Annotated in this window: 84 protein-coding genes (1 of these 84 running past the window's edge); 42 read left to right on the top strand and 42 right to left on the bottom strand. The window is 41.5% G+C overall.

Features of this window, described 5'->3' with window-relative positions; all coding sequences use genetic code 11:
- Positions 1 to 323, top strand: partial view of a CBS domain-containing protein gene (locus V7K55_RS05900; RefSeq protein WP_334829143.1) — the 3' end only. 2,374 nt of this gene lie to the left of the window's left edge; only the last 323 of its 2,697 coding nucleotides appear in the window; the start codon falls outside the window, past its left edge; its stop codon occupies positions 321 to 323.
- 29 nt (positions 324 to 352) lie between these two features.
- Here the strand turns inward: V7K55_RS05900 and V7K55_RS05895 are convergent, their stop codons facing one another.
- Positions 353 to 1,054 carry a Uma2 family endonuclease gene (locus V7K55_RS05895; RefSeq protein ID WP_334829141.1) on the bottom strand — a complete coding sequence of 234 codons (702 nt, stop codon included), beginning with the start codon at positions 1,052 to 1,054 and terminating at the stop codon, positions 353 to 355.
- A gap of 529 nt (positions 1,055 to 1,583) precedes the next feature.
- Between V7K55_RS05895 and abc-f the strand changes: the two genes are divergently transcribed.
- From abc-f to V7K55_RS05870, 5 genes are all read left to right on the top strand, one after another.
- Positions 1,584 to 3,194: a ribosomal protection-like ABC-F family protein gene (abc-f, locus tag V7K55_RS05890; RefSeq protein ID WP_334829139.1), complete on the top strand. Its 1,611-nt coding sequence runs from the start codon at positions 1,584 to 1,586 to the stop codon at positions 3,192 to 3,194.
- 166 nt (positions 3,195 to 3,360) lie between these two features.
- Complete coding sequence (locus V7K55_RS05885) at positions 3,361 to 3,687, top strand: DUF6825 family protein (protein WP_334829137.1); 327 nt, start codon at positions 3,361 to 3,363, stop codon at positions 3,685 to 3,687.
- A 171-nt stretch (positions 3,688 to 3,858) separates the two neighbouring features.
- Positions 3,859 to 5,544, top strand: a complete 1,686-nt coding sequence (locus tag V7K55_RS05880) for an ABC1 kinase family protein (protein ID WP_334829156.1) — start codon at positions 3,859 to 3,861, stop codon at positions 5,542 to 5,544.
- Positions 5,545 to 5,562: 18 nt separating this feature from the next.
- Entirely contained in the window at positions 5,563 to 6,288 is a 726-nt protein-coding gene (locus tag V7K55_RS05875) for a Stp1/IreP family PP2C-type Ser/Thr phosphatase (protein ID WP_334829135.1), read from the top strand.
- 638 nt (positions 6,289 to 6,926) lie between these two features.
- Complete coding sequence (locus V7K55_RS05870; protein ID WP_041565841.1) at positions 6,927 to 7,124, top strand: NblA/ycf18 family protein; 198 nt, start codon at positions 6,927 to 6,929, stop codon at positions 7,122 to 7,124.
- A gap of 478 nt (positions 7,125 to 7,602) precedes the next feature.
- Here V7K55_RS05870 and V7K55_RS05865 read toward each other — a convergent pair whose 3' ends face one another.
- From V7K55_RS05865 to V7K55_RS05850, 4 genes are all read right to left on the bottom strand, one after another.
- Positions 7,603 to 9,159 carry a serine/threonine-protein kinase gene (locus tag V7K55_RS05865; protein WP_334829133.1) on the bottom strand — a complete coding sequence of 519 codons (1,557 nt, stop codon included), beginning with the start codon at positions 9,157 to 9,159 and terminating at the stop codon, positions 7,603 to 7,605.
- An 835-nt stretch (positions 9,160 to 9,994) separates the two neighbouring features.
- Positions 9,995 to 11,008: a glycosyltransferase family 2 protein gene (locus tag V7K55_RS05860; protein ID WP_334829131.1), complete on the bottom strand. Its 1,014-nt coding sequence runs from the start codon at positions 11,006 to 11,008 to the stop codon at positions 9,995 to 9,997.
- Between the two features lie 535 nt (positions 11,009 to 11,543).
- On the bottom strand, positions 11,544 to 11,990 hold the full coding sequence (locus V7K55_RS05855; RefSeq protein ID WP_094342294.1) for a hypothetical protein: 447 nt from the start codon (positions 11,988 to 11,990) through the stop codon (positions 11,544 to 11,546).
- A gap of 129 nt (positions 11,991 to 12,119) precedes the next feature.
- Positions 12,120 to 13,349 (bottom strand): anhydro-N-acetylmuramic acid kinase, encoded by a 1,230-nt coding sequence (locus V7K55_RS05850; RefSeq protein WP_334829128.1) that lies wholly within the window; start codon positions 13,347 to 13,349, stop codon positions 12,120 to 12,122.
- 841 nt (positions 13,350 to 14,190) lie between these two features.
- Between V7K55_RS05850 and V7K55_RS05845 the strand changes: the two genes are divergently transcribed.
- From V7K55_RS05845 to V7K55_RS05835, 3 genes are all read left to right on the top strand, one after another.
- Positions 14,191 to 14,976 carry an Npun_F0296 family exosortase-dependent surface protein gene (locus V7K55_RS05845; RefSeq protein WP_334829126.1) on the top strand — a complete coding sequence of 262 codons (786 nt, stop codon included), beginning with the start codon at positions 14,191 to 14,193 and terminating at the stop codon, positions 14,974 to 14,976.
- Between the two features lie 461 nt (positions 14,977 to 15,437).
- On the top strand, positions 15,438 to 16,859 hold the full coding sequence (locus V7K55_RS05840) for a folate/biopterin family MFS transporter (RefSeq protein WP_334829125.1): 1,422 nt from the start codon (positions 15,438 to 15,440) through the stop codon (positions 16,857 to 16,859).
- 121 nt (positions 16,860 to 16,980) lie between these two features.
- Positions 16,981 to 18,477 (top strand): carotenoid oxygenase family protein, encoded by a 1,497-nt coding sequence (locus V7K55_RS05835; protein ID WP_334829122.1) that lies wholly within the window; start codon positions 16,981 to 16,983, stop codon positions 18,475 to 18,477.
- Between the two features lie 4 nt (positions 18,478 to 18,481).
- On the opposite strand, the gene V7K55_RS05830 is transcribed toward V7K55_RS05835, so the two are convergent.
- The 5 genes from V7K55_RS05830 to kdpA form a co-directional block, all read right to left on the bottom strand.
- A complete protein-coding gene (locus V7K55_RS05830) occupies positions 18,482 to 19,636 on the bottom strand; it encodes a universal stress protein (protein ID WP_334829120.1) in 1,155 nt (384 codons plus the stop codon).
- 120 nt (positions 19,637 to 19,756) lie between these two features.
- Entirely contained in the window at positions 19,757 to 20,356 is a 600-nt protein-coding gene (gene kdpC, locus V7K55_RS05825; RefSeq protein WP_334829119.1) for a K(+)-transporting ATPase subunit C, read from the bottom strand.
- A gap of 27 nt (positions 20,357 to 20,383) precedes the next feature.
- On the bottom strand, positions 20,384 to 20,608 hold the full coding sequence (locus V7K55_RS05820; protein WP_334829117.1) for a hypothetical protein: 225 nt from the start codon (positions 20,606 to 20,608) through the stop codon (positions 20,384 to 20,386).
- A 101-nt stretch (positions 20,609 to 20,709) separates the two neighbouring features.
- A complete protein-coding gene (gene kdpB / locus V7K55_RS05815; RefSeq protein WP_334829154.1) occupies positions 20,710 to 22,815 on the bottom strand; it encodes a potassium-transporting ATPase subunit KdpB in 2,106 nt (701 codons plus the stop codon).
- 432 nt (positions 22,816 to 23,247) lie between these two features.
- A complete protein-coding gene (kdpA, locus tag V7K55_RS05810; RefSeq protein ID WP_334829115.1) occupies positions 23,248 to 24,933 on the bottom strand; it encodes a potassium-transporting ATPase subunit KdpA in 1,686 nt (561 codons plus the stop codon).
- Between the two features lie 530 nt (positions 24,934 to 25,463).
- On the opposite strand from kdpA, the gene V7K55_RS05805 reads away from it, so the two are divergent.
- The 3 genes from V7K55_RS05805 (at position 25,464) to V7K55_RS05795 (ending at position 33,086) form a co-directional block, all read left to right on the top strand.
- Positions 25,464 to 26,561 carry a sensor histidine kinase gene (locus tag V7K55_RS05805; protein ID WP_334829113.1) on the top strand — a complete coding sequence of 366 codons (1,098 nt, stop codon included), beginning with the start codon at positions 25,464 to 25,466 and terminating at the stop codon, positions 26,559 to 26,561.
- An 86-nt stretch (positions 26,562 to 26,647) separates the two neighbouring features.
- A complete protein-coding gene (locus V7K55_RS05800; protein ID WP_094329133.1) occupies positions 26,648 to 27,322 on the top strand; it encodes a response regulator transcription factor in 675 nt (224 codons plus the stop codon).
- 439 nt (positions 27,323 to 27,761) lie between these two features.
- A complete protein-coding gene (locus tag V7K55_RS05795; RefSeq protein WP_334829111.1) occupies positions 27,762 to 33,086 on the top strand; it encodes a Calx-beta domain-containing protein in 5,325 nt (1,774 codons plus the stop codon).
- Between the two features lies 1 nt (position 33,087).
- Here V7K55_RS05795 and priA read toward each other — a convergent pair whose 3' ends face one another.
- A complete protein-coding gene (gene priA, locus V7K55_RS05790) occupies positions 33,088 to 35,679 on the bottom strand; it encodes a primosomal protein N' (protein ID WP_334829109.1) in 2,592 nt (863 codons plus the stop codon).
- A gap of 800 nt (positions 35,680 to 36,479) precedes the next feature.
- Between priA and V7K55_RS05785 the strand changes: the two genes are divergently transcribed.
- The 4 genes from V7K55_RS05785 (at position 36,480) to V7K55_RS05770 (ending at position 40,229) form a co-directional block, all read left to right on the top strand.
- Positions 36,480 to 37,652: an RpoD/SigA family RNA polymerase sigma factor gene (locus V7K55_RS05785; RefSeq protein WP_334829107.1), complete on the top strand. Its 1,173-nt coding sequence runs from the start codon at positions 36,480 to 36,482 to the stop codon at positions 37,650 to 37,652.
- A 367-nt stretch (positions 37,653 to 38,019) separates the two neighbouring features.
- Entirely contained in the window at positions 38,020 to 38,514 is a 495-nt protein-coding gene (locus V7K55_RS05780; protein WP_334829105.1) for a GNAT family N-acetyltransferase, read from the top strand.
- Between the two features lie 287 nt (positions 38,515 to 38,801).
- Complete coding sequence (petJ, locus tag V7K55_RS05775) at positions 38,802 to 39,137, top strand: cytochrome c6 PetJ (protein ID WP_334829152.1); 336 nt, start codon at positions 38,802 to 38,804, stop codon at positions 39,135 to 39,137.
- Between the two features lie 168 nt (positions 39,138 to 39,305).
- Positions 39,306 to 40,229, top strand: coding sequence for a tetratricopeptide repeat protein (locus V7K55_RS05770; RefSeq protein WP_334829103.1), 924 nt, complete (start codon positions 39,306 to 39,308; stop codon positions 40,227 to 40,229).
- A gap of 11 nt (positions 40,230 to 40,240) precedes the next feature.
- Here V7K55_RS05770 and V7K55_RS05765 read toward each other — a convergent pair whose 3' ends face one another.
- Together V7K55_RS05765 and glgX are read right to left on the bottom strand one after the other, a co-directional pair.
- Positions 40,241 to 40,885 (bottom strand): Uma2 family endonuclease, encoded by a 645-nt coding sequence (locus V7K55_RS05765; protein WP_334829101.1) that lies wholly within the window; start codon positions 40,883 to 40,885, stop codon positions 40,241 to 40,243.
- A gap of 576 nt (positions 40,886 to 41,461) precedes the next feature.
- Positions 41,462 to 43,588: a glycogen debranching protein GlgX gene (gene glgX, locus V7K55_RS05760; RefSeq protein ID WP_334829099.1), complete on the bottom strand. Its 2,127-nt coding sequence runs from the start codon at positions 43,586 to 43,588 to the stop codon at positions 41,462 to 41,464.
- 855 nt (positions 43,589 to 44,443) lie between these two features.
- Here glgX and V7K55_RS05755 point away from each other — a divergent pair.
- Positions 44,444 to 46,525: a TonB-dependent receptor plug domain-containing protein gene (locus V7K55_RS05755; protein ID WP_334829097.1), complete on the top strand. Its 2,082-nt coding sequence runs from the start codon at positions 44,444 to 44,446 to the stop codon at positions 46,523 to 46,525.
- Positions 46,526 to 46,608: 83 nt separating this feature from the next.
- On the opposite strand, the gene V7K55_RS05750 is transcribed toward V7K55_RS05755, so the two are convergent.
- Together V7K55_RS05750 and V7K55_RS05745 are read right to left on the bottom strand one after the other, a co-directional pair.
- On the bottom strand, positions 46,609 to 46,923 hold the full coding sequence (locus V7K55_RS05750) for a helix-turn-helix domain-containing protein (protein ID WP_334829095.1): 315 nt from the start codon (positions 46,921 to 46,923) through the stop codon (positions 46,609 to 46,611).
- Entirely contained in the window at positions 46,907 to 47,308 is a 402-nt protein-coding gene (locus tag V7K55_RS05745) for a type II toxin-antitoxin system RelE/ParE family toxin (RefSeq protein ID WP_334829093.1), read from the bottom strand. The genes V7K55_RS05750 and V7K55_RS05745 overlap by 17 nt, the downstream gene beginning before the upstream one ends.
- Before the next feature lie 169 nt (positions 47,309 to 47,477).
- On the opposite strand from V7K55_RS05745, the gene V7K55_RS05740 reads away from it, so the two are divergent.
- Both V7K55_RS05740 and V7K55_RS05735 read left to right on the top strand, forming a co-directional pair.
- Positions 47,478 to 47,774 (top strand): hypothetical protein, encoded by a 297-nt coding sequence (locus tag V7K55_RS05740; protein ID WP_094329126.1) that lies wholly within the window; start codon positions 47,478 to 47,480, stop codon positions 47,772 to 47,774.
- A 544-nt stretch (positions 47,775 to 48,318) separates the two neighbouring features.
- A complete protein-coding gene (locus V7K55_RS05735; RefSeq protein ID WP_334829088.1) occupies positions 48,319 to 48,708 on the top strand; it encodes a hypothetical protein in 390 nt (129 codons plus the stop codon).
- Here V7K55_RS05735 and ptsP read toward each other — a convergent pair.
- Positions 48,705 to 51,224: a phosphoenolpyruvate--protein phosphotransferase gene (ptsP, locus tag V7K55_RS05730; RefSeq protein ID WP_334829086.1), complete on the bottom strand. Its 2,520-nt coding sequence runs from the start codon at positions 51,222 to 51,224 to the stop codon at positions 48,705 to 48,707. The genes V7K55_RS05735 and ptsP overlap by 4 nt on opposite strands.
- Positions 51,225 to 51,312: 88 nt before the next feature.
- Positions 51,313 to 52,509: a hypothetical protein gene (locus V7K55_RS05725; RefSeq protein WP_334829084.1), complete on the bottom strand. Its 1,197-nt coding sequence runs from the start codon at positions 52,507 to 52,509 to the stop codon at positions 51,313 to 51,315.
- A gap of 319 nt (positions 52,510 to 52,828) precedes the next feature.
- Between V7K55_RS05725 and V7K55_RS05720 the strand changes: the two genes are divergently transcribed.
- On the top strand, positions 52,829 to 54,007 hold the full coding sequence (locus tag V7K55_RS05720) for a GNAT family N-acetyltransferase (RefSeq protein WP_334829082.1): 1,179 nt from the start codon (positions 52,829 to 52,831) through the stop codon (positions 54,005 to 54,007).
- A gap of 294 nt (positions 54,008 to 54,301) precedes the next feature.
- Here V7K55_RS05720 and V7K55_RS05715 read toward each other — a convergent pair whose 3' ends face one another.
- Entirely contained in the window at positions 54,302 to 56,452 is a 2,151-nt protein-coding gene (locus V7K55_RS05715) for a cytochrome-c peroxidase (protein ID WP_442949067.1), read from the bottom strand.
- Positions 56,453 to 56,739: 287 nt separating this feature from the next.
- Here V7K55_RS05715 and V7K55_RS05710 point away from each other — a divergent pair, with 287 nt between their 5' ends.
- The 5 genes from V7K55_RS05710 (at position 56,740) to V7K55_RS05690 (ending at position 64,936) form a co-directional block, all read left to right on the top strand.
- Positions 56,740 to 57,660, top strand: coding sequence for a DMT family transporter (locus V7K55_RS05710; protein WP_334829078.1), 921 nt, complete (start codon positions 56,740 to 56,742; stop codon positions 57,658 to 57,660).
- Between the two features lie 435 nt (positions 57,661 to 58,095).
- Positions 58,096 to 59,805: an alpha/beta hydrolase gene (locus tag V7K55_RS05705; RefSeq protein ID WP_334829076.1), complete on the top strand. Its 1,710-nt coding sequence runs from the start codon at positions 58,096 to 58,098 to the stop codon at positions 59,803 to 59,805.
- A 271-nt stretch (positions 59,806 to 60,076) separates the two neighbouring features.
- Entirely contained in the window at positions 60,077 to 62,419 is a 2,343-nt protein-coding gene (locus V7K55_RS05700; RefSeq protein ID WP_334829074.1) for an ATP-binding protein, read from the top strand.
- 52 nt (positions 62,420 to 62,471) lie between these two features.
- On the top strand, positions 62,472 to 62,945 hold the full coding sequence (locus V7K55_RS05695; protein WP_334829072.1) for a response regulator: 474 nt from the start codon (positions 62,472 to 62,474) through the stop codon (positions 62,943 to 62,945).
- A gap of 272 nt (positions 62,946 to 63,217) precedes the next feature.
- Entirely contained in the window at positions 63,218 to 64,936 is a 1,719-nt protein-coding gene (locus tag V7K55_RS05690; protein ID WP_334829070.1) for a hybrid sensor histidine kinase/response regulator, read from the top strand.
- Positions 64,937 to 64,999: 63 nt separating this feature from the next.
- Here the strand turns inward: V7K55_RS05690 and V7K55_RS05685 are convergent, their stop codons facing one another.
- Positions 65,000 to 65,506 (bottom strand): hypothetical protein, encoded by a 507-nt coding sequence (locus tag V7K55_RS05685; protein WP_334829068.1) that lies wholly within the window; start codon positions 65,504 to 65,506, stop codon positions 65,000 to 65,002.
- A gap of 308 nt (positions 65,507 to 65,814) precedes the next feature.
- Here V7K55_RS05685 and truB point away from each other — a divergent pair, with 308 nt between their 5' ends.
- Both truB and V7K55_RS05675 read left to right on the top strand, forming a co-directional pair.
- Positions 65,815 to 66,699 (top strand): tRNA pseudouridine(55) synthase TruB, encoded by an 885-nt coding sequence (gene truB, locus V7K55_RS05680; protein WP_334829063.1) that lies wholly within the window; start codon positions 65,815 to 65,817, stop codon positions 66,697 to 66,699.
- A 137-nt stretch (positions 66,700 to 66,836) separates the two neighbouring features.
- Positions 66,837 to 67,685, top strand: a complete 849-nt coding sequence (locus V7K55_RS05675) for an alpha/beta fold hydrolase (protein ID WP_334829061.1) — start codon at positions 66,837 to 66,839, stop codon at positions 67,683 to 67,685.
- A gap of 212 nt (positions 67,686 to 67,897) precedes the next feature.
- On the opposite strand, the gene V7K55_RS05670 is transcribed toward V7K55_RS05675, so the two are convergent.
- The 5 genes from V7K55_RS05670 to carA form a co-directional block, all read right to left on the bottom strand.
- On the bottom strand, positions 67,898 to 68,200 hold the full coding sequence (locus V7K55_RS05670; RefSeq protein ID WP_334829059.1) for a DUF1816 domain-containing protein: 303 nt from the start codon (positions 68,198 to 68,200) through the stop codon (positions 67,898 to 67,900).
- 86 nt (positions 68,201 to 68,286) lie between these two features.
- The gene (gene rlmB / locus V7K55_RS05665) at positions 68,287 to 69,375 is read right to left on the bottom strand and encodes a 23S rRNA (guanosine(2251)-2'-O)-methyltransferase RlmB (RefSeq protein ID WP_334829057.1); all 1,089 of its coding nucleotides are present in this window, start codon (positions 69,373 to 69,375) and stop codon (positions 68,287 to 68,289) included.
- Positions 69,376 to 69,470: 95 nt separating this feature from the next.
- Positions 69,471 to 69,950: a Mini-ribonuclease 3 gene (locus V7K55_RS05660; RefSeq protein WP_334829055.1), complete on the bottom strand. Its 480-nt coding sequence runs from the start codon at positions 69,948 to 69,950 to the stop codon at positions 69,471 to 69,473.
- Positions 69,951 to 70,525: 575 nt separating this feature from the next.
- Positions 70,526 to 70,891 carry an STAS domain-containing protein gene (locus V7K55_RS05655; RefSeq protein ID WP_083782327.1) on the bottom strand — a complete coding sequence of 122 codons (366 nt, stop codon included), beginning with the start codon at positions 70,889 to 70,891 and terminating at the stop codon, positions 70,526 to 70,528.
- A gap of 178 nt (positions 70,892 to 71,069) precedes the next feature.
- Complete coding sequence (carA, locus tag V7K55_RS05650; protein WP_334829053.1) at positions 71,070 to 72,236, bottom strand: glutamine-hydrolyzing carbamoyl-phosphate synthase small subunit; 1,167 nt, start codon at positions 72,234 to 72,236, stop codon at positions 71,070 to 71,072.
- A 234-nt stretch (positions 72,237 to 72,470) separates the two neighbouring features.
- Between carA and V7K55_RS05645 the strand changes: the two genes are divergently transcribed.
- Positions 72,471 to 73,511, top strand: coding sequence for a retropepsin-like aspartic protease family protein (locus V7K55_RS05645; RefSeq protein ID WP_334829149.1), 1,041 nt, complete (start codon positions 72,471 to 72,473; stop codon positions 73,509 to 73,511).
- Here V7K55_RS05645 and trpD read toward each other — a convergent pair.
- From trpD to V7K55_RS05625, 4 genes are all read right to left on the bottom strand, one after another.
- Positions 73,441 to 74,535 (bottom strand): anthranilate phosphoribosyltransferase, encoded by a 1,095-nt coding sequence (trpD, locus tag V7K55_RS05640; RefSeq protein ID WP_334829051.1) that lies wholly within the window; start codon positions 74,533 to 74,535, stop codon positions 73,441 to 73,443. The two genes, V7K55_RS05645 and trpD, sit on opposite strands and share 71 nt — an antisense overlap.
- An 83-nt stretch (positions 74,536 to 74,618) precedes the next feature.
- Complete coding sequence (locus V7K55_RS05635) at positions 74,619 to 75,506, bottom strand: DNA adenine methylase (RefSeq protein ID WP_334829049.1); 888 nt, start codon at positions 75,504 to 75,506, stop codon at positions 74,619 to 74,621.
- Between the two features lie 9 nt (positions 75,507 to 75,515).
- Entirely contained in the window at positions 75,516 to 76,661 is a 1,146-nt protein-coding gene (locus V7K55_RS05630; RefSeq protein WP_334829047.1) for a hypothetical protein, read from the bottom strand.
- Positions 76,662 to 76,745: 84 nt separating this feature from the next.
- The gene (locus V7K55_RS05625) at positions 76,746 to 76,892 is read right to left on the bottom strand and encodes a hypothetical protein (RefSeq protein WP_334829045.1); all 147 of its coding nucleotides are present in this window, start codon (positions 76,890 to 76,892) and stop codon (positions 76,746 to 76,748) included.
- A gap of 73 nt (positions 76,893 to 76,965) precedes the next feature.
- On the opposite strand from V7K55_RS05625, the gene V7K55_RS05620 reads away from it, so the two are divergent.
- Entirely contained in the window at positions 76,966 to 77,145 is a 180-nt protein-coding gene (locus V7K55_RS05620) for a high light inducible protein (protein ID WP_012407945.1), read from the top strand.
- A gap of 87 nt (positions 77,146 to 77,232) precedes the next feature.
- On the opposite strand, the gene V7K55_RS05615 is transcribed toward V7K55_RS05620, so the two are convergent.
- The 4 genes from V7K55_RS05615 to V7K55_RS05600 all read right to left on the bottom strand — a co-directional run bounded on the left by V7K55_RS05615 (position 77,233) and on the right by V7K55_RS05600 (position 84,674).
- On the bottom strand, positions 77,233 to 78,324 hold the full coding sequence (locus V7K55_RS05615) for a hypothetical protein (RefSeq protein ID WP_334829042.1): 1,092 nt from the start codon (positions 78,322 to 78,324) through the stop codon (positions 77,233 to 77,235).
- Positions 78,325 to 78,571: 247 nt separating this feature from the next.
- Complete coding sequence (locus V7K55_RS05610) at positions 78,572 to 81,547, bottom strand: molecular chaperone (RefSeq protein WP_334829040.1); 2,976 nt, start codon at positions 81,545 to 81,547, stop codon at positions 78,572 to 78,574.
- Positions 81,548 to 81,739: 192 nt separating this feature from the next.
- Positions 81,740 to 82,054, bottom strand: a complete 315-nt coding sequence (locus tag V7K55_RS05605; RefSeq protein ID WP_334829038.1) for a DUF2887 domain-containing protein — start codon at positions 82,052 to 82,054, stop codon at positions 81,740 to 81,742.
- Between the two features lie 82 nt (positions 82,055 to 82,136).
- Positions 82,137 to 84,674: a proteasome protein gene (locus tag V7K55_RS05600; RefSeq protein ID WP_334829036.1), complete on the bottom strand. Its 2,538-nt coding sequence runs from the start codon at positions 84,672 to 84,674 to the stop codon at positions 82,137 to 82,139.
- 697 nt (positions 84,675 to 85,371) lie between these two features.
- Here V7K55_RS05600 and V7K55_RS05595 point away from each other — a divergent pair.
- The 3 genes from V7K55_RS05595 (at position 85,372) to V7K55_RS05585 (ending at position 90,286) form a co-directional block, all read left to right on the top strand.
- Positions 85,372 to 87,741: a PAS domain S-box protein gene (locus tag V7K55_RS05595; RefSeq protein ID WP_334829034.1), complete on the top strand. Its 2,370-nt coding sequence runs from the start codon at positions 85,372 to 85,374 to the stop codon at positions 87,739 to 87,741.
- A 212-nt stretch (positions 87,742 to 87,953) separates the two neighbouring features.
- The gene (locus V7K55_RS05590) at positions 87,954 to 88,676 is read left to right on the top strand and encodes a cyclase family protein (RefSeq protein WP_334829032.1); all 723 of its coding nucleotides are present in this window, start codon (positions 87,954 to 87,956) and stop codon (positions 88,674 to 88,676) included.
- Positions 88,677 to 88,789: 113 nt separating this feature from the next.
- Entirely contained in the window at positions 88,790 to 90,286 is a 1,497-nt protein-coding gene (locus tag V7K55_RS05585) for an aldehyde dehydrogenase family protein (protein ID WP_334829030.1), read from the top strand.
- Positions 90,287 to 90,302: 16 nt separating this feature from the next.
- Here the strand turns inward: V7K55_RS05585 and V7K55_RS05580 are convergent, their stop codons facing one another.
- Entirely contained in the window at positions 90,303 to 90,941 is a 639-nt protein-coding gene (locus V7K55_RS05580; RefSeq protein WP_334829028.1) for a Uma2 family endonuclease, read from the bottom strand.
- 353 nt (positions 90,942 to 91,294) lie between these two features.
- On the opposite strand from V7K55_RS05580, the gene V7K55_RS05575 reads away from it, so the two are divergent.
- Both V7K55_RS05575 and V7K55_RS05570 read left to right on the top strand, forming a co-directional pair.
- Positions 91,295 to 91,912: a TetR/AcrR family transcriptional regulator gene (locus V7K55_RS05575; RefSeq protein ID WP_334829026.1), complete on the top strand. Its 618-nt coding sequence runs from the start codon at positions 91,295 to 91,297 to the stop codon at positions 91,910 to 91,912.
- A gap of 28 nt (positions 91,913 to 91,940) precedes the next feature.
- Positions 91,941 to 93,554: an FAD-dependent monooxygenase gene (locus V7K55_RS05570; RefSeq protein ID WP_334829024.1), complete on the top strand. Its 1,614-nt coding sequence runs from the start codon at positions 91,941 to 91,943 to the stop codon at positions 93,552 to 93,554.
- Between the two features lie 315 nt (positions 93,555 to 93,869).
- On the opposite strand, the gene V7K55_RS05565 is transcribed toward V7K55_RS05570, so the two are convergent.
- Both V7K55_RS05565 and V7K55_RS05560 read right to left on the bottom strand, forming a co-directional pair.
- Complete coding sequence (locus V7K55_RS05565; protein ID WP_334829022.1) at positions 93,870 to 95,714, bottom strand: sensor histidine kinase; 1,845 nt, start codon at positions 95,712 to 95,714, stop codon at positions 93,870 to 93,872.
- 111 nt (positions 95,715 to 95,825) lie between these two features.
- Positions 95,826 to 101,696 (bottom strand): trifunctional serine/threonine-protein kinase/ATP-binding protein/sensor histidine kinase, encoded by a 5,871-nt coding sequence (locus V7K55_RS05560; protein ID WP_334829020.1) that lies wholly within the window; start codon positions 101,694 to 101,696, stop codon positions 95,826 to 95,828.
- A 147-nt stretch (positions 101,697 to 101,843) separates the two neighbouring features.
- On the opposite strand from V7K55_RS05560, the gene V7K55_RS05555 reads away from it, so the two are divergent.
- From V7K55_RS05555 to V7K55_RS05535, 5 genes are all read left to right on the top strand, one after another.
- Positions 101,844 to 102,170 (top strand): DUF433 domain-containing protein, encoded by a 327-nt coding sequence (locus V7K55_RS05555; protein WP_334829018.1) that lies wholly within the window; start codon positions 101,844 to 101,846, stop codon positions 102,168 to 102,170.
- Positions 102,171 to 102,519: 349 nt separating this feature from the next.
- Positions 102,520 to 103,245, top strand: a complete 726-nt coding sequence (locus V7K55_RS05550; protein WP_334829016.1) for a pyridoxine 5'-phosphate synthase — start codon at positions 102,520 to 102,522, stop codon at positions 103,243 to 103,245.
- A gap of 158 nt (positions 103,246 to 103,403) precedes the next feature.
- The gene (locus V7K55_RS05545; protein WP_334829014.1) at positions 103,404 to 104,123 is read left to right on the top strand and encodes a SnoaL-like polyketide cyclase; all 720 of its coding nucleotides are present in this window, start codon (positions 103,404 to 103,406) and stop codon (positions 104,121 to 104,123) included.
- A gap of 65 nt (positions 104,124 to 104,188) precedes the next feature.
- Positions 104,189 to 104,518 (top strand): MgPME-cyclase complex family protein, encoded by a 330-nt coding sequence (locus tag V7K55_RS05540; protein ID WP_334829012.1) that lies wholly within the window; start codon positions 104,189 to 104,191, stop codon positions 104,516 to 104,518.
- Positions 104,519 to 104,716: 198 nt separating this feature from the next.
- On the top strand, positions 104,717 to 105,376 hold the full coding sequence (locus tag V7K55_RS05535) for a hypothetical protein (protein ID WP_334829010.1): 660 nt from the start codon (positions 104,717 to 104,719) through the stop codon (positions 105,374 to 105,376).
- Between the two features lie 116 nt (positions 105,377 to 105,492).
- Here V7K55_RS05535 and V7K55_RS05530 read toward each other — a convergent pair whose 3' ends face one another.
- The 3 genes from V7K55_RS05530 to folD all read right to left on the bottom strand — a co-directional run bounded on the left by V7K55_RS05530 (position 105,493) and on the right by folD (position 108,191).
- Positions 105,493 to 105,948 (bottom strand): divergent PAP2 family protein, encoded by a 456-nt coding sequence (locus V7K55_RS05530; RefSeq protein ID WP_334829007.1) that lies wholly within the window; start codon positions 105,946 to 105,948, stop codon positions 105,493 to 105,495.
- A 269-nt stretch (positions 105,949 to 106,217) separates the two neighbouring features.
- A complete protein-coding gene (crtE, locus tag V7K55_RS05525; protein ID WP_334829006.1) occupies positions 106,218 to 107,150 on the bottom strand; it encodes a geranylgeranyl diphosphate synthase CrtE in 933 nt (310 codons plus the stop codon).
- A 153-nt stretch (positions 107,151 to 107,303) separates the two neighbouring features.
- Complete coding sequence (folD, locus tag V7K55_RS05520) at positions 107,304 to 108,191, bottom strand: bifunctional methylenetetrahydrofolate dehydrogenase/methenyltetrahydrofolate cyclohydrolase FolD (RefSeq protein WP_334829004.1); 888 nt, start codon at positions 108,189 to 108,191, stop codon at positions 107,304 to 107,306.
- Between the two features lie 245 nt (positions 108,192 to 108,436).
- Here folD and V7K55_RS05515 point away from each other — a divergent pair, with 245 nt between their 5' ends.
- From V7K55_RS05515 to V7K55_RS05505, 3 genes are all read left to right on the top strand, one after another.
- Positions 108,437 to 108,925 carry a hypothetical protein gene (locus V7K55_RS05515; RefSeq protein WP_334829002.1) on the top strand — a complete coding sequence of 163 codons (489 nt, stop codon included), beginning with the start codon at positions 108,437 to 108,439 and terminating at the stop codon, positions 108,923 to 108,925.
- Between the two features lie 21 nt (positions 108,926 to 108,946).
- The gene (locus tag V7K55_RS05510) at positions 108,947 to 109,378 is read left to right on the top strand and encodes an NUDIX hydrolase (protein WP_334829000.1); all 432 of its coding nucleotides are present in this window, start codon (positions 108,947 to 108,949) and stop codon (positions 109,376 to 109,378) included.
- A 180-nt stretch (positions 109,379 to 109,558) separates the two neighbouring features.
- Positions 109,559 to 110,662, top strand: a complete 1,104-nt coding sequence (locus V7K55_RS05505) for an AI-2E family transporter (protein ID WP_334828998.1) — start codon at positions 109,559 to 109,561, stop codon at positions 110,660 to 110,662.
- A gap of 67 nt (positions 110,663 to 110,729) precedes the next feature.
- Here the strand turns inward: V7K55_RS05505 and V7K55_RS05500 are convergent, their stop codons facing one another.
- The 4 genes from V7K55_RS05500 to pgmB form a co-directional block, all read right to left on the bottom strand.
- On the bottom strand, positions 110,730 to 112,091 hold the full coding sequence (locus V7K55_RS05500; RefSeq protein WP_334828996.1) for an ATP-binding protein: 1,362 nt from the start codon (positions 112,089 to 112,091) through the stop codon (positions 110,730 to 110,732).
- 368 nt (positions 112,092 to 112,459) lie between these two features.
- Positions 112,460 to 112,897, bottom strand: coding sequence for an RrF2 family transcriptional regulator (locus V7K55_RS05495; protein ID WP_334828994.1), 438 nt, complete (start codon positions 112,895 to 112,897; stop codon positions 112,460 to 112,462).
- Between the two features lie 306 nt (positions 112,898 to 113,203).
- The gene (locus tag V7K55_RS05490; RefSeq protein ID WP_334828990.1) at positions 113,204 to 114,556 is read right to left on the bottom strand and encodes a PAS domain-containing sensor histidine kinase; all 1,353 of its coding nucleotides are present in this window, start codon (positions 114,554 to 114,556) and stop codon (positions 113,204 to 113,206) included.
- Between the two features lie 85 nt (positions 114,557 to 114,641).
- Positions 114,642 to 115,343: beta-phosphoglucomutase (gene pgmB, locus V7K55_RS05485; RefSeq protein WP_334828988.1), on the bottom strand; the 702-nt coding region annotated here is incomplete at its 5' end.

Here is a 115,343-nt window from a genome sequence, read left to right as displayed (position 1 = left end):
GCTATAGTAAAGTGGTACAATATTTACCCACTTTTCAACGCCCCAGTCAAATAGTGCAGTTGTTGCGACAGTACGACTTAGCAATGCTGATTTTAATTGCTTTGCAAAGTCCGCGAGAAATTAGACATCAAATTTGGGAATATTTAACAGTTTGGGCGAATGTGCAGCCTCTTTTAAATGGCAATGATTTAAAGAAACTTGGTTACAAAACAGGGCCACAGTATCGGCAAATATTAGATGATGTAGTTGCTGCTACGTTGGATAGAGTGATTAAAGATAGGACTGAAGCTGAGGAGTTTTTAGCACAACACTATCCTAAATGAAAATGAATTAGTGGAGCGATCGCGTTAATCTAAATTGTATCTGGATCGATATTTAACTCCCGCAATTTTGCTGCCAAACGTTCTGCCTTTTGTTCTGCTTGTTCTGCCTTTTGTTCTGCTTGTTCTGCCGTTTCTTCAGGTGTTGGTACTAGTTGAGCATCTCGTGTAAAAAACCGCAATAGTCCCTGATAAACTCCCAGATATAAATCTAGCTGATGACTCCATAAATGCCCTTGCTCATTTGCTTGTAGAGGTTGATATCCTCCATCTACTAAATGAAATCCTGCAAATTCTAGCGTGTAAGGGTCAAACCAAAAATAATCAAGCGTGCGGAAAGTATCTTGATAAATTCTTTTCTTTAAATCTTTGTCAGTATTAGCTGTTGAGTCAGACAGAATTTCTACAATTACATTTGGATATTTACCATCTTCTTCCCAGACTACCCAACTTTTACGGGTTTTGCGTTCAGTTCCCAGCACTACAAAAAAGTCTGGCCCCCGGAAGTGTTCTGATTTTCGTTGACGTGGACTGTAGTAGATAGTCAGGTTTCCAGCAGCATAGAAATCATTTCTGTCTCGCCACAGCCATTCCAGACATGTCAATAGTAGAATTATTTGCCGTAGATGCAGTTCGCTTTCCAAAGGAGGTTCGTCACTATATAGATCGCTAGGGGGAAATATAACATCTTGGGAGATGCCTTTTTGAGAATCTAATTCTTGAGCTATGGTCATAGAATGGATACGGCATCAAATCGTTATGGGTTTATTTTAGCAGTTTTGTAAATGGCGATCGCGCGTAGCTAATCGTCTATTTTTAGGGTACAGGTAAATCGTCAAATTCAGGCTTTATCATCTCAAAACAAATTTCATAAAAAAATCTATCCTGAATATCTTACCTCTGCGTTCTCTGCGCCTCTGCGGTTAAAAATCTTTATTTCCCACCGAGAACGAGCGATCGCTACCCTTCCGAAATACCTTCATGCTACACTGTAGTTAATATCAAACCTCATCACAACTCCAACGAGATAACTGAAATGAAGTAGTACCAAACACCTGTTGCACCAAAGCAACAAATGTCAACCAAGAATAAACACAAGTAGTTTGACAGGGTTACTTCACATAGTCATGTATTAAGAATATTGTCATCATTCGTATCTACATTTAACCGCTTGACAAGTATCTGCGGCTAAATCTTTTGTATCTAAACCCGTAAATGTTGTGAACACGCGGGTAGAAGTTTGCGAATTGAGGTTTGAGAATAATGCAGAAAAAATCAATATTATTAGCTGAGAATTTAGCCTACGAACTCAGCTTAGATAGAACTTTATTTCAAAAAATCCAGGTGAGTATTGAGGCGGGCGATCGCATTGCTTTGGTTGGTCGCAACGGGGTAGGAAAATCAACTCTCTTAAAGATACTTGCAAGTCAAATCAGCCCCAGCATCGGTTCTGTTTGGCGTAATGGTGTTGTCTACTATTTGCCACAAATCAGCACTATCAGACAAGAAATTACAGCAGATACAGTACTTGAATTTTTAATTTCTATCTCAGATGAATGGTGGAATATTGAGGAAATTCTACAAACACAATTCCACACAATACTTGACTTATCTTTACCAATTACTAACTTGAGTGGTGGAGAACTTACAAAACTATTTCTGGCGATTGGTTTATATCAACAGCCTAACTTGCTGTTGCTGGATGAGCCAACCAACCATATAGATTTGCAAGCCTTAGAAAGCTTAAGGCAATTTCTACAAAATTTCACTGGCGCGTTTGTGATTGTCTCACATAAACCTTTTTTCCTAGACCAAGTGACAGATGTTACTTGGGAACTGACACCTGATGGTTTGAAAGTATATGGAGGTAATTTTTCTCGGTATCGAGAACAGAAAGAAATCGAGTTAGAGGTAGCATTGCGATCGCACGAAGTCGCTAGAAAGGAATTCAAACGTACCCAAGCCACTGCTATCCAAGAACAGCAACGCGCAGCCCAATCTAGCCGCAACGGTCGCGCCAAGTTTCTGAATGGTAGTATTGATAGAATGGCAGCAGGACTGATTAAAACCAAAGCTGAGATGTCTACCGGAACTGCGAAAAAGAAACATGAGGTTGCAGTAGCCAAGGCTAATCAAAAGGTTGCAGAGACAAAGGTCAAAACGACGAAAGTCACAAGTATTCAACTAGAGGAAAAAAATCAAAAGCGCCGAAATCTAATTAATATCCAGGGTGCAAATCTGAGGATATCAGAACGTCTGTTGATTCAAAATATTCAACTGCATGTCTCCTCTGGCGATCGCATTTCCATTATCGGCGCAAACGGTTCTGGTAAATCGAGTCTGGTAAAGGCTATTTTGGGAATGGAAAACCAAACAGCAGTTTTGGAGTCAGGTGAGGTTTTGCTTGCACCAGCGATGAAAGCTGTATATCTCGATCAAGCCTACAAATTGGTAAATCGCCAATGCACAATTCTGGAAAATATGCAAGCTGCCAATCCAAGCCTCTGCTATCAGCTTTTGCGTCAACAGTTGGGACACTTTCTCTTTAAATATGATGACGTTCAGAAAAGCGCGTCTGTGTTGAGTGGAGGTGAATTGGCAAGATTAGCGATCGCAATAATCAGTATCTCAGAAATCGATATTCTCATCCTTGATGAGCCAACTAATAACCTTGATATTGAAACTGTTGAACAAATGGTAGTAGGGATCAATGACTATCAAGGAGCTATTTGGGTAATTTCCCACGATCTAGATTTCCTCAGCCGAATTAATATTACCCAAAGTTTCAAATTGAAAGAGCAAGCCTTGCAAATGACAACCTATTTACCCAGTACACCAGAGCAATATTATCGAGAATTACTCGAAATCTATTAGCCCCAGTCGCTGTAGCTCTCGCTTGCGTGTCCGTAAACTTTGCGAATTCTATTCACTAAGGCTGAAAGTCGCCCATTGCGCCACATAAATCTCTCGCTCTACAGCAGAAGCCGTAAAGCATACAGGCAAGTTATAATTCTCTTGCGGATCAACGTAACAAAAATTTATGAGTAACCCACTAGTACAAGCTTTTTTCGTAGGCAGAGCAGTAGCCGAAGTAGTTAATGAGCGTTTAGAGGTCGCCTTGACCGATGCTTTGAGCGATCTAGGCAAATTTGATGCTGAAGCTAGAGAACAGTTGCGCCAGTTTACAGAAGAAGTCCTAGAACGGGCAAATCGGTCAGCAGAATCAGCTAATTCTGGTCAAGCTACTACAGGTAGTGGACAAGCCACTTCTGATTCAGGTGACTTGCAAGCAGATATTGATGAATTACGAGCAGAAATTGCCCTGTTAAGAACAGAATTGCAACATTATCGCCGAACTTCTGCATAAATTTAGTTATTAGTCATTGGTCATTGGTCAAAAATTATTTACAAATGACAAATGACAAATGACAAATGACAAATGACAAATGACAAATGACACTTAAGAAAAAACAGTTTAGGAATCAGAGTGTCTTTTCTTTCAAATGATTCGGTTGCAAACCAACGGTACACAAAGGATATGGAACAAGGTTATTCAGAGAAGGCATACCGTTGGAATCGGGAAAAATACTCTAGCAGACGGCGTTTTGTGGACATTTGGTCTTTTGTCTTGACCTTATTGTTCAAACTTTGGCTATACAACAAATCTTGGAGTTATCCGGGTGGCGTGACTGAGGTAAAGCAAGCTGCAAGACGCAAAACCCAAGCGGTTTGGATTCGCACTACCCTGCTGGATTTAGGCCCAACCTTCATCAAAGTTGGGCAACTATTTTCTACCCGTGCTGATATCTTTCCTGGTGAATATGTAGAAGAACTAGCCAAATTACAAGACAAAGTACCGGCATTTAGCTATGAGCAAGTAGAAGCGACCATTGAGAAAGAATTAGGCAAAAAAATTCCTGAACTATTCCATAATTTTGAACCGATTCCTTTAGCTGCTGCTAGCTTGGGGCAAGTACACAAAGCTGTGCTGCATAGTGGAGAATCGGTTGTTGTGAAAGTGCAACGTCCTGGATTAAAAAAGTTATTTGAAATAGATTTACAAATTCTCAAGGGAATTACCCGCTACTTTCAAAACCATCCCAAATGGGGACGGGGAAGAGATTGGTTAGGTATTTACGAAGAATGTTGTCGCATTCTTTGGGAAGAAATTGATTATCTTAACGAAGGTCGTAACGCCGATACTTTTCGCCGGAACTTTCGCGGCTACGATTGGGTGAATGTCCCAAGAGTATACTGGCGTTACGCTAGTTCCAGAGTACTAACTTTAGAATATCTCCCTGGAATTAAAATTAGCCAATACGAAGCTTTAGAAGCAGCCGGTTTGGATCGAAAGTTGATTGCTCGTCAAGGCGCTCAAGCCTACTTACTACAATTACTCAATAGTGGCTTTTTCCACGCCGATCCTCACCCAGGGAATATTGCCATTAGTGCAAGTGGCGCTCTAATATTCTACGATTTCGGCATGATGGGGCGGATTAAATCCAACGTGCGCGAAGGACTGATGCAAACACTGTTTGGTATCGCTCAAAAAGATGGCGATCGCGTTGTCCAATCTCTGATTGATTTAGGTGCGATCGCCCCAACCGATGACATCGGCCCAGTCCGGCGTTCCGTCCAGTACATGCTGGATCATTTCATGGATAAGCCCTTTGAAAATCAGTCAGTGGCAGCAATTAGTGACGACCTTTATGAAATAGCTTATAATCAGCCATTTAGATTTCCAGCAACCTTCACCTTTGTGATGCGAGCCTTTTCTACTCTAGAAGGAGTAGGCAAAGGTTTAGATCCAGAGTTTAACTTTATGGAAGTTGCCAAACCTTATGCAATGCAGCTTATGACCGATATGAATGGTTCTGAGGGGAATAGCTTTATTAACGAATTAAGTCGTCAAGCGGCTCAGGTAAGTAGTACTGCCTTTGGGCTACCACGCAGGTTAGAGGATACGTTAGAGAAGCTAGAACGGGGAGACATGCGCCTCCGCGTTCGGTCTATAGAAACTGAACGGCTATTGCGGCGGCAAAGCAGTATTCAGCTTTCAATGAGCTATGCTCTGTTAATTAGTGGTTTCACACTTTCAGCTACGATCTTAGTGGTTGGCAATCATGGATGGTGGGCACTCCTGCCTGGGTTAATTGCACTAGGGATTTCAGCGATCCTGATCAGACTAATTTTACGCCTTGACCGTTACGATCGTATGCATTAATTATTGCAAAAAAAATTTATGAAACTTCATTTCACGGGTTTTAGCGATCCGGGACTTATTCGTTCTAATAATCAAGATGCTTACTATGTCGACCCAGAAGGGCGATTTTTCATTGTCGCCGATGGAATGGGTGGTCATGCGGGAGGTGAAGAAGCAAGTCGCATAGCCACCGAAGAAATTCAGGCGTATTTGGTAGCAAATTGGGAATCTTCTAAATCTTCTCAAGAATTGCTAGAGCAAGCTTTGTGGGGTGCTAATGAAGCGATTTTGCAGGATCAGCAAAATCATCCCGAACGCGCCGACATGGGTACAACAGTTGTAGCAGTAATTTTTCGCGCCCCAGAATCGCCCTGGTGCGCTCATGTTGGCGATTCGCGGCTGTATCGCTTCCGAGAGTCCCAATTAGAACAGGTAACAGAAGACCATACTTGGGTAGCACGAGCAATCAAAATCGGTGACATCACCTTTGATGAAGCCCGATCCCATCCTTTTCGTCATGTATTATCGCGCTGTTTAGGGCGTGAAGACTTGCATCAGGTTGATGTGCAACCACTAGATGTAAAACTTGGCGATCGCTTGCTGTTATGTAGTGATGGTCTCACAGAAGAACTCGTTGAACAGAAGATTGCTAGCTGCCTCCAAGACGCACCTTGGCTTGATAAAGCCGCCATCTCTCTAATTGAGGCTGCTAAGGAGCATGGAGGGCACGATAACATCACAGTTGTCATCGTCTCACTCGAATAAATAGTCATTAGTCGATACTTACTAACCTTAGACAAATGACAAATCTGGTAGATATACTCAGTAATTTGTTCAGTGTGAGCATTTTTAGTTTTTACAATTTGATACAAATATTTTTAGCCTCCAAAGTGACCTAATGAGGCTAAATTTGCATAAAACTGGTAAATTGACATCTTGCACGTAATAAGGTATAGCGACTATAATTCACGCTTATTACCATTCATTCCCCAACCTCCTAAAAATTCCTAGCTTCCAAAGCTTCCTCCATATTGCGGGAGACAGCATCTTAGTTTTTCTCAAACAGCGAAACTATTGGATTCGGGGCAAAATCTGCTTATCTCCTCAAAAGAGACCTATGCAAAGCAGAAAGGAGTAAAAGAGGTAATTATATCTACCTTCGTCCAGATAGAGCCTATTTTCCGGAATCTGGCTCGGCTGACTTGGGTGGTATATCAGTAGGATTAGGTGCAAGACATCATATCAAAAAAATCCACACTCAGGATGTGGGCAATCTTGTCAAACAATTGTTATCTTCCTTAATACAGAGGAACAAATGTTAGACAAATACAAGTCCAATTATTATCCCATTTGGACTTCTGCAAGCGATATCAACTTTACACGTTGTTTTTTCGGAGTTAACTATGAACCAACCCATGAAACTATCCTTGGAACAGCAATTCAGTATCTGCTCATTTGCCACTCAAGTACAGAATATGAGCCACGACCAAGCCAAAGACTTTTTGGTAAAGCTCTACGAGCAAATGGTAGTGCGCGAGGCCACTTACCAGGAGCTTCTTAAGCACCAGTGGGGCTTAGATTCCGGTTCCACTATGGCATAGAGTCGTTCTACTGTCGCAGTGGGCGACCTCCTTCTCTTGCTTGGTTCCAAGGAGGAAAAGAGCTGGGGATGTCGGGGCGTCAACTTCGATAAACAATTCTACAAAAGCGGCACAAAATTTTAATTCACAAAATCAACTAAGAACTAGTAAAGTTTTCGATGGTAAATCTGCTGGAGTCTAGACCTTACTTTGGCTTTGCAGGATAAACTTACTGTTCTATCTAGCCAAACTCCTATATTGTCTCTTTCGTCTAGTTTGAGAGTTGCACCTGCGTAAATTACAATTTCCTGAAATGTAGTACACAAGAATATTTTAGAGAGAACTTTTAATCAGCCCTGATTTAGCAGCCTCGTTATTTCACTCTTTATACATATAACTAGAACTTACATCTTTATATATATTTTGTTTATAAAAGTTTACATTCTTTGAGTTACCACCCTTCAGTTACATATAAGACATGTAATATTGAAAATTATTCTTAGCTGGAAAGATCGTATGGAGAATCTGTATCAATGCTTTCTAGTTTTGCCAGAATTTGAGGCTTAATTTTTTCATACTCGTTTTTCAATAAGCTTTTACTCATTTGCGGGTCGGCAGACGACATCAACCTATTGCTTATTGCAACCCACTCTTGCAGTCGTTGACGCTGGGCAGAAGCAACGCTGGAAAGTAAGATATGGGTACAGCGATTTGGTGTTTCTCGCGCAAAGAACAACAGACGGTAGTAACCTGTGTGCTGTAGTAACCGGGCAATTTCTTGACCAAGACTGGTTTTGAGATCGAGGTAGTAGGGCAACCATTTAGCACCATACTTGTGGTTGTAGATAACAGTAATCCATAGCAGCATGGGATGAGGAATAGAGATGAAAAGAAATTGGTTATAGCGGGTACAGAGTAAGCGCTTTTGAATTTCTTCTTGTGGTAACATCACCCACAGCGCGGGTAAAACCTCGCCATTGGTGTGAATGGACTGAGGAAACACAATATCGGCAATTGGTTTATTTTGGGGCCAGGAAATGGCACGAGCGATTTCATCGTTTGACAACGATACCCGCAAATCAGCTTTAGTCTTCTGTTCAAGCTCAGGACTAGCCGTCGTCGTAGCAGGAATTAGGGCGTGGCTATCTTGCTTAATTTTGCGGGCATACTCAGGCTTTTCTAGAGATGCTAGAATTTTGAGGATTTCGGTGATACTTTGGGGGCGATCGCGTGCTCCCTTAGCTAGACAACTCATCACCAAATTTTCAATTTCTTTTGGTAATTCTAATCCGGGTACAGCCTCAGTAAAAGAACGGGGTTTTTGATAGTGATGTGTTTTATACCATGCTCCAAAAGAGTGAGTTGGTGCCACCAGTGGCATTTTGCCTGTGAGCATCTCAAACATCATCACGCCCAAACTATAAATATCAGCACGGTTGTCTAATTCTTTACCCTCCATCTGTTCGGGAGAAGAATAAGCCAATGTCCCCAAATAGAATTTTGTATGGTCACCATCTGACTGTAATAACTTAGCAATACCAAAATCTAGAACCTTGACCAATTCTCCGAAACTGGGATCTTGAATCACTAGCATATTGCTTGGCTTGACATCCCGATGGATAATTGGGCAAATTGCGCCATCAACTGGTATGCCATCATGAGCGCACTGTAACCCCAGGCTGAGTTGACGCGCCATACTCAGGAATCTTGGTAAAGGCAGTCGTTGCTTGCGAATAATATTGTTCAGGCTTTGTCCTTGTAAGTATTCCATGACGTAGAACGGCGTGTTATTGTCATCTACGCCATAGTCCATGACTCGGACAATATGGATACTCTTTTGCCCTAGTAAAGCACAGGTTTTTGCTTCTCGCTCAAAGCGGTCTTGCAATCGCATCTTTTCATTTTGGATTGATAGAGCGAGAAATTTAACCGCAACAGGTACACCTCCCAACAAAGTATCTTTAGCACGATAAACCCGACCCATTGCTCCAGTACCAATTAACTCCTGGAGTTGGTAGCGTTTGCTGAGTAAGCGACCAATGTTGGGGTCTGACATAGAGAATTTGAATCCAAAAGCAGGTTGTAAGTGTTTGCGAGGAAAAGTGTATTGAAACTGATATCTGAATTATTACGCCCAGAAATGACTTTCTAGATGAGTACCACAAACTATAAATCGGAGTTAAAAAGGCAAAAAGCCGATTATATTAGTAAGCTTTCTGACGATTTTAAATCGTTGCTCTATTTACGCGGTGCTGTACTAGCTTTTTTCAATCCTCTCAAGGAGGACTGAAACCATGCTCTGACAGTTTGCAAGCGAGACGGTTATTACAGCTGGTGCAACATACCAGATCGAACAAACAGAAAGGGTAGATTTATAATGACGCTTGTACCATTTTGCACTTTAATTGTGGTGTAGTCTTAGTTTGCCCAATTTTGAGTAGATAGATAACTCTAGGATCTGCCAAAAACCTTCATTAGGGACAGGAGTAGCCCTGTTATGGTGACAAATAGCCGGATAATAAAGCTATGCGATCGCAACCAGTAAAGTGGAGAGGGTTGGTAAATGCTGGCTGTAGCCCTTTCAAGGTTGGTAATAATGTTGCTCAACTAATCTATTTTTAAACTCTTACCTCTATGTTCTCAGCGTCTGGGGTGGTTAAATAATTACTTGTAAACTGCTTCAGACGCTGAGAACACAAGGAAAAAAAGATATTTTTGGAGTCATCTTGAAAAGGCTAGTCTTAAGGGAGTGCCACACTCACTACAGAGTTCTGATAACTTGTTTTGTAGGTAGAGATAATTACAAATACTTATTGCACGATCTGGTTTTTAACTTTGAGTTTCATTCTGTTACGTAAAGATATACTGTTGCGATCCAAGGTTGATACTATTTAATTGGAATTTTTTCGTTTTCTCTGGAGATTGTAAGAAATATCAAAAACTGATTTATTGCCCATTACATAGTATTCAATTCGACGTTTGATAATCTTGTTAAATCGAGAGATGAAATCAGAAAAAAAGTAAGGATTTTTCATCATTTCTGTTAATGCCGTTAACCATTTTCCTTGCTTGATAGGCACTACAACTTGAAAGTAAGTTAAATTTTTCTTAACAACTGCAAGATTATAAGACAAAGCACGTATTAAAGCTGGATTTTTTTTCACAGCTTCTTGTTGCATGAAACAATTACTCGCTACACAGTATTGATTCAGACGTGATAATATGCTTTGACGGACAAGAGAAATAGAGCGTGAACGGTAGAAATAATAAGGTTTTGGCACAATAAAAAAACGAGCGCCATTGATTAGGCATTTCATATCGAACCAATAGTCTTCAGCTATGCTGACAGTTTCATCGTACATAATGCCGTGCTTAACTAAAAATTCTCGTTTGAATATAGGCTTGGTTAAACCAAGACTCGACCCGGCTTGTCCATAGACATTAGTTTCCACAAAATAAACGGGATCGATTTGGAGAATTTTATCTATATGTTCTCCACTTTCTTGAATCAATGTACTCCAAGGAGATGTTGCACCATCTTGGATTAAATAAAGATCGTCAGCAATCATGTCTGCATTTGTTTCCTCTGCCAGCAACACAAGCTTTTCTAATCTTTCCGGCTCATACCAGTCATCTGAATCAAGAATAGCAATCCATTCTCCTTGGGCTGCTGTGAGGGCACGATTACGCGCAGCTGAAACCCCCAAATTTTCTTGATTAACTATTACTTTGAGACGTGGGTCAGAAAAACTTTTAGCGACTTTTACAGTTTGATCGCTTGAACCATCATCGACCACGATCACTTCAATATCATTGAGCGTTTGCTCTAAGGCTGACTCTATTGCCTTCGCAATATATTCTTCAGTATTGTAAGCAGGGATAATGACAGAGACTTTAGGATTCATAAAACTGAACTCCAGACTACACAGCTACGTAAAAATACTATAATTCTGACGATAATTTGAAAACTTCTCTTTATACTATACAACTCAGGAGGTCAGTGAGAATAAACGATGACTCTTTAAGGTCAGGCATGAGACATTGAAGGTTGGGAAAAGCAGTGCATTAAAAGTTACAGCAGTTTGCAAATGAGTGAGCTACAAAATGTATGACGCAAAATTCAGATATAAATAATTCCTATCTTCTCCCAAGGGGAGACGCTAAAACCCGCATTTCTCACAAGCTTTAAGCGAAGAAGTTGCAGAGGGGCAGAGGAGCGGAGGAGCAGAGGGGAAAGAAATTGCACAATATCTCACCTCTGCTCCCCTGCTCCCCGGCACAAGCGCAGGCTTTGAGAGATGTGGTGAGAAATCCGGGTAAAAGCGATCTGCCTCCAGCAAGAACTGCTTCATAATCCATAGCTTTGTACTTCATAAAAAAGGAAACTTTTGTATTTTATCGAAAGGCTGCCAACCTAATAACAGTAAGCCTACACTGTTATTAGGTTGACTGACGCTCTAAGCTAACTTCCATTGTGTTAGTTAAAAAATGACCAGCTAAGATACCACTACTGAGATAATATCTATCTTCTGAAATCCGGTGTAGGGTTTCAAAGCCACTACGACGCTGACGATCGCCTAGTACCCAGTAACGCTGCACAATAGTATCTAAACCAATCCAGCCTTCACCTTCAACTTGTCCCCAAATATTATGTTGTAGTAAAAAAGTATACTGGCGCTCCCCCTCATGCAATCGTCCTTTGTATTGTAGAGAGATTTCCGAGCGATCGCTACCAGGAAATATCAGCTTAGTGGCCATAGTGAACCAGTTATCTCGATTCCAAGCTACCAAGGTCATACCCTTGACGCTGATTGGCATACCATTCCGTTCCAGCCAATTTCCTTGCATTGCCCAGCGTCCTGGTTCCAATAAAAAAGTATGAGCCACTTATATATTCCCTGTCTCGATCGAGTGCCGCCAAGACTATAGTTATAGCAGTGCTGTTAGCGGTAGCGAGGCGTTTAGCCCGGACTGAGTGAAGAATAAAGAAATTTTTTATTGTTCCTGTCTCACAACTCAGGACTGACTTTGGTGAATTTCTCCCAAAAGCACTTCTTTTGGTGCGCCAGTAGCAGTAGGTAAGTTGCCGGGAATGCCCAAATGCCGCCAGTAGGCTAAAACTGCAAAGGCGATCGCTTCTTTAAAATCTGCACTCAAACCAACTTCATCTGTAGTCAATACTGGGATTGATGCCAACAACAACTCTAATCGACGTTTCAAATAGAGATTGCGACTACCACCGCCACATAATAGTACACGTTGTGGCATTTCCGGCAAAAAAGTACGGTAACTATGAACAATTGAAGCAGCTGTCAGTTCGGTCAGAGTTGCCAGTATGTCAGCAGCATTGAGTTGGTATACTTGGGCATCTTTTAAACATTGATGCAGGTAAGTCACACCAAATAATTCTCGACCAGTAGATTTTGGCGGTGGTAGATGAAAATACTCTTGGTTGAGCCATTGTTCTACTAAAGGATGACAAGGAGTACCACTTGCTGCCCAATTGCCATTTTCATCGTAAGTTTTAGCACCAGCGCTTAAATACTCCACCGCCAGATCCAACAGACTATTTCCTGGGCCAGTATCCCAAGCGCGAATTTTTGAGAGCCAGTCGCCATGCTGAGGTGGAATATAAGCTACATTACCAATGCCACCAATATTTTGAATACAACGCCCTTCTTCAGGATGACTGAGCAAATAGGCATCTACTCTGGGCACGAGAGGCGCACCATGACCACCAATAGCGATATCAGCAACGCGGAAGTTACTCACAGTTGTAATGCCGGTAAGATAGGCAATTAATTCGCCCCGCCCTAGTTGGAGACTATAACCCAAAGGAGTGCTAAGTTCTGAGTGAGAAGTGAGCATTTCTCTCCCCCTGCTCCCCTGCTCCCATGCTCCTTCTTTGGGTGGTCGATGATAAACCGTCTGACCGTGGGAGCCAATGAGAGTGGCTGGCTGATGACCAATTTGAATCTTTTGGGCGGCTTGGGCGAAGACTTGGGCGATCGCATCATCTATTTCTGCCAATTCTGCTATTGAGATGGCAGCACCTGCACCAACTGCCAATATTCTTTCTCTGAGTTCGGCTGGATAAGGATATGTGAACCCAGCTAGCAACTCAAGTTTTAGATCCAATTCTGTACCGGAAATCTCTACCAACGCCGCGTCTATGCCATCTACAGATGTGCCACTAATTAAACCGATAACGCGAGTAGGGACAGCAACTTCTTCAGTCGGATGCATTGCTCAAGATTTTGTTGTTGATTGCAAGAGGTAGTTTAATTCATGCTACTACCGATGTCAAAAAAAATTAAGGTGGCATAGTTGACTGGAGAAAGACGAATTGTTAGGGAAGGGGTGAGAGGCAAGCGACAGCTACCTGTCAAAGAACGTAGTATTCCCTTGAATTAGAAAGAAGAATTACATTTGATTGAAATCAGAGTAATTCTAGTGTGATGGAATGTATTAGAACTATTTTGATGTATTGTCAAAATTGATGTGGACGATTGTTATACAGCAGTTTTATTTTGCTTGAAGTACAAAGCTACAGGTTTGGAGGCAGGAGATAGAAACTCTTTATCTCTGATGAGTTAACCCAGCATTTTATTGCAAGCTAATGTAAAAAAATTGTGAAGCTCATCATACAGCAAAATGCAGGTTATTTAATTACCTTAAAGAAGAACCAAGATAATCTTGAGCGTGAGCTTTAAAAACTATTCAGCCAAGGGATAAGTACAGGTTTTAAAGAGATGGGATAGCACAATGCCTCATCTCTTCTTGACCTATAACCATAAAAATGTAAACTACCTGCAAATCATAAAATGGCACTTTTTATAAATAAAGCTTGTTTACAACTTAGCACTGATAACTTCGCACTCTCTACATAAAGCGATAGACATCACAGAAAATAGTATCAGTGATTATCCTCTAAATAAGATCCGAGAACTTACATTTTGATCTGCGTATAATCAAATTTAAAAATTAGTAATCCCTCTGATGTTGGAATCTAGAAGCACATCGCAAAATGAGGCTAAGAACACGAAAGATAAAAAACAAAAAGGATTGTAAAATGAAAAGTCTTTTAATGAAATCCGCGATTGCTTCTGGTATTGTTTTGTCCTTAGCTACTCTTAGCCGCCCTGCAATGGCTTCATCTTTTGCGATATCAATAGAAAACGCAGGTGTACAAACTGCAAATTCTTCAAATCTTGTTAATGCTCATGTAGATACTTTTGATGGACAAACAGCAGGTTACAGTGCAACAGGCTTTCAATGGAAGGATGGAGCAACAACTATTGGTTCTTATAATAACGGTCTAATCAACAATGCAAACCAATATGGTGGTGCTGGTGGATCGGGTAAATATTTTGATGTAGATACGAATAACGGTAGTAAGCAAACGGTTTCCACCCTTAGTTTAACAAGCCCACAAAGTTATTTTGGACTTTGGTGGTCTGCGGGAGATGCTAGCAACGTACTTACATTTCTTTCACAAGGTCAGACTGTTTTTTCTATGACCACTGCTGATGTGGTCAATTATATCGCAGGGTTATCAAATAAAGCCAGCTACTACGGTAATCCTAATTCGGCATTCCAAAATCAGGATTCTGGAGAACCCTTTGCATTCATCAACTTCTACGATGTTGGCGGAACTTTCGATCAAGTTCAATTCACCAATATTGGCGGAACTGGTTTTGAATCAGATAATCACACAGTTGCTGCTGGCTACAAGAGTATCACTGGTGATGTAGTTACAGCAGCAGTTCCTGAGTCTTCTTCTGTATTAGGAGTTTTTGTAATTGGTTTTGTGGGTGCTACTTCAGTTATGACTCGTCGAGTCAAGAAAAAATCAGTTTTGCAATTGTCATAAGTGTAGGGGCTCACATTAAGAGCCTTCTGCACTTCTGATGATAATTAAAGGAATGTCACTCTCAAGCGATACCTGCGGTGGGCTACGCCTACGCCACTTTAATAGCACTGCTTTAAAGTAATCTTATTAAAGATACTAATTGTAGCTCAGTAAGATTTGTCTGATTTTCTCTATGCCTTGCTCCCAGGTTCCACTTCGCGTAGTCTGCCTATGCCAGGACTTCAGAAGTTACATCGAAAAGTCAATATTTAATACAAGTTAGGGCGAGTTTACTTAAGTAAACTCGCCCAATTGTTTTGCGATTTATTTTATGAGCAGTCACTTTACACCGCTTAGAGAATGCCCGAATTGGCTTCTGCTTCAGCTTACAGGCTTAACTTGGGATAGCGCCGATCCTCAAGCCCAGGTTTTAAGAATCGATATGATAGGAAAGTAGATAAAATTTAAAAAATATTTATCGAATGGTGCTTCAATCATCTGGCTTGTCCAAGGTCAAAGACTCATTAACACAAAAAATCTTCTTGGGTAATGAACCCAATGCGGAATTAATTGCAATTCTCACCGTTTACTTTGTCCAAGGAATTTTAGGGCTATCGCGTCTAGCCGTGAGCTTTTTCCTCAAAGATGAACTGCTGTTGAGTCCAGTCCAGGTGTCGGCGTTATTGGGAATTGTTTTCCTACCTTGGATGATTAAGCCGGTGTTTGGTTTTATCTCTGATGGCTTGCCTATATTTGGTTATCGTCGTCGTCCCTACTTGATTTTATCCGGGATATTGGGAACTGCTTCCTGGATGAGTCTGGCCACAATAGTTCATACTAGCTGGACAGCTACATTAGCGATCGCTCTTGGTTCTCTCTCCGTCGCCATGAGTGACGTAATAGTTGACTCGCTGGTTGTGGAACGCGTCAGAGATGAATCCCAAGCAAAAGCTGGTTCACTACAATCTCTATGTTGGGGTGCTTCTGCGATCGGAGGTTTAATAACAGCATACTTTAGCGGTCTGCTGCTCCAATACTTTACTACCCGGACTGTCTTTGGAATTACCGCTTTATTCCCCCTCATTGTCTCAGGAGTAGCTTGGTTAATTTCTGAGTCCCCCATTAGCAAAGATCGAGATGTTGAAAATGGTAATCACACCAACCCTTTACCAATCAAACATCAACTCAAGCAGCTACGCCAAGCCATTACCCAAAAAACAATTTGGCTACCAACGGCGTTTGTCTTCATTTGGCAAGCTACCCCAAATGCTGAATCAGCCTTTTTCTACTTCTCTACCAACGAATTACACTTTGAACCAGAATTTTTAGGGCGGGTAAACTTGGTGACAAGTTTCGCTTCTTTAGCAGGTGTTTGGATTTTTCAACGTTTCCTCAAAAGCATCCCTTTTCGCGTGATTTTTGCTTGGAGTACCGTCCTTTCGTCACTTTTAGGGATGACGACGCTGTTGTTAGTGACTCATACAAACAGACTCTTAGGTATAGATGACCACTGGTTTAGTTTGGGTGATAGTCTTATTCTCACTGTGATGGGTAAAATTACCTTTATGCCAGTGATGGTTCTAGCAGCAAGGCTTTGTCCCTCTGGTGTGGAAGCAACCTTGTTTGCCTTGTTAATGTCAATATTTAATTCAGCAGGAACGGTTTCCCAAGCATTGGGGGCATTAATCACCTATTGGCTGGGGATTACTGCAACGAACTTTGAGTCACTTTGGCTATTGGTGCTAATTACTAACCTCAGCACGCTGTTACCCTTACCATTTATTAACTGGCTACCTGCTGCTGAAGAGCAAGCTGAGATGTCTAAAGATGGGGAACAAGAGTTTTTACCAGATTTAATGTCTGAGTTGGTATTGAGAGAACCAGAGTCGAAAATAGTGGAATAGTGTCATAAATCTCATGCAAAGTCGAATTAGTATGCTGCCTCTGCGTTGCAGCAAAGTTGCGATGGAATTCTTTTTAGCGACTAAATATTTTTGTACAAGGTAACAATAAAAAACAAAATACATGCATTTGAAAAGTCAAGAAAGCCCAGTTACAGAAAAATCCTACACTCGTGCAGATTGGCAAGGAGGATATCAATCTCTCACCCAAGAATTTGATTATTGGATTGATGATATAGAAGGACAAATTCCCAGAGAATTACAAGGTACGCTGTTTAGAAATGGCCCCGGTTTGCTGGATGTGAATGGGCAACATCTTCATCACCCCTTTGATGGGGATGGGATGATTAGCAAAATTACCTTTACTAATGATCGGGCCCATTTTCGCAACCGCTTTGTTCGCACAAGTGGCTATTTGGCAGAGCAAAAGGCGGGAAAAATTCTCTATCGCGGTACTTTTGGTACTCAAAAACCCGGCGGTTGGCTAGCTAATATCTTTGACTTCAAACTCAAAAATATAGCCAACACAAATGTTATCTATTGGGGTGGAAAATTGCTAGCGCTGTGGGAAGCTGCCGAACCATATCGCCTCGATCCCTACACTCTTGAAACCTTGGGTAATGAATATTTTAATGGTGCTTTGTCAGCAAGTGAAGCTTTCGCTGCTCATCCCCGTTTAGAAAATAGTTGTGAGCAAGATGGGGGTAAACCTTGCCTGGTAAATTTCTCGATTAAGCCGGGATTATCTACCACAATTACTATTTTTGAGTTAAACCCAGCAGGTGAAATTGTCAGACAGCAAGCTCATCAGGTTCCTGGTTTCTGCTTCATTCACGATTTTGTGATTACTCCTAATTACTGCATCTTCTTTCAAAATCCTGTCACCTTTAATCCCATACCTTTCGCCTTGGGAATACGAGCGGCGGGAGAATGTATCAAATTTCAGCAAAATCAGCCAACTCAAATTTTAATTATTCCCCGCTTCCCCAAAAAAGGGCAAGAAGAGATAAAAATTCTGGAAACTCAGTCGGGTTTCGTCTTCCACCACGTTAATGCTTTTGAGGTAGGAGAGGAAGTTTTGATTGATTCCATCTGCTACCAATATTTACCAGAAGTGGAACCTAAAAGCGATTTTCGAGAAGTTGATTTTGAGGCATCTTCACCTGGACAACTTTGGCGATTTTGTCTGAATTTAAAAGATGGGACAGTCCGACGGGAATTAATCGATAGTCGCTGTTGTGAATTTCCCAGCATCCATCCGGCGAATGTGGGAAATTCTTATCGATATCTATATATAGGTGCGGCTGATGCAGAGAGTGGTAATGCTCCCTTACAAGCTTTGCTGAAAATTGATTTAGAGTCAGGAGAAAGACAATTTTGGAGTGCTGCACCCCGTGGTTTTGTCGGTGAACCAATTTTTGTCCCACGTCCAGATTCTGAAAAGGAAGATGATGGTTGGGTATTCGCTTTGGTTTATGATGCTACCCATCACCGCTCAGATTTAGTAATTTTGGATGCTAGTGATTTTTCTAAAGGAGCGATCGCACGGCTACATCTCAAACATCATATCCCCTATGGTTTGCATGGAAGCTTTACTTCTGAGGTTTTTGAGGAAATTTAATCCCCTATTTGGATGAAACCATTTTTTCGCTGGCAATGATATGCAAATCGGTATTTTTGAGCAAGCGTACCAATTTTTGCGTCAAAGATCCTTTGAGGAGCATAAGCCAGCGCGATCGCTGACTCTCTCCAATTACAATTTGGGTAATCCGATATTTTTCGGCGACTTCGGCGATCGCATTAGGGACGTTATTGTTGGTAACATGAAGAAAAGTCCCTTCAAATTCTTTACAGAGTTTCTCACAAGTGTAAATGTGTAAGCTTTCCTCTTTGGTGAGGAAGCGCTCTGGATTGGCAACGAATAAAGTATAAAGTGGGGCATTCATGTAGTTAGCCAACCTTGCACCCCGGCGTAACAGCTGCACTGAGTTGGGATAAGTAGATATACACACCAAAACCCGCTCGTGAATATTACAAGATTGCCCATTGGGAATAGTAGCGATCGCATTTTCTTCTACATTGTCTGCGACTTCTCGTAAAGCCAACTCCCGCAAAGCAATCAGATTACGGCGTTGGAAAAAATTTTCCAGGGATTGTTGGATTTTTTGCGGGGCGTAAATTTTCCCTTCTAATAACCTTTCTTGCAGCGTTTCTGGCGTGACATCTACTAACACTACTTCATCTGCTTCATCCAGAATCCTATCAGGAACACGCTCACGGACTACAACCCCAGTAATTCTGGCTACAAGGTCGTTGAGACTTTCCAAATGTTGTACATTCATTGTGGAGTAGACATCAATCCCGGCTGCCAAAACCACTTCTACATCTTCGTAGCGTTTTTCGCGTGGGGAACCAGGGACATTGGTATGGGCAAGTTCATCAATTAAAACTAATTGTGGCGATCGCTGTAAAATAGCGTCTGTATCCATATCCGTTAGCGTCAACTCACAGCGAGGATATTGCTTACGCGGTAAAATCTCCAGTCCCTCTGCTTTCTCCGTTGTGTCCTTGCGTCCGTGGGTTTCTAAAAGCCCAACGATGACATGAATTCCTTCGTGTTTAAGGGCGTGTCCCTCTTCTAACATCCGGTAGGTTTTACCTACTCCAGGAGCCATACCAATAAATATTTTATGCTTACCCCGCCGTCGTGCCGGATAAAGCGAGTAAATTCCAGAATTTAAAGGTGCATTGCCAGTCGAACCAGTATTATTATCTGACATTTCCTTCTTGGTATCTATAATGGCAATCCTATGACATCAGAAAACGGTGCTTTATCCATGCCCCTTATGGGTGCTGTTAGCGCTAGCGGGGCGTTTAGCCCAATTCCCAATCCCAATTTATTAATTTTGCTGACGATTAATATCCTGTAAGTCAAGAGCATAATTCAGTCGGAGAACATTGACTCCCGGTTCGCCAAAAATCCATAAAAATCTGTCATCAGTATACTTGTTAATTAAACGTAGGATCTCTTCTTCTTTGACTCCCCGCGCACCAGCAACCCGCGTCAATTGCTGCCGTGCTGCTTTGAAGGAAATATGCGGATCTAAACCAGAACCAGAAGTATAAATCATATCAGCGATCGGTTGAAGATTTTCGTCTCGCAATTGATTTGCCTCTTCTAGAATCCGCTTTAATAGCTCTGGATTACTAGCAGCGAGATTGCTGGCTCCAGATATGCCAGTTGGCTTGGCTTTTTTCCCTTGGCTATATCTAACAGTACTGGGACGAGAATGGAAATATCGCTCAGATGTGAACATCTGCCCAATCAAAGCCGAACCAATTACTTCATTATTTAGATTCAGCATAATGCTGCCATTAGCTTGATAGGGTAAAAAAACTTGACCGACTACAAGGATTATCAGAGGATAGATGATTGCAGTCAACAACCAAAGCATTAGAGTTATAAAAATTGCTCTGATAGTTTCTCGAAAAATAGCCATAAAAAGGGTTCCAATTTCTACTCAAATTTAATTTTTAATTTTTAATTTTAATTCTTTTACCCAATCAGAACGATATTCAAATATGCTGCTGCTAACAGTATAAATGGCTGGGGTAATTACCACATTCAAGCACAGCAGGATAAAAATAGCGAGTGGTGGGTAATGTTTACGCCATTGCGACCAAACAAAGGATATCGCCTGGATCGCATCTATCGGCAAAAACTTTTCCCCAGCATCGACCTGTTTATTCATATTCTTTTGGTTCCCTCTCTCAACAGGTAAAAGTAAAAATGTTTATTATTTTACTTTGGTAAAGATGCGCTTATTTCGCAGGATCTGTACTTTTGCTATCCTTAAGCCAAGCCTACAAGTGTAATCAGTATATCTATCAACTTAATGGCGATAAATGGCGCAATTACCCCACCTAAGCCATAAATTAAGATATTGCGTTGGAGTAGCTGATTAGCTGTCAGGGGTCTAAATCGCACACCCTTCAATGCCAAGGGAATCAAAGCGGGAATAATCAAAGCATTATAAATCAACGCTGATAGTACAGCAGACTTAGGGCTAGTTAAATTCATAATATTCAGGCTTTGCAGGTTAGCAGCGACAAATATCACTGGGATAATTGCAAAGTATTTGGCAATATCATTAGCGATAGAAAATGTCATTAATGCCCCGCGAGTAATCAACAATTGTTTGCCAATGCTAATGATATCGATCAGCTTTGTGGGATCGGAGTCTAAATCGACCATGTTGGCGGCTTCTTTTGCAGCTTGCGTCCCTGTATTCATGGCAACACCGACGTTAGCTTGGGCTAATGCAGGAGCATCGTTAGTTCCATCCCCTGTCATGGCAACTAGTTTACCTGCTGCTTGTTCCTTTTTAATGACGCTGATTTTGTCTTCTGGTGTGGCTTCGGCAATGAAGTCATCAACCCCTGCTTCTTTGGCAATGACAGAAGCTGTAATTTGGTTGTCTCCAGTTAGCATGATGGTATGCACTCCCATCCGTCGCAGTTGCTCAAAGCGATCGCGGATACCAGGTTTAACTATATCTTTGAGATAAATAACCCCATAGATTTCGTTATCTAGGCTGACTGCTAGGGGTGTACCTCCCAGGCGAGAAACTCGTTCGTAGGCAGCATCCAATTCTGGTGTATCGCGTCCGTGGCGAGAACGGACAAATCCTTTAATGGCTTCGACTGCTCCCTTCCTGGCCTCATATCCACCAGGCAAGTTAGTCCCACTCATGCGGGTTTTGGCGGAAAAATCAACTCCTTCTGCTTGGTTGGAGTCGAAATCAAACCGTGCGCCTAATTTCTCTGCCAGTCGCACAATGGATTTACCTTCTGGTGTATTGTCAAATATACTAGCCGCCCAGGCAACATTAGCAATTTCTGACATTGAATGACCGTCGATAGGGATAAACTCTTCCGCCAAACGGTTGCCGAGGGTAATTGTACCTGTCTTATCGAGAACTAAAGTGTTAACATCACCACAAGCTTCGACTGCTCGTCCGGAAGTGGCAATGACGTTAAATTGGGCAACTCGATCCATACCAGCAATGCCAATAGTACTGAGTAAGCCGCCAATGGTTGTAGGAATTAATGCCACTAATAGAGCAATTAAAATTGGCACGCTGACTGGACTGTTGACATAGTAAGCAAGTGCCGGCAGAGTTACTACAACTAACAAAAACACTAAACTGAGAACTGCCAGCAATACTGTCAGGGCAATTTCATTGGGTGTTTTGCTGCGTTCTGCCCCTTCCACCAAGGCAATCATCCGGTCAATAAAGCCTTTGCCTGGGTCACTAGTAACGCGGATAATTAGTTCATCGGAGATAATCCTCGTCCCACCAGTGACGGAACTAGAAACATCGGAGCCTGATTCTTTTAATACTGGTGCGGATTCTCCAGTAATTGCCGATTCATCTACTGAGGCGACACCCATAATTACCTCACCATCGGCGGGGATGATATCGCCAGCAACGACGTAGATGTTATCGCCCTGTTTCAGGCTGGTGGATGAAACTTCACTAATTATGCCGTCGGGAGCGAGTTTTTTAGCGATCGCTTCTGATTTTGTTAATCGCAAGGCATCAGCTTGAGCTTTACCCCGCCCTTCTGCTACTGCTTCGGCAAAATTGGAAAACCAAACTGTAAAGAATAAAATCACCGACAGCAAGGCGTTGAAAATTTGCGGGTTCTTTTGCAGGGACGGGCCAAATAGGTTGGGATCAATCGTTAGCAATAGGATGATAATTGTCCCCACCCAAACCACAAATATCACGGGATTTTTGATTGCATACTTAGGATTGAGCTTGACAAAAGCATCTCTAATTGCTCTTAAGTACAGCCACTTAGTAATTTTTCTCGCCTTCTTACGTCCTTGGCGGCGATCGCCAGAACGAGGATTTGGCCGTCTAGCTTTGAAGTTAGTTGCCACTTGATTAATTAATAAAGTTAGGAGTTAAAAGTTATACCAATTCTGTATGAGGATGCGCTAAACCATGATTAGAAGAAAGAAAAACGAACCGCAAAGGACGCAAAGGACGCAAAGAAAGAAGTTAAAAGGGTTTGGCGCAACCTCATAAAGAAATGGTATTAGAAGTTAGGAGAGACGCGATTAATCGCGTCTGTACAAGAGTTAGGAGTTAGGAGTTTCCCATAAAAAATAGATCCAACCTGTAGGGGGCGTTATGCGATCGCTAACGCAATGCCAGTTGCTACAACGGATAGCGTAGCGTTAGCGTCTGACTCGCTAACACCAGTTGCCTACAGCGCTGGATTCACCGCAACGCAATGGCTCTCCTCCGAAACCGGATAATTTATTTATTTTTTGGTATTCTCTTAATTCCAGACTCCAGACTTATAACTCATAAATTTTCTAATTGCCAGATGCTAGTTTCAAACCCTCAGCTATGGGGCCTAAAGCTAAAACGGGAAAGAAAGTCAACACTCCCAAAACCAGTGTTACTCCAGCTGTAATACTAGTAAATACTAGAGAATCAGTTCTTAGGGTACCAGGGGTTTCGGGAACTGGCTGTTTGCGAGACATCCCCTCAGCTAACAGCAGGATGGCAATTATCGGAATGTAGCGTCCTCCTATTAAGCTAACTAAACTACTCAAGTTCCACCACAGAGTGTTATCCTTCAACCCTTCTAAGCCGGAGCCATTATTTGCTGCGGCTGAGGCGTATTCATAAACTACTTGAGAAATACCGTGATAGCCAGGGTTGCTAATTCCAGATAGGGAGATGGGATAAGCTAGGGCGATCGCACTGGGAATCAAAACTAGAATTGGGTGAATCAACAACACCACGCTGGCGAGGATGATTTCCCGCTTTTCAATTTTGCGTCCTAAAAACTCTGGGGTGCGTCCCGCCATTAGTCCAGTGAGGAAAACTGTGAGAATTAAGTAAATAAATAAGTAAGCTGTTCCAGTTCCCTGCCCACCCCAGATAACCTGGATAAACAAGTTGAAGAGGGTCGAGAATATTCCTTGCGGCATCAAAGAATCGTGCATCCCATTCACAGCGCCAGACATAGTAGCAGTAGTCATAACTGCCCAAAATGCCGTTTGTAACCAGCCAAATCGAACTTCTTTACCCTCTAAATTGGGCTGTTCTAATCCAAAGGCGTTATTAACCAGGGGATTGCCTTGCAATTCTCCGACGGCTGTCACTCCCACCAGAACAACAAAAATCACAAACACCATCCAAAAAAGTAGCCAAGCTTGTTTGATGTTGTTGGCAAATATCCCGTAGGTGTAAATCAAGGCGGCTGGGATAGAAATCATGGCGATCATTTCTATCAAGTTAGAAGCGCCATTGGGATTTTCAAAAGGATGGGCTGAGTTTACGCTAAAAAAGCCACCGCCGTTTTCGCCCAAAAGTTTGATCGTTTCAAAGGATGCCACTGGGCCTCTGGCAAGATATTGCGTCCCACCTTCTAAGGTTCTCAAATCCAGAGTCTTAGCTAATGTTTGTGGTACACCTGAGACAAGTAAAGCGATCGCTCCAATAATCGAAATCGGCAGCAATATTCGCGTAATTCCACGGACGAGATCGACATAAAAGTTTCCCAATTTTCTCCCCGTCAACCCGCGAATAAAGGCAATTCCCACAGATAGACCGGTGGCTGCGGAGGTGAACATCAAAAAGCCTAAAGCCGCTACCTGGCTAAAATAGCTTAAGGTTGTCTCACCAGCATAGTGTTGCTGGTCGGTATTGGTTACAAAGGAAATGGTTGTGTGCAGTAATACATCCCAACTGGGCGCACCAAAACCGTTAGGGTTCCAGGGCAAGTGTCTCTGGAAATATATCAGCAAATACACTGAAATACCCATAATCAGATTGCTGTACAATACAGCCTGGATATACTGCAAACCCGTCATATCATCTTTTCTGCGGACACCTGCTAGTACGAACATACTTCGCTCTATGGGGTTCATTAAAAAATCAAGCAGTGTTCTTTCTCCCAAGAAGACACGGGCTATGTATCTACCAAGTAGCGGAGTGATTGCTATGACAATACATAGCGTTAAGCCAATTTGCAAAAAACCTTGTCCCATATATTTCCCGCTCAATTAAATTTAAGTGCTAGCAAGCCAATTTTTAGAAATAATAGATTAGCTGTTTAGGTATTTGATTTTGATGGATTTGGTGATATTGAGATATCAACGCCATTTTTTAATCTGGATTTACTATTTTCAGCTATTACTATTTTCCAGACTTTGGTTAAAGTTCTTGTTAAGAATATTTAATCTTTACTCTTAATTCATCTATATTGTTAGTTAGGATTATTTGTTTATACAATACATTATCGAAGTTTGCTACTTTCAAAGAATATAAATATTTAACAGGGTTTTCTAAAAGGATTACGGTTTGAGAAGGTTGTGTTAAATACTCTGACCCTTCTGGGCAACTACCCAGTCCCCAATCCTCAGTATCCAGCACCCATTTTTACATCTGGACAATCGTAATTTCCGAGTTAATGCTCAAGTGAATATTTGCAGATATAGATTGCAGATAAATCATAATCGTTGAATTAAATAGTTGTAAAGATTGTAGGATAAAAATTTTTAGTAAATCATAAATAACAATGTTAAGTCGATTAGTGGCTATAAAAGAAGCTATCAATGAGCGGCGGGAGACTTATGGGCTAATTGCGATCGCCTTTGCGCTCGTAATCGGCCTGGAATATTTGACACCACCTGAGTACGTATTTGGCTACCTTTACACAGGGACGATTTTGGTAGCAGATTCTCGATTGAATCGGAGAGCAGTATTGGGGATCACTCTAGCAGCTACAGGATTAACATTGTTAAATTTGTTTGTCCCAGGAGGACAAATAATTAATGCCCCAACGTTGGCAAATAGGTTGATTGCAGTATTGGCGTTGGTGGTGACGGGTTGGTTAAGCGATCGCAACCACCGCAATGAAGAAGCGATCGCTTATACCCAAGCACAATTACGCTCCCAAGAACAACTAGCGATCATGCGTGAAGATTTTGTTTCTACCCTAACGCATGATTTGAAAACACCCCTATTAGGAGCAATTGAAACACTGAAATATTTTCAAAACGAGCAATTTGGTGAAATCACGCCAATGCAAGCAAAAGTCCTTCAAACAATGGCTCGTAGTCATCGGAGTACACTGCAATTAGTCCAAACTCTTTTAGATGTATACCGCAATGATGCTGAAGGGCTGAAATTACAGATATCACCCGTTAACTTGGCAACTGTGGCAGAGGAGGTAATCGCTACCCTGACTGAACTAGCGAGAACACGTCAGGTTTATATTTCTCTGCACTATGGCGAATCAGATTTTCGGAGCTTTCTCTGGGTAGATGGCGATCCTTTGCAACTAGGGCGAGTCTTCACTAATCTCCTGAGTAATGGCATTAACCATACCCCGCGTGGCGGTAAAGTGGAAGTAGTCCTTGAAGGTTATTCTAGCGATCAAGTAGTAAAAATACTCGATACTGGTTCCGGCTTTACCGAAGAAGAGTTACCCCACTTATTTGAGAGGTTTTATCAAGGACATAGCGATCGTCACGTCTCAGGCTCTGGACTAGGGCTTTATTTAACAAGGCAAATTATCGCTGCTCATGGGGGTACAATTTGGGCAGAGAATCGCTCACCAAGAGGGGCAATCTTTGGTTTTCGACTCCCAGCTTGTCCACCGCCGGGGAGATGAGGGCAGGGGGCAGGGGGCAGGGAGCAGGGAGCAGGGGGAGAATTTTAGCTCTTGACAAATGACCAATGACAAATGACCAATAACAAATGACAAAAATCTTACTTGTTGAAGACGATGAATTGTTTCGGCTTGGTCTGCGGATGCGTTTGCAACAAGAAACTACTTTGGAGATTGTCGCAGAGGCAGAAGATGGAGAACAAGCTTTAGAATTAGCAAATCGCTATCCTCTGGATTTGGTATTGATGGATATAGGTTTACCGGGCATTGGTGGAATTGAAGCTTGTCGGCAAATCAAGCAGAAGCACCCAAATTTACCAATTCTTGTGTTAACGTCTCGTTCTGAAAAACCCCTGATTTCACGGTTAATTGCTGCTGGGGCGCAAGGTTACTGCCTGAAAGGTATTCCTGCTGAGTCTCTGATATTAGCAGTGCGATCGGTTGCAGCCGGGGCTTCTTGGTGGGATCAAACGGCAACAACAGAGATTAGAGCAGCTTTTGAGGGTAATTCTACTGTGGTGCTGCCTGCAAAAACTGAGGGAACCCTAGAAAATCCGTTAACGAAGCGAGAACAAGAAATTTTGGCACTCGTAGCAGCAGGTAAAAGCAATCAAGAAATTGCTGAAATTCTCTACATTGCCCCTGGTACAGTGCGGGTTCATGTCCATGCTATTTTACAGAAACTAGAAGTACGCGATCGCACTCAAGCCGCAGTCTTAGCGATCCAAAAAGGATTGGTAGCACCAGAATTGTTGATTAATTAGATTCATTCACATCGAACTAGGTGCTAGACAAAAATTAAGTGTAAATACAGTGGCTTTTGAGTTACAGAGTATAGCTTTTTCTAGATAAGAGCGATCGCAAAATCCTAAAAATAAATCGTATTGGGGTCACTCCGATCTATTTAAGTATAATTACAGTTGCTTGTATTTTTTATACAGTATAAATTTTATTGTACTAGAAGAAATATAGATAGAAAATAACTTAGTTTTTCTAGGGTGTATTTGATCGGATAACGATTAGAAATATTGCGGTTTTCTTCCAAAAAACAAGAGGTTTTGTTACCAATTCCAGTTGAGCATGGAAGCGGATGTTGAGTCATTCGCTTCCTATTTGATGTTGTGTGATAAATGCTATTAACGTAAATCTTTAGAACTAACAAGTCTTTTATTCGATCAAAAATTTTATTAGAGGACAATAATTATGATGACAGAAAATAATCACTCTGAAGCCCAAAGTAATTCCGCCAAAAAGTTATTAGAAGCAGGCAGAAATATTGTTTTTATAGATACAGCAGTTCTCGATTACCAAAGCCTAGTAGCTGGGATAACACTGGGTAGTGAAGTCGTTATCCTTGACCATAATCGAGACGGTTTAACGCAAATCAGCGAGTTCTTAGCAGGGTGTAAACCTGACTCAGTTGAATCAGTTCACATTGTCTCCCACGGTGGTGAGGGGAGTTTGCAATTGGGGTCAACTTACCTTAACCTCACCAACCTTAATAGCTATGCAAATCAGTTACAAAAATGGGCAACCGTTTTAACTAATAAAGCTGATATTCTACTTTATGGCTGTGATGTAGCTACTGGTCAAGGCACAAAATTTGTGCAGCTTCTGAGCCGAATTACTGGAGCAGATGTTGCAGCTTCCACAGACAAAACCGGAAGTGCAGCTTTAGGTGGCGACTGGGATTTAGAGGTGAAGACCGGGAAAATTGAGGCTTCTCTGGCATTTAAACCGGAAGTAATGCAAGCTTACCAGTCTATTTTGCCAGCTAGTTTTACTGGCACATACTCTCAAGATTTTAACTCATTAGCTAATTCTGGAACCAAATCTTGGGTTGATGATTCAACCATTTCCGGGTGGTATGCCACAAGAACAAGTTACAACACTGGTGCTGGCACCAATAACACAGGTGGATTGTATAGTTTTGGTGCAACCGGAGATCGGGCACTTGGTTCTGTCGCTTCTGGTAGTACGGGAACTATTTATTATGGGTTGCGCCTCCAAAACAACACAGGTTCAACAATTACTCAGTTGCAAGTAGGTTATACGGGCGAGCAATGGCGTAATGGTGGTAATACATCGCCGCAACAGCTGAAATTTAGTTATCAAACTGGGTCAACTCTGACAAATTTGACAACAGGAACATGGAATTCTGTCACATCGCTAGATTTCACCAGCCCAACTGCAACCGCAACCGCAGGAGCCTTAAATGGCAATCAAGTTGCCAATAAAGTTGTTATCACACCTCTAACAATTACCCTAGCTACCCCAATAGCTAACGGTGAAGAGATTATATTGCGTTGGGAAGATATAGATGATGGAGGCAACGATCACGGTTTAGCGATCGACGATGTATCTGTCAAAGTCGATAACAGCACCTATATAGTAACTAACACTAATGACAGCGGTGCTGGCTCGTTGAGGCAAGCTATTATCAATGCCAATAACGATCCGGGGATTGAGACAATTATCTTTGATCAGACTGGGATATTTGGTGATGCTACCCCCGACACTATTACCCTGACTTCTGGGGAATTGAATGTTACTGAAGGAGTGATAATTCAAGGAACTGGAGCTAATAAACTCACCATCAGTGGTAACAATGCTTCCCGTGTTTTTAATGCTAGTGCCTCCCTTTCAATTGATGGGTTGAACATAACTGGGGGAAATGCAGGAAGTAGCAACGGTGGCGGCATCTACAGCACCAGTAGTGTCACACTCAGCAATAGTACTATTTTTGGCAACACTACGAACAACGGCGGCGGCGGCATCTACAGCAGTAGTGTCACACTCAGCAATAGTACTATTTTTGGCAACACCGCGAACAACAACGGCGGCGGCATTTACAGCAGTACTAGTCTTAGCATCAGCAATAGCACTATTTCTAGCAATATATCTAAATCGAATGGTGGTGGCATCTACACCAACAACGCCACAGTGAGTAATAGCACTATTTTCGGCAACACTGCTGATAGTGATAACAATGGCACAGGTAATGGTGGCGGCATTTTTAGGTATGGTGGCACGGTAAGCATTAGCAATAGCATCATTGCTGGCAATATTGACACAGGTAATCAAGCGCCAGATATCTCTGGTATCAACTTCAATGGTAATGCTTACAACCTGATTGGCAGTCTTGCTGGTAAATCATCCGGGACTCTGGGCACGGGTACAGATATTATTAACCCCAACCCCGGACTCAAACCTTTGGGGGATTACGGCGGTTCTACACAAACTCTCGCCCTAAACTCTTCCAGTCCTGCCAGGAATGCTGGCGATCCGGCTTACAATGGTGGCTTAACTACCGACCAACGCGGCACAGGTTTTAACCGGATTGAAGGCGGTAGAATTGACATTGGGGCATTTGAATCCTTACTTCCAAAAGTCAGCTTTGGCGCTGCTACATACAATACAACGGAAGATAGTACCGCCACTACAGTAACTATTTCTGTTACCTTAGATGCCTCTCCAGAAACGGCGGTCACAGTTCCTATTATTGTCAAAAATAGTAGTACGGCTACTAATGGCAGCGATTACACTTTTTCTCCTACGACTATTTCCTTTGCTGCTGGGGCGACAGGCTCAAATTTAACAAAGCTAATTACTTTTACTATTAACCCAGACGACTTACCTGAGAATACAGAAACAGTTGTACTCAACTTCGGCACGCTAATAGGGGCTGATTTGGGGACAATAACTGAAACTACTCTGAGTATTGCTGCTAATGATTCGATTCAATATGCAATTTCCAGCGCCACTTCAAATTTAACTGAAGGTAATAGCGGTACTCAAGCTGTTACCTTCACGGTTACTCGCAGTGGTGGTATTGGCGTGGCTAGCACTGTAGATTATGCTTTTATCGGTGCGGCAACTTTTGGTAGTGACTATAACAATATTCAAGTGACAGGTGGAGGAACTGCTGCATCTGGGACTTTAAGCTTCGCTGTTGGGGAAAAGACAAAGACAATTACAGCCGATGTTTTGGGTGACAACACATTTGAACTCAATGAAGATATTACTCTTAACCTAAGTAACCCCAACCTCACAGCTGCACCAGCAAATTCCACAATTACTAACAGTTCAGCTACAGTAAATATCATCAACGATGACAGCCAACCAACTATCAGCATCTCGGATGTCTCTGTTACTGAAGGCAATACAGGTACAACAACTAATGCTACATTCACTATCACTCTCTCGAATCCCAGTTATCAGCCGATTAGTGTAAACTACAACACGAGTGATGGTACTGCTAACGCTGCTGACTCTGATTACAATTCTGCACTGGGAACGATTACTTTCAATCCTGGTGAAACCACTAAAACCCTTAGTATTGGTGTCATCGGCGATAACAAATTTGAAACCAACGAGACATTTTCTGTCAATCTTTTGAGTGCGATAAATGCCGCGATCGCAGATGATTTAGGAGTTGGTACTATTATCAATGATGACAACCAACCAACTATCAGCATCTCGGATGTCTCAATTATTGAAGGCAACACAGGTACAACAACTAACGCTACCTTCACTATCACTCTCTCTAATCCCAGTTATCAGCCGATTAGTGTAAACTACAACACGAGTGATGGTACTGCTAATGTTGCTGACTCTGATTACAATTCTGCACTGGGAACGATTACTTTCAATCCTGGTGAAACCACTAAAACCCTTAGTATTGGTGTCATCGGCGATAACAAATTTGAAACCAACGAGACATTTTCTGTCAATCTTTTGAGTGCGATAAATGCCGCGATCGCAGATGATTTAGGAGTTGGTACTATTATCAATGATGACAACCAACCAACTATCAGCATCTCGGATGTCTCAATTATTGAAGGCAACACAGGTACAACAACTAACGCTACCTTCACTATCACTCTCTCTAATCCCAGTTATCAGCCGATTAGTGTAAACTACAACACGAGTGATGGTACTGCTAATGTTGCTGACTCTGATTACAATTCTGCACTGGGAACGATTACTTTCAATCCTGGTGAAACCACTAAAACCCTTATTATTGGTGTCATCGGCGATAACAAATTTGAAACCAACGAGACATTTTCTGTCAATCTTTTGAGTGCGATAAATGCCGCGATCGCAGATAATTTAGGAGTTGGTACTATCATCAATGATGACAACCAACCAACTATCAGCATTTCGGATGTCTCTGTTATTGAAGGCAATACAGGAACAACAACTAATGCTAACTTTACTATCAGTCTCTCAAATGTAAGTTCTCAGCAGGTTACTGTAAATTACAACACGAGTGATGGTACTGCTCAAGCTGCTGACTCTGATTACAACTCTGCTTTAGGGACGATTACTTTTAATCCGGGGGAAACTAGCAAAACCCTTAGCATTGGTGTTATCGGCGATAACAAATTTGAAACCAATGAGACATTTGCTGTCAATCTTTTGGATGCTACAAATGCCACAATTCCTGACAGTTTAGGAGTGGCTACCATAATTAATGATGACAGCCAACCAACTATCAGTATCTCGGATGTCTCTGTTACTGAAGGTAACACAGGGACAACAACTAATGCTAACTTTACGATTAGTCTCTCTAATGCCAGTTCTGAGCAAGTTACTGTAAATTACAACACGAGTGATGATACTGCTCAAGTTGCTGACTCTGATTACAACTCTGCTTCCGGGACGATTATTTTTGCTCCTGGCGAAACCAGTAAAACTCTTGGTGTTGGTGTCATTGGTGATAACAAAACTGAAGCTAATGAGAGATTTTATGTTAATCTTTCGGGTGCAATAAATGCCACATTTACTGATAGTTTAGGAGTTGGTACTATCATTGATGATGACAACCAATCAACTATCAGCATCTCGGATATCTCCCTTCTTGAAGGTAACGCAGGTACAACAAATAATGCTAAATTTACCGTCACTCTCTCCGCACCCAGTTTACAGCAGGTTACTGTAAATTACAACACGAGTGATGGCACTGCTAAAGTTTCTGACTCTGATTACAACTCCGCTTCCGGGACGATTATTTTTGCTCCTGGCGAAACCAGCAAAACTCTTGGTATTGGTGTCATCGGTGATAACAAAGTTGAAGCAAATGAGACATTTTCTGTCAATCTCTTTAGTGCTACAAATGCCACAATTACTGATATCTTGGGAGTGGCTACTATCATAAATGATGACGAACCTCCCGCCATTAGCATTGGAGATGTCTCACTCAACGAAGGCACCACAGGGATGATAACTAATGCTAAATTTGTCGTCACTCTCTCCAATGAATTCTATCAACCAATAGTCGTAAATTACAGCACGAGTGACGGTACTGCCAAAACTTCTGACTCTGATTACAATTCTGCTTTAGGGACGGTCGTTTTCAATCCTGGAGAAACCAGCAAAACTATTAGTATTGGTGTCACAGGTGATAACAAAGTTGAAAGCAACGAAACATTTTTTGTCAATCTCTATGGTGCGGCAAATGCTAGGTTTGCTAATAACCAAGGAGTCGGTACTATCATCAATGATGACCGGGATTCTTTCTTTTAATTCACATAATATTTAATGGGTCTACATCAATAGTTAGGCTAACAGAGGGCGGACAAAGCGATCGCACTTCTTCCCAATCTGGCAATTGTGGCAACGCATCGGGGGCAAATTTAATCAATATCTGCCAGCGATAACGATTAGCTACTCGTAAAATACTTGCTGGTGCTGGGCCTAATATCTCAAATTCTTCTTCTGTACTCAAGGCTGTGGCGATGATTTGCGCGGTATTTTGCACTTGAATGGGATCGATACTACTTAAGCGCAACAAAATTAACCGCCCATAAGGGGGATAATTGAGGGCTTGGCGTTGTTCTAACTCAGCTTGGGAGAAAGTGTGATAATCGTGCGATCGCACTGCTGCAATTACCTGATGCTCTGTAGTATAAGTTTGTACAATCACCCTCCCCGGATCGTCGCCTCTACCAGCCCGCCCAGCGACTTGAGTCAAGGTTTGAAATGCCCGTTCACTGGCGCGATAATCTGATAAATTTAGCAATCCGTCGGCGGCGACAACGCCGACAAGTGTCACCTGTGGTAAATCCAAACCTTTGGTGAGCATTTGCGTACCCACTAATAAATCTGCTTCGCCGTTAGCAAATTGGGTGAGTAGAGTCCGGTGTGAGCCTTTGTTACGGGTGGTATCGCTATCAAAACGAATCAAGCGTAACTCTGGAAACTGTCGCGCTAATTCTTGTGTTACTCGCTGAGTACCGCTACCAAAGAATTTTAGGTAAGGGGAACTACAATCAGGGCAGAATTTGGGATGCGATCGCGCATAATTACAATAATGACACCGCAATAATTCCGGCGCTTTTTCTTCGGTGTGATGATACGCCAACGAAACATCACAATATGGACATTCCAACACATATCCACAACTGCGGCAAGAGACAAAAGTACTGTGTCCCCGGCGATGGATAAATAAAATTCCCTGTTGTTTTCTCTCTTGCAACTGTTGCAAAGCTTCTTGCAACGATCTACTAAATATAGAACGATTTCCCTGCTGCAACTCTTGCCGCATATCGACTATTTCCACAGGCGGTAAAGGGCGTGAGTTGACACGTTCGGGCAAACTTAAGTAATAACTTCTGCCTCCTAACTTCTGATTTAGGAGTGATGAATTAAGATTTCTTTCTTGTCCCCCCTCTCTGCTTGCGGAGAGGGGGCTAGGGGGTGAGGTTCCGGCGCTTACCCAACTCTCCAATGAAGGCGTAGCGGAACCCAAAATCAAAGGGCAATTTTCTAATTCTGCCCGCCATTGGGCGACGGTGCGGGCGTGGTAGGTGGGTATGGGTGAGTCTTGCTTAAAGCTGCTGTCGTGTTCTTCGTCTAAAATAATTAAACCCAAGTTGGGCAAAGGGGCGAAAACGGCGCTGCGCGTACCAATGACAACTTGAGGTTCTCCTGTGAGCATAAGCCGCCAAGTGTCGTAACGTTCGCCGTCGGAGAGGGCGCTGTGATAAACGCTGACTTTATTGCCAAAACGGGCGCGAAAACGATCGGTTAGCTGGGGTGTAAGTCCAATTTCTGGAACTAAAACGAGGGCGGATTTGCCTTGATTGATGAGAGGTGCGATCGCTTGCAAATATACTTCGGTTTTTCCTGAACCTGTCACCCCATGCAATAAAACTTCAGCAAATCCATCTAATGTCTGGATTGTCGCTAAGGCGCTGGCTTGGGCGGTAGTTAAAGATTTAGCCCCATCACCTGCTAATGCTGGCCCCTGTTCGGTTCGCAATACTTCCCGTTCTTCAATAACGATGTAACCCTTTTGTGTCAACGTTTTGAGAATTGAAGAACTAGCATTGCAAACTTGCAGTAATTCATTTTGCCACAACTCTCCACCATGCCGCCGCAGCACTTCTAAAATCTCTCGCTGGCGAGTCGTTAAGTCGCTATCGATTGTACCTGTGAGCGTGACAGCTTTTTGCAGCTTTGGTCGAGTCAGCCGTGGCGGTTCTAAGTAGCTTTCTACTAAACCGAATCTTAGCAACTCCCGAATTCCCCGATAGGCAGATTTGACTTTTTGTTGAAGGTAAGCGAAACTATAATCCCCCGCCGGCTGCCCTTGCAAAAGTTCCCAAACTTGCCGCGCGGTTGGAGTTAAAAAAGCTGAAGGATTAGGAGATGCCAGTAGATAACTACTCCTTGCTGTTCCCCCTTCTCTAACCAGACGGAGGCGACGTTGCGATCGCCCCAGCAACCCTGGTGGTAGAGCAACCCGGATTACTTGAATCAGGGGCGTATAGTAATATGCAGCAACTCGATTGAGTAATTCCCAATAAGCACTTGGGAAAAATCCAACGCTGACTATATCTTCTACCTCCCGGATTTTTTCTGGTGCTAAATCGATATTTGGTTGTGCCAGTAACCGAATTGCGATCGCTCCTAATTGTTGTGCGCCAAATGGCACGCTCAAAATATCCCCTGGTTTTATTTCTAACTGGGCTGGCAATCGATAAGTAAATAATCCTGTACTTCCTGGACAGTCTACCAATACTTCAACCCACCTATTAAGAGTTGTACCTAACTGGTACGATTCACTAGGTTCAGCCACCACTAAAGGAGATAAATTTATGTCATTAATATACATAGTTGCTGACTTTATAGTTAGATGTTTTCCTCACATAGCTGGTCAAAATTAACCTAGCTAAATAAACTCTAATTTTTTGCTTTCTTAAATTTAAATAGTATTTCTCAATACTGTTATCATTCATAATACTTGATAAGTTTCCTCTTATGTAATCTACTAGACAAATTCGTATCAACTATACATGCAATAAATATTTGGTACCCACTATACAAATAAAAGCATGTCGGCACTTGCTGCAACAGTTGCTCTATCTACTAAATAGGGAGTAGCCTTTTTCCGCCTATCGATAGATATTCAACCCTTTCTGTATATGAGATGCTTTTATACAAGTAAGAACGTCCCAAATTAAGCTGCCATTATTGTAATTTGTATCATCTGGGTTACTTGAAATTGGTAATTCATAACCCCATCACCAGGTTTTGAGTTTATCTAGTGACTTCCAATACATAAACATAAAAATATTTATTTAGAAAAATATATAAAAGTTTAAGAAATTTGGATAGTTAGCTGAAAATTTTATGTTTGTTTAAGTTGAGAAAGTTTGAGGGGGTTTGACATATTTGATAATTAAGAAAAAAATGAAGAATATAATCTGTTGGAAGCCGGAGAAGAAAGTTTTGTTGGGTGCTAAGGTTAGTTTCGTTATAGGTTGTATCTAACTGTAACCCGTAGGTTGTAGGTAGATACATATTTTTATTCCTGAATAGAAATTAGCAGAAGCTTCTATTCGCCATATAAACAGGTGCATTCGTCCATTAGGGAAAACTACCAAGCCTCAAAGGAGTAGCTGAAACTAAATTATGTACCAAACAAAACAACAATCCCTAAAGGAAACTATGAATATTGTTGAATTGGGAAAAATGGAAATACTGGAGAATGTTGCTGATATTGAAGAACCATCACTCGATAGTTTAGATGCAGTAGCAGATGAAGAGACTCCAATTGTAGTAGAAAATCTGGAATCAGATGAACGCGACGGGGATAATATGGCTGCGGCCCGTCCTTCGGGATACAATAAAACCGAGCATGATGATGCTGTTGGCGCATTTTTTAAAGAAATGGCGCGTTATCCACTTCTAAAAGCTGATGAAGAGGTGGAGTTAGCGCGGCGAGTTAGATTTCTAGAAGAAATTAGGGAATTACAAGCTGCTTTAAACTTAAAACTGGGATACGAACCTAGTAAACTAGAAGTAGCTTCCGAGCTAGAAATGACGGAAAAACAACTCGAAAGTCGCTTGTATCAAGGTAGAGTAGCGAAACGCAAAATGATTCGCTCTAACTTGAGATTAGTAGTATCTATTGCCAAGCGATATCTAAATCGGGGAGTGCCTTTTCTGGATTTAATTCAGGAAGGAGCAATGGGTTTAAATCGCGCTACAGAAAAGTTCGATCCAGACAAGGGATACAAGTTTTCTACTTACGCCTATTGGTGGATTAGACAAGCGATTACTAGGGCGATAGCTAACGATGCGCGGACAATTCGGCTACCTATTCATATTGTTGAAAAGCTTAACAAGCTGAAAAAAGCTCAACGAGAACTCAAACAAAAACTCTGTCGTAATCCTACCGAAGGTGAAATGGCAGAAACTTTGGAAATTAGTGTTCAACAACTACGCCAGCTACAACAGCTACGCCGTCAAGCACTGTCTCTCAACCACCGTGTCGGTAAAGAAGAAGACACGGAATTGATGGATTTGCTAGAAGATGAAGATAATCTGTCTCCAGAAGCAAAAATGAATGAAAACATGATGCGTCAGGAGATTTGGGAAGTATTGGGTGACGTGTTAACTCCACGGGAGAAAGATGTGATTTCTCTGCGCTATGGTTTGACAACCAGCGAACCCTGCACTTTAGAAGAAGTTGGCAATATGTTCAATCTTTCTCGTGAGCGAGTGCGTCAAATTCAAAGCAAAGCCATGCGGAAGTTGCGCCGTCCCCATATAGCTAAACGCTTAAAAGGTTGGTTGATTTAGTTACATTTACAAAGATAGAGATGTAATACCTGACCTAATTAGCTTAACTAACGAATATGGATCGAATAAAGTGCAAAGCTTTCAATTTCGTAGGATGTGTTATCGCGTAGCGTAACGCACCATCATCAATTTTAGCTGCGTTAGGATAAATGTTCATAACACACCCTACAAAACTTGCTCTTTATTAAATCCACATTCCTAACGAATGAAGGCGAACGTGTATCTGTATATTCCTTGAGCTTCATCTATCAACATCTACAAAAACCGGGCATTCTGTACCTTTTTTCGGCTTTTATTTAGTCATTACTCAAAAAAAATTGCCCAGTTGCCTATAGACTATGGACTATGAACTATGGACTATAGACTAATGACTTCGTGTAGCAATTTGATTTTGCGTTTTGCTGAACCAACTGATTACAGCAGACTATTTCAATTAATTCAGGGGCTTGCTGAGTATGAAAAATTATCTCACGCTGTCACTGGCAATGCTCTGGCACTGAAAGAGCATTTATTTGGCTCGCACAGATATATAGAAGCAATTTTAGCAGAATCTGCCGGTCAAGCTGTTGGTTTTGCCCTATTTTTTCATAATTATTCAACATTTTTGACCAAGCCAGGAATTTATCTGGAAGACTTATTTGTTTTACCAGAATATCGTAGACAAGGTATTGGTAAGGCTCTCATTACTAAATTAGCCCAGATAACTATAGAACGAGACTGTGGAAGATTAGAATGGAGTGTGTTGGATTGGAACGAACCAGCTAAAGCATTCTACCGCAGTATGGGAGCATCTATATTAGATGATTGGCGAATTTGCCGTGTTACAGAAGATGCACTTACTCAGTTAGGAACTGTTAAATAAAAAACAAAGGATGAAGTATAAAAGATGAATATTTTGAATATTTCATCCTTAAATGCCCATCACTTCTCGGTTATAAAATATTAAATATTTATATAAATTTGCATTTTCATGATCAGCGTAAATGAAAATCAGTTTATTGCTAGATATGACTCTGTATCTAAAAACCAAAAAATTCAAAAATTTTAAAGCGAAGTTTGACAGCTTGTCGTTTGACTATAGGAGCGGCTCAACTGACAATTATGGAGGATATTGAACCCAATAAGCCGTTATTGCAGAGAGAACACGAAATGAAAAAATTGATTACAGTCATGCTGTTAGGCATAGCAATCTTCACCTTTGCCTTCAGCAGTCCAGCTTTGGCAGGGGATGCTGTTGGTGGAGCGAAAGTATTTAGTGCCAATTGTGCCTCTTGTCACGCGGGAGGTAAGAATCTGGTTAATGCTGCCAAAAGCCTGAAGAAAGACGCTTTGGAAAAGTATGATATGTACTCAGCAGAGGCGATTATTGCCCAGGTTACAAAAGGTAAAAGTGCTATGCCTGCCTTCGGCAAACGTTTAAAAGATAGCCAGATTGAAGATGTAGCGGCTTATGTGCTTTCACAAGCAGATAAGGACTGGAAGTAGACTAACATCTAACTTCAAAAATTAACAATTTGCGGGACTTTTGTCCCGCAAATTTTAGAGTTGCCGAAATTTTCAAATAGGATGCTTATACCAATTTTGGATTAAGAGTCTTAATAAAAAGACTGTTCCAAGAACATCAAACAATACTACCTATCCTAAGTTGGTACTATGGGTAATTTCTGGCGATTATTTATCAGTGTAATTATTGCTTTCTCTCTCACTTTTTTGACTTTATCCGCACATTCAGCACCCGTTTTAATTACCCAAATTAAAGCGAGTGATTTCTTGCAGTTGGGTGTAGATAAGATGCGGCGAGGTAATTACCAGGAAGCAATAGAGAATTTTAACCAGACAATTGAACTTGAGAAAGATTTTGCTGTAGCTTATAGCGATCGCTGTCTTGCTTATCTCCAATTACAAGATTACCATCAAGCGATCGCAGATTGTACCCAAGCAATAAACTTTGCGCCTGATGACTCTGAGGCTTATCTGAACCGGGGTTTGGCACACTACAGACAAGGAGATTATCTTGCTGCCATTGTCGATCATAATCGAGCGATCGCACTTAAACCATCCGATTTCCGAGCTTACTACAACCGAGGATTAGCCCGTGCTGGGGATGGGAAAGACTCGGAGGCAATTCTTGACTTTAATTTAGCCCTAACTCAAATTCCCCAAATCACTAGCTTACTACTTGCAGATATCTACAATGACCGAGGTTTGGCGCATTTTATCTTGCAAGATACCCAAGCAGCTATGCTCGACTTTAATCTAGCAATTCGTCTTAACGCTAACGATTATCGAGCTTATTTTAACCGGGGTTGCGCTTGCGGACGAAATAGAGATGACTTTGGTGCAGTGCGTGATTTTTCTCAAGTCATCACACTCAATCCCAGCAATGCTCAGGCTTACGTTAACCGGGGAATAGCTCGTTATCGCTTAGGATATCATTTAGATGCAATGTCTGATTTACAAAAAGCATCTGAGTACTTTGAAAATCAAGGCGAAAGAGTTGCTTACAAAAAAACTCTAGATTTGCTGAAGAATTTGCGACAAGAAATTTCTTCTGTAACTGAAATCGCTCTTTTATAAAGCTGTAAAAGCTATACAGGGTATCCACCAGCTTGAAAAATTTGTTCGGCGGTTAAATTTAATTCGGGGAAAGTAGGTGAGATAATGCGTAGTTTACCGCCGCAGGCATCGCTACCTTGAAACTGGCTGACTTGATATTCTCCATCAATTAAAGTATAAACTGAGACAGTTGGTTGTTTGGGGTTGCCAATAAATCGCCTACCGCCTAAAGCAGCGTAGTCTACAATCCAGTATTCGGGTATGCCTATAGCCTCATAGTCAGCAGCTTTTTTTAAATAATCATCACGCCAATTGCTACTCACTACCTCAACTACTAAGGGTATTGATTCCGCTTGGCTTACAGTAGATTCTTTTTTCCATAGAGGTTCATTTACTAAATTAGGAAGATTTAATATCAATACATCTGGTGAGTAAGCCGATTCACTTTCAAGCGGTTTTACTAGTACAGTTTTCGGGATGCCATAGTTTAGGCTGATACGACTATATTCTAGAAGAAATTTCTGAACTAAAAATACAATAATCTGTTCATGGTAGCCTGTTGGTTGGGGCATTTCGACTATTGCTCCATCATGCAACTCATAATGTTTTCCTGTGTTGTCAGGATATTTAGCAACGAATTCATCGAATGTAACTAGTTTACGTAAGGTTTGAATCATTCTATTGTGTTTGCGAAGTGTCCAGTTTTATCAATGCTAACGTAATTATAATTGTTACAAGCAAAATAAAACTCAATCAAATCATTTAACAGACTCTATCTAATGTGATAAATGGTGAAAACAATCACAATAATCTTGAAAAGTTGACATTTTTTTAGAACCTGATGTTGCAGAAATGTTTCCCAATTCTGAAGCCGTAAATGAAGGTCTACGTTTTTTAATTAGAGTTAAAAGTAAAAATCGGTTTTTAAACTGCGATCGTATTTAATTTATTGGTTTAGGGACTTCCAAATAAAAAAATATTCAAAAACTAACACAAAAATATTCTCTATTTTTCTTCTCTCTGTGTTCTCTGCGCCTCTGCGGTTCGTTTATAGCGTTGAGATACAAGAACCCCACCCCCAACCCCCTCCCCGCTCTTCTCTACGAGAGGCTGCGCCAACGAGAGGGGGCTATGATGTACATCGTTTGATTAGGAAAAGCTATATTTGGATATTTTATTTCCTGGAAAATGTAGGATTAATAAAATTAGCTGCACCTCTAGAGATGCAGCTAAAAATTTAATATCTTGTACTGCTAACTGATAAGGCGTAACAGCATCAGAGAACGATCTGTAACTGGTAGACTTTGAGAACCTGAAACTAATTTTCCTCTATCTAAAAATCGAGGTTCATTAGTGTCAATTACGATCTCCCATACATTATCTTTAAAGTCATTGGGTAAAGCAAACTTAAGTAACTCGTAGTGAGCGTTAAAAAATATCAGAAAACTTTCATCAATAATCCGCTCACCACGATCTCCTGGAGTTAAAATTCCCTGCCCATTCAAAAAAATCTCCATTACTTTGGCATAACTAATTAGCCACTGTTTCTCAGTCATTTTACTACCATCAGCATTAAACCAAGCAATATCATTAATGCCTAAACCGTGGATGGAGCGACCTTGAAACCATTTACGTCGCCGGAATACTGGATGTTGATGGCGAAAAGCAATTAGTTCACGTGTAAAGTCTAGTAAATCCGAGTTCGCTTTGTGCAAATCCCAATGCCGCCAGGAAATCTCATTGTCTTGGCAGTAGACATTATTATTTCCCTTTTGACTACAGCCAATTTCATCTCCCTCTAATAGCATTGGTACACCTTGAGATAGCATTAGAGTTGCTAAAAAGTTTCGTCGTTGCCGTTCGCGCAAACGCAGTACTTCTGGGTCGTCAGTTTCGCCTTCTACACCACAATTCCAGGATCTATTATGGCTTTCACCATCTCTATTCTCTTCCCCGTTTGCATGGTTATGCTTTTCGTTGTAGCTGACTAAATCATTTAAGGTGAAACCATCATGAGCGGTTATGAAATTAATACTTGCATTTGGGTTGCGTCCATTTGTTTGATACAGGTCAGGGCTACCTGTAAAACAGTAAGCAAATTGTCCTAAACTATCATCTACACCACGCCAAAAATCTCTTACTGTATCCCTATATCTACCATTCCACTCAGACCAACGCAGTGGAAAGTTCCCAACTTGATAGCCGCCTTCTCCTAAGTCCCAAGGTTCAGCAATTAATTTCACATCTGCCAAGATTGGGTCTTGATGAATAATGTCAAAGAAAGCTGATAGGTTATCTACCTCATATAATTCCCGTGCTAGTGCCGAAGCCAAATCAAAACGGAAGCCGTCTACATGCATTTCTATTACCCAATAGCGCAGGCTATCCATAATTAACTTCAGAACTTGGGCATGACGCACATTCAGAGAGTTACCACAGCCTGTAAAATCCATGTAGTAGCGAGGATCGTCTTTTACCAAACGGTAATATACAGAATTATCAATACCTCGCAAAGATAGAGTTGGCCCGAAATGATTTCCTTCGCCAGTGTGGTTATAGACTACATCTAAAATCACTTCAATTCCTGCCAAATGGAGTGCCTTGACCATTTGCTTGAATTCGGTGACTTGTTGACCCGCAGCCCCACTAGCACTGTAACTAGAATAGGGGGCAAAATAGTTGATGGAATCGTAGCCCCAGTAATTCCTTAATCCTTTATCTTCTAAATGTCCTGGATGAGATAAAAAGTGATGTACTGGCAACAATTCAACTGCTGTAATTCCTAATTGCAGTAAATGTTGAATTGCCGCTGGATGTGCCAACCCTGCATAAGTGCCACGCAACTCTTCTGGAATAACTGGATGTAATTTTGTAAAACCTTTGACGTGGGTTTCATAAATAATAGTTGTATGCCAAGGTGTACCAAGCGGTTTATCGCCTGCCCAATCAAAAGATTCATCAATTACAATACACTTGGGCATTATTTTGGCATCATCTAGTTCAGAAAAGACTAAGTCTTTTTCCTCAGCATCTATAGAATAGGCAAAGACAGATGGATCGTTACTAAACTCACCATCAATTGCTTTAGCGTAGGGGTCAATTAATAGTTTATTCGGATTAAATCGATGACCTGCTTCTGGTGCCCACATGCCATGCACTCTAAACCCATACTTTTGGCCTGGCCCCACTCCTGGTAAGTAACCATGCCAAACAAAATTATTTTTTTCTGTTAAAGGTACGCGAATCTCTTCGTCATCGTTATCAAATAAACAAAGCTCTACCCCAGTTGCATTTTCCGAAAATAAAGCGAAGTTTGTCCCTTTACCATCCCAAGTTGAACCTAAAGGATATACATTTCCTGGCCATACTGGTACATACATAAGCCAATTTTAAATAATTAGGTTTTTGGTGATTAATCAAGGTCGATTATTTTGAATAATTAGTTAAAGTTTAGAGTTACTAATTATTCATTTAAAAGCACCAACATTCAAGCCTAACTGAGAAATAATATTATTTACTCTATCAGTAGTCGTATAAATATCTATTCCTTAAGTCTTAAAAATTGAGGTAGACGCCAACAAGCAGGAAGAAAACTGCTCTCTGCTTCAGTAAAGCGAACAGAGGGAGTAAGGCTTTAAAATTATAACCTGTCATTGCCTTGCGATCGCTTCACTGGCAATGAGAATCTATCTATCATCTTGGTAAACTTGGAAAATTGGGATGTTCCCTTAAAATCTTTGTTTATTAGACGGCGATTTAGGTGGCTGTTGTAGTAGTCTGTCAAGTTCAAATTGATGGGTAATAAAGTTCGTAGTAAGGACTTCAGTCCTTATTTTCTAAGCACTAAAGTGCTTATAGCGGTTCTCAGTTAAGTGAGGTACAAGAACTCCACCCCCAACCCCCTCCCCGCAAGCGATGAGGGGACTATGATGTACCTCATCTGATTAGGAAACGCTATACTACAAACTTTTCATTACTAGCTTGACAGACTAGTAGGAGCAATTCATGAATTGCCTCTACAACAGATGTAGTTTTCAAGCAACTCATATTTAGTATTTTCTGTCAATGCGTAAGTTCCATTTAAATTCGGTAGCTATGGAGTTTAAAGCATAGTCAGTGAATTAACTAACAAATTATCAAACTGTGGAAATATGACGGCATGTCTTTTGACACGATTTTACTCTTACAGCAAAAATATTACGTGGTGACTGTTTTTACTTGGTGTGAAAGAGAACGTGAAAAAGGATTTTTTGTTGCTGACAGTTGCTTTACCAAGTTTACTGATAGCGTTTCCTAGCTTTGCTGCTGAGAGTGAAATTAAGGAGAGAAATACTGATAAATCAACCGAAGTCATTTCAGATATTCCGAGTTTGAGTGAAATCGGGCTACCTGCTACTAATGCTGAATTATTAACTCAACAATCTGCACCGAGCGAAGTTAATCCAGAAATAGAGCAAACTCCGAGCGATAATGCAGATATTTACATAGAAACGATCGCAGAACCAGACAACCTACCTCAATCTACACCAACTTACGTAATTGATAAAGAAGAAATTCAAAAGCAGGGCGCTACCAGTTTAGCCGATATCTTAAAAAGAATGCCTGGTTTTGCCATCAATGATGTAGGTCATGGTGCAGATACTCACACAGGTACATACTACCGGGGAGCTTCAATTAATCAATCTGTATTTTTGATTAATGGTAGACCAATTAACAATAATGTCAATACTTATCATGGTGGAACTGATTTAAATAGCATTCCTGTAGAAGCAATTGAACGAGTGGAATTATATAGCGGGACAGCTTCCGCTTTATTTGGTTCCTCAGCTTTTGGGGGAGTTGTGAATATCATCACCAAGGAAGGTTATGGTAAACCTAAATTCAATGCTAGTGCAGAATTTGGCTCATTGAGTTTAAATAACCAACAAGTAACTTATGGTGGTTCATCCAATAATGTCAAATACAATTTTAGCTTTGAAAGATTCTTTACAGATAACCGTTACCGCGTTCCTGTAGGTGCAGCAAATCGGGATGCACAGGGGTTTTTATCGAATGCAGATACAGCTACAAGTACCTACTTTGGTAGCATTGGGCTAGATTTAGATAAGAAAAATTCATTGAATTTAGATGTTACTGCACTCAGCAGTCGTCGTGGCTTAATTTATTTCGGTTTCCCTCTCCAAAGAGATAGATTAGACCACGATGGTTTAAATGTTGGCTTATCCTGGAAAACTCGATTAGGTAATGGCGAAAGCTCTAATCTGACAACCTCAATTGGTTATAACCAAGATTATTTCAGCACTTATGGCCCTACAGGAGCATTTTACCGCACAGGAACTTTAGATACGCAACAACTTACAGCCAGAGTAGATCATGAGTGGAAAATTACTTCCAATAATAAATTACGCTGGGGATTAGATTTGAAAAACACCGATTTAATCGGTGATGTTTTGAGTACAAATCCTAGTAGTATTGCCAAAAACGAAACTGAAGATAGGAGTTTATTCAATACAGCTTTATTTGCTGTCGATACTTGGAATATTAGCGATAACTTTCTGATAGATTTAGGGTTAAGACAAACCTTTGACAGCCAGTTTGGAAATTATCTCAACCCTAGTGTTGGATTACGTTATGCCGTCACACCAGTAGTAGCAGTCCGTGGAAGTTGGGCAGGGGCACAACGCAATCCTGGGTTAGATCAGTTGTATGTTTATGATACAGTTCATGGTTGGGAACCAAACCCTGATTTAAGACCAGAAACTGGTTCTACTTGGAGTGCTGGAGTAGATGTTAATTTTTCTCAAAATCTGATTGGACAGTTTACTTACTTTGGTAGTAGTATAGGCGATCGCTTGGGAGTCACCGCCGGCAGATGGGAAAACATTGGATTAGTAGATACCAATGGTTTAGAGGTTGCATTGCAATTCAGAATTGCATCTGGCTGGTCAACTTTCCTTAACTACACTTATACAGATGCTCAAATAAAAACAGGCTCAGAGAGCGGTTTACAGTTAGGCTTGATTCCATACTCTATACTTCAAACTGGCTTAGGTTATGAAAAAGCAGGATGGCAGGCTAACTTGTATGTTACCTACAATAGTGGCGCTCGTAGATCCATCTTTGCTAACTCTACTGACAAGGCTACAGATTTTGCGCCGTCTTTCGTAAATTTAGATTTGAGCGGACGTGTACCTTTAACTAGCAATTTAGGATTGACATTTTACTTAGAAAATCTACTCGGCGAGCAATATGAGCGAGTTAATCGCATTTATAGCCCTGGATTTACTTTTCGTGTGGGTTTAAGTGCCAATTTTTAGGTGTTAAATGTAGAGATTTTGTTATTGCAAAATCTCTACATTATTGGGATAAATAGTATCCATACGCTTTACACAATACGCTGCTAAGTATGATTTTCGTTAGAGGCGATCGGAATCAGATGAACCTCCAATCGTTGATTGAGCGCACGCGCAATTTTTTGCAGCATTGAAAGCGAGTGTCCTTCATACTCAGCATCTTCAACGCGTGCAATCACCGATTGCTTTGTCCCAATGCGATTAGCAAGTTGCTGTTGAGTCAATCCTGCTTGTGTCCGGGCACGATAAATCAATTGTGCAAGTTCTGCATTTAACGAAGATTCTTTGATCATTTCCTCCATTTCAGAATCTTCAGAGGTTATTTGTTGAAGAATCTTCAGTGCATCATTCGTCTTCGCCATTTTCTGTTTCCTCCATGTAGGTATGAACTGCTGGATTAGTTTCAAATTGAGCCTTTCGCTGAATCGCCCGCTCAATCTCCATATCAGGAACTCGATCCTCATCTTTTGCGATCGCATGAGCCAAAATCGCTACATTCTGTCCAGAAAAGAAATACAAAATGCGATACTGCACTCGAACGTGCTTTGCCCGTAATTCATAAATTCCGTCGCGCAGGTAATCTGCCGCAGGTCGTCGCAATTCGTAACCTGTACTTGCGAGTTGTTGAATTCTAGCAACACAATTGGCATAGCCTTTACGATCTTGCTTTAAAAGGGTCTTAAGCCATTCCAGAACCGGAACCGTGCCATCTTGATCTTGATAAAAAATAATTCTTGTTTCGGGCAAAGTCTTTGACCCTTGTAATCCAACTCACTTTATCACAATATTGCTATAAAAACATAATTAGGTTGCTTAACGCACGGCTATACAATATGGTGCGTTAGGCTAAAGCCGTAACCCACTACTTAAAATTTACTTTTAATCTAAAATCTAAAATCTAAAATCTAAAATTTCGATGAGAGCCAAAATTGAAAATCAAATACTTTTTATCCATCACGAAGATTTGCCAGAGTTTAAGAAAGGTGGTTCTGTGGTGAGAAACTCTTATTTTTGGGCGTTACGTTCAATTGCTGGTAAAGCTTCGCGTTATCGTGATTGGGAATACGAGCCGGAGGTGTGGCTAGCACTTTCACGAATGCTTTTGTCTTTTGCTGAATCTGGGTATTTAGGTCTTAGAGAAACTTTGCTGGAGTTTCCTTTCTCTCAAGGGGAAATTCCTAGTTTGCTGCGAGATGTATCTACTTTTGAATAAGTCAAATCAGCTTTTGTTTGTGGAAAACACTAAAGTGAGTAAGTCAAACAAGCTTTTGAGTAAGGCAAACCAGCTTTTGCTTGCGGAAAACACCAAAATGAATAAGTCAAACAAGCTTTTGAGTAAGTCAAATCAGCTTTTGCTTGCGGAAAACACCAAAATGAGTAAGTCAAACTAACTTTTGAGTAAGTCAAATCAGCTTTTGCTTGCGGAAAACACTAAAATTAGTAAGTCAAACAAGCTTTTGAATAAGTCAAATGAGCTTTTGTGAAAGCATTTCAGTATTTTGAGAAAGTAATTAAGTATTTTAAGAAAGTAATTAGGTATTTTTGATAAAGTAAACAGCAAATATACCTGACAATTAACAATTACGGCTGCGTACTACTGTAATTAATATTACATTACAAAAATAATCCTTGAACTCATCGGGCACTCATAAGAGGTTCAATCCGTCACAATTAGTCATCATAGACAAACCCTAGTTAACACTAGGGTTTGTTTTGATAAAACAATTAACATGGAACGGTTAGTGTAGGAAAACAACGTGAAAATAGCTATTTTTACTAAAACATTAATTACATCTATCGGTTTGTTGACTTTATTTTCCCCAAGTCCAGCATCGGCTCAACTCATACCACAACCTTGGGTTTCAGTCGGTGGAAAAGATGGTGATGTAACCTATGCTGTAGGCGCTAGGGCTTTGAATTTCGGGGTTGAGCTAGGAGTTGGCCCTGATGGTGCTACGGGAGTAGATGTTTTGAAGTTTATCAGTTTACCTGTCATTTCACCTTATGTAGGAGTTGGACTTTATTCTGAGGATAAAGGTGTTGCAGTTTCAGGTGGCGTTCAGGTAGGTGCTACTGATCATGTTTTTGTTGGTGCTGGTTACAATTCTATTCGTGGCTTTAACGGGCAACTGGGAATCAGATTTTAACTAGCAGGGGGAGTAACTGAAGTTGAGATTAGTTCTCTGACATGAACTGCGGAATCTTGTTGTAATGCTGATGCCACGATCGCTTCACTCTCAACTATACTCAACCGAGCGATCGCCTGTTTGACTCCAGGTATACTTTGAGGATTCACGCTCAACTCATCCAGCCCTAAACCTAATAAAATTGGTGTTGCTAAAGTATCTGCTGCCAATTCTCCACATAATCCTACCGAAATTCCCGCCGCATGAGCAGCTTGGATAGTTTGCTGCACCATTCGCAACACAGCTGGATGTAACGCATCAGCTAAGTTTGCCACGCGGGGATTAGTGCGATCGCTAGCCATAACATATTGACTCAAGTCGTTAGTCCCTATACTAAAGAAGTCTACTTCAGCCGCTAACTGATCTGCGATCGCAACTGCTGACGGAACCTCCACCATAATTCCCACTTTTATCGCAGCATCAAAGGAAATACCAGCTTGATTTAATTCAGTCTGCACTTCACCCAAAATTACCTTAGCTGCACGTACCTCGCCTAAAGTGGCAATCATTGGCAACATGATCTTAATTTGGTATCCTACACTAGCTCTCAAAATTGCCCGTAACTGAGTTTTGAACAAATCCACACGATCTAAACAGAAACGAATTCCCCGCCAACCTAAGAAAGGATTAGCTTCTGGAAACCCAACTCTCAGATAAGGAAGGGGCTTATCACCACCCACATCTAAGGTACGAATAATTAGGGGACGATTATCTAAAACTTGGGCGATCGCCTGATAAACTTCAAGTTGTTCTTCTTCTGTGGGGGCGCTTGTCCGATCTAAATAAAGAAACTCTGTGCGAAGTAGTCCTACCCCTTCTGCACCGCTAGTCACAGCAACTTGCACATCATTTATACTACCAATATTGGCGAAAACTTTAACTTGCCGACCATCATGAGTAATTGCTGGCTGATGTGCTGTAGCTCGTGCTTCCTGTTGAGCAGTTTGCCAAGCTGACTGTTTTGCTGCCAACAAATCCAGGATATGTGATTCTGGTTCTACCCAAGCTTTGCCACTTTCCCCATCAAGTGCCATCAGTGTACCATCTGCCAAATGCAACACTTGGGCATCTACTCCCAAAACTGCGGGAATACCTAATGTTCGGGCGATAATTGCACTGTGAGAAGTAGCGCTACCAGAAGTTGTACAAATACCCAATACCTTTGTCGGATCTAATCTAGCGGTATCTGAGGGGGTTAAATCAGTCGCTACTAAAATCGCTGGTTCATCAAAATGCAAGTTAGCAGGGAGATTTCCAGCTAATAATCGCAGCACCCTTTGCCCGACATCTACAACATCGTCAACTCGCTCTTGTAGATAAGAATCTTCAAGTGTTCGGTAAGAAGTCGCCACTTCATCTACTACGGCTTGCCAAGCTGCCTCAGCATTTATATGGTGATCTGATATACGCTGATGAGCCGCTTCCAATAATACTGGATCTTCTAAAAATAGTAATTGGGCATCAAATATAGCGGCTTCAGTGTCACCAATTTGCAGAGATGCTTGTGAAAAAACTGCTTGAATTTCCTGTTTGGCGGTGTGAATTGCTGTTTGTACTCGTTGCCACTCTGATTCAGGATCGTCTACGTGATATTCCGTAATGGTGATGTGAGTGGGCTGATAATGAACAACAGGTGCGATCGCAACTCCCGCAGAAGCAGCAATTCCTGAAAGTTCGCCGTGAGTTGCTGGGGTAACTTCATGGTGAAATGCTGGCGGAGAATTCAAAGCAACATTATCTTCACCAAAATTATTTGCGAATAATGCCTGTAATGCTGCCAGCGCTTCATCTGCATCAAAACCGGTGGCAGTAATTACTAGTTCGTGTCCTTGACGCACTCCTAAAGTTGTCACTTGGTTAATACTGTCACCCCGAACTAGCCCAGTATTCCTGGTTAAATTCTGCACTAGAATTTGAGATTGAAACCGGGCTGCGGTTCCCACAAATTGGGCTGCTGGACGGGCGTGTAATCCTAAGCGATTGCTGACAATCAACCGGATTTCTTTGGTTGGAAATTCGGGATTTCTTGCTTCGATGTTGTCAGTAACAACAGACAACGGATTTACACCCAATTGAGTTGCTTTAGCGAGGAGTGCGCCGCGTGCTTCCGCCATAACTTGGTGAATATCTCTCCCAGCCGCCGCCGCAACAACAGCAGCGATCGCACCTTCTACTAGAGGTGCTTCACACAAATATACTTTTTGCTGCTGTGCTTCTGGCAAAAACTCGATAGCCATTTCTGCACTTAGCAAAGCACTACCCAAATCCATTAATACCAAAACACCATCATCAGAGAAAACAGAAGCGATCGCTTCATAAACCTGAATCGGATCTGTACCCAATGGATTTTCAGGATCATCAATTCCGGCTGCAACAGCGATAGAAACTTGGCCTTGAACCATTTGCGCGGCGAGTTCCCGCACACCTAAAGCTAGTTGTTTGCTGTGAGAAACTATAACAATTGCGATCGCTGCCATACCGCCAAACTTGTTGAAAGGTTTGCGTTTAGCCAGTTATCCATTGCAATTTCCCATTCCGCACCGCTAAAAACAGCATTTATCTTAATTAAAATTGCAACTTCCCGAAAATATTCCGGTTGTTCCAGCTAGAAATACGAATAGAATAGCCCTCTTTTAAAGAAATACGTGGTATCCACTCATAAACACCATCACTAGCAGTACGGGAAGAAATGTTTTGGATAAGTTTGTCTCCATCGTACAGCTTAATCGAGACATCACCATTAAGATTATCCCGCCACAATATTAAATAAGGCTGATCCTTCTTGGGAAGTACTTTAGCTGCTGGCTGAGAGATCGAGATTTTTGGCGCAACCTGATTTTTACTTTTCTTACGGAATCCCAGATAATGAGGGAGGTTTCGGAAAGTAGGATTTTCTTGCACATTAGACAGTTTAGGAACAATAATATTTCCGTTCTGGGAATTGAACAAATAAGTCGATCTGCCACCGTCAACAGTAATGATGTCGCCTTTAACTCCTAATTTACGTAATAAATCGGCTGCCTCATCCAGAGTTGCTTGCTTCACCGTCATAATCAACAACAACTCGTTACCTTTAACACCATCTTTGTCTAAAGTACCGATGACTTGATACTTATTTACTTGGTTTTGGGCTAATACTTTTGCGGGATGATCGCTGTATTGGTAAGTAACGATCGCATTTTTTACCTCATTTTGGTTGAGAGGCGAACCGCTAACGCGATTGTAATCGGTAATGTATGCTTGTTTATTATCCCAGACTAAGGTTTTAAGGCGAATATTACTATAGTATTTATCTTTTGGTTCTTTGATGGGGCCATAAGGACTAGTACCACCAGTAATGACTACACCATTTAGTTTAATTGGAAAGGATAATTGACTACTAGATTGGTATTGTTCAAAGAAAGAACAATTAATCATCGAAAAAACGTTGTTTCCGTAAAGTTTCTTATATTCATCTGTAACTTCAGAAAATAACTTTTGTTTGAAAAAAGGGCTGTAATATTTACCTTCCCCTTTATAATATTTACCCTCATTTAAACCCATATTATCTACCTCCCCGATAATTTGGTCTATGTGCATTTTGCCCACATTGATAACTTGTAAATAAGCTTCATTCCCATTAGTTAATTCTTTTTTATATAAAGCCGCCCCATCTATAGACTGAAGAGGCTGATAAGAAGATAAAGAGTTAGAAGTTTGGGCAATCCAAAAGCTACTCAGAATTGGCAGCAAAAAAAGGAATAAATGGAATACAACTTTCATTAGTATTTTATTGAGTTAGAAATAATTATTTGGAATTATAATCGAAATTTGAATGTCAGCCAGCCTCAAAAGGTCAACATCGAGGCTTTTTGCTTGGATATTGTAAATAGTGAAGGTAAAACTTTAGGTATGCAAAGCTTGTGAAAGTTGTACAGCTTTATTATGTAAATTAATATGAAGATTAAGTAACTTTACTAAGTATCCCATATCTGCAAATACAAACCGCATTAATCTTTTTGTTGTGTATTAAGTTGGTAAAACACTCAAAAAACATCCTTTGTAGTATGATTCTGGTTTTATAATACTAATGGTATAAGAGATGACGGCTCAATTTGAATACAGTACTCTCGCCCATCCACAGGATATCCAGCCGTTGGCGTATATCCTTGAGCAATGTTTCATCAGCGCCCTTGGTGGCGAAGAAGTTTACATCAATCTGATTGGCGTAGAAAACTTCCGCATTATTCGGGGATTGGAACAATTAGCTGGTGGATTAGCAACTCTCGATATGGGTCAGTGGTGGGGTGGTCAACGTGTACCCATGACAGGAATTGCCGCAGTGGGCATTGCTCCAGAATATCGCGGTTCGGGAGCTGCGATCGCTCTCATGCAGCACACCCTCAAAGAACTTTATGATAGAGGTATAGCAATCTCCGCTCTTTATCCCGCCGTTCAAACTTTGTACCGAAAAGTAGGTTATGAGCAGGGGGGTAGCTGGTGTATTTGGGAAGTTGCAACCAGGAATATCCAGGTGCGGGAGCAACCTCTACCTCTGCAACCAGTAGTGAGCATCAATCATGAAGACTTTCACGAGCTATATCAGCAACAGGCGAGACAAACGCATGGCTACTTAGACCGACATTCAGCAATCTGGGAGCGAATAATCCAACCAGATAAACAGGAAACAGTCTACGCCTATTTTATTGGTACTAAAGATCGACCCCAAGGTTACATCATCTTCACTCAAGAGCGAACAGAAGATGGGGAAATCCTCTGGGTGAAAGATTGGGTACTGAGTACAGTTGCTGCTGCCCAAACTTTCTGGTCTTTTCTAGCAAATCATCGCTCCCAAATTCAACACGTGCGATGGAAGAGTTCTGCAATTGATTCCCTGACATTGCTACTACCAGAGCAAACTACCAAGATATACCGTCAGTTCCGCTGGATGCTGCGGGTAGTAGATGTAGTCAAGGCGCTAGAATTGCGGGGTTATCCACCAGGAATCCAGACCCAATTGCACTTAGAAATTCAAGATAATTTGCTAACTGGAAATAATGGTAAATTCATTCTTTCGGTTGCCAACGGACGCGGTGAAGTTACCAAAGGTGGAAAGGGTGAGTTGCAGCTAGATATTCGGGAATTGGCACCATTGTATACAGGTTTATTCACCCCCTACCATTTGCAACAAGCCGGAAAACTGAGTGGTACAGAAACGGCTATCTTAGCAGCCACGCAAATATTTGCAGGTGCTTCACCTTGGATGGCTGACTTTTTTTAAAGAATTATAGCGTTTCCTAATCACATGAGTTACATCATAGTCCCCTCATCGCTTGCGGGGAGGGGGTTGGGGGTGGGGTTCTTGTACCTCACTTAACTGAGAACCGCTATAGGAATGGGGATTAACAAATCAAAAATTAACTGGACATGATATAGAACCCATTTGATTTCTGAAAAAATCTCGGTAGTCTTGTAGGGTGTGTTAGCGATAGCGTAACGCACCATCCTAAGCTGTTGGTGCGTTACGCTTAACAAACCCTACGTGTATTTCAAAAATCAAATACTAGTCCTAATATCAATTCAAGAAATTTGGAGTACCACTACCGCCATTTTTACCAACAGCAGTTATTTCCAGTAGATCATCTGTGGCTTGGCCAGTACCATCGTTGATAACAGATGTAGGGCCACCTGGATGTCCATTGGGGACGAACAGTTGCGGATGGTCAAAAGGCGCTTTCTCATACCGAACTCGGTCATCAGTCAATCCCTTTAAAAAAGCTACCAATTGCTGCTTTTCATCTGGTGAGAGATTTAGGGGGGGAAGAACTCCAAAGTCACCACCGCGATTGTAAAAATCAACCACTTGCTCTAACGTCGCCTGACCTCCATTGTGGAAGTAGGGAGCAGTGAGTTCGACATTGCGAAGTCCAGGTGCTTTGAAGGCTCCATCTGCAAACACAGTTTCACTAGAACTCAACGGTGGAGTGAGGATGGGAGGATTTTCGCCGAGGAGAACTTGAAATTTCCCCAACTGAGCCAATCGTACCTCTGAAAGCGGATTACCTTGGCCGTTACCAAACAAGCCGTCATTACCACCCAAACCTGGGTCATCGGTAACAGGTCTAACACCAATGTTGAAGAAGCCATTGTCTTCAGGGCTGTTTGGAGGGAACGGCGCACGTTTGATTTGTCCGTCTTTTTTCACACTGCTAACTGAAGCAGCTGTTAATTCCGAGCCAACGTGACAACCAATACACAGACCTTTGCCCTCAAATATTTGTTTACCTCGTTGCTGCTGAGGAGTTAGGGCAGTAGTATTTCCTTCTAAAAAGCGATCGAAGGGCGTATCATTAGCAATGAGTGTAGACTCGTATAACTGAATTGCTAGCCCAAAGAATAGCGAGAAATTGTACTCAGTCAATGTATACTCATTAGTCTCCAAGGAGCGATCGGGCTTTTTGACAAAAGTCCTTTGACCTTGAGCATCAACTTGAATGAGTCGATTAGACTTCCACCACTCTGGCTTGAAGGCATCTTGAATCATCTGCTCATAGGTTTTATCTTTAAGTCCAAGTTTGGGCCATCTACTATCTTGACCTAAAACGCTGTCTTGCGGATGCACTATTTGCTTACCTAGCGGTCTCAGGGGAAATAACTTTTTAGCAAGTTTTCGGGGTAGCTTTTTACCCTTACCAACGCTGAGGGATCTTTTGTCAATTGACCCGAACTTATCACCAATTTCTTGAAAAGTCCTGCCATTAGCAGACGACTCAAAAGAACTGAGTGGCGGGCCGACCGCTTGGGATGCCAAAGACGAATTATTCAGGCTGATATTGACAAATTCTAGTTGATTTGGGGTTGCTGCTTTGGCGATCGCAGCGTTAGGATCTCTTAAACCAAAGGGATTCACCCCATTAAAGATGTTTTGTGCCCTTCCGTCCCAGAAGTTGCGGAAGTTGAATGCTGCATTAATCACGGTTGCTGTGTTACGCGGCTCGACGCGGCGCACATTAACACCTCCCACGTTAAACACCGGATCTGGTTCGTTTGTTACTTGGTCTTGGGCATTACCAGGTGTGACATCAACAAACTTAGTATTGAAGACCCCTTGAGAAGAACTGACATCGTTCCGGTCAGAGACAACAGTCTTCGCATCATTCGGGTCTGACAGTTTGTGGAAGGGAAAATCTTCCGGTTTTAGCTGGTAGTTTGCCAGTCCACCGACATCAAAAATCGTATCGGGATTCGCCGTACCATTAGCGTTAATCTGCAACAGCCCAGGATTAATCTGATTTTTGGATCTACTGTCGGCTCCAGCATGGAAGTGACAAGTAGCACAGGAGGTCTTTCCGTCGCTACCTACTTGCATATCCCAGAAAAGAGCCTTTCCTAACTGTATGGCAGCTGGTTTGTTTTTTACGAAGTCTCCAAGATTGTCAGGCTGTGGAACCGATACGCTTTTGAGCGAGGCTAGAGGCGGCGGCGTAACCTGGGCTGATACAGTATTTCCAGCTATTACTGCTGCCATAATAACAGCAGCAATTGTTATAGTCTTTGAAAATCTCGATCTCAGGTAGTTAAGCTTGCTATATCCGAATCTCCACTCTTGGCGCTTTATTTTTGTCACCACAAATTTGAGCAAAAACCGACCTTTTGAGGTCAGTAGCAAGTAAATGAATAAGCCTGTAATAAAGACTACTAAGCTTAACATGGGTATAAATCCCATAATTTTTGGTAATAAAATAACACTGAAACAAATCATACATTTATCTGAAAGTCTAAAATGTAATGTTCATGTAAAGGAATTACGCAATTTACGAATTTTCTATGAACAAAAAACGCCATAGTTTAGGACTAAAAATAAATTGAGTCGGGTCGAGAAGCTGTTATATATTTAATTTGCTTTTACAAGGTTATTAAGATAGATTATCAATAAAAATTGATAACATTTAGATTATGCAAATTGGATATGTTTTAAATTATCATCAGCCCTACTTTGGGTAGGATATTTGAATGTCGCTACATCAAAGTTCTGGTCGCTGGCGCTTAGGGTTAGCTTTATCGCTATTAACAGTATTATTGTGGGGAATTTTGCCGATCGCTCTGGCGGTAACTCTCCAAGTACTTGATGTGTATAGCATCATTTGGTTTCGCTTTTTCGTATCATTTGTACTACTGGCTGTGTATTTAGGAATACGCGGTAAATTACCAAAGTTAGAACAACTGCGTTCTGCTTCTTGGAAATTATTAGCGATCGCTACACTATTTTTAGGGATTAATTACTTCTTGTTTACACAAGGTTTAGCGCTAACATCACCTGCTAACGCTGAAGTTCTGATTCAATTATCTACCCTTTTATTAGGTTTCGGAGGGTTAGTGATTTTTAAAGAACGTTACCGCCTGTATCAATGGATTGGTGTTAGTGTAATGATTTGCGGTTATGTTTTATTTTTTCGAGAACAACTAACAAATTTAATTACAGCGCATGGCACATATATACTAGGTAGTATTTTGATTGCGCTAGGAGCAACGTCATGGGCGATTTATGCTTTAGCGCAAAAGCAATTATTACAATCTTTATCTTCCGCCAGCATCATGCTGATAATTTACGGTGGTTGTGCTTTATTATTCACTCCTCTAGCCAGAGTAAAATCACTTTTTATACTCGATCGTTTCCATTTAGGAATGTTGGCTTTTTGTGCTTTGAATACTTTAATCGCTTACGGTGCTTTCGCTGAATCGTTAGAACATTGGGAAGCATCACGAGTAAGTGCAGTAATAGCTTTAGCTCCCATTGTGACATTAATCTTAGTTGCAGTTGTATCAGTTATTGCACCTGATTGGATACCAGCAGAACAATTCAGTTTTATAGCAATATTCGGAGCGGGTTTAGTAGTCACAGGTTCAGTTGCGATCGCACTGGGTAAAAGCTGATTAATAGTAAGGATTTTCAGGATTTTTATGGCGTTTTTTCTCTAATTAATTCGGGCAAAACTCAAAGCTACAACATAAATACTGAGGCAGAGGATTTTTTATTTGTTATGATTTGATAGTGAAGGCAAACTACGGGGTCAGCCTCTTAATTAGATGGATATTTTACCCATCTGTGTGACTCTGTAGTATCTGATTTTCGACTTTACGGCCAAGATAAAAATTCTTGAGAAAGAATTTGGAAATCAGAATTCAGGAGTCAGAGAAAGCTTTCTACATTCATAATTCATCCACAATTCATCCTGAATTATAACGACTGACTCCTAAATTCTGTTTTGATAAAATTGAGGCTAAAAACTTTAAGTAAACTAAGCAGGGTGTCCGAATAACTACCAAAGCCAACACCTGATAAAACCAGACCACCGAAATAGTTGAGCGATGAATAGTTTGTTTGGTAATTGGGCCAGCAGCCTCAGAAAAAATTCCCTATTGCTGGTTCTTTCAACACTGCTGCCAACGCTTGGAATTAGTAATTCTGTCTTGGCAGCAGAGCGGATTTATGCATCTTATTCAGCATTGGAGATTTCCATTTCAGTCAAGACTTTAGAAAACTATGCCAAAACAGGTGTAATTAACAAAGATTTGGCAGCCTATCAGCAATATCTTCCTCTACAACAGCTTCCAGAATTGCGGCGGATTTTACTTAATCGGGTGAAAGTAAGTCCGGTAGTGCTTTCGCAACTTCTCTACACACCGCAAGGAGAATTTTTGCTGCATCGGTTGGCGCAAGTTTTTATAAACAAATCTTCTCAACCAGAACTTGGTACTTTGCGTTCAGCGCTAATTTTAGCCTCTGCTGAATCAGGAGGCTTGACATTTTTGAATGTGTTGCGTAAATATCCCAGCAGCAGTATTCGCCTTGATGTCGCCGAGACTTTGGAAATTGCTACGGAATTGGAGAAACTTGTTAACCAAACTCATCGAGCGATCGCAGCAGTCTCTCAAGAGTCTAAAATAGAAGCTGCTACCATTTCACAACCAAATTTCTCGCAATTGCCCGATTTAAAGGTTCCGGGAAAGTTTAAGTCGCAAAAATACACTCTAAAGTTTTTTGATTCAACGCGCAATCGGCTTTTATTAACTGATGTTTACATTCCCAATGTCCAAAATAATGCACCCGTAATTGTGATTTCTCACGGCTTGGGTTTAGATAGCAGCAACTTTCAATATTTAGCCACGCACCTATCTTCTTATGGATTTGCCGTTGTCGTTCCCAATCATCCTGGTAGCGACACTAAAGAATTGCGTTCTCTGCTAAAGGGACACGCTAATGAAATAGCAGAACCAGGTGAATTTAAAGACCGACCTTTAGATATCACATATATACTGAATCAATTGGAAAAAGATAATCAATCTGATTCACGGTTTAAAGGTCGCTTAAATCTGCAACAAGTCGGAGTATTTGGTCAATCTTTGGGAGGCTACACAGCCTTAGCCCTAGCAGGTGCGAAAATCAACTTTGAGCAGCTAAAACAAGACTGTCAACCAGCAGCACTCCAAAAAACCTGGAATATGTCTTTACTGCTCCAGTGTCGCGCTTTAGAATTGAACATCAGCAAGTCTGGCAAGGATTATAACCTGCGGGATGAGAGAGTGAAAGCTGCGATCGCAGTTAATCCCATTACTAGTTCTATTTTCGGCAAAGCTGGTTTAAGTCAAATCAAAACTCCAGTGATGATTGTCAGCAGTAGTGATGATACAGTTGCACCAGCTTTGTCTGAGCAAATTCTACCTTTCTCCTGGTTTGCAAATTCACAAAAGTATCTCGTCATGCTTGTAGGTGGTACTCACTTTTCCACCATTGGTAATGGTAATCCTGCAAATCAACAAGTAGCATTACCTACTGATATGATTGGCGATGCTTCCCAAGCGCGTCGTTACATGAATGTTTTGAGTTTACCTTTCTTCCAAACCTACATTGCAGGAAGGCCACAATACACCCCATATCTTAACGCCGCCTACACTCAAAGTATTTCTAGTAAGTCTCTTGGTTTAAGTCTCGTAAAATCATTGAATACAACTGAATTAGAACAATTACTGGATATAAAAGGAGGCAAATCCACAAAAAAAAAGTTCCCAACACCATAGTCAGCTTCGGATTTTGGATGTTGGATATTGGTGTTGCATTGCTGCATGTGATGATTTTTATTTGATTTATACAGGCGTAATTAATTACGTCTGTAAAATTTATTTGCGTAACACACCCTACAGGATCTTCTAATTACTTCTGCTTACTTACTGTAAAACTGTAACTGGCACAGATAAAATGCGATCGCATTCATCCTTATCAGCATATACTTTAAAGAAATGTGACATTTAATTGCGCTATTGTAAAATTCAGCTTTACATAAGTTGATTTATGAGCCAGCCTAAAAATACTACTAACCAAGCTACTGCTCTGACTAACCACGATCGCCAACCTATTCATATACCTGGCTCTATTCAACCTCATGGTGTACTATTAGCACTCAGTACTCAGCTAGAGATACTGCAAGTTAGCAACAATACCAAAGCATACTTAGGTAAAGAGCCAGAAGATTTGCTTGGTAAACCATTGAGCTATTTATTCGAAGCTCAACAAGTAGAAACTGTAAAGCAATGCTTGGTAAAAAAAATTGGCAGTGCGACTGCTTTCAAAGTATCAATAAATACTTTACATCAAGAACGAGATTTGGATGCGATCGCTCATCGTACAGAAGAAGCTGTGATTTTGGAGTTAGAACCGACAGACTCAAAATCTGAGGTGAGTTTCTTAGGTTTCCATGCTTTGGCAGGTGAAGCGATCGCAAAAATGCAAAGCACATCAAACCTGATAGAATTTTTGCACCTAGTGGCTGAAGAAGTCCAAAAAATCATTGGTTTCGATCGGGTGATGGTCTATCAATTTGATGAGTCGGGAGCGGGTTCTGTTGTTGGAGAAGTTAAACGGGAAGATTTATCACCTTATTTAGGACTCCATTATCCTGCTACAGATATTCCAGCGCAGGCTAGGGAGTTATACACGCGCTGCTTTCTCCGATTTCTTCCCGATTTGACGGCCGAACCTGTCCAGCTAATTCCAAGGCAAAATCCGACAACACATCAGCCTCTTGATTTAAGCTACTCTGTGCTACGGAGTTTTGATTGGTGTTGTGCTGAATATCATCAAAATATGGGAGTGAAGGGTCTTTTAGTAATTTCGCTGATTCAAGATAAAAAGCTTTGGGGATTAATATCCTGTCATCATCAAACACCAAAGCATATTTCTTATGAAGTCCGCAAGATGTGCGAATTTTTGGGACAAATCGTGTCTTCAGAGTTAGCGCACAAAATTAGTAATTCGGAATGGGACTATAAGGTAAAGCTCAAATCGCTACAGTCGGAGTTTTTAGAGTCCATTTCCCAAGCAGATAATTTTATTGATGCTTTAATAAAACCGGAAATCCGCTTGTTGGATTTTGTCAGTGCTTCTGGAGGGGCGGTTTGTCTGGATGATGAAATTAACCTTGTGGGAGCAACACCAAATATTGATGAGGTACGGGCGTTAATTAAATGGGCAGATACTCAAGTTAGTGACAACCTGTTTTCTACCGATTCTCTGCCGAAGCTTTACCCGGAAGCGCTCATATTTAAAGATACTGCTAGTGGTTTGTTGCTGCTGCGGATTTCTAAAGTCCGCCGTTATTACATTCTTTGGTTTCGCCCTGAAGTTCTGCAAACGGTAAATTGGGCAGGAAATCCACAGGAATCTATTCAAGCCCAGGTAGATGGTAGCTATACCCTATCTCCACGAAAATCCTTTGAACAATGGCAAGAAACGGTTAGATTAACTTCTCTACCTTGGAAAGCTTGCGAAGTTGAAAGTGCGATCGCTCTGAGTAATGCGATCGTGGGTATTGTCCTCTCGAAGGCGGATGAATTAGCGAAAATTAACCTGGAGTTAGAGCGCAGCAATCAAGAACTAGCATCCTTTGCCTACGCTGCTTCTCACGATCTCAAAGAGCCTTTGCGGGGCATTTATAACTTCTCAACGGTGCTGCTAGAAGACTATGCCCAAGTCTTGGATGATGATGGAATTGAGTGCTTGCAAACAGTAGTGTCCTTATCTGTACGTATGGAAACTCTGATTAATGCTTTGCTGCGACTCTCGCAGTTAGGACAAGCACATCTTCGAGAGCAAACAACCCATCTCAACGAATTGCTCAACCAAGTAATTGATGTCTTTCGTGCGAGTCGCCAAGACTCTGCGCTTATAGATATTCGCATTCCCCGGCCTTTACCAACAATTCAGTGCGATCGGGTTCTCGTCAATGAAGTCTTCAGTAATCTGCTTGGCAATGCCTTCAAATACAACGATAAAGCAGAGCAATGGGTTGAGATTGGCTACCTCGACAAGGAAGCAGGGGAGCAGCGAACAGCGAGCAGAGGGGAAGGAGGTAATTTTTCATTCTCTCCCATGCCCAATCCCCATTACCCCTTATCCCCAGAGGAGATCCCACCTTCCCCAATCTTTTATATCCGAGATAACGGTATTGGCATTCCACAACATCATCTAGAAACAATCTTTAGATTATTCAAGCGGCTGCATTCCCAGGAAAAATACGGTGGAGGAGCAGGTGCAGGATTAGCTATTGTTAAGAAGATTGTTGAACTTCATAACGGTCAAATTTGGGTTAAATCTACCGTAGGTGTTGGCTCTATTTTCTATTTCACGCTGGAATAGTTTAAGATAATAACCAAATATATATTTTTGTTAAGTTCTTTTAAGACCACGAATGACAAAAAAACTTGATGAACCTCTGCTTGTTGTTGAGGACAGCAATGAAGATTTTCGGATGCTACAACGTCTGATGCGGCGAATGTCCGTCCAGAACCCCATACATCGTTGTACTAATGGGGATGAGGTTTTAGAGTTTCTCTATCAACTGGGGGGCAATGCCTATAGCAAAGGCGAAAACTTACCCAACTCTAAAGTAGCATTACGACCCTCTGTGATCTTGCTCGATCTGAATTTGCCAGGTATTGATGGCCGTGACATCTTGGATCGGCTCAAGCAAGACAAGAGTTTCAAGGAAATTCCCATTGTTGTTTTTACCACATCATCTAACCCCAAGGATATTGAATTGTGCTATCAAAAGGGCGCAAATGGATATCTGGTCAAGCCGATGGATGCTCTGGAACTCAAAAAGACGATTCAGGCATTTGTGGACTACTGGCTTGAAGCCAATATGCCACCGGTGTTGGATTAATTTGTTTATTGTCTGTTGATGAGACAGTAGAGAAAAAAGGATAATAAAAGAGGCGGTTCAGAGGACACAGAGGCATTTTCCTCTTTGATTTACTGTGTCTGCTTGTCTCTGCTAGATTCCTTTTCTCCATTTTCTTATTATTCTGGCATTTCTTTAGGATTACTAAAGAATTTAGATTTTATTTACACTTATTTTATATTATTTTTAGAATTATGCAATAAAAACACAATCTGGATAAAAGGAATCAACATTCCCAATCCTCATACTTATACATGTTGGACATAAGGACGCTACTCATCATTGATGATTGTGCAGCAGATCGGAAAATTTATCGCCGATATCTGTTGAAAGATCCGCACCAGTCTTACCAGATTTTTGAGGCAGATTGTGCAGAGGAAGGACTTGCTTTGTGCCAAAAAATCCGTTGCGATGTCATTCTGCTGGATTTTTGCCTACCTGATATGAGTGGGTTAGAACTCTTCGATCGGATGCAGCAGGAGATATTTAAAACTTCTGTCCCTGTAATTATGCTGACAGGGCGGGGTGATGAAGAAATCGCTGTGCAAGTAATGAAACGGGGGGCGCTGGATTATTTGGTTAAGCACAATGTGACACAGGATGTACTGCAATTAGCAGTCCGCAACGCCATCAAGCAATCGTGCTTGCAAGCCCAACTCCACAAAACTCAGGAACGACAGCGCTTAATTGCGACAACTGCTCTCAGAATTCGCCAGTCTCTTAATCTAGAGCAAATTTTGAATACAGCTGTAGCAGAAGTACAGCAACTTCTGAAGTGCGATCGCGTGATAGTATATCAATTCGCCCCAGATACCGACGGTAAAATAGTCGCCTCATCAGTTGAGTCATTCCGCACCGTAGCATTGGGCGATCGCGTTGGGGCAGAGGAGCAGGGAGCAGGGACAGGGAGCAGGGGGAAAATTCCTCTTCTTTCCACCCTTCCCCACACCCGATCCCCAATCTCCAATCCCCAATCCCCAATCCCTTATATCTATGAGCTTGGCTTGTGTAATTGTGTCAGCCTGAAAGAGCAATTTAATACTCAGGCAAATTTGGTGGTTCCCATTAATTTGAGTAACAATGGGAACCCAACCCCTAAGCTTTGGGGTTTGTTGATTGCTCACCAGAATTCTGGAGAACGATATTGGCAAACTGATGATGCCCAAATGCTCAATGAAGTTTCGGTACAATTAGCGATCGCTATCCAACAAGCTGAGTTGCTAGCCCAAACTCAAGCAGCCCTTACCAAAGAAAAGCAACTAAATACATTTAAATCTCAAATCATTGCAACGGTTTCCCATGAATATCGAACGCCGCTAACTTCAATTCTGGCGGCTGCATCAACTTTGGCAAAACATAGTCAACAATTGGATGAGTCTAAACAAGAGAGGTTCTTGGGAATTATTGAACAGAAAGCAAGATATATGTCCAAATTGGTGGATGATATGATGCTAGTTAACCAATTTGAACTAGAAAAACCCAAATTTAAGCCAATTCCCCTCGATTTGGTGCAGTTTTTTGCCGATCTGATCGAACAAGAGCGAGAAATAACAGGCGATCGCCACGAATTGATTTTTCAAATTACTGGTCATACCCAAGGCTTTTGGGGCGATCGCGGACTTTTGCAGCAAATTTTTATTAACTTAATGTCTAATGCAATTAAGTACTCTCCAGATGGAGGGACTGTAGAGTTCCACCTCATCGGTAAAGAATCAGAGGCGATCTTTTACATCAGAGATCGGGGAATTGGTATCCCGATTAGAGATCAAGAAAATTTGTTTCAATCGTTCAGTCGTGCAAGTAACGTTGACACAATTCCTGGTACAGGCTTAGGGTTAGCGATCGCTAAAGGTTGTGTCGAGTTACATGGTGGGGATATTACCTTGTCCAGTGAAGTGGGGGAAGGTACTAAAGTTACAGTCAGCTTACCGAAGATATGCCCAATGAGTCAACTTTCCCCATCATCAACTTGATTTGTTGCAGTATATAGCGTTTATCTATATTGCTTACAACTTAAAAAACAAATCTTGTGATTATTACTCTTTAATTTCTATCTTAGTAATCAGCCATTCTTTGATTGTTTTACCACAAGGTTCAGAACTTTGACAATCATTGACATTCTCTAACTCATAAGACATCTTTACTTTTTTATTGACGTATTTATCTGGTTCGCAAACCTCAAATACTGCCCCGACACCTTCATATAACTTACCCTTTTCATCTACAACATTAACATAGCATTTCAAGTCTCCATTTTGCATATCTTTAATCGTCCCAAATATTGGGTTGTTATTATCAATTTCATGAGATTTATTGTTTTTCATGGATGTGTTTTTATTTGATGTTGAGTTACTAACTTTGTTGATATTTTTGGTATTATCTAGCCGGGTTGTAGAAGTAGATTGAGAGTTAACTTGGGTAGTTGTTGAGGTATTTGCTTGATTAACCTTATTCTCTTGAGAAACACTCTTGGTCGATTCACCACAACTCACAATCAACATAGAGCAAAAAAGTAATATAGTAGTAAAGATTGTTTTTTTCATTTTATTTATGTTCATGAAAGTTTATTGATGATTTGTTTGATGAAAAACTTTTATTAAGTTTTCTATAATATTTCTTTCTTGTTACAATTTTATGTTTTGTCACTTATGAGTTACATCGTGATATTTGCTGAATATACTCGGCGTTATCTGCATTTTTTATGTATTATTCAGTAGAGTGCTTAATAAATATCTTTAGCCTGGTTAATGTGGATAAAATAATGTTTAATTAAGCCTTGATTGCTAAATACTAATGCTTTGAGCATTAAATGAGTATTTAATAGAGTTTAGAAGCTGTAAGTATTAATTTTGTGTTATCTGAAGGTTTTCTCAACTTAAACAAACCATTTGGCTGGACTTCCCACGACTGCGTAGCGCGGGTGCGAAAATTGTTGCGCCTCAAACGTGTAGGACATGCGGGAACCTTAGATCCAGCGGCTACAGGGGTTTTACCAATCGCCTTTGGTAAAGCCACAAGATTATTGCAATATCTGCCAGAGAACAAAGCGTACATTGCCACTATTCGGCTGGGTGTGCGTACTACAACCGATGATTTGCAAGGGGAAATCATCACTTCTCAACCTTGTGCGGGATTGAGTTTGGCAGATATAAAAACTGCATTAACACAATTTGAAGGCAAAATTGAGCAAATACCACCTATTTACAGTGCAATTCAAGTGGATGGGAAACGCCTCTACGATTTAGCACGCCAAGGGAAAACAGTGGAAGTTCCAGTGCGAACAGTGGAAGTTTTTCGGATAGATATTTTGGATTGGAGAGAAGGAGATTTTCCTGAATTGGATGTGGCGATCGCTTGTGGTAGTGGTACATATATTAGAGCGATCGCTCGTGACTTAGGTGCAAACTTAGAAACTGGTGGCACTCTTGCGGCTTTAATCCGTACCGAAAGTAGTGGTTTCAATTTAACCGATAGTCTCACATTGACTGATTTAGAAGCACAACTACAAGCCGGAACATTTCAACCCGTTTGTCCAGATGCAGCTTTACAACATTTATCATCTGTTACCTTACCAGTAACATCTGCTCAAAAGTGGTGTCAAGGTCAAAGAATTTCTCTAACTTTCGATGTTCCTGAAATAGTACGAGTTTATGATGAAGAAACTCGCTTTTTAGGTATTGGACAATTACAAGATGAAGTGTTGATCCCTCTAATGGTTTTTGAACCTATTTCTTAATATCGTTAGTGTTAGGACTTACGCTAAATCATGATAAAACGAACCGCAAAGGACGCATTCGCGCAGCGTCTCGTCAGAGAAGGACACAAAGGAATAAGAGTTATCGCTGTCTTCGCTAAACAGGAGAACGGCAAATCATGAGCGATCGCCATTCTACTACTGCTGCACGTCTCAATGTTTACATCCAAGGTCAAGGATTTCCCATTCTGGGCTTACACGGTCATCCTGGTACTGGTCGTAGTCTTTCTGTCTTTACCAATCATTTATCAAAACGCTATCAAACTATTGCCCCCGATTTACGTGGATACGGCAAAAGTCGCTGGAATGGCAATTTTAATATGAATGACCATTTAACTGATTTAGAAGCGCTGCTAGACCGCTTAAATATTGGAAAATGTCTAGTATTGGGATGGTCACTTGGGGGCATTCTGGCAATGGAACTGGCATTGCGTTTACCAGAGCGCGTTACTGGGCTGATTTTAGTGGCGACAGCCGCAAAACCCCGTGGTAGTCATCCGACAATAACTTGGCAAGATAATTTATATACTGGCGTTGCTGGCTTATTAAACTATATAAAACCGAGTTGGCAATGGAATATTGAAACTTTTGGCAAGCGATCGCTTTTCCGCTACCTAATCCAACAACATACACCCACGACTTACCACTATATCGCCAAGGAAGCAGTACCAGCTTATTTGCAAACCTCTCCTGCTGCTACTCGCGCTCTCTACAGTGCAATTCAATCGGGATACAATCGGCTTCCAGAACTGCCACAAATCCAATGTCCTAGTTTAGTACTTGCTGGCGATCGAGACCGCCACATCACATCTGATTCCAGCTTACAAACTGCTCAACATCTCCCAAATTCTCAGTGGCAGTGTTATCCAAACACCGCTCATCTTTTCCCGTGGGAAGTCCCCCAGCAGGTGCTGAATGACATCGATAGTTGGCTGGAAAAAAATCCGCAGGTAATTCGTAATTCGTAATTTCGAGTTGGAATTACGAATTATCTGGTTAAAAGTTAAAAACCCTTGAATTATTAACAATTAGTAATTACGTTATGGATGGAGCTTTAGATTCCAACCATAACGGGACGACCAATAGATGTCTTTTACTCCAACCCGATTTTAATTACGAATTACGTTAGCGTCTCGTAGAGAGCGTCATTACGAATTATCTTGATTTTCGCCTAACTTAATTAAATCTGACCGCCAAAGGCAGGCTGTACTTTGCGGTCAAATCTTTCCCCCAGGTCTTCAGCAATGGTTAAGGTATTAGGTTTGCAACGTTTTACACGAATAGTAATTCCCGTAGCTCCTTCGACTTCCAAATCTTCTATGTATCCAATGCTTGACAATTTTGCATCAGAAGAACTCAGAAATGGGCCGAAGTAATAAGTACACCGGGGATTTTGTGTTACAATCTCTACCCACCAGGCCAAGCCGAGGTAGTCGAATGTGTTGATCAACACTTCCTTGAGGTTATGCCAAATGGTCTTCATGGTTTTAGCCAATTTATAAACGTCTACAGGGTGTTAAACGATATGGTGCTTTATTATCTTTTACATTTCTTTATACTCTGTTACTGTTATTTTTTCAAAGAAATCTTTTGTAACTTATCTAAATAATGCGTATTTAGCGATCGCTGGCGATAAACTTCATAAAGCGCCATCCCTGCTGCTACAGATGCATTCAGGCTAGGAGTCTTACCTTGCAGAGGAATCGATACCAAAAAATCACAGGAACGTTGAGTCAGCATACCCAGACCTTCGCCTTCTGAACCGATTACCAAAACGATTGGCCCTTTGAAATTCACAGTATGCACGGGTTCGCTTCCACTTGTAGCAGTGCCGTAAATCCAAAAGCCAGCTTCTTTTAATTCTTCTAAGGCGCGGCTGAGGTTGACAACTCTAGATACAGCAAAGTTTTCTAAAGCGCCTGCTGAAACTTTCATGACAGTGGAAGTGATCCCAGATGCTCTTCTTTGAGGAATCACCAATCCTTGAGCGCCTATTGCTTCGGCGGTGCGAATAATTGCTCCCAAGTTGTGGGGATCTGTAATTCCGTCAGCTACTACTATTACGGGATCGGTTACAGATTTAGACTGTTCAATGAGATCGGGCAATTCGATGTAGGCGTAAGGAGCAGTTTGTGCTGCCACACCTTGATGATTAGCCCCATTGGTGAGATAGTCTAAGCGCTTGGGTTCAACCTCATCAATAACTGTGCCATTTTCCTTAGCTTGCAGGAGAAAATGGTGGAAGCTGGGATCGTAGCGCAGCCGGGTAATAATCCAGATGCGGTTGAGGTTGCGCTGTTTTTGCAACGCACTCAGGACTGGATGACGACCGTAGATGAGATCGTTATCTTCTTCTATCGGTTGTGTAGATACAGGCGACTGGGAGAAGTTGCTATTTCGTTGTCGGGAGTTGCCAGAAATGGTGTTGCTATCTACTTTCCGGGGATTGCGAATGGGAGCAACAGAGATAGGGTTGCTATCTACTTTCCGGGGATTGCGAGTGGGATTAGCAACAGAAATGGGGTTGCTATCTATTTTCCGGGGATTACGAGTGGGATTACTAACAACACGCTTACCCTTAATTTTTATGGGTTTCCCACGATCGCGATTGGGTTCGCTAGTAGAAGTGTTGATGATTTTTCTCGGTTGATTCTGCATTTGATTTATGGATATAGCTTATGGTTGAACATACCGATTACCTAAATTTCTGGAACCTAATCTACTGCTGTACCTATTGTTGTGAAATTGAGTTTTCACTCTTTTTCTACATGAAGCATTTGCAACAGTTCGGTTAGACGCTGGTAATCGGTGAGATATAAATAGCCTATTAAGGTTTCTAGACTAGTTGCCTGTTGATAAATTTCGGGATTGAGTCGCTTAGGGCGGCCTGTCGCGGCGTTTCTACCCCGTCGGACAATATCTAATTCGGTGTCCCTCAGATGAGGAGTTAGCGATCGCAAATGTAGCGCTTGTGTTTCTGCTCTTACCTGCTCCACTACCAGCCGATGGTAAATTCCTGACCGCTGCAATGGCAGCAGATAGAACATTCTAACATACAACTCATAAATTGCATCCCCCAAATATGCTAAAGCAGTAGGAGAAATTTGTTGCACTTGTGAGAGGGAAATCTGTTGGAACGGCCCTGTGGTTGCCAAGAGTGCTTCAGTCCAAGATAAACTCTGGTTGGGAGTTTCATCTTGTCCATCTAATAGCTCTTCCTCCTGTGACTTCACAAATAAATCATTCCTTGACGGGCTAGATTTGGCAGGCACTCTTCGCAAAGACTGATTTTTCTGAAGTGTGCCATGATAGTATACTTAGCATAATTGATACTATCAAAATTGCTTTTTAATTTCATCATTTTGACTGGGAGTTGGCATCTTAAATCACCCTGATGTCAATGCCTATAAACCAAATTTTGCCTAGTTATTGTGGTCTGTGTCTAAGATAGGGTAAAATTTTGACATCAAATACACCCTGTTCTTAAATCCCATTGTCATCCTTACTTAGTAAGCGACAATTTCTAACTATACAGTATCAAGTCAAGTTTACCTATACACAAATCTGCTGACTTTGTATTTTGTACAATTTTTCAGACTTGATTGTTTATCCGATATTCTGCCCAATAATCATTTACCCAAGAACTGGGTGTCTATATCTTTAGTTATTGCTCAACTTTAAACATAATAGCTCAACTGGCTTTTTGCCTCTCCCACCAGGAGAGAGGTTTTCTGCCAGAAGTTTTAAAAATTAAACTACCCGATGTTGAATCTGGATAGCTAAATCGATTTGGTTCAAGCAATCAAGACTACTTGACGTTTTCTAGAGCTTCTTCAACTGATTTTTGCAGGGAGAGAAACTTCTCTAGGCGAACAAGCTTGACCGTTTGAGTTACACGGGCATTCGTGACAATTTGCAAAGTGCCCTCAGCAGTTTGAGCTTGCTTGGCTAGTTGTACCAAAGCACCCAAGCCAGAGCTATCAATAAAGTCGATTTGTGAGAGATCCAAAATAATATGCTTAGGGCCCTCTTCAATCTTGCTGCCAAGTACTTTACGAAATGTTGGTTCAGAAAAGGCATCTAACAAACCTGTGAGGCGGAATAGCTGGCAGTTATCCCGGACTTCACGAGTGCCCCTCAGGCTAACGGTTAGATTCAGTGGCTCAGCAATAATTCCCTCCTCATGAGTTAAAGTGAACGCTCAAGTATAAATGGTTTTTGAGCGAGTTGTCTACAATCTTTTGGGGCATTCGGCACAACAGGCAGAGGGGCGGGGAACAGGGAGAAGAGGGGAAAGAGATAATTTTTATTCTTATTTTCCCCCTTGCTTCCTTCCCACCCATTTCCCATTTTTACTTCACGTCGGCTGTTGTGGCTTGACGGGCTGTTCGCATCGCTTGAACAAATTGCTCAAACAAGTAATCAGCATCGTGGGGGCCAGGACTAGCTTCTGGGTGATACTGTACGGAGAATACAGGTAGAGATTTGTGACGGACTCCGGCAATGGTGCGATCGTTTAAGTTTAGGTGGCTGATTTCTACAACTGCCGTAGGTAAAGAATCTGGATCGATCGCAAAACTATGGTTTTGGCTGGTAATTTCTACCCGTTGTTGTAATCCAGCAGGCTGATTTAAACCACGATGACCAAATTTAAGTTTATAGGTTTCTGCCCCTAATGCATGACCTAAGATTTGATGCCCCATGCAAATACCAAAGATAGGCTTTTGACTTAACAAAAGCGCTTTAGCAGTTGCAATTCCTCCAGTGACGGCAGCTGGATCGCCCGGCCCGTTGGAAAGAAACACACCATCTGGATTGTAATTGAGGATTTCTTCTGGTGACGTATCAGCAGGTACAACAATTACCCGACAGCCGTAACTTACTAAGCGTCGCAAAATATTGCGTTTTACGCCAAAATCGAGGGCAACAACAGTAAAGGCTTCCTCTGGATTTTCGGCAGCCTCAGAGTTGAATTCCCAAGCTGGAATTGTGGGATCAGACCATTTATAAGCTGTTGAGGTGGTGACTTCCCGAACCAGATTTAATCCTGCCATGTTGGGAGCCGCTAGTACCTGCTCTAGCAATTCCGCCTCATCGAGAATGGTTGTAGAAATACCACCATTCATGGCTCCAAACATCCGAATTTTGCGGGTGAGGGCGCGGGTATCGATGCCGTATATCCCTGGTACTTGGTTTTGTTTGAGGTAGTCTGGTAAGGATTGCGTCGATCGCCAGTTACTTGGTCGTTGACAAATATTTCGAGCGATCGCACCCCGCACTTGGGGGCCTTCTGATTCTTCATCTTCAGGATTGATACCAGTGTTACCTAATTCTGGATAGGTAAAAATAACAATCTGACCGCAATAACTAGGGTCAGTGAGGACTTCTTGGTAGCCGGTCATGCCAGTGTTAAACACCACTTCTCCGATCGCGGTTCCCGTAGCACCGAAAGACCAACCGCGATAAGTGGTTCCATCTGCCAAGACAAGTAAAGCAGGTATTGCGTCAGTCAGGGGCATAGTAAATTGGGGATTGGGGATTGGGGATTGGGAATTGGGGATTGGGGGTTGGGAATTGGGAAAACTCTTCCCCACCTAGTCCCCAGTCCCTAGTCTCCAGTCCCCAATACTGCGATTGTTAATTATCCCATGAGTTGGGCAATTGGGATTTTTTTAGATAGTTAATTAAAATTAAATTGGGAATTTAAAGTGGCGGGAGTGGATTTGGCAAAGCTAGGGCGGTTAAAATTAATTATGCTTCAGTCTTTTTTATCCCGTGCAACCCTAATTTTTGTATCAAGCGCTCTAGCGGTTTTGTGTGTTGCCTGTAGTGAAGACAAACGGAACACTGTGACTGGTGGCAATGAGCAACCCGCGCCAATTGGGGATTTGGCATCAGTAGAACCTGCCGTCAAACCACCAACACCAGCAGTTACTCCAGAAGTACACCCGCTAGAGCCGTCTGAAAGCGAACCAAGTCTTTTTGAACAAGGATTAGACAAAGCAGTTGGTGCTTGGAGTATCAGCCGATCTGCTCAATCTCCAGGTGATTGGATTTTGGTAGCTAATCAATATCAGGATGCGATCGCGCTGATGGAAAGAGTCCGGCGACAAAGCCCGGAATTTGCGATCGCTCAGACCAAAATCGCTGAATATCGCCACCAAATTAAATATGCTCAACAACAAGCTAATCCTCGCCCTGTGCGGGTTGCCGAACCGAAGAGGATAGTAGTTGTGGTTCCCCAAACAAGAATCACACCAAAGTATACCTTGCCTCCGCAAGAAACAGAACCGTTACCAGCAGAGCCAGGTTTGCCCTCATCAGCAGTGGTGATTCCAGATCAGCAAGTATTTACAGCGCCGATTAAAAGGCGACTTGGTGGAACGCCAATTGTCGAAGTTACCTTCAATGGTCAGCGACAATTTGAAATGATTATAGATACAGGAGCTAGTGGGACTGTGATTACCCAAGAGATGGCAAATACCTTGGGAATCGTGACTGTAGGCAGAGCTAAAGCAAATACTGCTAGTTCTAGGGCTGTAGAATTTCCTGTGGGCTATGTTAATTCGATGGCAATTGGTGGGGTAATAGTAAATAAAATCCCAGTGGCGATCGCAGGTGCGGAACTAGAAACTGGACTTCTAGGACATGATTTTTTTGGTAACTACGATGTCACCATTAAACGGAATGTAGTAGAATTTCGGCCGCAAGTGCGATCGCAAATCAATCCCCCAGAAACTCAACTAACTGCTCCAACTTCGTCCAAGCAGCCCCACTTTGTAGGATATCCTTAGCGATTTTAATCCCTTGAGCGTGATCTAAGAGTGCGATCGTACCTGCTACTTGCAGCGCCAACGAAGCATTTAATGCTACTGCATCTTGTTGCGCCTGAGTTCCCTTACCTTGGAGTACCGCCTTGAGAATCACCGCATTTTCTTGGACATCGCCACCCCGAAGCATACCTATGGGAGCAGGTGTTAGATCCAAATCTAGGGGATTAATGGTAGTTACCTGCACTTCTCCATCTGATAAAACTGCTAAGTCAGTTTCATCTCCTAATCCAGCCTCATCGAGTTTTTCTCGTCCATGTAAAACGATCGCCTTTTCCTTGCCCAAATTGTTTAATGCTTGGGCAACAGTCGCCAAAAGTTTAGGAGTAAATAGCCCCACAACTTGCCCAGTTGGACGCAAAGGATTTACTAACGGGCCCAGCAAATTAAACACCGTTCTTACCCTGAGAGTCCGCCGCAATTGGGCAACCGCTTTAAGTGCTGGATGCCAACCAGGTGCAAACAAAAAAGTGATCCCCACCTCTTGTAATGCGGCTTGCACCTTGTCACCCGATGCGCTTAAGTTTACACCCAAGGCTTCCAATACATCTGCGCTCCCCGTCAGACTTGACGCGGAACGATTGCCATGTTTGGCAACAGGTATACCAGATGCAGCAGCAACAAAAGCAACGGCTGTAGAAATATTAAAGGTTGATGAACCATCTCCACCCGTGCCACAGGTATCTATTACAGGTATTAGAGATTGGCTGGATTTTTGCCCAGTCCCTAGTCCCCAATCCCCAGTCCCCAATCTTGATTGAGATTGTAGTACTTCAGCCATACCAGTCAACTCGTCGGCAGAAATGCCTCTAAAGTTGAGCGCTGTTAAAATAGCCCCTGATAACTCTGGGGGAATCGCTTCACTAAGCCAACCTTGCATCAATTCAGCAGCTTGAGTACGGGATAAGGATTGGCCATCTATTAATTGTTGCAGTAGCATATACCAGCTAGCAGAGGCTTCTTGAGCAGAGATTGGAAAAGTTGTCATAGCTAAGGTTTCTAGTTTGGTAGGGTGTAGCTAGGTTGAAGGGTATGGGAGCTATCCTACCGGAAAATTGGCCGCTATTAAAATTAGCTTGAAATATCAAGGCTCAACTGCAAAGCTGGATTAAGAAGCTTTTGATTTTTTGCTTTTTTATCCAAATCAAGTTTAACTTCGTAGTTAGTAATGAATAGCTCTTTTCCTTTCGCTGCACCACTTTGCTTATAGTTATTCATGCCATACTGCAATTCCCATGCCGAGATATTAGCCCATTGAAAATTTTCTCTAATTTGCGATGAGTCGTCATAGGTAATTAGCCAGCGATGATGACATTGTTGCAAAAGTTCAGCAAATCTCTGATGTTCAAAAGAAGTGTGCAAGTCACCATCTTTACCATATAGCTTTGATTTTGTAGCACTAAAATATGGTGGATCTAAAAATAAAAATACGTCTTCACCTTCAGAGTTTAATAGGTGGCTGTAATCAAAATTAGTAATTTGGACGTTTTTTGATAAGATATTTTCTAACTTTTCGAGTCGTTCTATTGAAGAATCAGTAAATCTTTTATGAAAAGCTTCTTGAGAAAAACCACCTGATTCTACAGTTCCTGAAAAAGTAATTCTATTGAGTACGAAAAATCGAACGGCTCTTTCTAAATCAGATAAATTATTAACATCCACACTAGTTAATTCTGTAAAGAGTAATTTCCCATCTGTATATTTAACTTTAATATGCCGAATTTCTTTAACTAACTGAACTATATCAGACTGGGCCAACTTCCAGAATAAGAAAAGCTCGCGGTTTAAATCATTAATCCAAATCTTAATATGAGGAAACTTTTGTCTTAGATAAATAAATACAGAACCACCACCTACAAAAGGCTCTCGAAATTCTGAAAAGCTCTCTGGTAAGTATTCAGCTATCTGATTTATTGCTTTTGACTTTCCACCAGGATATCGTAAAGGACTTTTAATCATAACCAAGAATTATAATGTTGAAAAATTACTGGATACTTCTATTTTAAGTCTCTGATTATTTTGAGCTTCTAAAGCCAATTTTTTGATAATTAGTTTTTGATTGGTATTAAAAATCTTAATATTAACTTCTAGAAAATATTCTAGTTCTTCTAGTGATGCATCTGGAAAGACAATAGAACCGATAACATTGTTACCTGTAAGCTTGAGCTTTGTAACAAAGAATACTTCCTGATCATTCAATATTAAAGAATCTAAATTAGAAAATAAAATTAGCTTGAATAAACCATCTTGAATATCAGGGAGCTTTGGCAAAGATGCTGTTGAAGTATTTTTTGACTCTTGTATAATATATATGTTGTTCTCGAATATTATCTCATCAGGAGTCAAATAGTAAATTCCGCCAAGATAGTTTTCAATACTAAAAGTTGCTTTTAATCCATCCACTAAATATTCTAGCTTATGAGAAGTCAGCGCCTCTCTCTTACTAGCACTCTGAGAACCTTTAAGAGAAATATTCTTAAATTCCTCAAACTCTTCTCTGATTTTATGTAAATATTTATCTGATCCTTCTCGTGAGTGAATTATTACTCCAGTTTGATGAAAAATAGAATCATAAGAATCTAGAGCTTTTTCAAAAGTTTGTGTAAATCTTTCTTCAAATAGATTCTTATTCCAATGAAGTGCGCTTTGGCGATATGCTAATATCTCACTGATTTGAAATTTAACAAAATCATTAGAAAAATTCTGATTACTCAACTTATTCTTATTAATTTGACCCTTTTTAGTACTTTTTTTTGCCGTTTCGTAATAAGCAAGTACTATATAGATATTAAGTAAATTCATCCAAGAAATTGTAGAGTATTGGATTTTATCTATATCACCATCTTTGCCCTCATCTTTAATCACCGGGATAATAGTTATAACTTTGGAGGAATTATATGTATTATAAATTCTGGCAAATGGATAACTTCTGGTTCTCTTAGGTGATACCCATTTTGAATAAGCAATTTCAGTTGTAGGTGACTTGATTAATCCATAACCCCTTTCTTTATTGATATCAAATACATCTAAACTAATCCTACTTAAATTATCATCTAAGTAAGTTTTATAGGTCACTCCTTTGATAAATCCTGTAAAATGAAGAACTTCTGCCATATATCCAAATTTTTCTTAATATTTATCTTTGCCATAGTTTAGTTCAGCATTGGTTATTAAAGCATAGAAATGACCAAGCAAGAGTTAATTTCCTCCTGAATAGCTACGATTTTCTGAAGTAGTTGGCTGTTGGGGCGTAGCTTGCCCTCGTAAGCGATCGCAAACCGTCCAATATAAAATTACGTGCCCGTAATATTTGCTGATAAATTTTATATCGAGTTTATGTTGCATTCTCTTAAAAATCTGTTACATTACTTTACAGGCAGTTATAACTGTTACAACATAAAAGCTCGGAGTATTATTTATGGCAGACGTTAAGAAGACTACGGGTTCGGTTCCAGAAGATCCTAATGCTTTGCGCTGGGGCTTTACTCCTCAGAGCGAAAACTGGAACGGTCGTTTTGCAATGATTGGTTTTCTATCTGCTGTTGCGCTTGAAGTGTTTTCTGGTCAAGGGATTTTACACTTCTGGGGCATCCTTTAGATTTCAACGTTTTTACACCTTCATTAGATGATCGGGCAAGGCAGCGATTGATAAAATCGTCTGCCTTTGCTTTGTCTTAAAATTCCCTTACCGTGATGAGCGAAATATTACACGACCTGGGGATTCTTCCTGATTAATTCGCGCATATACCCGAAGACAAGTTAATACTTCGCCAGGAATACCACCACAGTCTAGTTGTAAGTCATCCTTGGATGAAGCACAGATATCTGCATAAAGTCCCGATAATTGGCGAATTCGCACTTCATTACCTGCATTAATAGCTTCATCAGCGACTTTCTTCAGAATGCGTCGTGATTCATGTTGTAGCTTTCCCCACCAAGAATAGCGTTCAGCTGGTGGTACAAATACTAAGGAATGTATGGCTTCATCCATGTCAATCCAAGCACGGAGAATTGACAGGGGATCGGTGTTTTTTTCAGCTTTTTGGGTGCGTTGGAAGCGATCGCTTAAAGCATCGATATATTGATCGCGCTGTTCTGGTTTGGAGTGTAAGGAAATGACATCGAAGCTAAAAACGCTCTTTAAAGCATGATGTAAATCTGGGTCTATTTCGATAAAATTCATATATAAAAATAGAAATGCTGCTGGTAAATCGGATACATTTATTTGAGGATTTCTAGGGTTTGAAAGTGCTTGTTGATACAAAGCCAAGCCCTGGGTTTGAACAGTACCACTAAGTCCGGGGTAGATACTTTCATCGCGGATAAAGGGAAGTTGATAGAGGTTAGAATTATCTGCGATCGCACCAACTTCTTGAGCTAAATCTAAAGTGCGCGATCGCCAAGTTGCAGCCAAATCTTCTGGTACTCGCAGCAGCTTGCGTTGAATCTCATTCCACAAATCAGAATCCGTTGTGCTTTGCAGTTGGGAATTACCCAGATAATAATTAAGTTCTGAGTCAGAATCAAAAGCTTCTCGGAGGTGATTTAGTTTTAAATCATCTGGTGGATCTTCCCAACCAATATCTGGCTGTAGGGGTGAAGGTTGCAACAGATTATGAAGTTCTTGCAGCACTTCATCGCATATTTTTGATCCTGGATCTAGTGGAAATTCTGTACGAGCCTGATTTAAAGTAGCCTCTAGTCCATACAAACTAAACCGCAGTAACTGGGCTAACTCTGAGTTTTCTATCTCTAATAATTGACGCAAGTGCTGCATGAATATCACCTCCAAATATTTTTGTAGCGAATTAAATTTGGGAAAACTCTGGTTCCTATGAGTTTAAAAACATTAATTTTTCAACGGAGGGGAGCATAAAGATTTAATGCATTTATATGAGGCTATCATTACTCCAGTTAGGGGTTTCAAAGAAATACGAACCACAGAGACGCAGAGAACCCAGAGAGAGGAGAAATAGAGTGGATTTTTGCGTCAGTTCTGGGATATTTGTATTATTTTAAAGCCACTAATGTATCCCGCAAAATGGATCGCGTTCTTTATCAACTTCATTGGGCTGCAATTCTAATTCAGCAATATAAATGCATCCTTCTTCTTTTAGGCATTCTTGACTAGTAGATGTCCAATAAGGCACTTCACCAGCGTGCATCCGCAGAACACCTCGATCGTCTAGAGTTACCCGATATTGGCAAGGATAATCTGTTGTCACATCTGGTTTGCTGAGTGCGCCAATTCTTATCCATTTTTTGCTGTTGCTTTCCGCATCTGTTTGATAAATATAGAACGTGTGCTGGCCAGTTTGCGGAAATGGAGGTAAGGGATTACTAATTAACCCAATTCCTGGTTCTGTCACACCATCGCGTAGATAGTGAAATTTTTGAAACAATTTACTACCATCATTTCCTACTTCAAATACAAGATGATATGCATCTGGTTGATCGACAGTTGCGGACTCAAGAACATTGACGGCAATATCGCCATCATTTAAATCCCTATTGAAACGTTCTACAGCAATATTCCAATTCAATTTACCATCAGCAAATAGCGGCGATATTTCGGAAACAACCGATTCCAAATCAATGCCAGGAATATCAATTAAATAATGGGGATTTCCCTGACAAAGCAACACATTAAATTCAAGGGTTTGGTCAATTTCAAACTGGACTTTAATTTTTTTCAGAAACTCTGCTTCTTGCATTCCCAGTTTATTCATGAGGTTTTTGCCGTCAAAGCTACCCCATAGTCGTAAATCTCCATCTTCGTAGTCTTGACGGTAAATAATGTTAGTTAATTGGATTCCTTGCCATGCAGTACGAACCTTGGCGACAGTTTCCCAAGGTGCGAGTTGATAGAGTTCTTGTCCAGCTTTGAATATAGTTAGTAAATCGTTACTTTGGGTTTTGCGTTTGAAGTTGCAGGGTAAATAATAAAATAGGTTTTTGACATCAATTTCTAGCTGGTTGGCTCCCTTACGCAGCAAGCTTTTAGACTCTTCTGGATCGAATCTTAATCTTCGCAATTTTTCGGCATAGCAAGCACCTGCTGAGGTTGCTAATTTGGTAAATTCCAACACAAAGGTAATTCGCTCTGGATTCCACACAAAATATGGAGATTTACTAAATTCTTGGTAGATTTGGCGCTGCACTATGTCTAAATTACAAGTTTTTCCAGATAGAATTAACCAATCAACTTTTTGAGAATTCCAAGAATCTTTGGTGAGATCATCGGAACGCAAGCGACTTTCCATCAATCCTTTAGCAATACCGATCGCTTCTTTAATTCCTGAAACGGCGGCTCGTTCAAACTGCCGATTATCTAAGGTGATGCAGATGCTATTTGGATCTTTGATTTGAAATTTAACGGAGCTTTGATTGAGCAGTTCGGAAATTTGTTGTTCAGAAAGCGTGAAGGTTAATAGAGAATTATCTGCTGGTGCTTTTTGCCCAAGTTTAAGTTTAGCAGCTTCTGCATAATCCCAAAGGATATAAAATGATTGCAGCCGTTGTGGTGCTTGTTGCCAACGAGTAGGTAATACTTTCTCGGCAGTATCTAGGGCATCTTTGTAAGCAATATCGCCTTCTGGATTCTCTTTATCTAGACATTTTAAAAGACTACCAGTTTTGAATTTGCCTTGTTCTAAGAAGCGCTCGTTTAATTCAGAGCTAATTAAATCTTCTAGTTTTTCGCTTTCGATATCACCTGTTGTTACTGCTGTCAATAAAAAGTCTGCGATCGCAACTTTTAATAATCTAAAAATCCGCAACGTAATTAACTCGCCACCTAACTGTAAATGACCAGATGAACCTAATAGTTTGGGGGTAAGTTTATAGTAACGTCCTCCTAAACCCCGGTCTTCATAATCGGCAAAAGCTGGGGTTTTATCTTCTAAGGTGAGTTCAATTAAAGCTAAATCTGTGGTTCCGCCGCCGATATCTAAAACGAGGACATTTTGTGACCATTTATTTCCAACTTGACGGCAACGAGTTTTAAATGACTCAATGCCAATATTAAGATTACCGCCAAATTCTCGCCACAAAAAGAATATCGCTACAGAAACGGCTTCATCATAAGCAGTTTGGACATCATCGATCCCCAATTGCTCAACAAATTCCTTAACTTCTTTGCGAACAACTGGTGGGGCGACAGTGGGGTAGGTGACAACTGCTGTTAAAAAAGTCCCTTCTGAAAATCGGCGTTGGGCGCGTTGGCGGTAATCTTCAGTTAACTCGATTAAATGCGCCCAAGCAGATTGGATCAGTTGATTTGCAGTAATTATTTCTTCTTCACCATCTACAATAATTGAAAACGATCGCTCCTGACCAAAATAGCGCTTGGGCGAATGGTGAAATCTGCTGATAATTTCCTTTAAAGAACTGCTTGTACCTTGAGCGATCGCTTTTTTGCGATTATCTCTAGCTTCCCTACCCATCCGCAGTTTTAAGTCCCCTAACTGCGAAATTTCCAATTCGCTAGGAATTTCCGTATCGCGGCGATCGATATCCAGCACGACTGGGATCAGATTTTGCGACTCTAGGGTAGGGACGCGAAACACCTCATGATAGATTTGGTAAAGTTTTTTGCTGACAGCCCGGCGAAATCTTTCGCTGTTTCCCAAAGAAAGCTCAATTTGGCGAATTGCTTCTAAAAAGCGCTCCTTATTGTCACTTTCAAATACTTCACTCAACTTTGTTGGTTCTATCTCCAGGTTTTTGCTAATTTCGGTGATGAATTTTGCCCAATCATCATCGCTGACATCTGGTAAAGCTACTGAAGCGGGAGAACTCAACCATTGTGATAAGCGATCGCGCAACCGCATTTCTTGTTCCTTTGGGAGAATTTCTGCGATCGGTACTTCAATCGGATCGAAGAGTGTAACTGTGGAGTTTGATGTACCAAAATCTAAAGCAAACCATCCCGGAAATCTTTTTTGTTGTTTCTCGCTTGGTTCTTGATCGCTATATTTATTCAGTTGGAAAGGGTTCATTATACTATCACTTTCTGTTGTTTGTTTATAGCTGGCTAAAAACTATGGTTTTTTATCATAAAACGACAAATTTAGAGAATACTTGTGGTAAAAACTTTTAATCGTTGGTCTTCTACCACTGATTCTCTTTAGCACTGGCTTTTTTATCTAGCGCGATGTCTACGTCGGGCTACGCTATGAAAATTGCAGCAGTTACTTACTTGCAAGTCTTACTTGTTCGATGGTTAAATCAAGTAACTGGACAACCTTTTCTATCGACATACCACGAGCGAAGAACCGAGATATAAGTTCGAGCTTTAGTTCTTCTCGTCCTTCTTGTTTAGCTTCTCGATAAACCCTAGTTTCTTCTAACCTAACTCCTAACATTGCCTCTACCTCTTCACGACTTAAGTTTGCAAATTTATAAACAGCAATCGTTGTGATTACATCTATTATCTCTTTCTTCGCTAAAACAGTTATCTGTTCTTTTTGCACCCGCTCAATTAAACGCTTCGCCTCTTGCACCATTTGAAAAAAATCGCATCTCTTCTCACAAACACATCCTCATATCCATACCCGATCGCAATCAGTCATTCTGAGTTAGCTTACCTCAAACATCTAAGTAAGAAACAGCAGCGATTTCAGAAAGAATCTGCAACCAAGTAGGAATTGCTATTTCAGATGGTAAGTCTCCAGCCGCTAAATATCTCAGCAAAGTTTCTTTTTTTGAAAGGTTTTGTAAACTAGGAATAATTTGATCCAAAATTCCTTCTAATTCCGAATTAATTTGCTGATTAACTTCACTAACATACTGTACAAGATGGAGACTAGCGCTAGCAGTGATTTCATCTCGCAGTCGCAGTACTAAAAGTTGGTGATTGCTCGACCTAGATAAACCCTGACTTTTTTCTGGGGCCCAATCAAAGATTTGACCAACGTTGTGTTTCTCGTCTTGACGCGCTAGGGGAAATATGGTTTCGGGTGCAACAGTTTTATCTTTACTAGTGATTTCCGAAATAATTGCTTCCTTCCATTCGTTAGGATCGCATCCGAGTAATAATTTGTAAAAGAGATCGGCATCTTCAAAACCAAATTTCTCTTCAATTTCTTGTTCCATTTCTGGATGGAAAAATGCCTGTAATTGTTCGCGTTCTGGGGCTACATAATTTGACAATTGGTTTAACAAATCTACCACTGCTTGATGGATGCGATCGCGGGCAAAATCTTCTACTTCCTTAACGGTTTTTTCAAATACTGGATAAAAATCATCGCTTTTAGTTGGAAGGGAAGTATTTACACGGTTTCCCCGATCGAATAATTTCCCGGCTGCACCTTTAGATTCCGCCAGAGCGATCGCTCCATTGCTGGCTTTGTTGAAGAGTAAAGTCCACTGGTTCCAATTCAGGATTCTAAAAGTGAGTTCGTCTTTAACTACATCACTGACGACAACACCGCGCCGATCTTTAAGTGGTTCTGTCCCTAAATCTTTTTGAAAATTCCTATAGATTTTATCCAAGCTTTCGACCACATAGCGCAACTCAAGAAAGGCGGGGCTGTCTCCTGTGGGGATACCTTGCTCGTGAATTTCGTCTATGATGTCTTTCAAGTGATCTTGTTGCTGACTCACTACATCAGAAGCTCTGCGAGTATCTTCATACAGTTGCTTCAAACCGTGAGTTGCTACGTGAGTTTGAATCACTTCCCGCAACTTACTAAGTCCGCCATCTTGACCAAAATAACCTAGCTGTTTGCCTAAATTACTGCGGGGATCGGTGTCTAACAGCTGTTCACTTAATAACTCCCATTTATCTTGTAGCCGTTTAGACCGGTCTAAATAATCAGGATAGTCCAAGTTAGCCAAAAAATCTGGCGAGCCGGCTTTGACTGTACTAGAACGTTTTGCTAATTCAGCTAGTCCCAACAATGGCGACAGTAAAACGATCCGGTCTTTTTGGGTTGTAAAGGCTTCTGCACCGTCAATGGTAGTTTGCAGAACTTTGAGTTTTTGGAAAACGGTTTCCTCTTTTAAATGTGAACTATCTTCAATCAGTTGATCGAGTTCTCTTTCGCCACCTTCACTATCTAGGGGGAGTTGATCGAAGCGACCCACACCGACGAGAATTAAATCTTTCAGGTCTTGTCCCGGTCGCTGCTGCTGCATCATGGTGAAAATTTTGTTGGCGCGATCGCTACCGGGAGATTTACCATTTAGCAATACCAAAATTGTTTGTACTTCTGCTAATTCCCGCAGTGACAAAAAGGTATCCCTAGCCCCCGAATTAGCAGCCCCCAATCCGGGAAAGTCGATGAGAATAAATTTAGCTGCACCATTAAAATCCCAAATTTCCCGTGAGATTTTCACATCAATATCTACGCGGCGGATGAGTGGAAAGCTATTCTGCAATAACTTTGTTGGTAGCCTCTGGGGTGGACTTGGTAATCGGATATGCGCTGGCGGTAAATCCTCAAATTTCAAACTTTGGATTGCCATTGGCTGTTCAACCAGTTGTAGCCCCTCACGGGCGGTGATAGCATCAATCTGGTAGTGTCCACCACACATCACTTCCCCATAAGCTTGATAAGCCCGCAAGAATAATACCAACTCTCGGAGTAAATAACGTAACTCTAAATTGTTACTACTATTCCAAGCTTCCTCGCACCAACCAATAATATCTTTGCCAGAATTAAGTTTCGATACTGGTATCGGAGGAAGCCCTGCTGCTGTCGTGCGTTTATGGGCTTCTCCTAGCATGAAGCGTAGACACTCATGTACCCCTTCGTGAGAAAGATACTCTACAGTAAAATTACTTAATTGAGTAGTTGCAAAGTCATCTTGCGGAATGATATGTATTGCGGTAACATTACCTGTAGTGGGATTTTCACTGACTGGTAAAGCATCTGCATATCCAATTAGACTGCCTAAAAGTAAAGTTTTTCCACTACTGAATTCCCCCATCACCCCAATTTTGACAGGTGAAGTTGCAAGGTCTACAGTTTTCTGGGCAGCTGACCGCAAATGCAGGAGACAGTCATCAAGACTAGCTGGAACCCAATCTTCTTGTTTTGAAGGGTGCTGGGGCACAGAATCTATCTTTCGGAGGATGAATTCGCCGTACTCCTTAAAACGGCCCAGTTTATCTGGTTCCATAAAGTAGTTCCCGCCTAACATTAATTTCTGTGAGCTTTATAACATATAAAATGCGATCGCCAGGAATATGTACAACAGAATGGGCATTGATCATTAAAAAGTCAAAAGATTCTTTTGTTTTTAATGAGTGCCTCTTACCTTTTGATTTCCTGTTCCTACTCCCTCATCTCCCCATCTCCCATAACTTACCAGGACAATTTCAAAAATCTGGCTTTGCTGGTCAAAATAAATATTGATTTGATATGAAAATATTGAAAAGTGTGAATTTTATATGAAGAGATAATCTTCACACTTTTTATAGAGACGTAGCAGTGCTACGTCTCTACTGATTTTCAGAGGTGTTTACCGAGAATTTTTGCAAATAATATATATTTTCTTCACGAAGCTGAATTAGATTTTTCAACCATGAAATTACATAATTAGCATAAATTGACCGATGATTTATATGAAAAATCAGTTATTAAGTTACCTGATGCGTGTAAATTTTTAATTTTAGTAAAAATGGTGAAATTGGTCTTAATCAAAACTTCAGAATTTTCATAATTTATTTACACAAAAAGAGGAATTAATGTATATATAAAAATAAATAAAGTATTAAGATCGTTAACAGGTTGAGATAAAATATTATACACATTTTTTAACAAATCTAGTCTGAGACATTTTACTTAAATAATTTAGGCAGAGCAGGCAGGCAAAAGTGTTTACTAAAAGGGTGCAAAGCTACATTCAAATCAAGCTTGAAGAACAAAAGATACAACAAGATGAAACAATATTTAAGCAAGATGGTCAATTCATAGAAAAAAAGCAAGCGAGAGAATTAACAAAAGCATTAAGGCGACTAGCAAACGAAACTGCAAAACGCCAAATTGTTGAAGCACAGTTGCGCCAAAAAACATCAGAATTTACAGCGATTTTACAAGCACTTCCTGATTTATATTTTCGTGTTGATGCTGATGGAACTATCCTGGATTATCGACCAGGAAAAATGCCAAATCTTGATATTCACCAAGGAGTTGAACAGAGCAATAGTTTGCGAGAATGCCTACCAACGGATGTAGGCGATCGCTTCCAGCAAGCAATAACTCAAGTCCTTGCAACTGAATCTTCAGTCAGTTTTGAATATAGCTTACCGCTTCTGCAACGGAACAATAATTTTGAAGCTAGGTTATTACCATTACCAGACCAGCAAATCATAGTTCTTATCCGCAACACCAGCGACAAAGTCCAAGCAGCACGAATAGAAAGCGATGCCAAGTTTCGCACCATTATTGAAAATGCCAATAACGTTATTTTTGCCCTGACCGTTGAGGGAATATTTTCCTACGTTTCTCCTAACTGGACTCAAATTTTTGGGCATGAAGTTGCAGATGTTGAAGGCAAATCCTTTGTTCCCTTTATACATCCTGATGATGTACATATCTGTGTAGATTATTTCCAAAAAATTGCGACAACAACCGAAAAGCAAGACGCAATTGAATACCGGATAAAACACACAGATGGCACTTGGCGATGGCATACAAGTAACTCATCTGCTATTAGAGATGTTAATGGTAATATTCTAAACTTCGTTGGCATTTGCCATGACATCACCGATCGCAAACAAGCAGAAGTTGCACTTAGAGAAAGCGCCCAACGGGAAGCATTACTCAATCGTCTTTCTAACCAGATTCGAGCTTCCTTGGATCTCAATTACATTGTGGAAACCGCAGTGCAGGAGATCCGTAACTTATTCCAGATCGATCGCTGCGCCTTCTTTTGGTATCGACAAGAGGCTGAGGTTCCCTACTGGGAGAGAGTATACGAGGCGAAAAGTTCCCTTTTACCCTGTCTGCTTAACTATCCAGAAGCAACAAATGCAGAAATCGAACTCATCGCCGCCAAAACTTTAAATAGAGAAATCATCCGCATTAATAATGTTGAGACTGTGGGCGATGGCACTGCACAGCTATTTTTGCAGGATTTTGGTTTCACTGCCTTTATGTCGTTACCCGTACACACCCAATCTGGCGAAATAGGTGCATTTAGCTGTGGTTCTTGTAGTGGCTTCCGGCCTTGGCTGGACAACGAAGTAGAATTATTACAAGCAGTTACAGTTCAAATAGCGATCGCCATTGACCAAGCTAAACTTTACGCCCAAAGTCGCACCACTGCCCAAACCGCCCAAGACAAAGCCCAGCAGCTAGAGGCAGCATTACTAGAACTTCAACAAACCCAAGCCCAACTGATTCAAACTGAAAAAATGTCCAGTTTAGGACAATTGGTTGCAGGTATTGCCCACGAAATCAATAATCCCGTCAATTTTATCTATGGCAATATTAGCCACGCCCGTGAATATACTAAAGATTTGTTGCACTTGGTAGAACTTTATCAACAGAGTTACTGCCCACCAACACCAAAGATTCACGAACAAATTGACATCATTGATTTAGACTTTCTCAAGCAAGATTTGCCCAAAATTCTGGATTCTATGAACATGGGAGCCGAACGCATCCGGCAGATAGTTCTATCTTTACGCAATTTTTCTCGCCTTGATGAAGACGGTACGAAAGCAGTAGATATTCATGAAGGTATTGATAGCACCTTACTGTTGTTGCAAAATCGCCTGAAATCCAAACCACGATGTCCTGAAATCCAAGTAATCCGAGACTATGGCAACCTACCACCAGTAGTCTGTCATGCTGGACACATGAATCAGGTGTTTATGAATTTGTTGGCAAATGCGATCGATGTTTTAGAAGAGTCATTTGTCATTAGTCATTTGTCATTACTAAACAACTCTAAACAGATGACTTCTCCCCAAATTCGCATTCGTACCTTCATCCAAGAAGACCGTGTAATCATTAGCTTTGCCGACAATGGTTTAGGTATGACTGAAGAAGTACGCAAACGCTTATTTGATCCCTTCTTTACTACAAAATCTGTGGGGAAAGGTACGGGTATGGGGTTGTCAATTAGCTACCAAATTGTTGTCCAAAAACATGGCGGACAAATTCAGTGTATTTCAGCACCAGGAGAAGGTGCGGAGTTTGTCGTCATGATTCCACTACATGAGCAAGCTTCAACATAAATCCAACTTTAATCTTTTCTTAATCAAAAAGTTAACCTATTGGTTGTTAACTAAGATAAATTCACTTTTTGCTGCAACATTTGAACCCCCCAACAACCTAAAATTTAGAGGAATTGGGGGGATTATTTGTACTAGTATGGGGAATCAAGAGTAGAAATATTACAGTTCAATTGGAATAAAATCCCTGAATACAAGTAAAGTAGAAGGCTGGGATGATACAACCCCAAGGTCAAAATAGTATCACTTACACACGTGTTATCCATCTAAGTCACGTAATTGACATAGATATTCCTCAGTGGTCTGGAGATCCCACAGTAGAATTTGAAACTGTGGCTGAACTGAATAATGATGGCTATTACCTCCGCCGTTTCGCCTTGGGGGAACATAGTGCTACCCATATCAACGCCCCTAATAGCTTTCATAGCTATAGTATGGGAATTGACCAATACCCTGCCCAATCTCTGGTAGTACCTGCGGTGGTCATAGATATTCGCCAAGCCACAGCAGTGAATTCTGATTATGCCCTGACGATCGCTGATGTTGTGGCTTGGGAAGAAGAATATGGTGAGATTCCTAAAGGGTGCGTAGTTATATTGAATACAGGTTGGCAAAAAAAGTGGTTTGATAAAAGTGCATTCCTAAATCATGATGCTCAGGGTATTGCCCATTTTCCAGGGTTTGGTAGCGATGCGACTCAATTTTTACTGAACGATCGCCAAATTGCTGGATTAGGAATTGATACTCATGGTGTAGATCCCGGACAGGATAACAGTTTTGCCACTAATCGCCTGGTATTAGAAAAACCGCGGATTGTTTTGGAAAATCTTACCAATTTGGATCAGTTACCACCAAAAGGTACTACTCTAGCGATCGGGATTCTTCGGTTGCGTGGTGGTTCTGGTTCTCCTGTGGGTGTCTTGGCGTTAGTGCCTTAATTTTTATATCGATATTTGGTTCTCACACCAATTTTTAAGACTAAAGGCTAGTCTAGAAAGCAAGCAAACTTAATATACAAGTTGCAGTAGATTATCAGCCGGGGATTTTTAAGATGACAACTCCGCTATCTTGCCGCAATTACATCGATGGTCAATGGTTGAGTGCTGTAGGGGAAGCAACTTTAGAAAGTCGCAACCCTGCGGATAAAACCGAAGTCGTTGCCACATTCCCGCGATCGCAAGTTAATGATGTAGATACAGCAGTAGCCGCCGCCCGTAAAGCCTACCGGAGTTGGCGTACAGTCCCGGCCCCAGCGAGGGCAGAATACATCTTTCGTGTCGGGGAAATATTACTCCAACATAAAGAAGAACTTGCCCAGTTAATCAGTCGAGAGATGGGTAAACCTCTGACAGAAGCTAGGGGAGATGTGCAAGAAGGTATCGACTGTGCCTTTTACACTGCTGGCGAAGGACGGCGACTATTTGGGCAAACCACACCGTCGGAAATGTCCAATAAATTCGCCATGACTGTGCGAATGCCCATTGGAGTTTGTGCCTTAATTACTCCCTGGAATTTCCCTGTGGCAATTCCTTGCTGGAAAGCTATGCCAGCTTTGGTGTGTGGTAATACAGTCATCCTCAAACCTGCTGAAGATACCTCCGCTTGTGCAACTAAATTGATTGAAATTTTCCAACAAGCAGGTTTACCACCAGGAGTAATTAACTTGGTGCATGGTGTAGGAGAAGAGGCGGGGAAAGCTTTAGTTGAACATCCCAATGTAGATTTGGTATCCTTTACTGGTTCTTCAGAAACCGGTGCTTTTGTTGGCGCTACTTGCGGACGCACTCATAAACGCGTCTGTTTGGAAATGGGTGGTAAAAATGCCCAAATAGTGATGGAAGATGCAGATTTGGAATTGGCCTTAGATGGCGCAGTGTGGGGAGCATTTGGAACAACAGGTCAACGGTGTACGGCCACTAGTCGCCTGATTTTGCATCGTGATATCAAAGAAAAATTTACCACCATGCTTTCTGAGCGTACTAGTAAGTTACGCTTGGGTGCTGGCACTGACCCAAACACAGATATTGGCCCGATTGTCAATGAAAAGCAACTCCAACAGGTGAGCAAGTATTTGGATATCGCCCGTGAGGAAGGAGCAAAGGTTTTAATTGGTGGAGAAATTGCTAGTGAAGGCGAATTGAAAAATGGTTACTTTTTTCAACCAACTATTTTGGATGATGTAACTGCTGATATGCGCGTCGCCCGTGAAGAGATATTTGGGCCAGTAGTGGTATTAATTGAGGTTAATTCTTTTGAGGATGCGATCGCAATTCTCAACAATAGCAATTATGGTCTTTCTTCTTCAGTTTACACCCGCGATATCAACCGGGCTTTTACTGCCATGCGCGACATCGAAGCAGGTATCACCTATATTAACGGCCCTACTATTGGTGCAGAAGTACACTTACCCTTTGGTGGTGTAAAACAAACAGGTAATGGACACCGCGAAGCTGGAACTACTGCTTTGGATGTTTTCACAGAATGGAAAAGTGTTTATGTTGACTTTTCTGGAAGTTTGCAACGCGCTCAGATCGATAACCGCAGTTAATTTTGCAATCCAGCAATTATAAATTATTCTTCACCCAATCTCGAAAATTACGCATAGCTTGACTTCTGCCAATTGTTAAACACTGCTGAACATATTCATTCACTAATTCAATAATTGGGATACCAAGAAAATTAGGACTCAATTCAGATTTTAGATATTTCCCTTCTCTTAGCACAGAAATTTCTAAACCTTGTTGTGTATGTCGCCAAAGTTCAGGAACTCCCAATATTTCATAATTCTCAAATCGAGTCCGAGAAGTAATATCAACTTCGATTGCTAAATCTGGTGGTGGATCTATATTTAAATCAATGCGATTTTTCCCAATGACAGCAGCTTGATTTTGAATATAAAAACTGGTATCTGGTTCTACTGCTTGCCGCATTCGCTCATTTTTAAGTGTCGTAGAACCAAAAGGCTCAAAATCAATTTGGAGTTTGTCTAATAAAATTCTTACTAACTCACCAATATATTCTTTATCTTTTTCGTGTTCTGGTAGGGGAACTATAATTTCTAACCACCCATTACTATAAGAAATCCGGGCGGCACGCCTTTCTCCCATTTCATCTAAAATATTTTCTAACTGCTGCCAACTAATATCTTGGAGTAACATTTGTTGACCAGGTTTAACAATAATTTGTTGCAGTTTTAAAAGCATATAACCTCAGAGAGTTGATGTATTAGCTATTACATCCAGCAGATTAAATCTACAAATCAACTTTATTAAAGTATATCGCCTCTGAGAGGATGTTTGAAAAGTCCTATTGTAGGTATTAAAACGTTCTAGATCCCCCTAAATCCACGCCACTTGCTTCACTTGGGGAGACGCTAATTCTTTCACTAGTGTGCGATCATCGCTCATTTCCCTACAAGCAAAGTTGTCTAATTAGAGACTCTGGTGGACACGCAATATTACTGATTTTGGAATGATGTAAATTTAAATTTTTCAGCCTTTCATTTTATACCGCCCTTGATCTTCCCAAAAGATTATGTTAGGTTTTCATTGAATGAATGTTCAATCAATTAAATATGCAAGGAAAAAGTTCACGACAGCAACAAGCTATCGTGCGACGTGAACACTTGGTAGATACAGCATTAGCGCTGTTTTCCGAGCAAGGTTACGATGCAACGAGCATCAAGCAGATTGCAGCAAGGGCGGGTGTAGCAGTGGGACTGCTATATCACTACTTTCCAAGTAAGAGTGAGGTGATGAGGGCAGTTTGGGAACGGCACAGTTTTTTGCCAGAGCTACGTGCGTTACTTTTGGTCGAGCATGGCGAGGCGGCGGCACGCGTTCTGCAAGAGGTGGCAGAGAACTTTTCGGCTATGCTCGATCGCAAAGAGGCGTTGTTTCGCCTCATGGTGCGTGAAAGCCAGAGTAACCCCGAAGTTGCGGACTGTCTGCACGCCATCGTGGAAGAAGGGATCACGGCGTTAGGAGCTTATCTGGAAAGACGCGTTCAGGTCGGGGAACTGCATCCTCACGATGCTACCTTGACCGCCAGAATGCTACTTGGAACGGTTTTGACCACCCACTTGGCGCGGCTGCCGACTCGCCCGTGGGCGGAAATAGTTGCCCAACTGCTAGACGGCATTAGCTTTCACCCTAACCGACTAAATCTTAGCTAAGACTGACTTTCACTGCGAGGTTAAATACATGGAGACAACAATCAAAACGGACGTTATCATCGTCGGAGCAGGGCCAACCGGGCTTTCACTCGCGGTACAATTAATCCGTTACGGCATCAACTTTGTGATCTTTGACAAAAAAGAAACTACCACAGATTTGTCAAAGGCTCTGGTTGTTCACGCCCGTACCCTGGAGATTTACGACCAAGTGGGTCTAGCACAACAAGCTGTTGCAAACAGCGAGATCGTGCAGAAAGGCAACCTCATGCACGACGGCAAAATCAGCACCCATCTTGATTTTTCCTATTTCGGCGGGCAACTTAGCCCTTTTCCTTTTATGCTAGTTTTTGAACAAAATAAAAACGAGCGTCTGCTTTACGAGCATCTTCAACACAACGGCAAAGAAGTTCAATGGCAGACCGAAATGGAAAGCCTAACGCAAGATGCAAACGGCGTGAAAGCAGTTCTAAAAAACGCCAAAGGCGAAACACAAACCATTGAAGCTCCCTATCTGGTGGGGTGTGACGGTGCAAGCAGCCCAACGCGCCATTTCCTCGACCTTCATTTTGAAGGTTCGACTTACCCACGCCTATTTTACGTCGCGGATGTGGATATGGAGTTCTCAGCAGATAAGGCAACGTTTTACGCCACTCTGTCAGAGAACTCCTTCGTGCTAATCGTTCCCATGCAAGGCGAGAAGCACTGGAGGTTAATCGGCAACCTGCCCGAATATGATGAGAAAGGCGATCGCGAAGTAACCTACGATGAAGTCGAAAACAAGGTCAAGCAATTGGTGCAGCGACCATTAGAGATTACAAACGTGCGCTGGTTTTCGAGTTATAAAGTGCATACTCGTCGCGCCGAGAAGTTCTCAAAAGGCAGATGTTTTCTGGCTGGCGATGCCGCGCACATTCACACACCTGCGGGAGGTCAGGGGATGAATACGGGTATCCAAGATGCTTATAACCTGGCATGGAAGATTGCGTTTGTTTTGAGAGGTCATGCCAAAGATTCGCTTCTGGAAACTTACAACGAGGAACGTCTGGCCAATGCAAAACGGCTCTTGCAGACGACTGACCAGTTTTTTGATGTCGCGGCGGGCGACCAGTGGTATCTACAGTTTTTCCGTGACAATATTTTGCCAAGCCTTGCCAGTGTTGTAACGCGATTTAGCGGAGCAAAAGAGTTTATCTTTCAGCTAGTTTCTGAAATCGGGATAAACTACCGCAACAGTTCTTTAAGTCTGCATCAAAGTGCTTCTCATGGCGAGAGGCTGGGTCAACGATCCTTTGAGGTCAAAGCCGGAGACCGAATGCCCTATTTTCTGGTGGACGGCACTAACGTTTACGATCGCCTCATCGCTCCGAAATTCCACTTACTTGTGTTGTCCAATGGGGAACACGGCTATGAAGATTTGCAAGCGGAACTCGCAAACGAATATGGCGATTTTATCGATTTCAACGTTGTTCCGCTTTACCCACGTGTCGTGGAAATCTTCGGCACTAATCAGCCTTTCAAAGTTCTACTAAGACCAGATAACTACATCGGACTGATCTCTACAGAATTATCCTTGGACGATCTCAAAGCCTACATAAATAAGTTTATCGCAATTGAAAAGAAGCCCAAAACTCTGTCTATTTAGAGCAATGAGAATACAATCTGTTTAGCGTTAGCGATTTCGGCGTTGCTGATTGATGGGATGAATTTTGTTTCGCACCTACGCGTTTAGTCTTACCCTGCGGGAACACCTAAAGGCGTAGGCGCGAAAGTTATTTGTTTATCCTCATCCTCTCCTGATTTTAATCAAATCGAATTATGGTGGTCACAAGTTAAATCTTTTTTACGCAGTTTCGCTCCAACTACAACAGAAATGGTTGATAAACTAATCTCAGTTGCACTCGACTTAATAAATCCTCAACATTTAAGAAACTGGTTTGCTAGTTGCTGCTACTGTACCTCATCGCAGCCGTAAATGCTGTAAAGGAATACGGATAGTAAACTCTGTGCCATGTCCTGGAGTAGAATCAACTTCAATACTTCCTGCATGTTTGTCTACGACAATTTGATAAGCGATCGCCATTCCTAATCCGATGCCTTTGCCCACAGGTTTCGTAGTAAACATATAGTCAAATACTCGTTGCTTAACCTCTTCTGACATACCAATTCCATTGTCATAAATCTGAATCATCACTTGCTTATCATTACTGAGTTCAGTCCGAATACAAATTTGTCTTTGATTATTTACTAATGACTCTTCTATAGCATCGATCGCATTGGCTAGAACATTCATAAACACCTGATTGAGTTGCCCTGCGTAGCATTCTACTAGAGGTAAATCACCGTACTTCTTAACGATCTGAATTTCTGGTTGATTAGGCGTGGCTGTCAGGCGATGATTCAGAATCATCAGAGTGTTGTCTAATCCTTCATTAATGTCTACAAATTTCATATCTGCTTCATCAAGGCGCGAAAAATTCCGCAGCGACAGCACGATTTGACGAATGCGCTTGGTTCCCACTTGCATCGATGCCATTAGTTTGGGTAAATCTTCTGCGAGAAATTCAATATCAAGCTCTTGGACGCGATCGCTAATTTCTGGCGTAGGATTTGGGTAGGTTTCTTCATAAAGCTTGAGCAAATCAAGGATATCTTTGCAGTATTCACTGGCATGATTGAGGTTGGCATGGATAAAATTAGCAGGATTATTGATTTCGTGTGCCACTCCAGCCACCAGTTGGCCCAGACTAGACATTTTTTCGGTGTGGATGAGTTGAGCTTGGGTATTTTGCAATTCTTTCAAGGTTTTGCTGAGTTCCTGCGCCTGCTGGCTAGAAATCAAGGCGCGATCGCGAATTTGTTCATATAGTTGCACCTGTCGCCATGCACCGATTAACCCAACTACGAGCAATCCTCCCAAAACCGTAGCCAAAAGGTTCAACGCCTGCAATGGCGATTCAATATTTTCTTGAGGCACAACTAAAGCTACCGACCAATTTGCTTCTTTCAGGGGAGTATAAGCAATATAATTCCATTTTCCATCCAGTTGAGCAAATTCAATATTTGTGCGTTTAGCTACCATCTTCTGAGTAATTTCAGCTAACCTGTGATTGGGTGATTTGAGGAAACTCTCGGCGGCTTTTTCCGGCGTGCCAATCAGTCGGATGTCGGGATGAGCGATGGGAACTCCTTGAGAATTGAGGGCGAAGGCATAGCTACCCTTACCTTGATGTAAATCGCTAATCACCTCAACTACCCGATTAATCTCAATTCCTCCCATCAACACACCTGCTGGTTTTGTGCCTATTTTGGCAGTAATCGGCGAACTAATCTGAATCTGCAACTTTGTGGATGTGCGTCCAATAATGGGATCGGCGGCTACTGTTTTACCTACCATACTGCGCTGAAAAAATTCTCGATCTTTGACGCTTGTCCGACCTTCTTGAGTATTAATTAATGCACCATCTGGTGCGATCAGCGCCATGAGCAAAAATGTTTGCATCCGCTTCACCTCAGATTGCAAGTAAGGTTCCATCACAGACCAATCTAGCGATCGCACTACAGCAGAATTTGCCAGAGTTTTAATTTCCGTCTTCCGAATGGCTAACCAGTTATCAATATCATTTTGACCTTGTTCTGTTTTTAACAGCGCTTGCTGCTTAAGACTATCGAGCAACAGTCCTTTCACAATGTTGTAACTAATGATAGCGGTGACGCTAATACTAAGGGACAGAATTACCAAAATTGATAATAATACGAAATTACGCGATCGCCATTTCAACCAACGTTTGCGTAACTTAAACATTTTCGTTGCTTTACTCCAAGTTAAAATTTAAAAAGTAAAAAGTAAAAATGCTGAGTAAAGTAGAAAATACTCAGAACAGGCTAAACGCCCCGCTATCGCTAACAGTACTTACTATTGTTTTTGACTAGAGATTTGAATGACAAACTCTGTACCTTGTCCAACTTCTGAGGTGCAGGAGAGTAAACCGCCATGTCCTTCTACTACAATTTGCCGAGCGATCGCTAATCCCAATCCAGTGCCTTTTCCTACAGGCTTGGTGGTGAACAAATGATCGAATACTCGTTCCTTAACCTGCGGTGACATTCCCACACCGTTATCAGCAATCTTAATCAAAATGTGCTGACCTGAGTTTGCTACAAGGGTTTGAATGGTGATGCAATTGGGGTTAGCTAGAATGGCTTCCAAAGTCCGTTCTGTATTGTATTGTTCAAGTGCATCAATGGCATTTGCTAACAAGTTCATAAACACCTGATTAAGTTGTCCAGCAAAGCATTCCACTAGGGGTAGTTTGCCATAATTCTTCACTACATCAATTGCTGGACGGTTTTCATTAGCTTTTAAACGGTGTCTGAGAATCAAAATAGTGCTGTCAATACCTTCGTGAATATCAAAGGGAACTTTATAATCTTTATCTGCTCTGGAGAAGGTTCGCAAACTGGTACTAATGCTGCGGATACGGCTAACACCCAATTTCATTGAGTCTAGCAGTTTAGGTAAATCTTCGCGTAAATAATTCAGGTCGATGGCATCAATTTCATCTTGAATATCTGAGCCAGGATTAGGAAACTTCTCTTGATAAAGATTAATTAGTGCAAACAAGTCTTTGACATAATCTTTAGCTGGTTCTAAGTTACCAGCAATAAAGCCGATAGGATTGTTAATTTCATGGGCAACACCTGCCACCAAATTACCAAGAGCAGACATTTTTTCACCTTGCACCAATTGCAATTGCATCGTTTGGAGTTCTTGCAAAGCTTGTTCTAATTGTTGCTTTTGCTGTTGCAGCAATTGTTGTGCTTGTTGAGGTACAGTGATGTCTTCACATGTGCCAAGGATGCCAAAAACGTTTCCTTCTCTGTCTTTTAGAGGAATTTTATTTGTATTCGACCAGATTTGTTTTCCGTCTGCTTGCTGCAATGTTTCGATAATGTTGAGTTCAGCTTGTCCAGACTCCACGATCTGGCGATCGCACTCTACATACCAATCTGATTCCTCACGAGTCCAAGATAGATCGTAGTCTGTTTTACCAATAACATTTTCTGGGAATTCTACACCTGAAGCTTGAGCAAAGCTATGGTTACAGCCTAAATAAACACTATTGCGGTCTTTCCAGAAAACAGACTGAGGGATATTGTCGATAATTAACCGCAAAAATTGTTCCGTCTTTCCTAAGTTTTCTAGAGTATTTTGTGCTTGCTGATAAAGTCGGGCATTTTCCAGAGAAATTGCAGCTTGAGTGCATAACAAATTGAGAATTTCGATGCGATCGCTACTAAACGCCCCAGCAACCAGATTGTTTTCTAAATACAAAATTCCTAACAATTTACCTTGATGCAGAATCGGCGTACACAGCAAGCTTTTGGGTTGCTGACTAATGATGTAGGGATCGGCGATCAGCATTGGATGGAATGTTGTATCAAGGATGACAGTAGGTTGCAGGGTGCGTTTAACGGCGTAAATTAGGCTATGGGGAACGTCTGCACTATCTTCCACAAAAATGGACTGTAACACCGTTGATTGTTGCCCAATTTGAGCAGTCGCCTCAACTACCAATCTACCTTCTTTGAGCAGTAGTAACGCACACTTATCGGCTCCAGCATTTTCAATCACCACTTGCAGCAGCTTTGTAAGTAATTTATCCAGTTCAATTTCACTCGATAGAGTCTGAGATGCTTTTAAAACTGTTGCCAAATCTAGCATTACTGACGTATTGCTGCTAGATGTTACTGATTGATTAATGCTTGGGTGAAAGGTAGCAATGCTGTCAATATTTGCGAACGTTTCATCGGGCGTGAGTAGCAATCGCCTCTGTTGTAAAATAGGCGCTAGAAGCCTTGGATAACGTTGTTCTAAATCATCAACTTTGGTTTTAGCACCCCAGCAAGTGTAACTATAGTAAGCATTAATCAAATACTCTTGGGCAATGCGTTCTTTGCCCCATTCTAAATAAAACTTGGCTGTGAGTTCATTAGCAAGAGCTTCTTCGTTGAGGTATTCGTTTTCTTTGGCTTTAGCAATGGCGCAATCGTAATACTCAATTGCCTCGGCTTTTGCCCCCAAAACTCGACATTTTTCTGCGATCACTAAAGCATGGCGGTGAGCCTGATTACTTGGTGCATGAGCCGCCCAAGTGCTGAGTTTTTCTTGATGACCCCTCACCCGTTCTATAATGCTGATTTTGTCTGTCTTACTGGCAGTTGGGTAAACCGCTAATCGAACTAGTGCATCGTAGAAGTAAAACAGAGGAAGCATCACTAATCCTGTGACTGCACCCAAATACGGTTCTGCAAGTTTGGCGTTTTCTAACGCTTGTTCATAGTCTTGGAAAAGATAGGAAAGAAAAAGTTTATTGAAATAAACCTGATATAGTCCTGCTCCTTGATTCGTTTTGAGGTAAAGCGGAATTATTTCATCCTCATGGCAGTATTCGCCAAGTAACCGCTCAGGTTCCGGCACAACCTCCAACAAATTGACTAGAATCTGATGATAAATACTTTGTGTGTGCAGACAGGTATTCTGACGCAATTGCTGAATGACCTTACGATGCACTTCTATCGTTTGTCTTAAGGCAGATAGTTCCTGACCACTCCAGTAAGCTGTGTAGCAATAGCACATCAGGCTGAGAGCGACATACTCGATATCACCGCTTTCTAGCCCACTGGCGTAGGCTTGCAAATATCCTTCCAAGGTATATTTTGCAGGTTCTTGCCAATGTCTAAGGAAGCAGTTAAAGGCAAAAATGGTTTTAGCAGTTAGCTTGGGGGCATAGATGCGTTGCATAAGATTCATCCCCAGTTGTCCAAACCGATAGCCTGCGTCAATATCTCCCAATATGGCAACCAAGGTCAACCCACACATTACATAGCCATGAGTCGATTCTGGAGCATTGCCGTATTCTACTGATAAATCGAATTCGGCAAAGATCACCAGGGGCAAAAGCTCAGGAGCAGCTTGATAGGCAGCAGAAATAATGCTGGATAAAATCACCATTGCCGCTTTTTTATCCGGTGCGGCCATCTGGGGTAATTCCAACAAAGATTCGATTGACCTGCCACTGAGCAAGGTTTGGGTGTGCTTCAGTGCCTGTTCGATATCTGCTGGGGTGGGTTGTTCCGGCAAATGCACCCCCAGATGCTTTAGGATTTTTCGTGCTAATTGCAAGGCTTCTAGCTGCTGATGTTGTGCCATGCAAGCCTGAATTTTAATACTGTAGATATTTACCCGATCCAGCCAGGATTGGGCATGATTCAGCACTATCTCAGCTAACTGTTCCATCTGTTCAAAATCGGTGCAGAGGTAAGCTGATTCTGTTGCTCCTTCATACAAGATGAGGGCGAGATTGTATTGGTTGTGCCAGCAATTACTCGTTAGTATGGCAATACCTGTGTTGAAATAGTTTAAAGCTGCTGCATAAGCTGTTGCACCCTTGGCTTTATGTCCAGCTGCCAAGTTTAACTGCGCGAGTTCCTGTTGCTCTTGTTCATCGCAAATTAAAGCGACCCCTTGATTGAGTTGGTTGACGATCGCAAAAATTTTCTCATCTCGTTCATTTGCAGTCGTCGTTTGTTGCAGCAAACGTCCAATGTGCAGGTGAGTAACTTGCTTTTGATTGTCAGGAATTAGTGAATAGGCAGCTTGCTGAATGCGATCGTGGAGAAATTTGTAAATTGTCATTTGTCCTTTGTCATTCGTCCTTTGCAAATCACTAACGACTAATGACGAATCCTGATAAAACTTATAGACTTCATTAGTAGGAATAATCAAACCATCTTGGACAGCTTTCCAAAAATCTGCGGCTGTTTCCATCTGGGATTTTTCATGGACGATCGCTAACGTAGCTAAATCAAATTGATGTCCGATACAAGCCGCTAATTTCAAAACTTTTTGAGTTTCTGGTGACAACTTTTCAAGCTGAATTGCCATAAATTTTACTACATCATCGGTAAGAGCGAGCGATCGCACTTGAGCAATATCACATTCCCAATAACCACCGTCAAAATTAAATGTAATTAGTTGGTCTTGATGTAACGCTTTCAGAAACTGGGTGCTGAAGAAAGGATTACCTTTAGTTTTGCTCAATACCAACTCTGTTAACGGTGTGGCTAAGGCTAGGGAGCAACTCAATGTATCTGCAATCAAATGATTAACTGATGTTTGAGTGAGGGGGGTTAAGGTAATCGTATTGACTGTAGCGCCCAACTTCCCAATCTCCTCCAAAGTCAGCATTAGGGGATGTACTGGGTTGACTTCATTATCTCGATAAGCACCAATTAATAGTAGATAGCCAATGTCAGCTTCGCTCATTAACAAGTGGATTAACTTTAAAGAAGCAGAATCTGCCCATTGCAGATCGTCAATAAAAATTGCTAATGGATGTTCTAGTGCAGCGAAGACTTGAGTGAATTTCAAAAACAGCGAATTGAAGCGATTTTGTGCCGCACTCCCAGATAGTTCCGGCGCAGGTAGCTGTTTACCAATCATACTTTCCAGTTCTGGAATCACCTCAATCATCACTTGTCCGTTCTCACCCAAAGCAGAGAGAATTTTGGACTTCCACTGCTCGAATTGAGTGTCAGCTTCACTCAGCAGTTGCCCGATTAAGCCTCGAAAAGCTTGCACAAAAGCAGAGAAAGGAATGTTGCGCCCGAATTGGTCAAATTTACCTTTAATGAAATAACCCCGTTGTCGCACAATTGGCTTGTGGACTTCGTTCACTACAGCAGTTTTGCCAATGCCAGAAAAGCCTGCTACTAACATAATTTCAGTGCTTCCCTGACTGACTCTCTCAAAGACATCCAATAAACTTTCAACTTCGTCTTGGCGACCGTAAAGCTTTTCTGGGATGATGAAGCGATCGCAAATATCCCGCTCCCCTAATTCAAAGGATTTAATCTCTCCAGTATCTTGCAACTGAGACAAACATTTTTCTAAATCAAATTTCAGCCCTAATGCACTCTGATAGCGATCTTCAGCATTTTTCGCCATCAATTTCATCACAATGTCACAAAGAACTTGGGGAATTTCTTCTTCCCCCCTGCCTCCTAATTCTTCTGGAAGCTTGGCAATATGACAGTGAACCAACTCCATCGGATCGTTAGACTCAAAGGGTAAGTGTCCAGCCAGCAATTCATAGAAGGTAACGCCGAGAGAATAGTAATCACTGCGATAGTCAATTCCGCGATTCATCCGCCCGGTTTGTTCCGGGGAAAGGTAGGCGAGAGTCCCTTCTAAGACATTAGGACTGTGAACTTCTTGGGTTTCTTTAGGTAAAAGAGAGGCAATGCTAAAATCAATCAATTTGACTTGCTGAGTTTCCGGGTTAATTAGGATGTTGGCAGGTTTAATATCTTTGTGGATAACCCGATGGCGATAGAGTCCGTCAAGAATATCGCTCAGAGCGATCGCAATTTCCAAAAACTCTGTCAAACTATATTGCTTATCCCCCGTTTTTCCGTTCATCCAATCTCTGAGGGAAATACCGCCAAAATCCTCCATCACCAAAGCATAGCTGTTGCGGTAAGGTTCCAGGCTGTAGGGACGAACAATGCCAGGTAGGTCAATATTTTTAGCGATCGTGTACTGATTGCGAAATAGCAGCAGTTCGTTGAAGTTGGGATACTCCTGCTGGAGCAGTTTAATTACGACTGGAGTTAGATCGGTTTCTCGAATTGCACGGTAAACTAAGGTTCTAGAACCTGCATAAAGTTGTTCGCTAATTCGATAATTCAAAAGCTTGTCCATCGGCTCAACTGCTCTAGTCATACTTCATCAACTCTTGTTAAATCAGCTATTTAGTTAAAGTAGTTTGCCCAAAAATCAGCTTTTGCTAACGCAATTAGGTTTTGTAACGGAGATTTAACCCCTAAACTTTGTTAAATAACTACAATACAAATTGAGCTAAGATACCCGATGACTCTCCAAGAACTAGAAAATCAAATCCTGGCACTACTTCCAACAGAAAAAGCGGCAATTATCCAAAGCCTAACTCAAACCATCAACATCGGGGCAGAAGGTATCACTACAACACCCGGTATTTGTGGTGGAAAAGCTTATATAGCTGGAACTAGTATTGCAACTTGGCTATTAGTTGAAGCACGTCGCCTAGGAATTACTGAAGTCCAAATTTTGCAAGATTATCCTCATATTGGCGCGGCTGATTTAGTTAATGCTTGGATACATGGAGATGCTTATCCTGAAGAAATTGAAGCTGCGATTCGTGCTAATGAAGTTGCTTAAATCATGGCGCGTTTAGGGACTTCTAAGAAATAAATTATTTAAATAAACGAACCACAGAGGCGCAGAGAACACAGAGAGAGGAGAAATGAGAGGGATTTTGTGTCTGTTTTGGGATATTTTTTATTTGGAAGTACTTTATATGCTGATGAGATGTTCCTACGAAAAGTTAGTGAACTGTTAAGAATAATGGGACATGATGTTTTAAAGGTAATTTGATTCGCGTTGTCCGCCCTACCAGTTAAAAATAATTGGGGCTTGTCTTCAATTTGTTTTGACCTTATCAAGCAAAACTCCCCCAATTTCCGGTAAAATCAAGTTCTGAGGACTGTGGATTTGGGAGAAATTTGGGGTGCCTACACTTGGCGTTAACATTGACCACATTGCCACCATCCGGCAAGCGCGGCGGACGGTGGAACCAGACCCCGTAGCGGCGGCGGTGCTGGCAGAATTAGCCGGTGCTGATGGAATTACGGTGCATCTGCGCGAAGATCGGCGGCATATCCAAGACAGGGATGTGCGGATATTGCGGCAAACAGTGCGATCGCATCTTAATTTAGAAATGGCCGCTACAGATGAAATGCTAGCGATCGCTCTCGATATCAAACCAGATTACGTTACCTTAGTCCCCGAAAAGCGCGAAGAAGTCACAACAGAAGGCGGACTAGATATTACCCTGCAAATTGCTAGAATAGGTGAAATAGTCGATAAATTGCAAAGCGCTAGCATTCCAGTTAGTTTATTTATCGATGCCGAGCCAGCACAAATTGAAGCATCTGTCAAGGTACAGGCACAGTTTATCGAATTGCACACCGGACAATATGCTGAAGCTAAAGATGAAACAAATCGCCATCGAGAATTAGCCATATTAGCTAAAGGTTGTGAACAAGCGATTCAAGCTGGATTGCGAGTTAACGCTGGTCATGGGCTAACCTACTGGAACGTCTATCCCGTAGCGGCGCTTCCAGGCATGGAAGAACTGAACATTGGTCATACCATCATCAGCCGGGCAGCATTAGTAGGTATAGAAAGGGCAGTCCGCGAGATGAAGCAAGCTATAAGAGGGAATGGGGCATAGGGAATTGGACATTGGGCATTGGGCATTGGGCATTGGGCATTAGGTTATTAGTTCTTCTTTGCAATTTCCTAGTCCCCAGTCCCCATTCCCGTATCTTAGAAAGAGGGTTGTCACTGCGAAATCTAGAAATTGGGATCAAATCTTCAGCAAAAACTTCTATGAGCGCAACACAATCTAACAACTTGCCACTTTGGGTACAGGATAGAGATAAAGTGATAGCAGAAAGCACTGATGTCGAGTGGCGCTATCAGACACCGCCTGATTATTCTCGTTCCAAAGAGAATCTCGCCCAAGAAAGTATCCACAATCACCTTGAAGGTACACTAGAAGCGATCGTGCAGAACTTGGTGCGAACCTTCGAGATGGAGGTATCTTTCAAAGCTAACCCGCAACAGTGGTTATCTATTGTCAATGAACAGTTTCGCGTGAGTACCAACGGGGGGGTAGAGTATACAGCAGCAGATGTATCAGCCCAAGGTACTTACAATTTATTTATGCCTGATTCAGAGCATTACAAAGCTTCAGAAGAAAGCTTTGAATCATCTGCAAAAGTCTTCCATACAACATTTCCTCAAGGATTTCCTTGGGAGGTGCTGGAAGTTTTCTCAGGGCCACCAAATGTCACATTCAAATGGCGGCATTGGGGACATTTTAACGGAGAATACAAAGGCCATGCACCGACTGGAGAGACAATAGAAATTATCGGCATGAGCATTGCAAAAGTTACCGATGACTTAAAGGTTATTTCCTTAGAACACTACTTCGACAATAATCTGTTCTTGGAAAAGCTAACATCTGGTGGCAAACAGACAAATGCCCAAAAACCGACAAGTGCTTGTCCGTTCAGTTCTTGGTTCAAGAAATCTCACAAGAGTTAGTTCGTAAGGGTACAGAATGTAGTACTGTGCCCTTACATGATTCACACAGCAACCAAAGGATGAAAATGCAAACATACTATTACGTTTTGGCAAGTCAACGCTTTCTTCTCCAAGAAGAACCCATACAGGAAGTTATCAAAGAACGGACTCGTCACTACCACGAACAAGAAAAACAACTAGATTTTTGGTTGGTTGAACAACCAGCTTTCTTGGAAGCACCCGAATTTGCACAGCTAAAAGCAAAGTGTCCCCAACCAGCAGTAGCAATTATTTCTACAAATCCCCAATTTATTACTTGGTTAAAACTGCGTTTAGAGTACGTCATCACTGGAGAATTCCAGGCTCCTTCTGAGACAATACCAGATGCTTTGGCATCGTTGGCTACCGTATCTTAGATAATTGGGCATTGGGCATGGGGCATTGGTTAATCATCAATAGATTCTTCTCCTCCAGTCCCCAATCCCTAATTTTATTTTTGAGTTACAAAATATATTTTGTAACACTCCTTGCATTCCCATACTGAAGTAGCTAGGTTTTCAGCTTTTTTCTTATAAAATCTTCTAGGACACCTTGATTTACATAATCTAACTTTTGTGCATAGATTTCAGATTTTACCAAGTGTTTTAGGATTAGCTATCGCAGGGTTGATTGGTGGCATGAGTTCTGTTTTTGCTCAACAAGCCATTCCTATTTGTCAACCACCGACTTCGGGTGAGTATCTTTTATTAGTAGTCAGTCCCACAGCAAACAATCAAAAGCAGTTGCGTAGTGCTTTACCGCCAGAACTGAAGACCATTACCTGCAAATATCTCAACGAAACTGTGACGCGAATCGGGGGTTTTAAAAAAATTGATGATGCCAATCGATGGGCAAGGTATGTAAGTAATATTGTTGGCTTGTCTGCCATCATCACCACTCGACCGACAACAGCAGATGTGCAGCCACAGCAACAGGCACAGCAACAGCCACAGCCACCTCAGCAGACAGTTTATAATCCTCAAGCATTAGGAGAGGGTTATGCAGTGTTGGTAGATTATTACAACCGTCCTGAACTAGTAAATAGCGTACAGCAAGCAGTAGGAGGTAACGTAGGTTTTGTTTCTTATGGACAACGCCCTTATTTGCTAGCAGTATATACAACCAACCAAAGTGAAGCATACAACACATTACAGAAGCTGAACAATGGCGGTTTTGTTGCCAGCATAGTAGATAGTCGTAAGGTGATTCTGCTGCGCTCAACTGTGCGCTTGTAGTGATATTAACTTTTCTGAAAGACTGATGCGATCTACCGAGTTGGTAATTTGTCAGTTGACAAATTACCAGTTACCAATTAAAAACAGTCGCTCAAACAAAGATTCATTGGCCTAGCTTAATAAGCATACCTAGCTAACCAATAGATAGTTATACCCAAAGCCGACCCAGCTATTACCTGAACTGGTGTATGTCCGAGTAATTCTTTCAGACGGTCTTGGCTAAAGTCTGGTTTTTCATGAAATAATTCATCAATCATTTGATTGAGGATGCGAGCTTGCTTACCAGCTGCTTGACGAACACCGGCTGCATCATACATAACGATGATGGCAAAAACTATCGCAACGGCAAAATCAGGAGATGCCCAACCCAATGTTTGCCCCACACCAGCTGCTAGAGCTGTAACTAAAGCTGAATGGGCACTGGGCATACCTCCGGTTGTCACCAAAACACGTACATTGAGTTTGCGATGTTTGACGATCTCGACTACGAGCTTTAATGCTTGAGCAATTAAACAAGCTACCAGAGCAACCAGCAGCACCCGGTTGTCTAAAATGTTGCCTATGTCCTGCATGGTATTTTGGTTAGGTTAGTAAATATTAGCAGCAGTTGTTGGTTGAGGAAACATTTAGATTCAACCCAAAGTCCAAAATTAACCTAGTACATCATGGCGAAAACAGACCAATTATTCAAAATCGCCTAAAAGCCGATCGAATAAGCTTTTTGAATTTTGAATTTTGAATTCTGCTGGGCGGTAGTAGTACAGCATCGTGTAAATAAACCACCCACTCCCAATGAATGAAACCCTTGCGGTATAAGAATTTATCATGCCACAAAGCGTTGCTAATTATTGCGGCTGGTAATAAAATGAGCGATCGCTTTGAGTTGCTTGGCTTTCTCCCCAAATGGTTCTAATTCCACACAAGCTGCTTCAACTAGCTCTTGGGCTTTTGAGCGCGATTCTTCAAGTCCCCAAAGGCTGGGATAGGTCACTTTCTGGGCTTTTTGGTCTTTACCAGCTGTTTTACCTAATTGCTCTTGGGTAGAAGTGATATCCAAAATATCATCTATGATTTGGAATGCTAGCCCAATATTTTGAGCATAACGGGTCAATCGCTGCACATCTTCAGGTGATGCCCCAGCGACGATCCCACCACAAACTACAGAAGCTTCCAAAAGGGCGGCCGTTTTGTGTTTATGAATAAAATTTAGCGTTTCTAGGGAAATATCGGATTTACCTTCCGACTCTAAATCGACAACTTGACCGCCAACCAAACCAGCTGCCCCCAGCGCCCTACCAAGACGGACAACTACCTGCAAGACTAGCTCTCTCTTAACGCTTTGGGGGGTTTCAAGGGCAACAAACTCAAAAGCGAGTGCCAACAAGCCGTCCCCAGCTAAGATCGCCACATCTTCGCCATAGACTTTATGATTGGTCAGCTTTCCCCGCCGATAATCGTCATTATCCATCGCCGGGAGATCGTCATGAATCAACGACATTGTGTGGATCATTTCCACTGCACAAGCTGTTGGCATTGCCATTTCAATAGTTCCACCGATCATTTCACAGGTAGCAAGACAAAGAATAGGACGTACACGCTTGCCTCCAGCTAATAATGAATAGCGCATCGACTCATAAATCTTTTCTGGATAAATGATGGGGATAGCCCGATCTAAAGCATTATCGCAAAGCTTTTGTCGCTCTTTTAGATAGACTGCTAAGTTAAACGTGGCTTCCTCTGGTGGTATCTTTTGAACGTTATCAGTTGCTACCATTCTTTAATTCCTGACATTTTGGGATTTTCGTCTCATACGTCACAATTTTAAGGTGCTGTGGCGCTGAAATAAATGAAGAATTAGGAGTTAGGAATTGAGAGTTGGCAGTTATGAGTTAGGAGTTAGGATTAATAACTCTTAACTTTTAACTCCTCACTCTCTTTTTTTTCTTGCCGCTCTGGAATAGCTATTAAATGTATTTTGCAACAATATGGCTACAGTCATAGGGCCAACACCGCCAGGGACGGGAGTGATAAATCCTGCTATAGCAGCTGTTGATTCAAAGTGGACATCGCCAATTAAGCGACTTTTGCCACTAGCATCAGTGACGCGATTCATTCCCACATCTACCACAACAGCACCTGGTTTTACCATATCAGCAGCGATCAATCCAGGACGACCGACTGCTGCAATTAGAATATCAGCATTTTGGGTGATGGCTTTCAGGTCATGCGATCGCGAGTGAGCGATCGTGACTGTGGCATCAGCTTCTAATAACATCAATGCCATAGGTTTACCCACCAAAATACTGCGTCCCACGACTACTGCCTGTTTTCCCTGCAAGGGAATCTCATAAGCTTCTAAAAGCCGCATTACACCAGCCGGAGTACAGCTGCGTAAACCAGTTTCTCCCCGGACTAATCGCCCCAAATTAACTGGGTGTAATCCATCAGCATCTTTATCCGGATCGATTTGATGTAGCAGAGTCACAGCATCCAAGTGGTTAGGTAAGGGTAGCTGCACCAAAATGCCATCCACCCGTTCATCTTGGTTTAGTGCAGCTATGACCTCTTCTAACTCTTCAAGGGTTGTTTGGGCCGGAAAATGCTTACCAAAAGAGGCGATGCCAACCTTAGCACAGGCTTTTTCTTTATTGCGGACATAAGCGGCTGACGCTGGGTTATCGCCAACCATCAACACTGCTAAACCTGGGGGTCGTCCAATTTTTGGTTGTAATTCTGTAATAGCAACAGAAAGTTCTTGCTGAATTTTTGCTGCTATTGCTTTACCATCAAGAAGTTTGGCAGTTTTTGTTTCCATAAAAATTCCTAACTAATCTATAATTCGCCTTTTGTCCGAAGTCTGGAGTAGAAATATTGGCTATTGACTTTTAGTTATTAGTGTGTATCTGTTTGATGTCGTAGCGTTTCTCTCAGAGTAAAACCATAATGCTTATTTTCTCAGATTGACAGCTTTATCTGAAGAATAAAGAATTGCAGGATGAAATTCAGAACATTTTTTGCTCAGTTGAGAGTGTGTTTCTGAAACCGCAGAGAATATTATAGATGGGAACTGACCTGATGAAACTGGCGACAAACCAAGCAGTGAAGCAAAAATTTGCTCAATCGATGGCTTTCATGCAACAAACAAAAAATTTGTCCCTTTCGTTCTTGTGCGGACACAGTATTGTTCCCTACCGCCTGGGGTTGATTTTTTTATTGGTGGTGGGACTTTCTAGTTGTGGTAGTTTAACCTCACCTGGGTTAAATGGGACTAATTTTAAAATTGGTACCAATGTCACCCCAATTCGAGAAATTAAACCAGAACAAGACAATCAGGCTACAGTTTACATTCAAGGTCAGGTGGAAAAGCAAGCTCCTTTAATGAAGCAATGGGCTTATCAAATTAATGACTCCACTGGCAAAATTTGGGTTGTCACCAATCAAAAGAATCTGGGTAAGGGAGCGCAAGTGGTAATTAAGGGTAAAGTTCGCTACCGAAGTATCCCTTTAGGTGGTAAAGAATTGGGGGAAGTTTATCTAGAAGAAGAATAATCAGCAATTAAAAATTAATATATGAACAATCAACCGGTGCATGTAGCGATCGCAATTCTCTATCAAAAAAACAAGTTTCTCATGCAACTACGCGACAACATCCCCGGTATTCTCTACCCTGGTTATTGGGCGCTATTTGGCGGTCATATCGAACCTGGTGAAACGCCAGATATAGCAGTGAAGCGAGAAATTTTAGAAGAAATCGGCTACAACCTACCACCCTTTGTTGAATTTGGCTGTTATCCCGATGAAAGAGTTGTCCGTCATGTCTTTCATGCACCACTCTTGGTGGAATTAAATCAACTGGTTTTGAATGAAGGCTGGGATATGGGATTATTGACCCCAGAAGATATCCACCAAGGTAACTGTTATTCGCAAAACGCTGGCGAAGTCCGACCTTTGGGAAATATGCATCGGAGAATTATGTTGGATTTTATGGGGATAAATTCTTAATGGGGATTGGGGATTGGGGATTGGGCATTTGGTTATTAATTTAGTTATTCTTTATCTCCCTGCCCCCTGCTTCCCCTGCCCCCTGCTCCCCTGCTCCCCTGCTCCCCTGCCCCCCTGCTCCCCTGCTCCCCAATCCTAGAAGCCAAAATAAAGTTATAACTCTTGTGGAGTAATCACATAATGCAATCAGCAAACAAACTACCGCGATGGTTAACTATCGGATTGGCATTTCCTATTGCTATTCTCAACGGTTGGCTATTGATCCAGGTTGTACAGTATTTTCAACCCTTAGTCAGCATTATTGCCGCCGCCATCCTACTGGCTTTTGTCTTGAACTATCCGATCCAGTTTCTGCAAGAACAAGGGGTAAAACGTAATTTAGCGATCGCAGGAGTGTTGCTTCTAACTCTAGTGATTTTAGTTGCTTTAGGCATCACCTTGGTTCCTCTGATTATTCAGCAACTCAACGAGCTAGCCAATATTTTGCCCAGTTGGATTGATTCTGGGACTCAGCAACTGCAAGCTTTCCAGGATTGGGCGTTAAGTCAACAACAACTTCCCATTAATTTAAGTGGTTTATTCACCCAAGTTCTCGATCGATTATCTAACCAACTTCAGTCTTTTACTGGTAGAATCCTTGGTTTTGCCGTCGATACTATTGGTATTGTTCTCAACGTGTTACTGGCGGTAGTGCTGACTGTCTATCTAATATTAAACGGCGAGCGTCTTTGGGACGGAATATTTCAGTGGTTTCCCCATAACATTGGGTTAAGATTGCGGGAATTACTGCGAGAAGATTTTCAGAATTACTTTATCGGTCAAGCAACATTGGGAGCCGTGTTAGGTGTGACAATTACACTGGCATTTGTGGCGCTGCGAGTTCCCCTGGCTTTGCTTTTTGGCCTCGGTATTGGTTTGTTTTCTCTCTTCCCCTTTGGTACAGGAGTAGGTATTGCCATAGTCAGTCTTTTGGTGGCGTTGCAAAACTTTTGGTTAGGAGTTGAAGTCTTAGGTGTAGCTGTTGCAATCGACCAAGTTAATTCTAATTTTGTTGCACCTCGAATTCTTGGCAACTTGACTGGTTTAAATCCTGTGTGGGTGGTAATTTCTTTGCTGTTAGGGGCAAAATTAGGAGGATTGCTGGGTTTGCTAATTGCAATCCCGATTGCCAGTTTTATCAAGGGGACAACAGATAGTTGGCGGGCTGGAGAGTTTAATAAGATAGATGATATTGTGTCAGAGCCTGTTACGATAACAACTGAAAAAGCAGGAACTTATAGTTAGAATGCAATCTGTAAGTGAAGGAAAACTGCTGATTGTTTTTCGGACTAATTTTTTCCCGCTCCTTTTTCTAAATAAATTCCGAATTTAGGTGAACTGGGATTGCGATCGCGAACTCAGTTCCTTGGCCAAAAACCGATATGCACTCCAACTGACCACCGTGTTTTTCCACAACAATTTGATAGCTGATAGATAGACCTAATCCAGTTCCTTTCCCAACGGGTTTAGTTGTGAAAAAAGGATCGAATAATCGCTTTTGCAAACTCTCTGGAATCCCAGGGCCATTATCGGAAATACGAATAATTACTTGATTGTCATTGCTTAATTGAGTCCGAATGCAAATTTCTCCTTTATCTATTAATAATGATTCTTCGAGAGCATCAATAGCATTTGCCAAAATATTCATAAATACCTGATTAAGTAACCCGGCGTAGCATTCTACTTGGGGAAGTTCGCCATATTCTTTAATTATGTTGATGCTTTTACCGGTTTGGTGGTTTTGGAGACGACTTTGTAAAATTACTAGGGTGCTATCAATACCTTCATGGATATCAACTAATTTTTTCTTAGATTCATCCAGACGAGAAAAGTTTCGTAAGGAAAGAATAATTTGCTCGATTCGCTTAGTCCCAACCTCCATAGAAGTGAGAAGACGGGGGAGATCGGTAGTTAAAAAATCTAGTTCAATTTGTGCGATCGCAGTTTTAATTTCCGTTTCTGGTTCAGGATAACATTGTTGGTATAATTTAATGAGATTGAGTATATTTTGACTATATTCGATGGCGTGGACAAGGTTCCCAGCAATAAAGTTGACAGGGTTGTTGATTTCGTGGGCAATACCAGCAACGAGTTGTCCTAATGCAGCCATCTTTTCATTTTGAATTAATCGCGTATAGTTTTGCTGAAGATCGCAAAAGCCTGCTTTGGCAATTCTAGATTGTTCTTCTACCTGCTGTAGATGAACGAGTGTTAATACATGAATTTGGGAGTAGGCTAAGAGTAATTGATGAAAATCAACCACCTTATATTTTCCAGACGTAGTTTTAACTAAAATCGGCTCATAGGTGATTTTGGGTGGTTGTTGTAAAGTTGCCTGAGTAGCATTGACAATGAGCGTATCTTCAGAAAAGACTAATATCTCTGTCTGGAAAAACTTGTGAAGAATTCTAATCGGTTTTATGGAAAATAGTGCCAAACTGTAGGGATAGCTCATCTGCTCAAAAAATTTCCGCCGAGAAATCATCCCTACATATTGTTGATTATTATTGAGGATAATTCCTGGTAATAAAGGCTCTTGCTTAAAGAGGATAGCTAAATCATTGCCGGGACGCTCTACTTCGATGTGAACTTGCCAAGAGGGTAATTCCTGCAAAGTTGATTCTAATTGCAAGTTCGGTTCATCAGCTTTTGTTGTACCACCAATAATGGGCATAGTCTCATGTCTTGACTGCCGAAGTAATATTTCTGGTAACATTATGAATACCCGTCTCTATAATTTCAAAGTTCATCAATCGTTACAAACTTATCTTTCCCAAATTGCTGTCCAAAGTTCACAGTGTAGATGTGGGAATATAGAGTACTTCGGCAAATCCAATATTTTGATGACTGCGTAGATGTTTAACTATTTGTGAATTTGGCAACTTAGAAATTCAATCTAGCCATTTATCTATTAAATAAGAATAATTTAGGACTTACGCACTGTACAAACGAATTCTTTTGTGCGTTGACGTAAATGGGTCGTTCCAGCCTTGGCCATTTTGGCTTTTCTGTCAATACGTAAGTCCTAATTTTATGAATGCACTAAATGTAATACATGAGTTCTTTCTGCTTTCGGATCGATCTTCGTTCACAAAGCTCTTGGAGTGTATATTTTTCCAAAACGGAGTTAGCAGCCTGACGTGCTTCCTGCCAGACTTCCTGAATTAGCTCACCTTCTACCGTGTTGGGAGTCGGCTCACCATCGGATACAACAATATCTGACCCTTCCATACAGCTAAAAGCATCCAACACTGTAATCTTTCCAGGGTCTCGGGCTAGAACATAGCCACCTTTGGCTCCGCGTATACTGTTAATTAAGCCTCCACGCCTTAATGTTGCCAGGAGTTGTTCTAAATAGCGGTTTGGTATGTCTTGTAAGACCGCTATTTCTCGAATTTGTAGGGCTTCACCGTTAGGGTAGCAGGCTGCTAACTCTAACAGGGCTAGAAGTGCGTATTCTGATTTGTTAGAGATTACCACAGGCGTAACATTTTAAACTCACACTTAAATATACAAAGTCCTTGAGTTGCTTTTCCTAAGCTATTGTTAAGAAAAACTTTACAATCAACTTATTATTGACCGGCTAACTCTAGTTTAAAGACCTTCAAGCATAGAAGCAATTATATTTTATTTTTAATTTCATAAATAAAAGTGGTTATTGTACAGTCTTTTGAAGGTTGAATTGACTCAAAGGATTACTCTGTCTTGGTTTCAATCCATTAGAAAGCAACAAAAATCAATAGCAAACCAATCAGAGATAAAAGCAGTATTAATTAGTGCAAACTGTTACACATACAAATTTGTCGAAAATGGCAGAATGACTGTAAAGGTAGTTCCTGTACCGATCGCACTTTCGACAATAATCTCGCCGCTATGTAAATCTACAGCCTGCTTGACGATGGACATCCCTAGTCCCATTCCTGGGATATTGTCTGTATTACTGGCACGATAGAAGGGTTCAAAGATGTGTTCAATATCAGAAGCAGGAATGCCAACACCAGAATCTTGAGTTTGGAATATAGCTCGATCGTTGGCAGTGGTGACAGAAAACTTAACTGTGCTACCAATGGGAGAGTATTTTAGACAATTCGACAATAAATTACTTAAGATTTGCCGTAGTAGTTTTGCGTCTAAGTTAGCTGGGGTGCATTGGCACTCACTGCTAAAAACGATCGCATGTTGGGAGCGATCGCTCTGTTTTAACTCTTCTAATAAATCGCGGCAAAATTCCAGCAAATTTAGAGGTGTGGGATTAAACTCTAACTTGCCTGTTTCATCTTGATTCAACACTGATACATCATTCAGCAACTCGGTTATATGCATAACAGATGTTTGAATGCGACGCAGGTGAATCTGTTGTCGCTCGTCGCTCCAGAGATGGCGATAATGTTCTAGTAGTTCGGCAGAAGAGTGGATGGTAGCCAAAGGGTTGCGAAACTCATGGGAGGTGGTAGTGAGCAAGCGGGATTTAAGTTCACTAAACTCTCTTTCTTTGGCAAGCGCTTGTCGCATCGCCTCTTCTGCCCATTCCAGCTTGGCTTGGGTGCGCTTGCTTTCGCTAATATCCCGCAATAGCCACCGCAGACCGACTAAGTTACCTTGTTGATTACGGATAGCAGCTACCTTTACTGCAACACTAATAATGGATGTTTTGTCACGCGGTCGCAGGTTTACTTCCCACTCTTGCATTTTCCAGTTTGGAATTGCGGCGCGATCGCGCAGGTGATTCAGTTTTAAATGAAAAGCAATCAGTTCTTTCTCAAGCACAAAATTTGCAAGAGGTTTGTTTAACAGGAAATTCTTTGAGGTGTTCAACAGAGTATTTGCAGCAGAGTTAGCCTCTTGAATTACTCCTTTTGGATCGGTTACTAAATAGGCATCTGGTACTTCCTCAAATAGTTCCTGGTAGCGTTGACCTTGTGCTATTAATGACTGTTGAGCGCTGGATAATTCTTCATTCTGTTGCTGTAAGTCTTCATTAGCTATTTGCATTTTTTCCAAAGCTAGGTAGAATTCGTTGAAAACATCTGTGACGAGTTCAATATCTTCCTGTGCTTTTTGCTGTTCACTCTGGCGTTGCAAAAGGGCGACGCGCTGACGCATAAGCTGAATCTGTAAGGCTAAATCGTCCAAATTCACGCTCTTACTCCTAATTTGGATCTCTAAGCTTGGGTTTTATTTGAGATTCTCTACTTGGACGATCTTAGCTTTTGCTGTTCAACAGTTATTTGGAAGTCCCTGAATGTTTTTGTCTGGCAATGTCACTAAATTTGGTTCTTAAATCTGCCCATTTGATACCTGCTAGGCTGGGTAATACAACATGAGCGGCTCCAACTCGTTCAACGGGGCCGAGTCCTACTGCCCACATTCCAGCAGCTAGAGCCGCCTCAACGCCTGCTGTGGCATCTTCTACAACTACAGATTGCGTTGGTTCGATTCCTAGCTGTTTGGCTGCGTACAAAAATAGTTCGGGTGCTGGTTTGGGTTGCTGTACGCTGTAACCGTCCGCGATCGCATCTACTTTATCAGCAATGCCCAATCGCTCAATTACTGTCTGGGCATTTTTACTAGCTGAACCAATGCCGATTTTAATCCCAGCTTGTCGCAGTTCATCCAAAAGAGCGATCGCACCTGGTAACAAATCCTTGGATGTCATATTTTGAATCAATTCCACATAGTATTGATTTTTGCGCTCCATCATCTCTAGGATTTGAGCTTCTGTATATGGTCTATCCCCAAGAATCAGCATGAGGGAAGCACGACGAGATACACCCCGCAGCGCTTCGTTGTCTTGCCGATTAAATGGTATTCCCTCTTCATCTGCTAACTTCTTCCAAGCTAGATAATGAAGTTCTGCTGTATCTGTTAGCACACCATCTAAATCGAAGATGAATCCTTGGATGTTGGATGTTGGGGGATTGGGGAC

The organism is Nostoc sp. (assembly GCF_036919895.1).
GTDB lineage: Bacteria > Cyanobacteriota > Cyanobacteriia > Cyanobacteriales > Nostocaceae > Nostoc.
The sequence above is the reverse complement of the archived record's forward strand: the minus strand, read 5'-3'. Positions and strand labels throughout refer to the sequence as shown.

Bases quoted from the DNA above. Each gene is read 5' to 3' on its own strand.
- V7K55_RS05895 (WP_334829141.1), bottom strand. From the start codon at position 1,054: ATGACCATAGCTCAAGAATTAGATTCTCAAAAAGGCATCTCCCAAGAT.
- abc-f (WP_334829139.1), top strand. From the start codon at position 1,584: ATGCAGAAAAAATCAATATTATTAGCTGAGAATTTAGCCTACGAACTC.
- V7K55_RS05885 (WP_334829137.1), top strand. From the start codon at position 3,361: ATGAGTAACCCACTAGTACAAGCTTTTTTCGTAGGCAGAGCAGTAGCC.
- V7K55_RS05880 (WP_334829156.1), top strand. From the start codon at position 3,859: ATGGAACAAGGTTATTCAGAGAAGGCATACCGTTGGAATCGGGAAAAA.
- V7K55_RS05875 (WP_334829135.1), top strand. From the start codon at position 5,563: ATGAAACTTCATTTCACGGGTTTTAGCGATCCGGGACTTATTCGTTCT.
- V7K55_RS05870 (WP_041565841.1), top strand. From the start codon at position 6,927: ATGAACCAACCCATGAAACTATCCTTGGAACAGCAATTCAGTATCTGC.
- V7K55_RS05865 (WP_334829133.1), bottom strand. From the start codon at position 9,159: ATGTCAGACCCCAACATTGGTCGCTTACTCAGCAAACGCTACCAACTC.
- V7K55_RS05860 (WP_334829131.1), bottom strand. From the start codon at position 11,008: ATGAATCCTAAAGTCTCTGTCATTATCCCTGCTTACAATACTGAAGAA.
- V7K55_RS05850 (WP_334829128.1), bottom strand. From the start codon at position 13,349: ATGCATCCGACTGAAGAAGTTGCTGTCCCTACTCGCGTTATCGGTTTA.
- V7K55_RS05845 (WP_334829126.1), top strand. From the start codon at position 14,191: ATGAAATCCGCGATTGCTTCTGGTATTGTTTTGTCCTTAGCTACTCTT.
- V7K55_RS05840 (WP_334829125.1), top strand. From the start codon at position 15,438: ATGGTGCTTCAATCATCTGGCTTGTCCAAGGTCAAAGACTCATTAACA.
- V7K55_RS05835 (WP_334829122.1), top strand. From the start codon at position 16,981: ATGCATTTGAAAAGTCAAGAAAGCCCAGTTACAGAAAAATCCTACACT.
- V7K55_RS05830 (WP_334829120.1), bottom strand. From the start codon at position 19,636: ATGTCAGATAATAATACTGGTTCGACTGGCAATGCACCTTTAAATTCT.
- kdpC (WP_334829119.1), bottom strand. From the start codon at position 20,356: ATGGCTATTTTTCGAGAAACTATCAGAGCAATTTTTATAACTCTAATG.
- V7K55_RS05820 (WP_334829117.1), bottom strand. From the start codon at position 20,608: ATGAATAAACAGGTCGATGCTGGGGAAAAGTTTTTGCCGATAGATGCG.
- kdpA (WP_334829115.1), bottom strand. From the start codon at position 24,933: ATGGGACAAGGTTTTTTGCAAATTGGCTTAACGCTATGTATTGTCATA.
- V7K55_RS05805 (WP_334829113.1), top strand. From the start codon at position 25,464: ATGTTAAGTCGATTAGTGGCTATAAAAGAAGCTATCAATGAGCGGCGG.
- V7K55_RS05800 (WP_094329133.1), top strand. From the start codon at position 26,648: ATGACAAAAATCTTACTTGTTGAAGACGATGAATTGTTTCGGCTTGGT.
- V7K55_RS05795 (WP_334829111.1), top strand. From the start codon at position 27,762: ATGATGACAGAAAATAATCACTCTGAAGCCCAAAGTAATTCCGCCAAA.
- priA (WP_334829109.1), bottom strand. From the start codon at position 35,679: ATGTATATTAATGACATAAATTTATCTCCTTTAGTGGTGGCTGAACCT.
- V7K55_RS05785 (WP_334829107.1), top strand. From the start codon at position 36,480: ATGTACCAAACAAAACAACAATCCCTAAAGGAAACTATGAATATTGTT.
- V7K55_RS05780 (WP_334829105.1), top strand. From the start codon at position 38,020: ATGACTTCGTGTAGCAATTTGATTTTGCGTTTTGCTGAACCAACTGAT.
- petJ (WP_334829152.1), top strand. From the start codon at position 38,802: ATGAAAAAATTGATTACAGTCATGCTGTTAGGCATAGCAATCTTCACC.
- V7K55_RS05770 (WP_334829103.1), top strand. From the start codon at position 39,306: ATGGGTAATTTCTGGCGATTATTTATCAGTGTAATTATTGCTTTCTCT.
- V7K55_RS05765 (WP_334829101.1), bottom strand. From the start codon at position 40,885: ATGATTCAAACCTTACGTAAACTAGTTACATTCGATGAATTCGTTGCT.
- glgX (WP_334829099.1), bottom strand. From the start codon at position 43,588: ATGTATGTACCAGTATGGCCAGGAAATGTATATCCTTTAGGTTCAACT.
- V7K55_RS05750 (WP_334829095.1), bottom strand. From the start codon at position 46,923: ATGGCGAAGACGAATGATGCACTGAAGATTCTTCAACAAATAACCTCT.
- V7K55_RS05740 (WP_094329126.1), top strand. From the start codon at position 47,478: ATGAGAGCCAAAATTGAAAATCAAATACTTTTTATCCATCACGAAGAT.
- ptsP (WP_334829086.1), bottom strand. From the start codon at position 51,224: ATGGCAGCGATCGCAATTGTTATAGTTTCTCACAGCAAACAACTAGCT.
- V7K55_RS05725 (WP_334829084.1), bottom strand. From the start codon at position 52,509: ATGAAAGTTGTATTCCATTTATTCCTTTTTTTGCTGCCAATTCTGAGT.
- V7K55_RS05720 (WP_334829082.1), top strand. From the start codon at position 52,829: ATGACGGCTCAATTTGAATACAGTACTCTCGCCCATCCACAGGATATC.
- V7K55_RS05715 (WP_442949067.1), bottom strand. From the start codon at position 56,452: ATGGGATTTATACCCATGTTAAGCTTAGTAGTCTTTATTACAGGCTTA.
- V7K55_RS05710 (WP_334829078.1), top strand. From the start codon at position 56,740: ATGTCGCTACATCAAAGTTCTGGTCGCTGGCGCTTAGGGTTAGCTTTA.
- V7K55_RS05705 (WP_334829076.1), top strand. From the start codon at position 58,096: ATGAATAGTTTGTTTGGTAATTGGGCCAGCAGCCTCAGAAAAAATTCC.
- V7K55_RS05700 (WP_334829074.1), top strand. From the start codon at position 60,077: ATGAGCCAGCCTAAAAATACTACTAACCAAGCTACTGCTCTGACTAAC.
- V7K55_RS05695 (WP_334829072.1), top strand. From the start codon at position 62,472: ATGACAAAAAAACTTGATGAACCTCTGCTTGTTGTTGAGGACAGCAAT.
- V7K55_RS05690 (WP_334829070.1), top strand. From the start codon at position 63,218: ATGTTGGACATAAGGACGCTACTCATCATTGATGATTGTGCAGCAGAT.
- V7K55_RS05685 (WP_334829068.1), bottom strand. From the start codon at position 65,506: ATGAAAAAAACAATCTTTACTACTATATTACTTTTTTGCTCTATGTTG.
- V7K55_RS05675 (WP_334829061.1), top strand. From the start codon at position 66,837: ATGAGCGATCGCCATTCTACTACTGCTGCACGTCTCAATGTTTACATC.
- V7K55_RS05670 (WP_334829059.1), bottom strand. From the start codon at position 68,200: ATGAAGACCATTTGGCATAACCTCAAGGAAGTGTTGATCAACACATTC.
- rlmB (WP_334829057.1), bottom strand. From the start codon at position 69,375: ATGCAGAATCAACCGAGAAAAATCATCAACACTTCTACTAGCGAACCC.
- carA (WP_334829053.1), bottom strand. From the start codon at position 72,236: ATGCCCCTGACTGACGCAATACCTGCTTTACTTGTCTTGGCAGATGGA.
- V7K55_RS05645 (WP_334829149.1), top strand. From the start codon at position 72,471: ATGCTTCAGTCTTTTTTATCCCGTGCAACCCTAATTTTTGTATCAAGC.
- trpD (WP_334829051.1), bottom strand. From the start codon at position 74,535: ATGACAACTTTTCCAATCTCTGCTCAAGAAGCCTCTGCTAGCTGGTAT.
- V7K55_RS05635 (WP_334829049.1), bottom strand. From the start codon at position 75,506: ATGATTAAAAGTCCTTTACGATATCCTGGTGGAAAGTCAAAAGCAATA.
- V7K55_RS05630 (WP_334829047.1), bottom strand. From the start codon at position 76,661: ATGGCAGAAGTTCTTCATTTTACAGGATTTATCAAAGGAGTGACCTAT.
- V7K55_RS05625 (WP_334829045.1), bottom strand. From the start codon at position 76,892: ATGCAACATAAACTCGATATAAAATTTATCAGCAAATATTACGGGCAC.
- V7K55_RS05620 (WP_012407945.1), top strand. From the start codon at position 76,966: ATGGCAGACGTTAAGAAGACTACGGGTTCGGTTCCAGAAGATCCTAAT.
- V7K55_RS05615 (WP_334829042.1), bottom strand. From the start codon at position 78,324: ATGCAGCACTTGCGTCAATTATTAGAGATAGAAAACTCAGAGTTAGCC.
- V7K55_RS05610 (WP_334829040.1), bottom strand. From the start codon at position 81,547: ATGAACCCTTTCCAACTGAATAAATATAGCGATCAAGAACCAAGCGAG.
- V7K55_RS05605 (WP_334829038.1), bottom strand. From the start codon at position 82,054: ATGGTGCAAGAGGCGAAGCGTTTAATTGAGCGGGTGCAAAAAGAACAG.
- V7K55_RS05600 (WP_334829036.1), bottom strand. From the start codon at position 84,674: ATGGAACCAGATAAACTGGGCCGTTTTAAGGAGTACGGCGAATTCATC.
- V7K55_RS05590 (WP_334829032.1), top strand. From the start codon at position 87,954: ATGATACAACCCCAAGGTCAAAATAGTATCACTTACACACGTGTTATC.
- V7K55_RS05585 (WP_334829030.1), top strand. From the start codon at position 88,790: ATGACAACTCCGCTATCTTGCCGCAATTACATCGATGGTCAATGGTTG.
- V7K55_RS05580 (WP_334829028.1), bottom strand. From the start codon at position 90,941: ATGCTTTTAAAACTGCAACAAATTATTGTTAAACCTGGTCAACAAATG.
- V7K55_RS05575 (WP_334829026.1), top strand. From the start codon at position 91,295: ATGTTCAATCAATTAAATATGCAAGGAAAAAGTTCACGACAGCAACAA.
- V7K55_RS05570 (WP_334829024.1), top strand. From the start codon at position 91,941: ATGGAGACAACAATCAAAACGGACGTTATCATCGTCGGAGCAGGGCCA.
- V7K55_RS05565 (WP_334829022.1), bottom strand. From the start codon at position 95,714: ATGTTTAAGTTACGCAAACGTTGGTTGAAATGGCGATCGCGTAATTTC.
- V7K55_RS05560 (WP_334829020.1), bottom strand. From the start codon at position 101,696: ATGACTAGAGCAGTTGAGCCGATGGACAAGCTTTTGAATTATCGAATT.
- V7K55_RS05555 (WP_334829018.1), top strand. From the start codon at position 101,844: ATGACTCTCCAAGAACTAGAAAATCAAATCCTGGCACTACTTCCAACA.
- V7K55_RS05545 (WP_334829014.1), top strand. From the start codon at position 103,404: ATGAGCGCAACACAATCTAACAACTTGCCACTTTGGGTACAGGATAGA.
- V7K55_RS05540 (WP_334829012.1), top strand. From the start codon at position 104,189: ATGCAAACATACTATTACGTTTTGGCAAGTCAACGCTTTCTTCTCCAA.
- V7K55_RS05530 (WP_334829007.1), bottom strand. From the start codon at position 105,948: ATGCAGGACATAGGCAACATTTTAGACAACCGGGTGCTGCTGGTTGCT.
- crtE (WP_334829006.1), bottom strand. From the start codon at position 107,150: ATGGTAGCAACTGATAACGTTCAAAAGATACCACCAGAGGAAGCCACG.
- folD (WP_334829004.1), bottom strand. From the start codon at position 108,191: ATGGAAACAAAAACTGCCAAACTTCTTGATGGTAAAGCAATAGCAGCA.
- V7K55_RS05515 (WP_334829002.1), top strand. From the start codon at position 108,437: ATGGGAACTGACCTGATGAAACTGGCGACAAACCAAGCAGTGAAGCAA.
- V7K55_RS05510 (WP_334829000.1), top strand. From the start codon at position 108,947: ATGAACAATCAACCGGTGCATGTAGCGATCGCAATTCTCTATCAAAAA.
- V7K55_RS05505 (WP_334828998.1), top strand. From the start codon at position 109,559: ATGCAATCAGCAAACAAACTACCGCGATGGTTAACTATCGGATTGGCA.
- V7K55_RS05500 (WP_334828996.1), bottom strand. From the start codon at position 112,091: ATGCCCATTATTGGTGGTACAACAAAAGCTGATGAACCGAACTTGCAA.